Here is a 115,343-nt window from a genome sequence, read left to right as displayed (position 1 = left end):
ATTGTTCCGCACCCCCGAAGCGGTGACCCTGAGCATCGGCGCCAACCTGTTCGACCGGCCACCGGCCAGCCTGGCGGCCCTGATCGAGCAGGGCGATGTGCTGCTGTACGCCTCCAAGCGCGGCGGGCGCAACAGCCTGCAGCTGGTGGACGGGCTGCGCGGCTGAGCTACTTGTTGTTGATGCATTGCGACTGCACCGAATAGCGCACGGTGCGCAGGGTGCCCTGGCTGTCCTCGAAGGTCATCAGCCGGGGCACCACCTCGCAGGTGCGCGGGTCGCCCGACTGGCGCACGAGGCGGGCGACGTCGAGCTTCATGCCATAGCGATAGTCGACGATCTCCGGCATCGGCTTGGCGCGTTGCGCCGCGTAGGCCGCCACGGCCTGCTGGTGGTCTTCAAGCAGCTGCTCGTTGTCCAGCCTGGAAAAGCCCGTGGCCTGGGCCGAAAGGGAAAGCGCCAGCAGGGCGGCGATCAGGGTCGGTCGTAGCATGGTGCGTGTCTCCGAAAGGTTCGTTTCGCAGTCCACGCTAGCGACGGGCAGCCGACAGCGGCATGACGCCCGGGTTACAGATATGAAAGGTGGCCGGGGATGCCGATCCCACGGCCGCGAATGACACGATTGTAATCCCCCCATCACCTTCCCGTTATCCGCCAGCGGCGAGCATCAGGCTCGGCCAACGGGGCTGGGTGCGCACGCATCTGGCCAGACCAGGGACGCTCCAGCGCCAAGGCCCGAGAACAAGAACAGCCGCAATCGAAGGAGCAACGGATGACAAGCAATCCAACACTTTCCCTGGCCGCCCTGGCCGCCCTGGTGGCGCTGGCCGGCTTCGGCCCGGCGGCCTGGGCCGCGCAAGAGCAGCAGGAAGGGTTCATCGAGGGCAGCCGCCTGAGCGTGCTCAACCGCAATTACTACTTCAATCGAGACCACCGCGACGGTCGCGCGCCCACCTACAACCCCGGCAAGGCCAGCGACAACGGCTACTCCGAAGCCTGGGCCCATGCCATCATCACCCGCTTCGAATCCGGCTTCACCCAGGGCACGGTGGGCGTCGGCGTGGATGCCTTCGCCATGCTCGGGCTCAAGCTCGACACCGGTGGCGGGCGCAACGGCGGGCGCAGTTCGTTCGACGTGCTGCCGGTGGACCGTGATGGCCAGGCCCGCGACGAATACAGCAAGGTCGGCGGCGCGGCCAAGGTGCGCCTGTTCGACACCGTGCTGCGGGTGGGCGATGTGTTCCCGGTCAACCCGGTGGTCGCTGCCGGCGACTCGCGGCTGCTGCCGGAAAGCTTTCGCGGGGTGACCCTGGAGAACACCAGCCTGCAAGGCTTGACGCTGCAGGCCGGGCGCCTGCACGCCATGAGCCAGCCGGTGTCCAGCGACTTGCGCGATAACTTCGTGACCTTCTACGGCGGCCCGGTGGACTCGCCATGGATCGCCTACGGCGGCGGCGATTACGCGATCAACGAAAACGTCAGCGTGAGCCTGTTCGGCAGCCGCCTGAAGGATGTGTGGAACCAGTACTACGCCGGCACCAGCGTGACCTGGCCGTTGTCGGATGAGCTGGCGCTGATCGGCGGGTTCAATTTCTACAATGCCAAGGATGAAGGGCGTCAGCGCCTGGGGCAGTTCGACAACGACATCTGGAGCGCCAGGCTCGGCGTGCGCTACGGCGCCCACACCCTCGCGCTGACCCACCAGCGCAACAACGGCGACGACGATTTCGACTACCTGCGCCAGTCCGACTCGATCTTCCTCGACAACTCCATCCAGTACAGCGACTTCAACTCGCCGAAGGAGCGTTCGTGGATGCTGCGCTACGACCTGAACATGGCCGCCTACGGGGTGCCGGGGCTGTCGTTCATGACCCGCTATGGCCGTGGCAGCGACGCCGACTACAGCCACGCCAACGCCTACTACATGCGCCGCGATGACAACGGCGACCCGCTCACCGACCAGAAGCGCTGGGAGCGCGACATCGAGGTCAAGTACGTGGTGCAGACCGGCGCGGCCAAGGACCTGTCGCTGCGCGTGCGCCAGGCCACCACCCGGGCCACGGCCTTCGAATCGGACCTGGACGAGGTGCGGGTGATCGTCGAGTACCCCCTGTCGATCCTCTGAGCATTTCCCGAATTCACCTTGAGAAGCCCACGTGCTCCTTTGGTTACAGGTGAATGTCTTGACGCCTCCAATGAGGCGTCTTTTTTTTGCCCCCGATTTCGCCCCCCCCACCTGTAGGAGCGGGCTTGTCCCGCGATCACGGGCAACGCCCGTGCCAAGCAGTAGCGATGCCTCGCTTGCCCTCGCCATGGGCCCTATCCAATCGAAGGCCCCACCCCGCGACAAGTTGTCTGCTTGACTTGCAGAGGTACCCTACGATCGTCAACTTGACTTCGCAGTCAGTTTTTGTGATCGTGCGCGCCCTCCCAGTTTCTCAAGCACCAGAAAAAGCATGGGCAGCCCAAGAGCTACCCAGAGGATCAACCATGTCCAACCGTGATATTTCCCGGCGTTCGTTCCTGCAAGGCGGGCTGATCGCCGGTGTCGGCGTGACCCTGGCGCCGCTCGGCAGCCAGGCCTTCGCCGCCCTGATGGAAAACAAGGTCACCACCTCGCCGCAGAAGTGGATGAACCACGACGGCAAGGCGCGTTTTCGTAACGACGCGCTGTCCAAGGTCTGTGGCAACAAGGTGTTCGCCCGCGACATCCGCGCCAAGGACATGCCCGGCTGGCCGCAGCAGCAGGGCCACGCCATGCTGCTCAAGGCCACCAAGGCCGACCGCATCTACGCAGGCCATGACCTGTCGCTGCTGGGCGCCGAGCTGCAGCCGGACCGTATCGTCACCGCCGACGACCTGAAGAAGGACGGCATCGCCTGGCCCGAAGCCCATTCGCCGGACCCGCTGCTGCCGCCGGGCCAGGTGCCGATGTTCATCGGCCACCCGGTGGCGATCCTGATCTGGAACGACTTCGAGCGTTTCCGCAAGGCCAAGCTCAAGCTGCAGTTCAACGACCAGGCAATCCGCTATGGCGCCCAGGCGCCGCTGTACCAGCGCGACCCCTACGGCAGCTTCCGTTTCGTGCGCGTGGGCGGCAAGACGCCGTTCGACGAGGACGAATACTCGAGCCTGAAGAACACCATGCTGTTCCCCACCATCCTGGCGCGCAAGCCGGTATGGACCGCCGAGCCCAAGCAGCACGGCACCCTCACCGAGCAGGGGATGTTCTACGCCCAGCGCATCGACGAGCAGCTCAAGCAGCCGCCGGAAGACTGGTTGCTGTTCGACGAACGCTACAAGACCCCGTCGATCGAGCCCGCGGCCCTCGAGCCGGACAACGGCAACGGCTGGTTCGACCCGGCCACCGGCACCCTGCATTTCGTTGTGGCCACCCAGTGCCCGTTCGAAGTGGCGCAGGAATGCGTGCACATGATCAAGCCGTCGCGCTTCGGCCTGAAGCACCTGAACATGCACCCGGGCTACACCGTCGGCTACGGCTCCAAGGACAACAACATCTTCGTGTTCTTCGCCGCCGTCGCCGCCCTGTACGGCGCGGGCGTGCCGATCCGCCTGGCCAACGACCGCTATGAGCAGTTCCAGAGTGGCATCAAGCGCCACCCGTTCGACATCCGCTACCAGCTGGCCGTCGACAAGAAGGACATGAGCTTCAAGATTTTCCGCGCCGACATGAGCGTCGACGGCGGCGGGCGCATCAACTACAGCCCGTCGGTGGCCGCCGTGGGCGCCACCGCGGCGCAGTCGATCTACTATATGCCGCAGAACGACCTGTCGGTGACCGCCTACCATTCCCGTGGCGTCGAGGCAGGCTCCATGCGCGGCTACGGCACCCTGCAGAGCATGGCCGCCACCGAGATGATGGTCGACGAGATCGCCGACCGCCTGGGCGTTGACGCCATCGAGCTGCGCCGCAAGAACGCGCTCAAGTCGGGCATGAAGAACACCCAGGGCGCGGTGCCCGCCGGTGCCCTGCGCCTGCACGAGATCCTCGACAAGGCCGCCGCGCACGACTGGTGGAAGAACCGCCAGGCGCGCAAGCAGGCCGAAGACGCCAAGGACCACGACAACTGGTACGGCGTGGGCTTTGCCATCACCCAGAAAGACTTCGGCACCGGCTCCGAGGCGCCGATGGCGGCAGTCGAGTTCACCGCTGACGGCCGTATCAGCCTGCGCCATATCGGCACCGAACTGGGCACCGGTATGTCCACCTCCCAGGCCCTGGTGGTCAGCGACTTCCTCGGCCGTGTCGCCGACGAGGTCATGACCGCCCAGACCGAATGGCCGGAGCTGGCGCTGACCACCAGCGGCAACCCCTACCTGATCAGCCAGGCCGAGCAGGACGCCGCGCTGCGCAACCCGCGCTGGGTCGGCAAGCTGGCTTCGCCGTCGTCGGCGACCAACTCGGCGTTCTACTTCAGCCACGCCACCCGCGAAGCGGCCCGCGTGCTGTTCAACCACGGCCTGTGGCCGGCGGCCATGGCCCTGTGGAGCCAGGGCCCGTATGGCGGTCAGGCCAACCCGCTGGTGGTGCGCCGCGAGAACGCGGTGTGGGTCAACGGTGAGCTGACCGGCAACGGCCTGGCGCCGATCCCGTTCGCCACGCTGGCCAAGAAAGCCCATGAGATGGGCCTGGTCACCGGTGTCAGCGTGCACGGTTTCAACCGCTGGAGCTGGGCCGAGGCCGACTACGTCATCGACGGCGTGCGCGAGCGCCTGCCGCTCGATGCCGTGGCGGTGAAGTACGGCGACGGCGCGGTGAACGCGAAGAAGGCGCAGATGAACAGCGCCGGCTTCCACCTGCTTGACCGGCAGAACGCCGAGTACCCGGCCACCCAGCTGAACAACGCCATGGTCACCTACTACAGCCCGGTGGCGACCATCGTCGAGGTCAAGGTCAACAAGGGCAGCGGCGAGGTGACGGTGCTCAACCACCACAGCTGGGTCGAGTGCGGCCGGGTGCTGGTGCCGGAGCTGGTCAAGGGCCAGCTCGAGGGCGGTATCGCCATGGGCATCGGCCATGCGCTGCTGGAAGAAATGCCGCTGTACGAGGGTGGCCCGGGCGAGGGCGACTGGAATTTCAACCGTTACCGCCTGCCGATGGCCAAACATGTGGCGGTGTGGAAGCAGACTTCGGAGATCCTGCCGCCGCTGTCGCCGACCGATCCGTCCAAGGGCATCGCCGAAGTGGTGATGATCCCGGTGGTCGGCGCCATCGGCAACGCCGTGGCCCATGCCATCGGCAAGCGCGTGCGCGACCTGCCCATCACCCCCGCCCGAGTCAAGGAGGCCCTCAATGGCTGACCGCAAGCTGCAACTGACCCTCAACGGTCAACCTGTCGTCACCGAAGTGGTCCCCGATGACCTGGCGATGATCGACTTCCTGCACGAATACCAGAACCTCACCGGCTCGCGTCTTGGCTGCGGCCAGGGCATCTGCCATGCCTGCGTGGTGATCGTCGACAATCCCGACGGCACCAGCGAGGAAGTGCGCACCTGCATCACCGGCGCGCATTACTTCGAGGGCAAGAAAGTCCGCACCATCGAAGGCCACGCCAAGGTCGATGAAGCCGGCAACCCCGGCGAGCTGAACCCGATCCAGCAGAAGTTCGTCGACCGCTTCGCCTTCCAGTGCAGCTACTGCGCGCCGGGCTTCGTCAACGCCGCCACGGTGCTGGTGGAAAAGGCCCAGCGCAAGCCGCTGAAGCAGAGTGAGCTGGAGGGCGCCATCGAGGCCAGCCTCGGCCACCATGTGTGCCGCTGCACCGGCTACGTGCGTTACTACGAGGCGACCCGCGAAGTGCTGGGTGACCTCGGCCTGGTCAAGGAGGGTTGAGCATGACGCGTGTTCTGAGCAGCCTGGCCCTGGCCATCGGCGCACTGGTCACCTTCAACGCCCAGGCGGCGGACGAGGCCTTGATCAAGCGCGGCGAATACCTCGCCCGCGCCGCCGACTGCATGGCCTGCCACACCGCCGAAGGCGGCGCGCCGTATGCAGGCGGCCTGCCGATCCATTCGCCGTTCGGCACCATCTACGGCACCAACATCACCCCGGACAAGCAGTACGGTATCGGCAACTACAGCAGCGACGAGTTCTTCGCCGCCCTCACCGAGGGCAAGCGCAAGGACGGCGCCAACCTGTACCCGGCCATGCCGTACACCTCCTACCACCTGGTCAAGCGCGAGGACTCCGACGCCATCCATGCCTACCTGATGAGCGTGGCGCCGATCAACCGTCCAGCCCCGGAAACCAGCCTGAGTTTCCCGTTCAACGTACGCACCGGCCTGATCGGCTGGAACCTGCTGTATGGCAAGAGCGTGCAGCTGGAGGAGGGCAAGGGCAACAGCGAGGCGTGGAAGCGCGGCCAGTACATGGTCGAGGTGCTCGGCCACTGCGGCGAATGCCACACCCCGCGCAATCCGATTGGCGCGCTGCAGCAGGACAAGCGCCTGACCGGCGGCTTGCTGCTGGGCTACCTGGCACCAAGCCTGCTGGCCCAGGACCTGGCCGACCGCGGCTGGAACCAGGCGGATCTGGCGACCTTCCTCAAGCACGGGGTCAGCGCCCAGGGCAGCATGTTCAACGAGATGTACCCGGTGGTGCACCACAGCACCCAGCATCTGCAGGACAGCGACCTGGCGGCCATGGCCACCTACCTGCTCGGCGACCAGCCGCCGGCGGCCAAGGTGGTGCAGGCGGTCGCCCACGAAACCATGGGCGAGAGCGCCAAGCGCGGCCGCCAGCAGTACCTCAACGTCTGCGCCGGCTGCCACGGTGTCGAGGGCGAGGGCAAGCCGCACATCGCCGTGGCCATGCGCGGTAACACCGTGCTGCGCCAGGCCGACTCGCGCAACCTGGTCAAGGCCATCGTCGACGGCATCCGCGAGCAGCAGTTCACCGGTTTTGAGCGCATGCAGCCGATGCCGGGCTTCGCCGACAAGCTCGACGACCGGCAGCTGACCGATATGGTCAACTACCTGCGCGAAGCCTGGGGCGGCCTGCCGGGCGACCTGACCACCCAGCAGCTGGCCCAGCTGAAGGCGGACTGACCCGTGCAGCATCTCGACCTTCAGGTGGTGCGCCAGGCGGCGCAGTGGTCGCGTGACGGCTTGCGCGTGTGGCTGTGCACGGTGCTCTGCACCTACGGCTCGGCGCCGCGCGCGCCGGGCTCGCTGTTGGCGGTCAACGACCAGGGGCACTGGGTCGGCTCGCTGTCCGGCGGCTGCGTCGAGGAGGACTTCCTCGAACGCGTCGCCGCCGACGAGTTCGCCGCTGCCGTCGCCGTGGTGCGCTATGGCGACGGCAGCGACACCCGCGGCAACATCCGCCTGCCCTGCGGTGGCATCCTCGATGTGCTGGTGGAGAACCTGCCGGGCGACTGCGCGACCCAGGCACACCTGGGTGAGCTGGAGGCGGCCTTGCTGGGCCGTCGCCGGCTGCTGCGCGAGGTCGACCTGCGCACGGGCGAACGTCGCGTATTGGATGACCACAGCCAGGGGCCACGGGTGGAGCAGGGCGGCGAGTTCGTGCGCTTGCGCGTCGGCGCCGCCCAACGCCTGTTGCTGGCGGGCTACTCGAGCGTCGCGCACTTCTGCGCCGAGTTCGGCAAGGGCCTGGGCTTCGAGGTGGTGCTGTGCGACCCTCGCGACGAGGTGATGGACAACGTGGTGTTCGACGGGATAGAAATCCGTCGGGAACTGCCCTCGCTGTTCATCGCCAACGGTGGCTGCCACCGCGACACGGCGGTGGTGGCGCTCACCCACGACCCGAAGATCGACGACCTGGCCATGCTCGAAGCGGTACATACCGAAGCCTTCTACATCGGCGTGATGGGCTCGCGCGCCACCTCGGAAAAGCGCCGTGAACGCCTGCGCCGTATCGGCGGGCTCGACGATGCCGAGATGGCGCGCATCCATGCCCCCATCGGCCTCAACCTGGGCAGCAAGACGCCGGCGGAGATCGCCCTGGCGGTGCTCGCCGATATCCTCCGTACCCGCAGCGGCATCGCCCGCGAGGCTTTGTGAGCGTCGTCGCGTTGGTATTGGCGGCCGGCCAGGGTTCGCGCTTCGGCGCGGACAAGCGCCGGGCCGCGCTGGGCGATGGTCGCAGCCTGTTGCAGCATAGCGTCGAGCGCGCCCTGGCGGCGTTCGACGAGGTGCGCGTGGTGCTGCGCGCTGGCGAACGGGGCGAGGATCTGGGGTTGCCGGCGGGCTGCCGAATTGTCCATAGCCTCGAGGCCGGACTGGGCATGGGCCATAGCCTGGCGGCGGGCGCCGCTTCGCTGGGCGACAGCGAGGCGCAGGCGGTCGCCATCCTGTTGGGGGACATGCCGTGGATTCTGCCCGCAACCTTCCGGCGGTTGATCGCAAGCGCTGGCCCTGCGGTCATCGTGGTGCCGCGTCATCTGGGGCAGAATGGGCATCCGGTGCTGTTTGGGCGCAACTACTGGCCTGAACTCGCACTGATGGCCGGCGATGAGGGCGCGCGTTCGGTGCTGCAACGGCATCGGCAACAGTTGCAGGTGGTCGAGGTAGACGACGCAGGTGTATTGCGCGACGTCGATACACCCGCTGCGCTCGACTAGACTGCCCTGAGCCATTTTGCGGTCCCGGTGTAGGAGCGGCCTTGTGCCGCGAAAGGGGCGCGAAGCGGCCCCAGGCTCCGAGTCACCATCAATATCGCTGGGGCTGCTGCCGCAGCCCTTTCGCGGCACAAGGCCGCTCCTACACCGGGACTTTGTACCGATGCCACGGACAGCCATTGAGGGAAAACCCTCATTGCCGCGCATCCGGTGGCCTCCTAGCATGGATCTGGTCAACCCCCAGGCACTGGAGCACAGCCATGACCAACAGCAACGACGACAAACGCCCGACCCCCGACCCGGCCGAGGACAACGCCTTTTTCCCCTCGCCGTTCTCCCTCAGCCAATTCACCTCACCCAAGTCTGACCTCAGCGGCGCCGACTACCCCGACGCCTACAAGGGCGGACGCTGGAAAATCCTCTTGATCGGCGCCGACGAGCGCTACCTGCTCACCGACAACGGCACGCTGTTTTCCACCGGCAACCATCCGGTGGAAACCCTGCTGCCCATGTACCACCTGGACAAGGCCGGCTTCGCCTTCGATGTCGCGACCTTGTCGGGCAACCCGGTCAAGTTCGAATACTGGGCCATGCCGCGCGAGGACCAGCAGGTGCTCGGCCTGTTCGAGCGCTACAAGCCCGCCTTCAAACAGCCGCGCAAGCTCGCCGAGGTGATCGACAGTGCCCTGGGTGACGACTCGGACTACATCGGCGTGTTCATTCCCGGTGGCCATGGCGCGTTGATCGGCCTGCCGGAAAGCGAAGAGGTTGCCCAGGTGCTGAAATGGGCGGCGAATCACGACAAGTTCGTTATCACCCTGTGCCACGGTCCGGCGGCGCTGCTGGCTGGCGGCAAACTGTTCGATGGCTACAAGATCTGCGCCTTCCCCGATGAGCTGGATGCCAAGACCCCGGACATCGGCTACATGCCCGGTCACCTGACCTGGAAGTTCGGCGAGCGTCTGCAGGCGCAGGGCGTCGAGATCGTCAACGAGGGTATCTCCGGTGCTGTCCACCAGGACCGTCGGTTGCTCACCGGCGACAGCCCGCTGGCCGGCAACGCCTTGGGCAAGCTGGCTGCCGCGGCGTTGCTCAAGGCGGCCAACGGCGGGTGAGCGGCATGCCGTTCGACGAGGTGGTACAGGCGGTCCGGCAGATCGAGCAGGCTACCGCCCTGACGACGATCCAGACGGCCGTGCGCAACGTCGCCCGGCCGCTGGGCTATGACCGCTTTGTGTTGTTCAGCGCCAGCGCTGCGCGGGATGAAGTGGTCGAGCGCATCCACTGGGTGGAAGGGGACTGGTTCGGTGATGGCCAGGTGGTCGATGCCCGGACCTACGTACGCCATTGCCCGGTGACCCGCCATCTGCTGGCGGCCCGTGAAGCGTTCTTCTGGAGCAAGCAGCCGAGCGACGAAGGTGAACGCTATCGGGTGGTGCGGGTGCCATGCGGGCCGGGCATCCATGGCCTGCAAGTGCCGGTGTTCGGCCCGGCGGGCCTGGAGGGAGCGATGAGCCTGGGCGGTGTGCGCATCGACGCTTCGGCGCCGGCGCGCCTGGCCCTGAGCCTGCTGGCCAACGCCGCGTTCCTCGGTGCACGGCGGCTGCTGGAGGCACCGCCCGGCGAGGGTCAGCTGTCGGCGCGTGAGCGCCAGGTGCTGGCCTGGACCGCCGCCGGGCAGCGCCAGGCGGATATCGCCGCCACCCTGGGCCTGTCGGTGCGCACCGTGGAAAACCATCTTCGCGCCGCCCGCCGGCGCTTGGGGGTGAGCACCACCGCCCAGGCGATCAGGATCGCCCTGGGCAGCGGCGCGCTCGACTGACTCAGCCGTTGTGCGCAACCGTCAACACCACCTTGCCGATATGCCGGCCAGACTCCATCAGGGCATGGGCCTGGCTGGCCGCCGCCAGCGGGAAGGTCGCGTGAACCAATGGCTTGACCGAACCGCTGCGCACATGAGGCCAGGCCTTGGCCAGCAGGTCCGTGAGAATCGCTGCCTTGTCGTCGGCACTGCGCGCGCGCAGCGTCGAGCCGATATGGGTCAGGCGCTTGGTCAGCAGGGGGAACAGGTCGACCTCGGTGGCCGGGCCCTTGACCACGCCGATCTGCACGATGCGTCCGTCCATGGCCGCGGCCTTGAAATTGCGGGCCACATAGTCACCGGCGATGATGTCGACGATCACGTCCACGCCCTTGCCCTCGGTGTGCAGCATGACCTGTTCGACGAAGTCCTCGCGGGTGTAGTCGATGGCCACGTCGGCGCCCAGTTCCAGGCTGGCGGCCTGTTGCCCGGCGCCATTGACCGTGGTGAGGATCTTCGCCGCGCCCAAGGCACGGGCCAGCTGCGTGGCGGTGGTGCCGATGCCGGAGGCGCCGCCGTGGATCAGCACGCTTTCACCGGCCTTGAAGCCGCCACGCTGGAACAGGTTGACCCAGACGGTCATGAACGTTTCTGGCAAGGCCGCGCCCTCGACCATCGACAGGTTGTCCGGCAGGTGCGCGGTGGTGCGCTCGTCGGCCACGGCGTACTCGGCGTAGCCGCCGCCCTGGACCAGGGCGATCACCGCGTCGCCCACGGCAAAGTGGCGGACCTGCTCGCCGGTGGCCACGACCTTGCCGGCGATCTCCAGCCCCGGAATGTCCGGCGCGCCGGCGGGCGGGTCGTACAGGCCCTTGCGCTGCAGCAGGTCGGGGCCGTTGACGCCGGCGGCATGGACCTGGATCAGCACCTCCCGGGGGCCTGGTCGAGGCGTGGCATGGGTGGTGGCCTGCAGGACCTCGGGGCCCCCAGGTTGGGTAATATCGATGGCGGTCATGTGAGTGGGGATGTGACGCATGAAAACCTCTGTCATTCTGAGGAAAGGCCGCTTTGGCCCGGTGCGTCACAGGGTATGAAACCCACGCTGCGCGGTCGCGCGGCGATTTTGCGACGCACCTTTGCAGATTTTCTTCAGGTGAGATTCCTGTCCTGTGGGAGCGGGTTTACCCGCGAATACGTTGGTGAACCCACTACTGTTTTCGCGGGTAAACCCGCTCCCACAGGCTCTCGTTGCCCGACGAACAATGGAGTGAACAAATGAACTGGGACGACGCCCGCATGCTGCTGGCCTTGAGCCGCGAACTGACCCTGCGCCGCGCCGCCCGGGTGCTGCGCGTCGACCAGGCCACGGTGGGCCGGCGGGTGGCGGCGCTGGAGGCCGATCTTGGCGCGACCCTGTTCCTGCGCACCCCCGCCGGTTACCAGTTGACCGCCACCGGCGAAGTGGCCGTGGAGCTGGCGCAGAAGATGGAGCAGGCTGCCCTGGAGCTGGCCCGTCGCACCCGGGGCAGCGATAACGAACAGGCCGGCGAGGTGCGCATCGCCACCACCGATTCCCTGGCGCTGGAGTTCGTCATCCCGGCGCTGCGCCGGTTGCACGACGATCACCCCGAGGTGCGCATCGTGCTCAGCGGCAGCTCGGAGATCGTCAACCTGTCGCAACGCGAAACCGACATCGCCATCCGCAACCAGCGCCCGGACAACCCCGACCTGGTGCTGCGCAAGCTGGCCAGCTGGCAGATGGGGCTGTTCGCCTCGGCGGACTATCTGGCGCGTCGCGGCATGCCGCAGGAGGGCAGTTTTGCCGGCCATGACCTGGTGGTGTACGAGCCGTACTGGCGTGATCGCGGGGTACCGACCCTGGTGGACGTGCCCATGGGCGAGGGCAGGGTGGTGATGGCGGCCAATGCCAGCATGATGCTGCGCCGGGGCATTGCCGAAGGGTTGGGCCTGGGCGAGATCCCCGTGGCGTTGGGGCAGCGCGACGGCCTGCTGCGGGTCTGGCCGCAGCGCGCGCGCAGCCAGCCCTACGAGGTGTGGATGGTCACCCATCGGGACCTGCGCCACACGGCGCGGGTGCGGGCAGTGATCGACCAGCTGGTGCAGGCGTTTGCCGATTGAGGACGCTGTGCGGTGCGAATACCTTCAGTTGGCGGGCAGCTTCAGCGGATGCAAGGCGCGGAAACCCTGTGCTTCTTCCACCAGCCAGTCATGCACCGCACGCGCTCCAGGCTGGCTCAGTCCGCCCGGCGGATACAGCAGCACATAGCGCTTGTGGTTGGTGATCGGCACCCCGAACGGCACGATCAGCGCGCCGCGCTCCAGCTCGTCGTTGAGCAGGGTGCGCCGGGCGATGGCCACGCCGACACCGGCGATGGCGGCCTCGATGGTCAGGTGGTTGCGGTTGAAGGTGTGCCCGCGGCGCACGTCCAGCCCGCCGGCGCCGATGCCGTCGAGGTAGAACTCCCATTCGGCGTACTCCGAGCTGCCGCGCCAGGCGGTGATGTCGTGCAGCAGCGGGTAGTGAGCCAGGTCCGCCGGCCCATGCAGCGGTGGGCGGCCACGCAGCAGGGCCGGCGAGCAGACCGGAAAGATCTGTTCGTCCAGCAGCGGGGTGGAGAGCATGCCCGGGTAGCTGCCGTCGTTGAGGTCGATGGCCAGGTCGAAGTCTTCCGGGTGCAGCGCCTGGTTGCTGTCCTCGGCCACCAGGCGCAGTTCGATGTCCGGGTAGCGCTGCTGGAAGCGCGGCAGGCGCGGTGTCAGCCACTTGGCCAGGAACGAGGGGATCGAGCGCAAGCGCAGGGTGCCACGGATTTCACCGGCATCCAGGCGCAGCAGCTCGGCCTCGATGCCGCCATAGGCCTCGGCCACGGTCTGGGCCAGGCGCTGGCCTTCGGCGGACAGCTCGACGCCACGGGCGCGGCGCAGGAACAGGCGAAAGCCCAGGCGTTCCTCGAGCTGGCGCATTTGTTGGCTGACCGCGCCGGGGGTGATGTGCAGCTCCTCGGCGCAACGGGTGAACGACAGGTGCCGCGCCGCACAGGAGAACACGTGCAGCCAGACGAACACCTGGCCGTTGAGTGGGCCTTTCATCGTTTAGTCCTGCTAAAGGCTTATGTAGGAAGTTTCGTTGGTCAAGCTGGCCTGAGAGGGGCAGTATCGCGCAACTTGGCAATACCGCTCAAATTTTCCAGAGAACCGTGGCATATCCTAGATGGTTGTCACGGTCAGGCATTAGCATGGCTATCAGTGTTTTCGACCTTTTCAAGATTGGCATCGGCCCGTCCAGCTCCCATACCGTCGGCCCCATGCGCGCCGCGGCGACCTTCGCCCAGGCCCTGCGTGAACGCGGCCTGCTGGCCCAGGTGCGGCGAGTCGAGGTGCGCCTGTATGGCTCGCTGTCGGCCACCGGTGTCGGTCACGCCACGGACCGCGCCTGCCTGCTGGGGTTGATGGGCCAGTGGCCGGACCGCATCGATCCGCACAGCATCGAGCCACGCATCGACCAGCTGATGCAGGAGCAGTGCCTGATGCTCGATGGCAGCCAGCCGATCGAGTTCCAGTACAGCCGTGACATGCGCCTGCTTGACGAGAGCCTGGCCTATCACCCCAATGCGATGACCCTGGAAAGCTTCGACGGGCAGGGCAGCCAGTTCAGCCAGACCTACTATTCCGTGGGTGGCGGCTTTATCGTCGAGCAAAGCGAGATCGATGCGCCGCAAGGCAGCGACAACCCGGTCGCCTTGCCCTACGAATTCTCCAGCGGCGCCGAACTGCTGGCCCTGTGCAAGGCCCACAACCTGAGCGTCAGCCAGCTGATGCTGGCCAACGAGTGCGCCTGGCGCCCGGAAAGCGAGGTGCGCGAAGGCCTGCTGAAGATCTGGGCGGCGATGGGCGAGTGCGTCGACAACGGCCTGCGCAACGAAGGCATCCTGCCCGGCGGGCTGAAGGTCAAGCGCCGGGCGGCGCGCCTGCACCGCAGCCTGCAGGAGGTCGGCAAGCCCAACGTGATCGGCTCGACCCTCAGCGCCATGGAATGGGTCAACCTGTTTGCCCTGGCGGTCAACGAAGAGAACGCCGCCGGCGGGCGCATGGTCACCGCGCCCACCAACGGCGCGGCCGGGATCATCCCGGCGGTGCTGCATTACTACATGAAGTTCAACCCCGGTGCCTGCGACGACGACGTGGTGGCGTTCCTGCTGGCGGCCGCTGCGGTGGGCATCCTGTGCAAGAAGAACGCCTCGATCTCCGGCGCCGAAGTGGGCTGCCAGGGCGAGGTGGGCTCGGCCTGCTCGATGGCCGCCGCGGGGCTCGCCGAGGTGCTGGGCGCCACGCCGCCACAGCTGGAAAACGCTGCCGAGATCGCCCTTGAGCACAACCTCGGGCTGACCTGCGACCCGGTCGGTGGCCTGGTGCAGATCCCCTGCATCGAGCGCAACGCGATCGCCGCGGTGAAGGCCATCAACGCCGTGCAGATGGCCCTGCGCGGTGACGGCGAGCACTTCATCTCCCTCGACCGGGTGATCCGCACTATGCGTGACACCGGCGCGGACATGCACGCCAACTACAAGGAAACCTCCCGCGGCGGCCTGGCTGTCGCGTTCGTCGAGTGCTGATGGCTCCGTACGGACCCCGCTGTAGGAGCGGCCTCGTGCCGCGAAAGGGCCGCAAAGCGGCCCCGGCGATACTCCTCCCACACTGAAATTCTTGGGCTGCACTGCAGCCCGTTCGCGGCACAAGGCCGCTCCTACAGGGGAGCGGTATCAACCTGCAACACCCGCTGTACCTGCGACAAAAACAACTACAAGGCGATACCCAATGACTGATGTACAAAGCACCACGAGCGTTCGTGCGGATTCGGCTGCCCTGGCTTCGGCCAGCGGCTCGACCACCTGGAACCGCCACGACACCACCTGGGCCCTGGGCCTGTATGGCACGGCGATCGGCGCCGGCACCCTGTTCCTGCCGATCAACGCCGGAGTAGGCGGTTTCTGGCCGCTGCTGATCCTGGCGCTGCTGGCGTTCCCCATGACCTTCTTCGCCCACCGCGCGCTGACCCGCTTCGTGCTGTCCGGGCGCAAGGGCGGCAACGAGGACATCACCGAGGTGGTGGAAGAGCACTTCGGCGTGGGCGCCGGCAAGCTCATCACCTTGCTGTACTTCTTCGCCATCTTTCCGATCCTGCTGGTCTACAGCGTGGCCTTGACCAACACCCTGACCAGCTTCTTCGAACACCAGCTGCACATCGGCGCGCCGCCGCGAGCGCTGCTGGCCCTGCTGCTGATCTGCGGGCTGATGATCGTGGTGCGCTGTGGCCAGCAGATCATCGTCAAGGCCATGAGCGTGCTGGTCTATCCCTTCGTTGCCTCGTTGCTGCTGCTGGCCTTGAGCCTGATTCCCAACTGGAACGGCGCGTTCTTCGCCCAGGCCAACGAAGGCATCAGCGCCTCGAAGCTGCTGCTGACCTTGTGGCTGGCGATCCCGGTGATGGTGTTCTCGTTCAACCACTCGCCGATCATCTCCGCGTTCGCCGTCGACCAGAAGCACCGTTATGGCAATGATGCCGACCGCAAGAGCGGCCGCACCCTGGCCACCGCCCATGTGATGATGGTACTGACGGTGATGTTCTTCTGCTTCAGCTGCGTGCTGGCCCTGAGCCCGGCCGACCTGGCCGCGGCCAAGGCGCAGAATATCTCGATCCTGTCGTACCTGGCCAACCACTTCCAGACCCCGGTGATCGCCTTTGTCGCGCCGCTGATCGCGCTGGTGGCGATCACCAAGTCGTTCCTTGGCCACTACATCGGTGCCAGCGAAGGTTTCCAGGGCATGATCGTCAAGAGCCTGCGCGGACGTGGCAAGGCCTGGCCGGCCAAGCGCCTGGAGCGCGCCACGGCGCTGTTCATGCTGGTGACCTGCTGGGCGGTGGCGACCCTCAACCCGAGCATTCTCGGGCTGATCGAAAGTCTGGGTGGGCCGGTGATCGCCTGCTTGCTGTTCCTGATGCCGATGTATGCGGTACAGAAGGTGCCGGCGTTGCGCCAGTACTCGGGCAAGCTGTCGAACGTATTCGTGGTTTTGATCGGCTTGATCACGCTGTCGGCGATTGCCTATAGCTTCATGGCCTGACCGATGATCGCGGGGCCAGCCCGTTCCCACACCTTGATGTGGGGGCGGGCTGGCCCCGCGACGGTTCAGGTCAAGCGTTTTCCAGGTGCTTGATCACAGCCTTCAGGCGCTCCGCGGGTTGCGGTTGATCCTGGTGGGTGATGTCCGGCGCCTTGCGCACGCGGCCATGCTGGTCGACCCAGTGGCCGTTGCTGAAGTACCGGTAGCTGGCGGTGCCGATGTTCCAGCCCTGGTCGAGCAGACCCTGCAGGTGGAAGCTCTGGGCGATCTGGCTGAGCGGGCCGCTTGGGCTGCCATCCAGGTGCAGGACAATTGACGGGCTACCTACGGGCGCGAACGGCAGCTCGCTGTAGCCGCCCCACACCTTGGCGTGGAAGACCTGGACCGGATGCGTGGCCTGGATGATGGAGGCCCTGCCGGTGACCTTCTTCTGCACGGTATTGACCAGCAGGTCGAGGGTCAGGATAGGTGCGCCGAGCAGCCCGTTGCTGACGTTCAGGCGGGTATGAAAAAGTCCGAAGGACATGCTGATTCTCCTTGTCTGCTCAGGCTTTCTTGGCGGCTTTGGCGGCCGGGCTCTTGGTCGAGGCGAGGGCCTGGTCCAGGGCTTTGCCCACGGCACCGCTGGCCAGTTGCTTGAGTTGCGCGACGTCACCAGTGGCGATCACTGCCTCCAAGGTGGCGTTGTGCAGCTCGGTCGTCAGGTCGACGTTCGCCAGCGTCTGGATGCGTTTGAGCTCAAGCACGACGGGTACGTTGTCCACCTCGATCCAACGCTGGCCGTTGTAGTAACGGTAGCTGGCCGTGCCTTTCTGCCAGTCCAGGTCAAGCAGTGCGCGCAGTTCGAACTGCTCCGGCGAATTGGCGTGTGGGCCACCGTGGTTGCCACGTACCGTCAGCAGGATCTTGCCTTCGCTTGGTGGTTGCACGGTGAGGTAGCTGTAGCTGCCCCAGGCATCCAGGCCCAGCTCCAGCGGTGGGTTGGTGGTCTGGGTGATCAGCGCGTGGCCGTTGACGCTGCGGTCTGGGGTGTAGACCAGCAGGTCCAGCTGCAGGCGCGGGGCGCCCGGGGCATTGGTACCAATGAGGTAGGACACCGGGAACAGGCCTTCCGACGGTGCGGTCAGCGATACAGACATGATTGCCTCCGTTGCATTCAATGAATGAGATACCGTAACCAACGCTTGCGCAGGCGGACGGGGGAGAAAAGGGGGAGAGGCAGGTAGACGGGCGGATGTACTGGCGTGCCCGGTGCGAGCGGCTGTTGGCAGCCGGCTTGTGCAGCCATCCCTGAAGTGCGGTGCCGCCTGCCTGGCAGCTCGCTTGAGTTAAGCAGGCAAAAAATGCAGTGATGGCCTTTTTGCAGTATGTCCGACGAGTGGTGTCAATCAGGCCTGCAAGCCGGCTCCCGTTTCGTGGGAGCGGGCTTGCCCCGCGATGAGCTACGGGCTGGACGGACTCACTTCGACTTCTGCTGCAACGCCACGAAGCTGCGGCGCATGTCGCTGGCCCAGCCATCGAGCACCGGCTTGACGTCGTTCAGGGTCAGTTGCGTGCTGTCGTTCTCCAGCTCCTTGCCGCTGCCCTTGCGCACCACCTGGGCCAGCACGTTCTGGTTGCCGCCGTCGAGGAATGCAGCCTCCACTGCAATGTCCACGGCCTGGTCGCGACCGCCCGCGGCCGTGTTCACCGCCGCGGCCACCAGGGCGATGGGAATCACCTCGTAGGGTTTGAGGCCCTCGGTGCTGGTGGACACTGCGGTGATCGCCGGGCGCACCACGATGGTGTTCGGGCCAGGCTCCTTGACCAGGGTGAGCACGCTCCCCAGTTCGCGGCGCATCGCTTCGTTGAAGTAGCGGGTGATCTCCTGCAGGGTCTGCGCCGAGATCACGTTGGTCGGCTGCGGCTTGGGATAGAACTGGCTCGGTTCGATGAACACCTTGGTGTACTGGCTGGCCTTCACACCCGGATCGATCCAGCGCATCACCGGCGCGCCGGAGACGCTCTCGGCGGGCTTCAGGCGGCTGTAGTCCTTGAGAAAGCCGGAATAGTCCTTGGGATCGACACGGTTGCTGGAGCAGGCAACCAGGGCCAGCAGAGCAGCGCACAGCAGGGTGGTGCGAGGCAGGTGCTTCATGATGACGAGGTCCATGAGGGAAGTGGCCAGAACAACGCTAGCAGGTGGTTGGCCGAAGGCCAGTGTTCGGATGGCGACGGTTGCCGTTTCCTACTGTATTGCCGGAATACGCTGACTATCGATGGGGCTCTGACACTGTGAAGGTATGCCCTCCACGGGTATGTTTATTCTGGAGGTCCACTGTGACCAGCAAACTCATTGAATCACTGCGTGCCGACCTCTCGGCCCTCGAGCAGGCAGGTGCCGTCGGCAAGGTCACGTTGCGCGACTTCGAGGCGATCTGCCCGGCCCCGGTGCGGGCATTCAGCGCCCAGGACATCCGCCACCTGCGCGAAGCGCTGAACTTCAGCCAGCCGGTATTCGCCCTCCACCTGCACACCAGTGCATCGACGGTGCGCAAGTGGGAACAGGGCGAAACACGCCCGGCCGGGCCTGCCTTGAAGCTACTGAACATCATTGCCGACAAGGGGCTGCAGGCCATCCTCTGAAGCAGGGTTGTCAGCCCAGCGCCTCGCGCAACCGGTACCACAGCATGCCCAGCGCCAGCAGCGGCGAGCGCAATGCCTTGCCGCCGGGGAAGGTCAGGTGCGGCACCGCGCTGAACACATCGAAGCCCTGGCTGTGCTCGGTGGCGATGGCCTCGGCGAGCAGCTTCGCGGTCCAGTGGGTGACGTTAAGTCCATGCCCAGAGTAACCCTGGGCATAGTAAACGTTAGGGTGCTGGCCGAGGCGGCCGACCTGGGGGAAACGGTTGGCGGTGATGCCGATCATGCCGCCCCACTGGTAGTCCAGGCGCACCTCGGCCAGTTGCGGGAACACCTTTAGCACTTTGGGCCGCATGTAGGCGCCGATGTCCTTCGGGTCGCGCCCGGAATAGTGGCAGGCGCCGCCGAACAGCAGGCGGCGGTCGGCGGTCAGGCGGTAGTAGTCCAGCCCCACCTTCTGGTCGCACAGTGCCATGTTCTGCGGGATCAGCGTGCGCGCCAGGGCCTCGGGCAAGGGTTCGGTGGCCACCACATAGCTGCCGGCCGGCAGGACCTTGCCGCTCAGGCGCGGCTCCAGCGCGTCGAGATGAGCGTTGCAGCCCAGGATCAGGCTCTGGGCGCGCACCCGGCCCCGGGCGGTATGCAGGGTCACCGTACTGCCATGTTCGATACGCATCACCGGGCTGTGCTCGAAGATCCGCACACCCAGGCCGTGGGCGGCGCGCGCCTCCCCCTGGACCAGGTCGAGCGGGTGCAGGTGGCCCGAGCCCATGTCCACCAGGCCGCCGGCGTACAGGTCGCTGGCGACGATCTCGCGCATGCGTTCGGGGTTGACCAGGCGGGTCTCGTGGCGATAGCCCAGCTCGGCCAGGTCGCGCTGCTCGTCTTCGAAGGCGGCGAACTGGGCGGGGGTGTTGGCCAGCTCGCAGAAGCCCCAGCGCAGGTCGCATTCGATACCGTACTGTTCGATGCGCCGGGCCACCAGCGCGACCGAATCGATGCCGGCCTGCTTGAGGTAGCGCACGCCGTCCTGGCCGACGTGACGGGCGAAACCGGACACGTCATGGCCGATGCCGCGGATCAGCTGGCCGCCGTTGCGCCCGCTGGCGCCCCAGCCGATGCGGCGGGCTTCCAGCAGGATCACCGAGAGGCCGCGCTCAGCCAGTTCGAGGGCGGCGTTGACCCCGGTCAGGCCGCCGCCGACAACGCAGACATCGGCCTGCAGGTCCTGGTCGAGCGCAGGGTAGGTGGCCGCCAGGCGCGCCGAGGCGGCGTAGTAGGAGGCGGTGTGTTCGTTCATCTGTGGCATGGGCGGGCTCGGCTCAGCGGTTGGACTTGATCTTGCTCCAGGAGCGGGTCATCTGCCGCAGGATCCCGGGGCTCTGCATGGTCGAGACATACAGGTTGTCCAGCACGTCCTGGGGCGGGTAGATCTCGGGGTTGTTCACCAGCGCCGGGTCCATGTCGGCCTTGGCATCCGGGTTGGCGTTGGCGTAGCCGACCGTGGCGCTGACCTTGGCGATCACCTTGGGGTCGAGCAGGTAGTTGATGAAGGCCAGGGCCTGCTCGGGGTTCTTGGCGTCCTTGGGGATGGCCAGCAGGTCGAACCACAGGTTGCTGCCTTCCTTGGGAATGCTGTAGGCGACCTTGACGCCATTGCCGGCCTCCTCGGCGCGGTGGGCGGCCTGCAGCACGTCGCCGGAATAGCCGAAAGCGATGCAGACGTCGCCGTTGGCCAGGTCCGAGACGTACTTGGAGGAGTGGAAGTAGGTGATGTACGGGCGCAGTTCCAGCAGGCGGGCCTCGGCCTTGCGGTAGTCGTCGGCCTTCTCGCTGCGCGGGTTCATGCCCAGGTAGTTGAGCATGGCCGGGAACAGTTCGTCCGGCGAGTCCATGAACGCCACGCCGCATTGCTTGAGCTTCTTCAGGTTCTCGGCTTCGAACAGCACCGCCCAGGAGTCGATCCGATCGATGCCCAGCACCGCCTTGACCTTGTCGACGTTGTAACCGATGCCGTTGGTGCCCCAGAGGTACGGCACGGCGTACTGGTTGCCCGGATCGTTCTGCTCCAGCTGCTTGAGCAGTTGCGGGTCCAGGTGCTGCCAGTTCGGCAGCTTGCTGCGGTCCAGCGGCAGGAACGCGCCGGCCTGGGCCTGGCGCGCGAGGAAATGGTTGGAGGGCACGACCACGTCGTAGCCGGTGCGCCCGGCCAGCAGCTTGCCCTCCAGGGTCTCGTTGGAGTCGAACACGTCATAGACCACCTTGATCCCGCTGCTGGCCTGGAAATCAGCCAGGGTGGTGTCACCGATGTAGTCGGTCCAGTTGTACACGCTGACCGTCGGCTGGGCCTGGACGGCGGCGCCGAACAGCAGGGCGAAGGTTGCGGGGATCAAAGCTTGCGGATGACGCATGTCGACACCTCGTTGGTCTTGTTCTTCGAATTCGGTGGTGTAGGGGCTGCTGCGCAGCCCATTCGCGGCACAAAGCCGCTCCTACTGAACGCGCGCAGCCCCTGTAGGAGCGGCCTTGTGCCGCGAAAGGGGCGCAAAGCGCCCCCGAGGGGGCTTAAACGCTCAGCAGCAGGAACTCCCGCTCCCACGAGCTGATCACCCGCTTGAAGTTCTCATGCTCGGCGCGCTTGACCGCGACGTAGCCCTGGACGAACTGCTGCCCCAGGTACTGCTGGACCTTCTCGCAGTCTTCCATGTGCTGCAGTGCGTCCTCGATGGTGATCGGCAGGCGCAGGTTGCGTCGCTCGTAGGCACGGCCCTGCACCGGGGCGCTGGGCTCCAGTTTTTCGACCATGCCGATGTAACCGCACAACAGGCTCGCGGCGATGGCCAGGTAGGGGTTGGCGTCGGCACCCGGCAGGCGGTTCTCCACGCGCATCGCTTCGGGGCTGGACGTTGGCACGCGCAGCCCGGCGGTGCGGTTCTCCTCGCCCCATTCGACGTTCACCGGCGCCGAGGTGTCGGGCAGGAAGCGGCGGAACGAGTTGACGTTCGGCGCGAACATCGGCAGCAGCTTGGGGATGTACTTCTGCAGGCCGCCGATATGGTGCAGGAACAGTTCGCTCATGCTGCCGTCGTCATTGGCGAAGATCGGCTTGCCGGTGGCGATGTCGACCACGCTCTGGTGCAGGTGCATGGCGCTGCCTGGTTCGTCGGTGATCGGCTTGGCCATGAAGGTGGCGGTGACGTTGTGCTTGAGCGCCGCCTCGCGCATCGTGCGCTTGAACACGGTGATCTGGTCGGCCAGGTCCAGGGCGTCGCCATGACGGAAGTTGATCTCCATCTGCGCCGGGCCGTCCTCGTGGATCAGCGTATCCAGGTCCAGGCCCTGGATCTCGCACCAGTCGTAGACGTCCTCGAACAGCGGGTCGAATTCGTTGGCGGCATCGATGGAGAACGACTGGCGGCCACTCTCGGCGCGCCCAGAGCGGCCCAGCGGCACCTGCAACGGCAGGTCCGGGTCTTCGCAGCGCTGGGTGAGGTAGAACTCCATCTCCGGCGCGACGATCGGTTGCCAGCCCTTGTCGGCGTAGAGTTTCAGGACCTTCTTCAGCACGTTGCGCGGCGACAGCTCGATGGGGTTGCCCTGCTTGTCGAAGGTATCGTGGATGACGATCGCGGTCGGTTCGATGGCCCAGGGGATCTGGTACACCGCCGTGGGGTCGGGGCGGCAGACCATGTCGATGTCGGCGGCGTCGAGCAGGCTGTAGTAGATGTCGTCATCGACGTAGTCGCCGGTGACGGTCTGCAGCAGCACGCTCTCGGGCAGGCGCATGCCGCGCTCGTGGAGGAACTTGGCGGTCGGGGCGATCTTGCCGCGGGCGATGCCGGTCAGGTCGCTGATCACGCATTCGACTTCGGTGATCCGGTGTTCTTTCAGCCAGGTGGACAGCTGATCGAAGGGGGCGTTCATACAAACCTCTTGGTTGGGTAGTTGTGGTGGGACGCAAGGCGTTCATCGCCGCAGGGCACTTCCCACAGGTGACGCTGAGGACTATCTTGGTCGCTGCCCCCCCGGGCGATCTATCCACTTTCTTCGGCAATCAATGCACCAAAAGAGTGCAACTAGGACAGCGCGTGACAACGCCAACCGCCTTGCAGGTCCAGGACATCCGCACCACCGACGTGACCGAACAGACCCGCGCCACCCCGGGCTGGCAGCAGCAGTACCGGCAGATGTCCCCCGGGCATTTCAACGGCCAGCTGCGCTGGCTGGGGCTCGACGGCGTCGAGGTGTACGAGGAGCGCCTGAACACCCGGGTCGAGCAGTTCTTCCGCGCCCCCAGCGGTGCCCTGGCGTTCTGCTTCGACCGTAGCGAGAACAGCCTCTACCTGCTCAACGAAGACAGCCGCAACATCTGGATCACCCCGGAGAACTACCAGGAAGTGGCGGTGGTGTTCGAGCAGCCGTTCCTGGCCAGCCATGGCCTTGACCTGGAGCGTCTGCGCGGCCTGTTCATGGTGCCGCTGACCTGCCAGCAGAATGCCCTGTTCGGCAACTGGCTGAGCGCCACCCTGACCCGGCTGGGCCAGGCCGATTGCCCGCTGGAGGGCAGGGCGTTGGCCGAGCAGTTGCTGGAGGACTGCCTGTTTATCCTCGACAACGCTGGGCAGCGTCTGCAGGGCGAGGCGCTCGGACGGCGCGACGAGGAGCGGGCGATCATGCGCCGGGTCAGCGAATGGGCCGCCGACTGCCCCGACGAGACCCTCAACCTGGTGGAGCTGGCCAAGGTCGCCGGGGTTTCCGTGCGTCAGTTGCAGCAAGCCTTCAAGGGCTTCACCAACCTGCCGCCGGCACACTGGTTGCGCCTGCGGCGGCTGAACGGCGCGCGGCGCGACTTGCTGGCAGGCGACGCGACCGTGGCCGAGGTGGCTATGCGCTGGTCGTTCTGGCATCTGGGGCGGTTTTCCGAAAGCTACCGCCAGCTGTTCCGCGAACTGCCGAGCGAGACGCTCAGGCGTGGTCGGGGAAACTGATTACGAAAGGTCTGCTTGGGCGGTTTCCGGCAGTTGCCGAACTTCCTGTGTAGGAGCGGCCTTGTGCCGCGAACGGGCCGCAGAGCGGCCCCGGCGATCTGTCTTGTGGCGCAGGCCCTGGGGGCGCTACGCGCCCCGTTCGCGGCACAAGGCCGCTCCTACACAGGGGGCGCGCAGGGTTTGAGGCAGAGGATCAGTTGCGATCCAGCCACACCGTCTGGGCGTTGGTGAACTCGCGCACGCCGAAGTGCGACAGCTCACGGCCGAACCCGCTCTTCTTCACACCGCCGAACGCCACGCGAGGGTCAGAGGCGCAGTAACCGTTGATGAACACGCCACCGGTGTCCAAAGCCGCGGTCATGCGCTCGGCCAAGGCATAGTCGGCGGTGTAGATCGTTGCGGCCAGGCCGAATTCACTGTCGTTGGCCAGCTCCACCGCGTGGTCTGCATCGCGGGCGCTGATGATCGCCGCCACCGGGCCGAACAGCTCTTGCTTGAAGGCGGTCATGTCCGGGGTGACGTTGGCGAACACGGTAGGCGCGTAGAAGTTGCCCACGCCTTCGATCTTGCTGCCGCCCAGCAGCAGGGTGGCGCCCTCGGCCAGGGTTGCCTGGACCTGGCCGTCGAGTTCGTCGCGCAGGTCGTAGCGGGCCATCGGGCCGATGTAGGTGGCGTCGTCCAGTGGGTTGCCGATGGTCAGCGCGCGGGTGGCCGCGACGAACTTCTCGGTGAACGCTTCGACGATGCTTTGCTCGACGATCAGGCGCTTGGCGGCGGCGCAGACCTGCCCGGTGTTCTGGTAACGGCCGATCACGGCGGCCTTGACCGCGGCATCGAGGTCGGCGTCGGCCAGCACGATGAACGGGTCGGAACCGCCCAGTTCGAGCACGCACTTCTTCAGTGCGGCGCCGGCCTGCGCGCCAATGGCCATGCCGGCGCGCACGCTGCCGGTAAGAGTGATGGCGGCGATGCGCGGATCGTTGATGGCGCGGGTGACGCCTTCGGGGGTGACGTTGAGCACCTCGAACACGCCTTCAGGCAGGCCGGCGCGCTTGAACAGATCGGCCAGCAGGTAGGCGCTGCCCATCACGTTGGGCGCGTGCTTGAGCACGTAGGTGTTGCCCGCCAGCAGCGCCGGTACCGCGCCGCGCAGCACCTGCCAGACCGGGAAGTTCCACGGCATCACGGCGAGGATCGGGCCCAGCGGGCGGTATTCGATGCGGGCCTTTTCGACCTGGGTCGGCTCCGGCGCCAGCATGGCCGGGCCGTGTTCGGCGTACCACTGGCACAGGCCGACACACTTGTTGACTTCGCCGCGGGCCTGGCTGATCGGTTTGCCGATCTCGCGGGCGATCATCTGGGCGAAGGCCTCGGCGTTGGCCTGCAGGGCTTGCCCAAGCGCGACCAGATACTCGCTGCGCTGACCCAGCGATACTTTGCGCCACTGGTTGTAGCCCGCCTTGGCGCGTTGCAGCGCCGCGTCCAGTGCGGCGTCGGTGTCGAAGGCGTAGTGGCCGATCCGTTCGCCGCTGTAGGGGTCGACGGAAATGGCGTGGGTCAGGCTGCTGATCTCGCTCATGGCAGGACTCTCATTGTTTTGATCGGGTCAGCCCAGACTAGGGGTAGCGTGCTTTAATGAAAACTGAATAATAATGAGCGAAACATTCACGTTTGGAGAATGACCGTGGACCTGGTGCAACTCGAGATGTTCAAGGCCGTGGCCGAGCACGGCAGCATCAGCGCCGCCGCCCAGCAGATCCATCGGGTGCCGTCGAACCTGACCACCCGCATCAAGCAGCTGGAGGAGGACCTGGGCGTCGAGCTGTTCATCCGCGAGAAAAGCCGCTTGCGCCTGTCGCCGGCGGGCTGGAACTTCCTCGAGTACACCCGGCGCATCCTCGACCTGGTGCATGAGGCGCGGCTGACCGTGGCGGGCGAGGATCCTCAGGGCACCTTCGCCCTGGGTTCGCTGGAAAGCACGGCGGCGGTGCGCATCCCGGCCTTGCTGGCGGCGTACAACCAGCGCTACCCCAAGGTTGACCTGGACCTGTCCACCGGCCCGTCGGGGACCATGCTCGAAGGCGTGCTGTCCGGGCGCCTGGTGGCGGCCTTCGTCGATGGCCCGGTGCTGCACCCGACGCTCGAGGGCATGCCGGTGTTCGAAGAAGAGATGATGGTCATCGCGCCGCTCAACCACCCACCGGTCACCCGTGCCCGTGATGTGAACGGTTCGAGCATCTACGCGTTTCGTGCCAACTGCTCGTATCGCCACCATTTCGAGAGCTGGTTCGTCCATGACCAGGCGGTGCCGGGCAAGATCCACGAGATGGAGTCGTACCACGGCATGCTGGCCTGCGTCAGTGCCGGCGCGGGCCTGGCGATGATGCCGCGCAGCATGCTCGACAACATGCCGGGGTGCAGCACGGTCAGTGCCTGGCCGATGGCCGAGGACTTCCGCTACCTGAAGACCTGGCTGGTGTGGCGGCGGGGCACGGTGTCGCGCAGCCTGAGCATGTTCATCAAGCTGCTGGAAGAGCGTCGAGAGCTGCCTACGCCCTGACGGACTAACGGTGCGCCGGGATGCGAACCCCAGCCTCGGAAAATCCTCCAAATTGTGTAGACCATCCCCAAGCGGGAGGAATGCACCATGTGTACCCATCATTACGGCCTGTGCGCGGCGCTGTTGCTGGCCTTGGCCATGCCCTGGACATTGGCGGCGGCCGCCGACCTGAACGCGCCCATCGATTCGCAAGGCGTGCAGCTGCAGCCCCAGGAACAGAACGGCATCCGTTACCTGCAGGGCGGCATCGGCCAGGACGAGGCCAATGCCCTGCGCCGCACGCCCGGCTATGACTTGCACATCACCCTCTCGACCGGCCCGGACGGCAAGTTCCAGAGCGGTGCCGCGCTGGATATCCAGTCGGCCCAGGGGCAATCGGTGCTGGCGCTGCAGGACGTCGGGCCGCTGATCTTCGTGCAGTTGCCTGCGGGGCACTATCGGGTGATCGGCAATGCCGATGGCCGTACCGTGCAACAGCAGGTGACGGTGGATGGCAAGGCGCCGGCGCGGGTTGATCTGAACTGGCGCTGAGGGCCAGCCCTTTCAAGGTCTTTTGGGCGCCAGGCGATAGACCGAGTGAGGGCTACCACGTGTCCGCCGTCAGGCTGGCAGCGCCTGTGAGATCGAGCGCCGCCCGCGCGGCACAAGGCCGCTCACACAGGCATAGCGCGTGGCTTGAGGGCCGCGCGGTCGCTTTGGGAGCGGCTTCAGCCGCGAACACCGGCGCAGCCGGTGCCAGGCACCGCGTCGCCTGCTTCGCGGGTAAACCCGCTCCCACAGGGATCGCGCCAGATTCTAAAAATTGAGCAAGACAGTTGCTCCCACATTTGTTTCGGGCCCATTTCTCCTGTGCCATTACCTGGTCCGCTCTGTTGGTACGACGCGGTTTCAGCGTGGTCGCTACCGCCGCTCCACATGGCTCAAGACATGCGCCAAAGCGGGCAGCGGTACCCTTACAGGACTCACTGGCCCGAAACAGATGTAGGAGCGGCCTTGTGCCGCGATGCGCCGCGCGGGCGGCGCTCGATCTCATAGGCGCAGGAGCCTTCGCGGCGAACACCAAGACGAATGAACCCTTGAATGGAACGCAGTGTCCTTAGCCAATAGTGGCAAATCACTTTTCACTTTCAGAGCATTCGGACAATAATCGAGGAAGTATTACCACTTGTAACCCGGTTGGATGTGCCGGGGCGCTGGTGCACAACGAGGGGCGCAGCCCCCACTTGCCCGCAGGCACGCGCCAGGTCGCGCGCCTGCCCGTGAAGACCATCAGGAGAAGTCATTTGATGAAGACCCGTCTCGCCACTACGTTGGCTGCCGCTGTGCTGGCATTCGCCGGCGCCAACCTGGCCCAGGCCGCCCAGGTGTCCGGTGCCGTCGGCGCCACTGGCCAGGGCGACATGACCTACCGTATCGGGATGTCGTTCGACTGGGACAAGAAATGGCTGGAAAGCAGCACCGGCCACCTGACCGGTTACTGGGACGCGGCCTACACCTACTGGGAAGGCGGCGAGGCCAGCGGCGCTCACTCGCTGTCGTTCAGCCCGGTGTTCGTCTATGAGTTCAGTGGTTTCACTTACACCCCGTTCATCGAGGCCGGTATCGGCCTGGCGGCATTCTCCAAGACCGACGTGGGCGACCAGCGCCTGGGCTCGTCGGTGAACTTCGAGGACCGGATCGGTTTTGGCCTGAAACTGCCGGCGGAGCAGAAGGTCGGCATCCGTGCGATGCACTATTCCAACGCTGGGCTGAAGCAGCCTAACGATGGGATCGAGTCGTACTCGCTGTTCTATAGCAAAGGGTTCTGAACCGAACAAACCCGCTCCCGCAGCGTGGGAGCGGGCTTGCCCCGCGATGCTGCCTCAACGCACCGCCTTGATCGCCAGCACATTGCACAGCGGGTGCTCCAGCACATGCGCCGTGGTGCCGCCGAGAAACGCCTGCAAGGCATCGTGCCGGTGGTTGCCCATGACGATCACATCCACCCGGTGGGCGGCGATGTACTGGGTGATCGCCTTGACCGCCGGGCCTTCGAGGAAGTGACGACGCTCCAGGTCAATCTGGTAGTGGTCGCCCAAGCGGTTGAATGCCGTGCGCTGGGCCGTGCGCACGCTGGTGTCGAACCCGGGCATGGTCACGGTGCCGGCGCCGAAGTCGGCGATATGGGTCCTGGTCGCATCACACACGTGCAACAGGTGCAGCTCGGCATTGCACTGCAGGGCCAGGGCGTGGGCGCTGCGGATCACCTGGTCGTCCAGATGCTCGCCGCTGCCATGGCTGTTGAGGTCGACCGCTGCGGCGATCTGTCGGGGCAGGGGCAGGCGGATGTCGCTGACCAGGTGCACCGCCACCGGGCTGTCCTTGAGCAGTTGCCAGTCCAGCGGCGTGACCAGCAGGCGCTTGAGGATGGGTTCGTGCTGCACGTCCTTGACCAGCAGGTCGCAGCCCAGGCGCTCGATCTGCTCCAGCACGCTGCTCGATGGATCGCGGGTCAGCAGCAGTTCGGTGGAGACATCCAGGCCGGCCGTGCGCAGCTGTTCGGCCTCGTCGGCCAACCACTGGCGGTTGTCCTCGAGCAGGCGTTCGCGCTCGCGGCTGTCGCTCATCAGGCCGAAAGTGTCGACATCGTCGACGAAGACATTGAGGTCCAGCAGGGCCCCGCTGGATTCGGCCAGCGCCGCGGCGCGCTGCAGGGCAGGCGTGTGGCGCATCTGCGGGCCGAGCATGACCAACAATCGCTTGAACTGGCTCATCTCACACCTCCACGTGTGGCAGCCCCCTGTTCAGTCTAGACCCGCCGCCGGTGAAATCCTGTGGAGCGACGGCGGGTCGTCTTTCAGTGCGGCGCGCGCGGGATGGTCTTGAGCAGGTCTTCCGGGCTGATGTGCCCGACTACCTGGGCCACCGCGCTGCCCGGGGTCGGCAGGTCGATGATGTGGCTCTTCATCTTGCCGATCACGTGCATCTCGCAAGGCTTGCAGTCGAACTTCAGGGTCAGCACTTCATCGCCCTGGATCAGCTGCATCGGCGCCACCTTGGTGCGCACGCCGGTTACGCCCTTGGCCTGCTTGGGGCACAGGTTGAAGGAGAAGCGCAGGCAGTGCTTGGTGATCATCACCGGCACTTCGCCGTGCTCCTCATGGGCCTCGTAGGCGGCGTCGATCAGCTGCACGCCGTGGCGGTGGTAGAAGTCGCGGGCCTTCTGGTTGTAGACGTTGGCCAGGAACGACAGGTGCGACTCGGGGTACACCGGCGGTGGCGTGGTCTCGGCCTTGCGTCCGCCCCGTGGGTGCGCCTGGATCCGTGCTGCGGTCAGCGCCTCGATGGCTTCGCGGCGCAGGGCCTTGAGCTGCGAGTTGGGGATGAAGTAAGCCTGTGGTGCATCGAGCTCGATGGCCGTGGCGTGGTACATCGTGGTCCCCAGCTGACCAAGCAGGTCGTGCAGTTGGTCCAGGGCCTGCTGTGGCTTGTTGGCGGCACCGAACGGCCCGTCGAGGGCCACTTGCACACTGACACCCTCTTCACTGCTGAGGGTGAGCATCAGGCGCTGTTCGCGCAGTACCGCATGCCACTCGACACCGACCCGACGCTCGGCGGAGGTGCGCTGCAGCGCCTGCTGCCAGTTGTGGTCGAGGTTGCGCGACAGCGGGTGGTTGGGGCGCAGCTTGTACAGGCCCTCGGGCATCTCGTTGGGCTCGACGCGGTAGCGGTAGCGTTTCTGGCCGTCTTCCTCGGACTCGCTTTTCAGCTCGGCGATGTTGGCGCGGAAACCCACGACCTCGCGCTTGACCAGCACATTGAGGCCGTCGCCGTTGGTCAGCGGGACATCGGTGGCCACCAGCAGGTCGCGCTTGCCGACCTTCTCGACCACGCCTACCGGCAGGCCGGTGAAGGTGGGGGAATCGAAGGCGCCGATGTCGATCTTGCGATCGCTGACGAAGTAGTCAGTGCTGCCGCGGTGGAAGGTCTTGTCCGGGTCCGGCACGAAGAAGTGCTCGGTACGCCCGCTCGAGGCGCGGGCCAGCTCAGGACGGTCCTCGAGGATGGCGTCGAGCTCCTTGCGGTAGTGGGCGGTGATGTTCTTCACATAGCCCACGTCCTTGTAGCGGCCCTCGATCTTGAACGAGCGCACGCCGGCATCGACCAGGTCGCGCAGGTTGGCGGTCTGGTTGTTGTCCTTCATCGACAGCAGGTGCTTCTCGAAGGCCACCACGCGGCCCTGGTCGTCCTTGAGGGTGTAGGGCAGGCGGCAGGCCTGGGAGCAGTCGCCACGGTTGGCGCTGCGACCGGTCTGGGCGTGGGAGATGTTGCACTGGCCGGAGAAGGCCACGCACAGCGCACCATGGATGAAGAATTCGATGGCTGCGTCGGTCTCGGCGGCAATGCTGCGGATCTGTTGCAGGTTCAGCTCGCGGGCCAGCACCAGCTGGGAGAAGCCAGCCTGGTCGAGGAACCTGGCCCGCTCCAGGGTACGGATGTCGGTCTGGGTGCTGGCGTGCAGCTCGATCGGCGGGATATCCAGCTCCATCACCCCCAGGTCCTGCACGATCAGCGCATCGACACCGGCGTCGTACAGCTGGTGGATCAGCTTGCGGGCAGGCTCCAGCTCGTTGTCGTGGAGGATGGTGTTGATGGTGGTGAAGACGCGGGCATGATAGTGCCGGGCGAACTCCACCAGTTCGGCGATATCGCTGACTTCGTTGCAGGCGTTGTGGCGCGCGCCGAAGCTCGGGCCGCCGATGTAGATGGCGTCGGCGCCATGCAGGATCGCCTCGCGGGCGATGCTCACGTCACGGGCAGGGCTGAGCAGTTCCAGGTGGTGCTTTGGAAGGGACATGTCGTTATAGGTTCGGGCTGTCACGGTAAGGCGGGCATTGTAGCGGTGAATCGGGGCGGGGGCATCCATAACCGATGAACTTGCCCAAACGGTGGTAGTGGGCCTGGCATTTTTGTCAGTTATGCGTGCGGCGCGGTGATGATAGCGTCGGGCCCAATATCTTTCTGCGAAAGGTTGTGCGATGACCTTCAGCCGTTTGGCCATGATCGATCAGCAGCGATCGGTGCTGGGAGGCTCCAGCTTGCCCAGGGCTTACATGCCGTATGGGGCCGTTTCCGATAAGCGTGGTGCGCTGTTGGCTTATTGCGGCCAGCCCCACGACTCGCTGACCGGCCATTATCACTTGGGCAACGGGCATCGGACCTTCAATCCATTGTTGATGCGGTTCAACTCGCCTGATCGGTTGAGTCCGTTTGGTGTGGGTGGGATCAATGCTTATGCGTATTGTCATGGGGACCCTATCAATTTTCAGGATCCAGAAGGTAAGAATGAAGTCAGGAAACAGATAGCCTTAGCAACTGTAGGTTTCGGTATCCTGTCGGCAAATAAATTGTCGCATCATCTTGAGGAGAGGGTCAGGTTAAATAAGATTGCAGTACTTGAGAAAAAGTTGATTGAAAGTAATGTGATCTCGAAGTCGCACGTTCTCCCATGGCAAAAAACCGACCGTACCCTCGGTGCCATGTCCAGCGCTGTGGCCGCAGGTACAGGTTTTGTCGTTGGGGCATACTTCCATTTTGTGTCGGAGGACTGGTACTTGGCTAAGTACATTGACCCGCTTGCGATTGGGACAACTGGTGTGGCTGACTGGTTTTCCAAAATGCATGATCGAATGATTGAGGATCGTGCGGTTGATACAGGAACGGTTTTAGATGATTTGATAACGCTCTACTTGGGGGCTGGGGACGAACTGACAGAGGTGGTTTCAGAGCCTAGCAGTATGCAAACTGCGCGTACGGTAGCCACATGGCTCGTAAACCAGGCCAGTGCGGACCTACGCACTGATCGAGATTCCTGATCAAGTGGAAGTTTAAACAGCTAACCGACTTTTTGGCCCGTCAACTTCCACGGGGCCGCATCACGTGCGGCCCTTGAGCAAGCACTCAGCCTTTCGCCGCCATCGCCGTCACTTCCACGCGCATCCCTTCGAATGCCAGCGAAGCCACGCCCACCGCCGCGCGCACCGGCCATGGCTTCTTGAAGAACCGCTGGTACACCTCGTTGAAGGCGGCGCGGTCGGCCATGTCGGTCAGGTAGATGGTCAGGTGCAGCACCCGGTCCATCGAGCTGCCGGCGCGTTCCAGGGCGATCTTGAGCGCCTGCAGGGTGCATTCGCACTGGGTGGTGATATCGCCCAGTTCGAGGCTGCCGTCGGCCTGCACGGGGATCTGGGTGCTGACCAGGATGCCGTTGTACTCGGCAACGTCCGAGGAGATCGAGTCGGCGTCCGGGTCGGGGGTGTAGATGATGTCGGTGTTTGCCATGGGGTTTCGCCTTGCAACGGAAGGAAACCGCCAAGCCTACGCGAGCGGGTCAAGCAGGTCGAGGCGTGGCGGCTGGTCGCGGGCATTTGAAATGCGCGGCGCGGGCGGTCAGAATCGCGCCCCGACCCGGCCACAGGCGCCGGGCCCAGGTTGTCAGAAGAGGCTTGCGTTGAACGAACACACATTGTCCATGCGGCTGGAGCGCGTGGCCGCCCATGTGCCGGCCGGGGCGCGTCTGGCCGATATCGGCTCGGACCATGGCTACCTGCCAGTGGCGCTGGTGCGCCGCGGTGCGATTGTCGCGGCGGTGGCCGGCGAGGTGGCGCTCACGCCCTACGAGGCTGCACGGCGTACCGTGCGCGAAAATGGCCTGGATGATTGCATCACGGTGCGGCACGCCAGTGGCCTGGCGGCCATCGAGCCGGGTGATGGGATTACCGCGATCAGTATCTGTGGCATGGGCGGCGAGACCATCCGCGACATTCTCGAAGCCGGCAAGCAGTACCTGGGTGGTCATGAGCGCCTGGTCCTGCAACCCAACGGCGGCGAGCCCGCGTTGCGCCAGTGGCTGATGGGCAACGGCTACCGGATCGTCGACGAGGAAGTGCTGCGGGAAAACCGCTTCGACTACGAAATCATCGTCGCCGAACGTGCCGAGGCGGTCGCCTATACGGCTGAGCAGCTGTACTTCGGCCCGCTGCTGATGCAGGCGCGCAGCCCGGCTTTTCTGTTCAAGTGGCAGCGCATGCTGCGCCAGAAGCAGCAGAGCCTGGACAACTTCGCCCGGGCGCGCCAGCCGGTACCCGAGGACAAAGTGCGCGACATCACCCGCCAGGCCGGTTGGATCCGCGAGCTGCTGGCCTGAGCCCATTCATTTCGGGTTGACCACGCTGGCGGGCACCTTCAGCACCAGCACGCCACCGAGCACGATGGCCACGGCCAGCACCTGCAGGGCCAAGCCCGGGTTGGCGGTGCTGTCGCGCATCCAGCCGATCAGGTAGGGCGCGGCGAACGAGGCGATGCTGCCGAACGAGCTGATCATGGCGATGCCGGCGGCCTGGGTGCCACCGGCCAGGAATGCCGGCGGCAGTTGCCAGAACATCGGCAGCGCGGCGCTGGCGCCCATGCCGGCGATCACCAGCCCGGTCATCACCAGCAAGGCATTGCCCGGCGCCGACCCGGCCAGGGCGATGCCGGCGGCGGCCATCAGCAGCGGCACGCACAGGTGCCAGCGGCGTTCGCGCTGGCGGTCCGAGGAGCGCCCGCAACCGAGCATGAACAGGCATCCGGCCAGATAGGGGATGGCGCTGAGCAGGCCGACCTGGCCGTCGCTGCCGATACCGGCGCCATGGATCAGGCTGGGCATCCAGAAGGCCAGGGTGTTGACCGCCAGCATCACCGCGCAATACACCGCCACCAGCAGCCAGACCTGCGCGTTGCCGAGCAGACCGGCCAGCGAGCTGATGGGTTTGTGCCGCTCCTCACCGGCCATTTCCTCGCGCAACGCATGCTTTTGCCCGGCATCGAGCCAGGCCACCTGCTCGAAGCTGTCTGGCAGGCACTTGAGCACCACCAGCCCGAGCAGCACCACCGGCAGGCCCTCGATCAGGAACATCCATTGCCAGCCGCGCAGGCCGCCCTGGTCGTGGAAGGCCTGGAGGATGCCGCCGGACAACGGCCCGCCGACCACGCCGGCCAAAGGCACGGCAATGGCGAACAGCGCGGTGATCTGGGCACGACGCCGTGCCGGATACCAGCGGTTGAGCACCACGAGGATGCCGGGGAAGAAACCCGCTTCGGCCACCCCCAGCAGAAACCGCAGGACATAGAAGCCGGCGGCGTCCTGCAACCACATCATGCCGGTGGACAGCAGCCCCCAGACCACCATCAGGGTGGCGATCCAGCGCCGCGGCCCGACCCGTTCCAGGGCCAGGTTGCTGGGCACGCCGAACAGCGCGTAGGCGATGAAGAACAGGCCGGCGCCCAGGCCGTAGACCGTGTCGGAAAAGCCCAGGTCGGCGCTCATCTGCATCTTGGCGAAGCCGATGTTGATGCGGTCCAGATGGGCGAACAGGTAGCACACCAGCAGCAGCGGCATCAGCCGCCAGGTGATGCGGGCATGGGTGGCGTCGCAGGCGCGCACGGACGTGGCCGTGGAGGTTTCTATCGTATTCATGGTCCGGGACGTTCTTGTTGTTGTCCCGGCAGATCATGCGGCGGTGTCGCGGGCGGGCAAATGCACTTTCAGCAAGATGGCTGGTATTTTTCCCAGGGCTTACAGCTGCGAGCAGTTGCCCATCTGGCGGTAGTCGACTTCACGGGTCTGGCCCTGGTGGTCGACGTAGACCATGTGCGCGGTGCCCACCTGGCAGTCGGCGTCATTGCTGGCCGGGGTGATCGAGATGACCTTGGCGATGTCCAGCGGCATGCCGTATTCGTAGGTGCTGGCGGTGGTGTCGGCCAGTGCGCCGAACGAGGCGAGGGTGGCGCTCAGGGCGAGCAGGGCGATCGAACGTTTCATGACAGGCTCCTCATTTGTTGCGGATGGCTAATGATCCATTCATTTGTGTTTCACAATAAATGGGCTATCCCGTGATAGATTGCTGCCTTTCATGTATGAATGAGGCTGCCTGCCCATGGACATGCTGCATGCGATGCGAACCTTCGCCCGGGTAGTGGAGTGCGGCAGCTTCGCCGCGGCGGCCCAGGCCCTGGATATCTCTGCGGCGCAGGTGTCGCGGATCGTCGCGGAGCTGGAGAACCAGTTGCAGACCCGCCTGCTGCACCGCACCACCCGGCGCCTGCGCATGAGCGAGGCGGGGGAGCGGTTTCTCGAGCGCACCCGGCAGATCATGCTGCTCACCGAGGAGGCGGTGGACGAGGCCCGTGGCGCCCACCTCACGCCTCGCGGCCACCTGCGTTTCCATTGCACCCATGGCCTGGGGTTGCTGATGATGCCGCTGGTGGCACGCTACAACGCCACCTGCCCGGAAGTGGTGATGGAACTGACCCTGTCGCAGCGCAACCCCGACCCGCTGGCCGAGGGGCACGATGTGGTGATCACCATCGGCCAGGGCCTGCCGGACTCGCAACTGATCGCCATCCCGCTGGGCAGCATCCACAGCATCCTATGTGCCTCCCCGGAGTACCTGGCCCGCCACGGCGTACCTGAGCGGCCTGAGGATTTGCATGAGCACATCTGCCTGCGCACGGTCGACCCGCTGTTCGAGGAGGACTGGTCGTTCGAGGGCCAGCCCGACAGCTGTGTGATCGTGCCCCAGGACACCTTCCTCACCAACGTCGCCGACGCCATGCTCAAGGCCACCGAACTGGGCATGGGCGTGGGGCTGCTGCCGTACTACTCGGCGAGCCAGGCCATGCAGGAGGGGCGCCTGTGCCGGCTGCTGGCGCCGCACCGGCTGCGCCAGCGCGAGATCTATGCGATCTATCCGTCGCGGCATTACCTGGATGCCAAGGTGCGTACCTGGCTGGACTTTCTCAAGGAGCAGTTGCCGTTGCTGTTTGCCGAGCACCAGCGGGTGGTGGATGAGCCTCGCTACTGGCGTTGACGCATATCGCGGGGCAAGTCCTTTCAAGGTTTTTGCAATTTTTGCATATGACCGCTCCAACTCAGGATTGCTGGGGTCGCTTTGCGACCCTTTCGCGGCACAAGGCCGCTCCTACAGGATCATGCGGTCGCCTGTAGGAGCGGCCTTGTGCCGCGAAAGGGCTGCAAAGCAGCCCCGGCAAATCCAAGTCGGACGCCAATTATCATCACCTTGTCAACGGCTGTCCTGATCCTCGGCACTGCCACCTGACGCCCCGGCCCCGGAGCCTGTGGCTTCACCTGTGCTGTTGGAGCCTCCGGCAGCGCCGTCGGCAGCATCGGAATCGCTGCCGGTGTCACTGCTGTCGTTGTCCTTGCTGCCACCGGGGTTGTTGATGCTGCCGTCTTCACCGGCGGTCTTGCCTTGGTCCGTGGCCTGTCCGCTGTGACCGTTGCCATCGTTCATGTCGGTCGCGGCAAGGCTGAGGGTGGCGCCGCCACCGAGCAGCAGCGCCAGCATCAATGCGAGGGGGCGTGGATTGACCATGATGAATCTCCTGTCGAATGACCTGTCATCGTTGGGCTGCCACGGTGGCGCCAAGGTGCCCGTCAAGCGACGGGCGGTCCTTGGCGCGGGCTTTCAGTGGGCGTCGGGACGCGGCGACTGCTGGCCGTGCGTGGCGTCCATTGCCTCCAGCGTCGGGTGCTCCTGGGCCGCGTGCATCAGGTCCTCGGTCACCCGCAGTTCCGCGCCGGTCGGCGAGAAGGTCGCGGTCGGCGCGAATGGCGCCGGGTGCTCCGGTGCCGGGCGCTTGCCGCGGCGCCAGAGGAAGAAGCCGACCATGGTCAGGTTGATCACCGCGAAGGCCCAGAACAGTCCAGCCTCGCCGTAAGCGGTCATCATTGGCGAAATGGCCAGCGGCGCCATGGCCGAGCCCAGCGAGTTGATCAGCAGCAGCCCCTGGATCATCGGCACCAGCGCATCGGCCGGGGCGCGGTCGGCGGCGCTGCTGACGGCCACCGGATACAGGGCGAACACGCCGCCGCCGAGCAGGAACAGCAGCGCCGGCAGCAGCACGGTGTCGGCCGGCAGCAGCACGATCAGCACCGACAGCACGGTGCACAGGGCGGCCAGGGCGATCAGCACGTCCTGGCGGTCCTTGCGGTCCGACCAGCGCCCGACCGGGTACTGCAGCAGCATGGCGCCAAGGATCACCCAGGCCATCATGTCGCCGACCTTGCCTACATCCAGGCCGATGCGCTGCAGGTACAGCGGCAGCAGGGCGTAGATGCCGGCGATGGCGACCCCCGAGCCGAAGCAGCCGACCAGCCCGGTCGGCGCCACGCCCAGCAACTGCCGTGGCTTGAGCGGCTCGACCTGATCCAGCAGCGGCGACACCCGTGGCAGGATCACGATCGGCAGCACCGACAGTGTGGCGAGCATGCCGGCGACCATGAACGGCGCGGTGTCGCCCCAGCCGGTGACCTCGCCCAGGCCGGCCTGGGCGATCACCCCGGCGCCGTAGAAGGCAATCATGTACAGCGCCAGCAGGCGTCCGCGGATCTTGGCGTCGCCGGCCAGCAGCAGCCAGCTCTCGATCACCAGGAACACCCCGACCGCGGCCCAGCCGTTGATCAGGCGCAGGGCGAACCACCAGGTGGTGTCGTAGAACAGGCCCTGCAGCAGGATGGTCGCGCCGATCAGCGCAGCGAAGCTGCTGTAGGCGCGGATATGGCCGATGCGCAGGATCAGGCGGTCGTTGAAGATCGCCCCCAGGGTCAGGCCGATGAAGTAGGCCGAGGACACCACGCCGATGGTGGTCGCCGATTCGCCGGCGGCGCCCAGGCGCAGGGTGGTCAGGGAAGACAGCACGCCATTGCCCAGGGCAATGATGAACAGGCCGAGCAGGGGTGCCAGCGCCATCGCCAGCAAACGCACAGACATAGTTACCTCAAGGTTGAAAAGAGCTCAGATGCACCTTTTCGGCTGCACGGGCCGGGTCGTGGCGGCGTGCAGTACGGCCTGGGCGGGCTGCGACCTTGGCAAGATTCAACCGCGGACCTGATGCAGGCAGGTCGGGCGGGGGCGGTTGAGCCTGTGGCACATGCGCGATGTGATGAGGCACGGACGCTGTCTTTGCGGGCGGTTGCCACCGGCTGGGGCGACGGGCGAAAAGGAGGCGGGATTTTAAGGCCTGTGCAGGATTTGCCAAGTAGGAAAAGGCTGCGACGAGTGGCCGCAGGGGCGTCAGTCCAGCCTCTGTGCCGCCAGCAGCAGGGATTGTGGTACCTGGCTCTGCGGATGCTGTGGTTCCTGCAACGCCAGCAGGCCGAACCCGGCCAGCTCCAGCGCCTTCAGCCAACTGCCCAGGGTGCGGAAGTACCAGGGCATGGGGCGCCAGTCACCGGTGAATCCGGCAAACGATTCCTCGCGCCAGCCGTCCTGGTAGTGGCCGGCAGCCGCCGTCCACGGGTGCAGGGTCTGGATCAGCAGCGTGCCGCCGGGCAGCAGCAAGGTCCGCATGGCGCAGAGCAGGGGGATGATGTCCTGTTGCAGCAGGGCGAAGTTGGCGCACACCAGGTCATAGCCATGGCCGATGTCCACCGCACCTTCGGCCAGCTGCTGGTAGCTGGCCAGGTGTACTTGGGGCGAGCCCGCCGAGTGCGCGGCGGCGACCAGCGTCGCATCGCCATCCACGCCGACCGCGTCGATGCCCCGTGCCGCCAGGGCCCGCAGCAACCAGCCCTCGCCGCAACCCAGGTCGAGCACCCGCGCAGGTTGTCGGCCCAGCACGGCCAGCAGTATCGCCTGGTCGGTGACCTCGCGGCGGGAGGCGATGGTGCCGGAGCGTACGGCTTCGATCCAGGCCTGGGCGTTGTGCTGCCAGCTGTCCAGCAGGGGATCGGTGGTGGGCATGCTCGGGTCCGATAAGGGCGGGTGGTTCTGGTGTGATGTTTTGCAAATACGACCAATAAATCGCGAGCGATTTTTGCGCTCAGGCAAGGCGTCGCGACGAGTCGTAGCCCAGCTACGGCGAGGAGCGACAACGCCGCATGAGCGCAAAAAGTGTCGCGAGTTATGGTCGTTATTTGTGAAACACCACACCAGCATAGGCCAGTCTTGTATCCGAGGTCCTTTGCTCTGCACACTGGCGCACCTGCGAAGGAGCATGGCATGGCACTTGCGAAAGCGGATTTCACCACGCGCCTGCTGGTCGAGGCCGGTATCGGCCCGGGCATGCGCGTGCTTGACGTCGGGTGTGGCAGCGGTGATGTGAGCTGGCTGCTGGCTCGCCTGGTGGACGGCGATGGCGCGGTGGTTGGCGTTGACCAGGCGGCTGATGCCCTGGAGCTTGCACGTTTGCGTGAGACACCCAAGGGCGCGGCGATACCTGAGTTCGTCCAGGCTGACCTGCAGGCACTGCCCGAGTCCCTGGGGTTGTTCGATGCCATCGTCGGGCGGCGGGTGCTGATGTACCAGGCGGAGCCGGTCAAGGCTTTGCGTCTGCTGGCCCGGCATCTGTTGCCCGGTGGGCTGATGGTCTTTCAGGAACACGACAGCAGCCTGACCCCGGCCAGCCTGGAACCCTTTGCGTTGCATCGCAAGGCCCAGCAGTGGTTGCAACGCATGCTGGCCCATGAGGGGGCTGATCTGCATATCGGTTTCAACCTGCATCGACTGTTCAGCGAGGCGGGGCTGGAGGTCGAGGACCTGCGGGCCGAAGGCCTGGTGCAGACGCCCGACAGCGCCTATCCCCTGGCCGATATCATTCGTGCCTGCCTGCCGCGGATCATCAGCCATGGCGTGGCTACGGCCAGGCAGGTCGGGATCGATACGCTACAGGCGCGGCTGGAGGCCGAGCGGCTTCAGTCCCGGGGCATCTACATAGGCGACATGGCCTTTGGCATCTGTGCGCGCAAGCGCTGAACAATGTGTTTATTTGATCAAGGAGGTATCGGATGGCGCAGTACACCGCACAAGTGACCTGGAATCGTGACGGGCAGGATTTTCTCGGTAACCGCTACAGCAGGCGGCATTTGTGGCGTTTTGATGGTGGGGTGGAGGTGCCGGGTTCGTCCTCGCCCCATGTGGTGCCCTTGCCGATGTCGGATGCCTCGGCGGTGGACCCGGAGGAGGCGTTCGTCGCGGCGTTGTCGAGTTGCCATATGCTGTGGTTCCTGTCGTTGGCGGCCAAGCAGCGGTTTTGTGTCGAGCGGTATGTTGATGATGCCCTGGGGGAAATGGCGCTTGATGGGGCTGGGCGGATGGCCATGACCGTGGTCACCTTGCGGCCTTTGGTTGAGTTTTCCGGGGAGCGGCGACCTGATTTTGAGCAACTGGAGCGGTTGCATCATCTGGCGCATGAAGAGTGTTTTATTGCCAATTCGGTGAAGACTGAAGTGCGGTGTGAGCCGGTGGTTTCTGGGTGAGGCTTTGGTGCGGTTATTGATTGTTGATTGTTTAGAGAGCTGTATGCGCATTCATTTGCGATGTTGACGCTTATTCACCTTTCCGCCCTTACGGCGGGTTACTTTGGTCTTGGCCAAAGTAACCAAAGCCGCCTCGCTCCATTCATCCGGCCCTCCGCTTCGCTCCGGGTTCCCTCACTCCGGCCTTGCTCCCGGGAGGACCGCGCTGCAGGGCCCATCCTGGGCCCCAGCGCTTGACGGGCATCCATGCCCGTCACCTCCCTCCGCAAGACCTCCGTTCGGCCTCCTGAAGTCGCGAAGTTACGGGCGGCGCCTGGACTGGCGCAGCTGTCGCTAGTTGAAAGCTTAGCTGATCTCTCGACCGTATCGCGGGGCAAGCCCGCTCCCACGCAATAGCCGTCGTTATATAGAGCCCTGTAGGAGCGGGCTTGCCCCGCGAAAGGGCCGGAACAGCCAATACATAATTAACTGTCAAATAAATAATTTCGCATTTCTTGCTCTTGCTCTTGCTCTTGCTTCTAAGCGCGCAATAGTTCAGGCGCCGCCAATTGCGACTTCAGGAGGCCGAGCGGAGTTCTTGCGTAGTGGGGCGACGGCCATGGATGGCCGTCGAGCGCTGCGCCCCAGGATGGGGCGTACAGCGCGGTACCCACGGGAGCAAGAACGGAGCGAGGGAACCCCGGAGCGAAGCGCAGGGGCCGGATGAATGGAGCCAGCGGTTTTTGCCTACTTTTGCCCAAGAGCAAAAGTAGGTCGCCGTAAAGGCGAAAAGGTGACGATGCGTCACCAAAGCCAATGAATGCGCATGCAACGATAAAAACAAACCTTAAAACTATAGGCGCATTTAATTGAGATGCCAGCAGTCACCGGTTCCACTTTTAAAACCACCAGCCCCGATTGACGCCACCCCCCGCCTGGGTAAGGCTACCCCTTCCACTCAAAGCATGAGGCCACCAATGCTGATCGATCCCCGCAAGTCCACGCTGCTGGTCATCGACATCCAGGAAAAACTCATCGGCGCCATGAGCGACCCCGAGGGCACCGCAGCCCGCGCCCGCTGGCTCCTCGCGGCAACCGCCGAACTAAAACTCCCCACGGTGATCTCCGAGCAGTACCCCAAGGGCCTGGGCCACACCCTGGCCGCCCTCAAGGCCGCAGCGCCAGCCGCCGAGATCGTCGAAAAACTGCACTTCTCCTGCGTAGCCGCCGAATGCCTGCCCAACAGCCTGCTTGAACGCGAACAGGTAATCGTCTGCGGCATGGAGACCCACGTCTGCGTGCTGCAGACCGTTCTCGGCCTGCGCGCCCTGGGCAAGCAGGTGTTCGTGGTCGAGGACGCCTGCGACAGCCGCACCCCACAGAGCAAGGCTGCGGGCCTGGCGCGCATGCGTGATGCCGGGGCGCAGGTGGTCACCCGCGAGATGGTGCTGTTCGAGTTGCTGGGCAGCTCCAGCCACCCGCTGTTCCGCCAGATCAGCAAGACCTACCTGGTCGGTGAACAGCCCTGAACGCCCGCCTGCTGACCACCGCGCTGCTGACCCTGGGCCTGCTCCAGGGTTGCGCCGGGCGACGTGAGGAAGCCGCCGAGGCCGACCCGGCCAAGGTTCGCGCCCAGCTCGTGCGCCTGCTGCCGGCCCAGGTCAAGGACCGCCAGGGCTGGGCCGAGGATATCCAGGTGGCGTTCCAGGCCCAGGGCATCAGCCCGAGCAAGAGCAACCTGTGCGCGGTGCTGGCGGTGACCGAGCAGGAATCCACCTTCAACGCCGACCCGCAGGTGCCAAACCTGGGACGCATCGCCCGGGAGGAGATCGACCGCCGGGCGGCGCGCCTGCATGTGCCCCGGCTGCTGGTCGATAGCGCCCTGAGCACGCCCTCGGCCAACGGCAAGACCTACCAGCAACGGCTGCTCGCCGTGCGCAGCGAGAAGCAGCTCAGTGCCCTGTACGACGAGGTGATCGGCGGCCTGCCGCTGGGGCGCTCGCTGCTGGGCGGGTTGAACCCGGTGCGCACCGGCGGGCCGATGCAGGTCAGCGTGGACTTCGCCGAGCGGCACGCCAAGGGCTATCCCTACGACCACTCGGGCAGCATCCGCCAGGAGGTGTTCAGCCGCCGTGGCGGGATGTACTTCGGCATCGCCCACCTGCTCGGCTACCCCACCCACTATGAACGCCAACTGTACCGCTTCGCCGACTTCAACGCGGGCTGGTACGCCAGTCGCAATGCGGCGTTCCAGGCGGCCTTGAGCCGGGCGAGCGGGGTGGCGCTGGCGCTCGATGGCGACCTGATCGCCCCCGGCGCCATACTGCCCGGCACCACCGAGCAGGCGGCGCGCAAGCTGGGGACGAAGCTAGGGTTGCGCAATCCGCAGATCAGGGCTCAGCTGGAGAAGGAGAATGGCCTGGAACTGGAGGACACCACGCTGTATCGCGGGGTGTTCGCCCTGGCCGAAGCGAAGGCGGGCAAGGCGTTGCCACGTGCGGTTTTGCCGGGGATCGAGCTGAAGAGCCCGAAGATCACCCGCAAGCTGACCACGGCGTGGTTTGCCGGCAGGGTGGATGAGCGGTATCAGCGGTGCATGAAACGCTGAGGTGGTCCTATGGTATTGAACATGACTCATTGATTTAGTCGGGGCCTGTGGGAGCGGCTTTAGCCGCGAACACCGGCGAAGCCGGTGCCATGCACCGTGTTGCTTTCTTCGCGGGTAAGGTGAACTGGCCTAATGATTTTGGACACCTTCATCGGGCGCTATGATGGCGCCCAATTGGAGGCAAAATCAGTGCGTAAATCTTATTCAAGAGAATACAAAGTCCAAGCTGCCGAAATGGTGCTGGACGGTGGGCAGTCAGTTCCTGAGGTCTGTGCCGCCCTTGGGCTGGGCCCTACCGCGCTTCGCCGCTGGGTTGATCAGGTGCGTGAAGAGAGAGCCGGTAAGGTTCCGGCTGGAGCCAAAGCGATCACACCCGAGCAGCAACGAATTGAAGAACTCGAAGCGCTGGTTCGGCAAAAGGATCGGGATATCGAAATCCTAAAAAAGGCCAGTGCTCTCCTGCTTCGGGACTCCAAAGATCGTTCTCGCTGATCAACGAGCTGAGTGAGCAATACCCTGTTGTCGACTGCTGCCGCGTGCTTGGGGTTAAGCGCAGCAGTTTCTATGCGTGGCGTAAACGGCAAGGACGTGAAAACCCGGCAAGAGATGCGCTACGCCTGCTGGTAATCAAGCACTTCAACGCATCGCGAAGTGCTTCTGGCTCGCGAACCCTGGCGCAGGAATTGCGGCACGAAGGCCATGAAATAGGACGATACAAGGTGCGTGCGCTAATGCGTGAAGCTGGCCTGAAGTGCAAACAGCGCAGGCCGCACCGCTATCGGTCATCAGGGGCAGAAGCGTTGATCGCCGAGAATCAGCTGAAGCGCAATTTCAAGGTTTCGGCGATCAATGAGGTTTGGTGTGGCGATGTGACCTATATCCAGGTTGGCAGGCGCTGGCTGTACCTAGCCGCCGTGATTGACCTCTATGCCCGTCGCGTAGTGGGTTGGGCATTCTCGATGATTGCAGATGCCAACTTAGCTTGTAACGCCCTGCGCATGGCCGCTGAATCGCGGGGTAGGCCGGCGGGCGTAATGTTTCATTCAGACCAGGGCTGTCAGTACACCAGCCATAAATTCAGAGCCGCGCTCGATGAGTACAACTTGAACCAGAGCATGAGCCATCGAGGCCAATGCTGGGATAACGCTGCCATGGAGCGATTCTTCGGAGCATTGAAATCAGAATGGGTGCCGGCAGAGGGTTACGAGACCGAAGCGCAGGCACGAGTGGATATCCAGGCTTATCTGATGCGCTACAACCTCAAGCGCCTCCACAGCTACAACGGCTATGAAACGCCAGTAGCCATGGAGGAAAAGCTCAAGGCAGCGGCATGAACCTTAACCGGTGTCCAAAATTACTTGACCAGTTCAAACCCGCTCCCACAGGGTATTTGTTCCCTTCGCGATTTCCTGCAAAGGCGCTCAACTGTCGCCGAGTGCCTTGACCACCTGCTCGACACTGGCCTTGAGCCCCGTCACGGTGTCGTCCGGATCGCTGTCCAGCACCAGCAACTTCGCCCCGGAAGCGGCGATCATCTCGGCCACCTTTGCGTCCGGCTGACGATGATGCAGCACCAGCGCCACATCCTGCGCCTTGAGGTGCTCGCCCAGCGCCTTGAGCGCCGTCTCGTCCCATTTGTCGTCGGCGGGCAGTGGCTGTTCGACCACATCCAGGTTCAACCCGCTGGCCAGGTAGCCCAGGCGCTCGGACAGGCTGACCACAGTCAGGTTGTCGACCTCGGCCAGGCGTGTCTGGCTGTTGGCGGTCAGCTCCAGCATCTGCCGCTTGAGGCCGGCCAGGTTGCCCTGGATCTTCGCCTTGTCGGCTGGCGCAAGTCGTTCCAGGTCGTTGGCGACGACATCGGCCATGCGCCCCAGGTTGGTCGGGTTCAGCCAGGGGTAGGCGGTAAACGCCTCATCACCCTTGACCGCGATACCAGGCAGGGCGCCATCCACCGGCCGCGCGGCGTCGATCTCGACGATGCGGATATTGCTGCGCCGGGCCGTGGGATAGAGCGGGTCGTCACGCCAGATCGAGCGCACGCCGATCACCGCGTCGGCCTTCGACGCCGCCTTGTGCAGGCCGGCGCCGCCACGGCCGCTGAAGTACGACGGCTGGCGGCTGGCCGGCAGATTGGCCGGGGCGGCGCGCTTGAGCTGCACCGAGGTGCCGTCGAGCAATACGCTGGCCAGGCTGTGGGTCACCGGCAGGGTGGTCAGCACTTCAGTAGCATTGGCCAGCAGCGGCAGGCCACTCAGGGTCAGGGCCAGGGTCAGTTTCTTCAGGGTCATGCCGGGTTTCCTTGCAGGCGGGGGACGAGGGCGCGGGCCAGGGCGGCGAGGGCGAAGCAGATCCCGGCGACCAGGATGATCGCCGCGCCCGAGGGCACCGGCAGGTCGAAGACGATCGGCAGCAGGATGCCGAGCAGGGTGCTCAGGGTGGCGATGATCACCGAGACGAAGAAGAAGCCCTTGAGCGACTGGCTGACCAGCCGCGCCGCCGCCGCCGGGATCACCAGCAGGGCGCCGACCAGGATCGCGCCGATCACCTTCACCGAGGCCACGGTGACCAGGGTCACCAGGACCACGAACAGGTAGTCCAGGGTCTTCACCGCCACCCCGCGCACCGCCGCCAGCTGCGGGTTGAAACTAGCCAGCATGATGCGGTTGTACAGCGGCAGGGCCAGGGCCAGCACCAGCACGGCGACGATACCCAGCACCAGCAGGTCGTGGGCGCTGACGGTGAGCACCGAACCGAACAGCACGTTCTCGAGGATGTGCACGTTGATCTTGCCGGCCAGCATCAGCAACAGGCTCGCGCCCAGGGCCAGCGACACCGAGAGGAACACGCCGATCAGCGTATCCGGGGACAAGCCGGTGCGGTTGCGCAGGAAGTTGAGCAGGATGCCGAACAGCAGGCAGTAGCCGAACAGGCTGCCGTACGGGCCGGTGTAGGGCTCGCCGAGCAGGATGCCGATGGCCACGCCGGTCAGCGCGGCATGGCCGACCGCCTCGGAGAAGAAGGCGAAGCGCTTGACCACCACCAGGGTACCCAGCCCGCCCAGCACCGGGCCGATCATCAGGCCTGCCAGCAGGGCGTTGACCACGAAACCGTAGGCCAGCGCCTCCGGCAGGTAACCAGCGGTGGCCCAGTCCTGGACCAGCTGGCGGAAGGATTCGAAACTCATCAGGCAAGGCTCTCGCTGCGCGGATGGACGGAGAACAGCCCAAGCAGGCGCTCGGGGGTCAGGGCCTGGGCTGGCGGGGCGTCGAACAGCACCTGGCGGCTCAGCCCGGTGACCCGGTCGGCCAGGCGCAGCACCGCTTCCAGGTCGTGCTCGATCCACAGAACGGTGGTGCCGGCCTGGCGCCAGCCGTGCAGCAGTTGCTCGAACACCTGGATGCCGGCCTCGTCGAGGGCCGACATCGGCTCGTCCAGCACCAGCAGCTGCGGCTCGGGGATCAGCCCCTGGGCCAGCAGCACGCGCTGGCGCTCGCCACCGGACAGCGCGCCCATGCGCCGCTTGCGCTTGTCGAGCATGCCCACTCGCGCCAGCGCCGCGTCGATCGCCGGACGCACGCGCCGGGACAGGCCGAGGAACGCCGGGCGGCGCTGGCACATGGCGGCCATGAAATCGTCCACGGTCATTGGCAGGCCGCGGTCGAATTCCAGGGCCTGGGGCACGTAGCCGATCACTTCACGCTCAGCGGGCCAGTGCAGGGTCAGCTGGCCCTGGTGCGGCATCTGCCCGAGCAGGGTCTTGATCAGCGAGCTCTTGCCGCCACCGTTGGGGCCGACGATGGCGTGCACGCTGCCGGGGGCGACGCTGAAGCGCACGTTCTCGAGGATACGCGTGCGGCCGAGGGTGAGGTCGATGCCGTCGAACTCGATGCGTGGCCCGCTGGCGGTTGTGAGGTTGGCGGCGGCGGTCACGTGCGGTTCTCCTGGATGGCCTGGACCACCGTGTCGAGGTTGCGCTTCATCTCCACCTCGTACTTCTCGGTGGTGTATTCGCCGTAGGAGATGTGTGTGAGCGGGTAGATGCGCACGCCGGACTCGCGGTGGATGGTGTCGACGTAGGCCGAGGGGAAGTCCATCTCCGAGAAGATCACCTTCACATCCAGGGCCTTGAGCTGGTCGATGGTCTTCTTCAGCTGTGCCGGGCTCGGTTCGATGCCGTGGGCCGGCTCCACCACGGCGGTGACTTCCAGGCCGAAGTCGCGCACCAGGTAGTCGTAGGCGGCGTGGATGGTGGCGACACGGAAGGTCGCGTCCGGTGCCTCGGTGACCTTGGCCAGCGCCTCGGCACGCAGGGCACGCAGGCGCTTGGCGTAGGCCCGGGCGTTCTGCGTGTAGAACCTGGCGTTGTCCGGGTCGAGCTTGCCCAGTTCGCGGGCGATGTTGTTGACCTGGGCGATGGTGGCGCTGATCGACAGGAAGGTGTGCGGGTTGACCACCTTGCCGGCGCCGCGGGCGGCAATGCCGGTGGCCGCCAGCAGCGGCACGTTGGCGTTGGACTCGATGGTCTTGATGTCGGGCTTTTCGCTGGCGGCGATCATGCGGTCGGCGAAGTCGTCGTGGCCGACGCCGTTGAGCACGATCACGTCGAGGCTGCCGATGCGCTTGATGTCCTCGGCGCGGGGCTCGTAGGCGTGGGGATTGAAGCCGGCCGGGATCAGCGGCACCACCTCGGCCTTGTCGCCGACGATGTTGCTCACGTAGCTGTAGTAGGGGTGCAGGGTGATGCCGATGCGCAGCGGCTTGCCATTGTCGGCGAGGGCCACGGCGGGCAGGGCGCAGGCCAGGAGCAGCGCCAGGGTGCGGCGGGCGAAGCGGAGCATGGGCAGGTCCTTAGTGACGGTGTTGGCGGGTGACCCCGGCGTCGTAGTGGGTGACGATCTGCTGCCAGCCGGCGGCGATCAGCGCATCGCTGTCCAGCGCGTCCGGGGGCAGGGCGGTACTGTCGCGGCGCAGCCAGACATCCGGCAGGGCGTCGCTGGCGGCGGGCAGGATCACCAGGAAGCTACCGGCCACCTGGGTGTCCTGACTGCGGCCCAGGTAAGCGCCGTTGGCCAGCAGCGACCACTGGTGGCTGCCGCGGCTCTGGCTGCTGGCGTCGTTGACGAACGGCGGCAGCCCCTCCTCGGCCAGGGCCTGGGCGTCCGGGGCGGTGCCGTTGTCCTCGCGCAGGGCGCGGATCTCCTCGACGGCCACCCACAGGTCGGTGTGGATGCCCTGTTCGGCGGCATTGAGGTCGCGGCGGGCGTCGAGCTGGTGGGCGGCGATGGCCTGTTCATCCTCACGCTCGCCGCGCGCGGCCACCACGCTGGCGGCCAGCACCACGATCAGCAGCGCGGCCAGCAGCACGTAGAGGGTCTCGTGCCCGGCGCCGGCCGGGCGCACCACCTGGGCGCGGCTCATGGCGCACCGATGTCGGCGTGGTCCACTTCCACCACGTGGCCGGGGCCGGCATCGAACAGCACGTAGAACTCACCGTCGGGGCGCTTGAAGGTCAGGGTCGAGTCGTCGCCGAGCTTGCTCGCCACCAGCACCTGCTCGTCGTAGCCGATCACGTCCAGGGTCACCCCGGGAGCGCCGCTGCCGTCGGAGAAGCCGCCCTTGCAGGTGATCTGCTCGCCGTGCTCGGTGCACTCGCACATCGGGTTGTGCGCCAGCGCCGGGGTGGCGGCCAGGGCCAAGAGGGGCAGGGCGAGCCTGCGCATCAGCTGTTTCATTTGTTGCCTCCTTGTTTCTCGAGCCAGGCCGCGGTGGCGGGGGATGCCTTGGCCAGCGGCACCGCGGCCTGGTACATCTTGCCGTCCCAGCCTTCGATGGTGATCCAGATGTCGGCGTCAGGTCGGGTGCGTGGCGGGATCGGCAGCGAGGTGCCCATGCGCGCCGGCGCGCCGAAGAAGATCGTGCCGGCGGCGCGCAGGCTGCGCGGCTTGCCCACCCGCAGGTAGATGGCCTTGGCGCCTTCGTTGCAGGTGCCACAGGCGGCGTTGAAGGCCTTGAAGTAGCCGGCCGGACCCTCGGCGCGCGGCGCCTCGTCGCGCAGTTCGGCCAGGTCGAGGGTCCAGCGTCCGACCTGGATATCCTCGACGATGTTGGCACCCAGGCCACTGTCGCCACGGAACAGGCTGGCGTCGGCGAAGTACTTGGGCATGAAGCCCAGCGGCACGAGGATCAGCAGGATGTTCAGGTGGAAGCGCCATTTCAGCCACAGCTGCTTCAGGCCGCTGGGCGGCAGGGTATCGGTCTGGCTCAAGGTTGGGCCTCCAGGGTGGTTGGGCTGGCCGCGGCGCGCTTGCGTGCCGGACGCTCGCTGCGCTTGAGGGCGGCGAGGGTGGCCTGGGTAGTGCGTTTGGTCCAGATCAGCAGGCCGCTGAACACCATCAGGGTCAGTACCAGGCCGAAGAAGAACCAGATCAGCTTGATCGCCAGGCCACCGAAATCACCGGTGTGCAGCGGGCGCATGGATTCGGTGACGAACTCGAGGGCCGAGCGGTCGCCGAGCAGGAACTGGCTGTCGACGTTGCGCGTGTAGGGGTTGACCTCGGCGGTCTGGAACATCAGCGGATACCAGCCTCGCCCGCCCATGCTGTAGTGGCTGTAGGCGGTGGCGGGCAGCGAGATGAAGCTGATGTCCAGGCCGGGAACTTTCTCGGTGGCGATGCGTGCCGCCTGGTCCAGGTCGATGCGTGGCGCCGGGCTGCCGTCGGCAGTCTGCGGTACCTGCTCGCGGGCGATGACCGGCACGATCGGCTCGGTGGAAACTGTCACATGGTTGTCGCCGAGGATCGCCTGGATCAGGAACCAGGTGCCGGTGATGGAAATGACCGCGATGAACCAGATCGACCACACCCCGGCCAGGCGGTGCAGGTCGCCCCAGAAGATCCGTGGGCCGTGGCCGGTACGTACTGGCTTGAAGAAACCGCGCCAGAACTTCTTGTACACCACCAGCCCCGTGACCAGCGAGGCCAGCATCGGCAGCCCGAGCAGCGACACCAGGTACCAGCCCCAGCTGTAGCCGTTGCTGAAGGGCACCAGCCACCAGCCGTGCAGGGCGCGGGTGAAGGCCTCGAAGTCGAAGTCCGGACGCTGCCCCTGTATGGCCCCGCTGTACGGGTTGACGTAGAGCAGCGCATTGGTGCCGTCGGCGCGGGTCACCGAGGCCTGCAGGGCGAAGTGCGAACCGTCTGGCTGGCTGAAGAAACGCACTGCCAGGTCCGGTTCGGCCTTGTGCATGGCGTCAAGCACCTGCTGGTAGCTCAGGCGCTGGCTGTCGTTGTCGGGCTTGCTGGCGCGCACGTCGGCGTTGGCCAGCCAGACGATCTCCTGGCTGACCACCGCGAGCATGCCGGTGAAGCAGACGATCAGGACGAAGAACCAGATCGGCAGGGCAAGCCAGCTGTGGACCAGGAACCACAGCTTGGAATTGGATTTCTTTCTCGATTGTCGGGCCATCGCTCGGTCTTCTGCATATAAAAATACGGTCGAGTCTGTGCTCAACCTGGAAGGCTGCATAAGTAAGGACGAATGAGAATCAGAAAGCTGCCAAAGCAAATGAAAGAAAATGTTTCAAGAACTGGACGTGACCTCCGTCGAAACCGGCGCCTTGGCCGCGCGCGCCTGCTTCAGGCTGCGCTTGAGCGCGTTGGCGGTGGCCAGGGCGGTGCGCTTGCTCCAGATCAGCAGGCCGCTGAGCACCATCATGCTCAGTAGCAGGCCGAAGAAGAACCAGATCAGCTTGCTCGTCAGGCCGGCGAACTCGCCGGTGTGCAGCGGGCGCATGGACTCGGTGAAGATCTCCACCGCCTTGCGATCGCCGAGCAGGCGGCTGGCCTCCATCGCCCCGGTATAGGGGTTGATCTCGGCCTTCTGGTACACCAGCGGATACCAGCTCATGCCGCCGATGCTCAGGTGCGCATAGGCGTTGTTGGGAAAACCGACATAGTCGACGGTGAAGCCGGGAATCTCGCGCTGGGTGATTCTCACCGCTTCGTCCGGGCTGATCATCGGCGCGGGGCTGCCGTCGGCGGTCAGTGGCACCGTCTCGCGGGCTATCACCGGAATGATGGGCTGGCTGGAAATGGCGATATGGTTGTCGGCGAGCAGCGCCTTGACCAGGAACCAGGTACCGGTGATGGAAATCACCGCGATGAACCAGATCGACCAGATGCCGCTCAGGCGGTGGAAATCGCCCCAGAAGATCCGTGCGCCCTGGTTGAAGCGCAGGGTCGGCTTGAAGAAACCTTTCCAGAAGCGCTTGTAGATCACCAGGCCGGTGACCAGCGAGGCCAGCATCGGCAGCCCGAGCAGCGACACCAGGTACCAGCCCCAGCTGTAGCCGTTGGTATGCGGCACCAGCCACCAGCCGTGCAGTGCGCGGGTGAACTCTTCGAAGTTGAACTGCGGCGGGACGCCCTGAATATGCCCGGTATAGGGGTTGACGTAGACCCTCAGGGTACGGCCGTCGGGGTAGGTGACATCCGACAGCATGGCAAAGTGCGATTCGCTCAGGGTCATCAGGCTGGCCACGGCGATACCCGGCTGGTCGCGCTGCATGGCCACCAGCAGTTCGTCGTAGTTCAGCCGCCGGGCCTCGTCCGAAGGCGGGTTGGCGCGGGTTTGCGGGTTGGCCAGCCAGACGATCTCGCGGCTGATCACCGCCAGGGTGCCGGTGACGCAGACGATCAGCACGAAGAACCAGATGGGCAGGGCCAGCCAGCTGTGCACGAGGAACCAGATTTTCGAGCGTGACTTTTTCGACATGGGGTACGCAGTGTCAATGGCGAAGTTCAGGGGCAAAAGCCCGGCCGTATCTGAAAGAGACGCATGAGCAGGGCAAAACCTGATGGATCATTTGCAAGCAAGTGTTTCCAGGGTGGCCGTGCTGGCGATGCAGGCCCTCGTGGGAGCGGGCTTGCCCCGCGAACACCGGCAGTGCCGGTGCCAGGCGCCACAGTGCCTGCATCGCTCCTGCAAAGGGACTAATTTGCCTGCCCCTCGAAACGTCCTCCTATCACCGGACGCGAGCGTGCCCCTGGGCCGTCGGTCCCTTTCATCGAATGTGTACAGGAGGCCCGTCATGGGTGTTGCTGTGGGATTTACAGTGCGTCCGCTGTTGCCGGAGCAGGGACGTTTGCCGTTGCTGGTGGAGGCGGGTGACGACGACACCAGCCTGTTGGAGGTGTTCGACGAGCTCAAGGCGCTGGTGGATGAACACCTGCCGCGCGACGGCGGCATCCTGTTTCGCGGATTCCGCCTGGAGGGCGCCGAGCAGTTCCGCCAGTTCGCCGCCAGCTTCGGTCACCCGCTGCTCAACTACGAGTTCGGCTCGACGCCGCGCACCAACGTTACCCAGGGGGTCTACACCTCCACCGAGTACCCGGCGCACCAGCATATTCCGCTGCACAACGAGCAGGCCTACTCCCGCGACTGGCCGATGAAGATCTGGTTCTACAGCATGATCGCGGCAAAATCCGGTGGTCAGACGCCGATTGCCGACAGTCGCGAAGTCTATCGGCGGGTGCCGGTGCATGTCCGCGAGCGTTTCGTCAGCAAGGGCCTGATGTACGTGCGCAACTTCGGCAACGGGCTGGATGTGTCGTGGGAGGATGTATTCAATACCGATGACCCGCAGGAGGTCGAAGCCTACTGCAAGGCTCACGGCATCACCTGCGAATGGAAGGATGACGGCGAGCTGCGTACCCGCCAGGTGTGCCAGGCGGTGGCCGAGCACCCGGTGACCGGCGACATGGTCTGGTTCAACCAGGCGCACCTGTTCCATATTTCCAACCTGCCGCCCGAGGTGCGGGAAAGCCTGCTGGACATCGTCGATGAGGAAGACCTGCCGCGCAACGTCTACTACGGCGACGGTTCGCCCATCGAGGACGAGGTGCTCGATGAGATCCGTGCGGTGCTGGAGGACTGCAAGATCAGTTTCCTCTGGCAGGAAGGTGACGTGATGATGCTCGACAACATGCTCGCCGCCCATGCCCGTGCGCCGTTCGAAGGCCCGCGCAAGGTGATCGTGGCAATGGCCGAGGGGCATTCGCTGGAGCAGGCCTGACCTGCCGATCGCTCCTGCAGGCCGGCGCGACCTCCTGTAGGAGCGGCCTTGTGCCGCGAAAGGGGCGCACAGCGCCCCCATCACTCCCGCGTCGAGCCCCTCGCTAAATCATCCCCCCGCCCATTCGTTCTTGTTGATGCGCCCGGACCTTCCGGTCGCGCCGCCGATCAGCAAGGACCTCACACATGAATGCCGCAGACGCCCAGAAACTTTCCCGCCGTTTCATCGAGTTGCCCCTGGACAAGCGCCGCTTGTTCCTCGAAGGGATGCGACGCGAGGGTATCGATTTCGCGCAGCTGCCCATGTCGTCCTGTGCCGGTCTGAGCGAGCGCGACGGCCTGTCCTACGCCCAGCAGCGCATGTGGTTCCTCTGGCAGCTGGAACCCCACAGCGCCGCCTACAACCTGCCGATGGCCGTGCGCCTCGACGGCGAGCTGCAGGTCGAGGCGCTGGAGCGGGCGTTCAGCCTGCTGGTCGCCCGCCACGAATGCCTGCGCACCACCTTCGCCCAGGACGGCGAGCGGGCGTTGCAGCGGGTGGCGGAGCCGGCGCCGGTGAGCATCCAGCTGTTCGACCTGGCCGACCTGCCCGAAACCACGCGCTGGGAACGCGCGCACCAGCAGATGGCGGCCCAGGCCACCCAGGCCTTCGATCTCGAGGGCGGGCCGCTGTTCGGCATCGCCCTGTTGCGCCTGGCGCCCCAGGAACACGTGCTGTTGCTGACCCTGCACCACATCATCGCCGACGGCTGGTCGATGAACATCCTGATCGACGAATTCATGCGCAGCTACGACGCCCTTGTGGCGGGGCGCGAGCCGCAGCTGGCGGAGCTCAAGGTGCACTATCGCGACTATGCGCTGTGGCAGCGCAGCTGGCTGGAGGCCGGCGAGCGCGACCGCCAGCTGGACTACTGGCGCGAGCAGCTGGGTGAAGAGCACCCGTTGCTGGAGCTGCCGACCGACCGGCCTTACCCGGCCCAGCCCAGCCACCTCGGCGAGCGCCTGGAGCTGACGCTCGACGCGGGCCTGCGCGAGGATCTCAAGCAGTTGGCCCAGCAGCACGGCGTGACGCTGTCCACGGTGCTGCTGGCCGTGTTCAAGACCCTGCTGTACCGCTACAGCGGGCAAACCGACATCCGTGTCGGCGGTCTGATCGCCAACCGCAACCGCAGCGAGACCGAAGGGCTGGTCGGCTTCTTCGTCAACACCCAGGTGCTGCGCAGCCAGTTCACCGCGCAGACGCCGTTCAGCGACCTGCTGCGCAGCCTGCACCAGGCCTCCGTCGGCGCCCAGGCGCACCAGGACCTGCCGTTCGACGCGCTGATCGAAGCCCTGCAGCCCCAGCGCAGCCAGAGCCATACGCCGCTGTTCCAGGTGATGTTCAACCACCAGCCGCTGGTCACCGACCTCAATGACGTGCGTCTGGACTGCGGCCTGCGCGTGGGCTACCTGAGCGCCGAGCAGCTGGCCGGCAGCCGCCGCCAGCATGCCGCCACCAGCGACCTGATGCTCGACACCCGGGAGGAGGGCGAGCAGCTGTTCGCCGCCTTCACCTATGCCACCGACCTCTTCGACGAAGCCACCATCGCCGCCCTGGCCGGGCACTGGCGCAACCTGCTGCGCGCGGTCTGCCAGGCACCGCGCCAGCGCCTGGGCGAGTTGCCGCTGCTGGCCGAGGCCGAGCGCCAGGCGCTGCTGTGCCCGGTGGCCGAGGTGTCGTCGCTGGTACCGGTGCAACGGCTGTTCGAAGCCCAGGCCGCCCGTAGCGGCGAGGCATTGGCATTGATCCTGGCCGACGGCGCCGCGGCGCCATCCATGAGCTATGCCGAACTCAATGCCCGCAGCAATCGCCTGGCCCATCACCTGCGCCATCAGGGCGTCGGCCCCGATGTGCTGGTGGGCGTGGCCCTGGATCGCTCGCTGGACCTGGCCGTGGCCCTGCTGGCCGTGCTCAAGGCCGGCGGCGCCTATGTGCCGCTGGATCTGCAGGCCCCGGCCGAACGCCTGGGCCATGTCTTCGAGGACAGCGGCCTGCAATGGCTGCTGACCACCACCGCCCAGTTGCCCGGCCTGCCGGTGCAGGGTGGGCTGCGCTGCCTGTGCCTGGACCAGCTGGCGCTGGACGATGAGTCGGCGGACGACCTGGCGTTGACCGTCACCCACGACAACCTGGCCTATGTGATCTACACCTCCGGTTCCACCGGCCGGCCCAAGGGCGTGGCCATCAGCCACGGCGCCCTGAGTGAGTTCATCGCCCGCGCCATCGACTACAGCGACCTGCGCGAAGGCGACCGCGTCCTGCAGTTCGCCACCAGCAGCTTCGACGGCTTCGTCGAGCAGTTCTTCCCGCCGCTGTGCCACGGCGCCTGCGTGGTGCTGCGCGATACCCGCCTGTGGGACAGCGCCGCCCTGCATGAGGTGCTGATCAGCCACGGCGTGACCCTGGCCGACCTGCCGGCTGCCTACTGGTACTGGCTGGTGCAAGACTTCGCGGCGCGTCCACCGGCCAGCTACGGCGCGCTGCGCCAGATCCACGTCGGCGGCGAAGCGATGGCGGTGGACGGGTTGCGCCTGTGGCAACTGGCCGGGTTGGGCCATGTGCGCCTGCTCAACACCTATGGCCCGACCGAGGCCACGGTGGTCTCGACCATCCACGACTGCACCGGGCTCGGCCACGAGGCGGTGTCCTGGCGCGGCATCCCCATCGGCCAGGGCCTGGCGCAGCGTCGGCTGTACATCCTCGACGATGACCTCGAACTGCTGCCGCAGGGCGGTGTGGGCGAGCTGTACATCGGCGGTCCGGGCCTGGCCCGTGGCTACCACGGTCAACCGGCGCTGAGCGCCCAGCGCTTCGTCGCCGACCCGTTCGCCCATGGCGAGCGCCTGTACCGCACCGGCGACCGTGCGCGCCTGGGCGCTGACGGCGCCATCGAGTACATCGGCCGTGTCGATCACCAGGTCAAGGTCCGGGGTTTCCGCATCGAGCTCGGCGAGATCGAGGCGCGCCTGCAGCAGTGCCCGGGCGTTCGCGAAGCGGTGGTGCTGGCCCTGCCGATGACCGGCGGCCTGCAACTGGTCGCCTATGTAGTGCCCGACGCCGCCGAGCAGGATGCCGCCGAACAGGCGCGGTTCCGCCAGCAGGTGCGCAGCCTGCTCAAGGCGCGCCTGCCCGAATACATGGTACCCGGCCACCTGCTGCTGCTGCCGCGCCTGCCCCTGACGCCCAGCGGCAAGCTCGACCGCAAGGCCCTGCCGGCACCGGACCCCAGTGCATTACAGGCTGAGTATCGGGCGCCGCAGAGCGCCATCGAGCAGCAACTGGCGCAGATCTGGATGCAGGTGCTGGGCGTGACCAAGGTCGGCCTGGACGATCACTTCTTCGAACTGGGCGGGCACTCGTTGCTGGCCGCCCAGGTATTGGCGCGGATCAAGGACCAACTGGGCCTGGTGCTGCCGTTGCGCAGCCTGTTCGAACACCCCGCGCTGGGCGACCTGGCCGCCGAGCTGGGCCGCCTGGAGGGCGGTGATAAAGATGACGACTGGTCGGATATGGACGCGTTCATGAGTTCCTTGGAAGGGGTTGAGGCATGAGTGGCAATATGGCGGTACGCATTGCAAAACGGTTCGTCAGCCTGCCTCTGGAGCAGCGCCGGCAGTTCCTCGCCAAGCTGCGCGAGGACGGCAAGGACTTCAGCCTGTTGCCGGTGGTCGAGTCGCGTCACGACTTTGCCAGCATCCCCCTGTCCTTCGCCCAGCAGCGCCTGCTGTTCCTCTGGCAGCTGGAGCCGCACAGCGCGGCCTACAACATGGCGGCCGGCCTGCGCCTGAGCGGCCGGCTCGACGTGGCGGCCCTGCAGCGCTCGTTCGAGCACCTGGTGGCGCGCCATGAGGCACTGCGCACGGTGTTCCAGGTCGATGGCGAGCAGCCACGCCAGGTGATCCTCGCGACCCAGGCCGTACCCCTGGCGCAGGTCGATCTCACCGGTGTGGCCAGCGACCGGCGCGAGGCCGAGCTGGCCACGCAGGTGCGCGAGGCCAGCCACCAGCCCTTCGACCTGCTGCACGGGCCGCTGCTGCGCGCCACCCTTTACCGGCTGGCGGCCGAGGACTACGTGCTGCTGGTGTGCATGCACCACATCGTCTCCGACGGCTGGTCGATGGATGTGATGGTCAAGGAGTTCGTGCACAGCTACCAGGCTTTCAGCCAGGGGCAGGCACCGCAGTTGCCGGCGCTGGAGGTGCAGTACGCCGACTATGCGATCTGGCAACGCAGTTGGCTGGAGGCCGGGGAGGGCGAGCGCCAGCTCGGCTACTGGCGCCAGCAGCTGGGCGAGGAGCAGCCGCTGCTGGAGGTGGCCGCTGACCATGCCCGCCCGCTGACCCAGAGCTTCGACGGCCAGACCCTGAGCTTCGACTTCGGCGCCGAGCTGTCCCGACGCCTGGGCGGCTACGCCCGCGCCCAGGGCATGACCCTGTTCATGCTGGTGCTGGCGGGCTTCTCGCTGTTCCTCTCGCGCCAGGCCGGGCAGCGTGATATCCGCATCGGCGTGCCCAACGCCAACCGCGGCCGCGCCGAGGTCGAGGGGCTGATCGGTTTCTTCGTCAACACCCAGGTGCTGCGCTGCCAGGTGGACGAGCGCCTGAGCTTCGACGACCTGCTGGCCCAGGTGCGCGAGGCGGTGCTTGGCGCCCAGGCGCACCAGGAACTGCCGTTCGAGCAACTGGTGGACGCCCTGGTGCCGGAACGCAACCTGGGCCACAACCCGCTGTTCCAGGTCAAGTTCAACCAGAACGTCGGCATGCAACGCCAGCGCTCGCTGGCCCTGCCGGGCCTGAGCGTCGCCGAGTACCCGCTGGACAAGGTCGGCACCCACTTCGACCTGGCGCTGGACATCACCGACGACGGCCAGCTGATCCACGGTGAGATGACCTTCGCCGGCGACCTCTACCAGCGCGCCACGGTCGAGGCGTTCATCCCGGCGTTCATCGAGCTGCTGGGCCAGTTGCTCGACGCGCCGCAGCTGCCGCTGCATCGCCTGGCCGCGCCGCTGCGTGCCGGGCAGGCGCCGGAGCGCGAGGCGCCGGTACTGGTAGTGGAGCAATGGCAGGAGCAGGTACGTCGGCAGCCCGAGGCGCTCGCCGCCCGTAGCCTGGAGCACAGTCTGAGCTTCGCCGCCCTGGACCAGGCCGCCAACCGTCTGGCTCACCACCTGCAACGCCAGGGCGTGACCCGCGGCCAGCCGGTGGCGGTGCTGATGGAGCGTTCGCTGGACTGGCTGACCTGCATGCTCGGCATTCTCAAGGCCGGCGCCGTGTACATGCCGTTGGACACCAAGGCGCCTGAAGCGCGTCTGCGGCAGATGCTCGATGCGGCGCAGGCCAAGGTGCTGTTGTGCGCCGCCGGCGATGCGCGCCTGACCAGCCTGGCCGCCGCCGATCGCCTGACCGTGGGCTATGTGCCCGAACAATGGCAGGACCTGCCGGCCAGCGCGCCGGCCATCACGCTGTGGTCTGAATCGCCAGCCTATGTGATCCACACCTCCGGCTCCACCGGCCAGCCCAAGGGCGTGCTGGTCAGTCATGGCGCCCTGGCCAGCTATGTCGCCGGCCTGCTCAAGCGCCTGGCGCCAGCACCGGAGGCGAGTATGGCGCTGGTCTCGACCATCGCCGCCGACCTGGGCCACACCGTGCTGTTCGGCGCCCTGTGCGCCGGGCGCCTGCTGCATGTGCTGCCCGAGGCGCTGGGCTTCGACCCGGACGCCTTCGCCCGCTACATGGCCGAACACCGGGTTGGCGTACTGAAGATCGTCCCTGGCCACCTGGCGGCGCTGCTACAGGCCGGCAACCCCGCCGATGTGCTGCCCGAGCAGGCGCTGATCGTCGGTGGCGAGGCCTGCACGCCCGCCCTGGTGGAGCAGGTGCGCCGGCTCAAGCCGGGCTGCCGCCTGATCAACCACTATGGCCCGAGCGAGACCACGGTCGGCGTGCTGACCCATGAGGTCACGACCCTCGCCGCCGAGGCCCGCGCCGTGCCGGTGGGCACGGCCCTGCCGGGCGCCCATGTGCTGCTGCTCGACGATGTGCTCAACCCGGTCGCCGACCAGGTCGCGGGCGAGCTGTATATCGGCGGTGCCAGCGTGGCCCAGGGTTACCTCGGTCAGCCGGGCCTGACCGCCGAACGCTTCGTGCCGGACCCGACGCGGCCTGGCCAGTGCCTGTACCGCAGCGGCGACCGGGTGCGGCGCAACCGTGCGGGCCAGGTGGAATTCATCGGTCGCGCCGACGACCAGGTCAAGGTGCGCGGTTATCGTGTCGAACCAGCCGAAGTGGCGCGGGTGCTGCTGGGGCTGGACGGGGTCGCAGAAGCGGTGGTCCTGGCCCAGCCGGTGGACGGTGACGAGACCCGCCTGCAACTGGTGGGCTGGTGCGTGGGGCAGGGGCTGCAGGGTGAAGCCTTGCGCCAGCAATTGCAGGACCGCCTGCCGGACTACATGGTGCCATCACAGATCCTGCTCCTGGAGCGCCTGCCGCTGACCGCCAACGGCAAGCTCGACAAGCGCGCGCTGCCGGCACCGGGTGTCGCCCGGCGCCAGTACACAGCGCCAGTCGGCGAGATCGAGCAGGCCCTGGCGGCGATCTGGGCCGAGGTGCTCAAGCTCGACCAGGTCGGCAGCACCGACAACTTCTTCGAATTGGGCGGCGACTCGATCCTCAGCCTGCAGATCATCGCCCGGGCCAAGCGCCAGGGCATCAAGCTCAGCCCCAAGCAATTGTTCGAGAAGCAGACCATCGGCCAGTTGGCGGCGGTGGCCAAGCGTATCGAGAAAAAGGCCGCGACAGTCGAGCAGGTCAGCGGCACGCTGGCATTGTTGCCGATCCAGTCACGCTTCTTCGAAAGCGACATCCCTGAGCGCCAGCATTGGAACCAGGCTTTGCTGCTCAAACCGACCCAGCCGCTGCGCGCCGACTGTCTGACGGGCGCGTTGCAGGCGCTGGTCGACCAACACGACGCACTGCGCCTGCGCTTCTCCCAGCGCGATACCTGGCAGGCCGAGTTCCAGGCCGGCAAGGCCGACGACATGCTCTGGGTTCGTGAGCTGAACGATATGGCCGAGCTGCCGGCCCTGGCCGAGCAGGCCCAGCGCAGCCTCGACCTGGCCAAGGGGCCGCTGCTGCGAGCTCTGTTGGTGGACCTGCCCGAAGGCCAGCAGCGTTTGCTGCTGGTGATCCACCACCTGGTGGTCGACGGGGTGTCCTGGCGGGTGCTGCTCGAGGACCTGCAACTGGCCTACACGGCCCTGGTCGCGGGCAAGCCGCTGGCGCTGGCGGCCAAGAGCAGTTCGCTCAAGGCTTGGGCCGAGCGCCTTGGCGCCTATGCCCGCAGCCCCGAACTGCTGGCCGAAGCCGATTACTGGCTGGACGGCCTCGCAGCCGCTGGCGATGAATTGCCACGGGACAATCCGTCGGGCGCCCAGACCAACCGTCACGTCGCCCATGCCTCGTCGCGCCTGGACACCGCGCTGACCCGCAAGCTGCTGCAGGTGGCGCCCGCCGCCTACCGCACCCAGGTCAACGACCTGCTGCTGGCGGCCCTGGCGCGGGTGCTGTGCGACTGGACCGAAGAGAAATCGGTGCTGATCCAGCTGGAAGGCCATGGCCGCGAGGACCTGTTCCCGGAACTGGACCTAAGCCGCACCCTGGGCTGGTTCAGCAGCCTGTTCCCGGTACGCCTGACGCCAGCTCATGGGCTGGGCGCGGGATTGTGCGCAGTCAAGGAGCAGTTACGTGCGGTGCCGAACAAAGGCATCGGCTACGGCGTGCTGCGCTACCTCGGCGAGCCCGACCTGCGCGCGCGCCTGGCGGTATTGCCGCAGCCACGGGTGACCTTCAACTACCTGGGGCAGTTCGACGGCAGCTTCGCCGAGGCCGAGGGCGCGCTGTTCACTCCGGCCAGCGAGGCCAGCGGTGCTACCCAGGATATGGACAGCCCGCTGGGCAACTGGCTCGGTATCACCGGGCAGGTCTACCAGGGCGAGCTGGAGCTGGACTGGAGCTTCAGCCGCGAGGTGTTCCGTCCCGAGACCATCGAGGCCCTGGCGCGCCGCTACGAGCAGGTGCTGGCCGAGCTGGTCGAGCACTGCGCCCAGGCGCCGCACCAGGGCGTCACGCCATCGGACTTCCCGCTGGCCGAGCTGACCCAGGCGCAACTGGATGGTCTGCCGCTGGCGGCCGGGGAAATCGAGGACCTCTACCCGCTGTCGCCGATGCAGCAGGGCATGCTGTTCCACAGCCTCTACGAGCAGGCGGCGGGCAACTACATCAACCAGTTGCGCGTGGATGTGCGCGGGCTGGACATGGCGCGCTTCCGTGCGGCCTGGCAGGCGGTGGTGGACAACCACGAAGTGCTGCGCAGCTGCTTCCCGCAGGATCTGCCGGCACCGGTGCAGGTGGTACGGCGCCAGGTGCAGGTGCCTTTCGTCGAGCTCGACCAGTCCCAGGATCCGGATGCCGTGGCCCAGGCCGAGCGCCAGGCCGGTTTCGACTTGGCCAGCGGTCCGCTGCTGCGCCTGACGCTGATCCGCACAGGCGATGACAGTCATCACCTGATCTACACCAGCCACCATATCCTGATGGACGGCTGGAGCAGCTCGCGCTTGCTGGGCGAAGTGCTGCAGCGCTACAGCGGCGCGACGCCGGGCGGCAAGACCAGCCGTTATCGCGACTATATCCAGTGGCTGCAAGGCCAGGACCAGCAGGCCAGCGAAACCTTCTGGCGGGGGCAGGTGGCCGATTTGCAAGAACCGACCCGTCTGGTCCAGGCGTTCAAGTCCTCGGCCCAGGGGCAGGGCCATGGCGTCCTGGCGCTGCGTTTCGAGGCGCAGCAGACCCGGCAGCTGGCGGACTTCGCCCGGGACCAGCGCGTTACCCTCAACACCCTGATCCAGGCCGCCTGGCTGCTGCTGTTGCAGCGCTACACCGGCCAGGCCAGCGTGACCTTCGGTGCCACCGTGGCCGGTCGCCCGGCCGAGTTGCCGGGTGTCGAGGAGCAGCTGGGGCTGTTCATCAACACCTTGCCGGTGGTCGCCAGCCCGCGCCCGGAACAGACCGTGGGCGACTGGGTGCAGCAGGTCCAGGCGCTGAACCTGGCCTTGCGCGAACACGAGCACACGCCGCTGTACGAGATCCAGCGCTGGGCCGGCTGGAGCGGTGAGGCGCTGTTCGACAACATTCTGGTCTTCGAGAACTACCCGGTCGCCGAGGCGCTGCAACAGGGCGCACCGCAGGGTCTGCAGTTCGGTGAGGTGCTCAACCAAGAGCAGACCAACTACCCGCTTACCCTGGTGGTGCAAGTGGGCGAGCGCCTGGAGGCGAGCTTCAGTTTCGATCGCCAGAGCTTCAGCGAGCAGGCCATCGACCAGCTGGCGGGGCACTTCCAGCACCTGCTTGCGCAGTTGGCGGCTGACGCTCAGCGTGCACTGGGTGCGCTCAGCCTGCCGGTGGAAGACCAGCAGGTGGTGGCCAGCTATCCGAGCACGGCTTGCACCCATGAGTTGATCGAGGCGCAGGCGGTGCGTACGCCTGAAGCGATCGCCGTGACCTTCGCCGGGCAGGCGCTGAGCTACGACCAGCTCAACCGCCGGGCCAACCGCCTGGCGCACAAGCTGCGCGAGCAGGGCGTGGGGCCGGATGTGCTGGTGGGTATCGCGGTGGAACGCGGTTTCGAGATGATCGTTGGCCTGCTGGCGATCCTCAAGGCGGGTGGCGCCTATGTGCCGCTGGATCCGGAATATCCGCAGGACCGCCTGAGCTACATGATGGAAGACAGCGGCATTCAACTGCTGCTGACGCAAGGCCACTTGCTGGCTGATTTGCCCGTGCCGGCGCAGGTCCGCAGCCTGAAGCTGGAAGACGATCTGGCTGGCTACAGCGATGAGACCCCTGCGCACCTGACTCAGCCGGACAACCTGGCCTACGTCATCTACACCTCGGGCTCGACCGGCAAGCCGAAAGGCACGCTGCTGCCGCACCACAACCTGCTGCGCCTGTTCAAGGCGACCGATGCCTGGTTCGGCTTCGGCCCGCAGGATGTGTGGACGCTGTTCCACTCCTACGCCTTCGACTTCTCCGTGTGGGAGATCTTCGGTGCGCTGCTGCACGGCGGTCGCCTGGTGATCGTGCCGCGTGAAACCACGCGTTCGCCGGAAGACTTCCACCAGCTGCTGGTGGAGCAGGGCGTGACCGTGCTCAACCAGACCCCGTCGGCGTTCAAGCCGCTGATGCGGGTGGCTTGTGACAGCGCTGATGATCTGGCACTGCGCTACGTGATCTTCGGTGGTGAAGCCCTGGATGTGGCGGCGTTGCAACCGTGGTTCGAGCGCTTCGGCGAGGACTGCGACAACCTGATCAACATGTACGGCATCACCGAGACCACGGTCCACGTGACCTACCGGCCGATCCGATTTGTCGATACGCAACAGCCGGGCAGCCCGATCGGTGCGGCGATCCCGGACCTGTCGATGTATGTACTGGATGCCGATTTCAACCCGGTGGCCAAGGGCTGCACGGGCGAGCTGCACGTTGGCCATGCCGGCCTGGCCCGCGGTTACTACAACCGTGCCTCGCTGACCGCCGAACGCTTCGTACCGGATCCGTTCTCCAGCGAAGGTGGACGTTTGTACCGCACCGGCGACCTGGCCCGTTATCGCGGCCAGGAAGTGATCGAATACGTGGGCCGGATCGACCATCAGGTGAAGATCCGTGGCTTCCGTATCGAACTGGGCGAGATCGAAGCACGTCTGCAAGAGCATGCGTCGGTGCGTGAAGTGTTGGTGCTGGATATCGACGGGGCAGGGGGCAAGCAACTGGCGGCCTATCTGATCGCTCAGGATCCATCCGCCGATCACGCAACGCTGCGTGACACGCTGAAGCAGCACCTGAAAACCAACCTGCCGGACTACATGGTTCCGACGCACTTCCTGGTGCTGGAGCAGTGGCCGCTGACCGCCAACGGCAAGCTGGACCGCAAGGCCCTGCCGAAGCCGGACGCCAGCCAGCTGCAACAAGGCTACGTGGCCCCACGTACGGACCTGGAGCAGCAACTGGCGGCGATCTGGAGCGAAGTGCTGAAGGTCGAGCAGGTTGGTCTGCACGACAACTTCTTCGAACTCGGCGGCCACTCGCTGCTGGCCACCCAGGTAACCTCGCGCATCCGCCAGCGCCTGAACCTGGAAGTTTCGCTGCGCAGCCTGTTCGAGTCCGCCGACCTGCTGGCCTTCGCCCAGGCTGCCGGCCAGGGTTCGGCCAGCCAGGCGCCGGCGTTCACTGTCGTGGACCGCAGCCAGCCGCTGCCGTTGTCCTACGCCCAGCAACGCCAGTGGTTCCTCTGGCAGCTGGAGCCGGACAGCGCCGCCTACAACATCCCTTCGGCCCTGCGTCTGAAGGGCGAGCTGAACATCGAGGCCCTGCGCAGCAGCTTCGCCGCGCTGATCGCCCGTCACGAAACCCTGCGCACCACCTTCAGGCAGCAGGGCGATAGTGCCGAACAGGTGGTGCACCCGACGCTCGATGTTCCGCTGCAGGTCGCGTCGGCTGCCCTGGATGAGACGGCGCTACAGGCCTGGGTCGAGGCCCAGGTGCGCGAGCCGTTCAACCTCGAGCACGGTCCGCTGCTGCGCGCCCGCTTGCTGCGCCTGGCCGCCGACGACCACGTGCTGGTGCTGACCCTGCACCATATCGTCGCCGACGGCTGGTCGATGCCGATCATGGTCGACGAACTGGTGCGCGGCTATGAAAGCCATCTGCAGGGTAAGGCCCCGCAGCTGCCGGCCCTGGCGTTCCAGTACGCCGACTACGCCGCCTGGCAGCGCCAGTGGATGGAGGCTGGCGAGCAACAGCGCCAGCTGGACTACTGGCAAGCGCGCCTGGGCAGCAGCCAGCCGATCCTCGAGCTGGCCACCGACCACCCGCGTCCCGCCGTGCAGCAATACGACGGCGCTCGCCTGCAGGTGAGCCTGGAGCCGGGCCTGGTTGCCCAGCTCAAGGCGCTGGCCGGGCAACAGGACGTGACCCTGTTCATGCTCCTGCTGGCGTCGTTCCAGGCCTTGCTGCATCGTCATTCCGGTCAGGCCGACATCCGCGTCGGCGTGCCGGTGGCCAACCGCACCCGGGCCGAGACCGAAGGGCTGATCGGCTTCTTCGTCAACACCCAGGTACTGGATGCCCGCTTCCAGCCGCAACTGCGCTTCGACGAATTGCTGCAACAGGTCAAGCACACCGCCCTGGGCGCCCAGGCGCACCAGGAGCTGCCCTTCGAACAACTGGTCGAGGCCCTGCAGCCGGAGCGCAGCCTGAGCCACAGCCCGCTGTTCCAGGTGCTGTTCAACCACCAGACCCAGGTGCTGGGCGAATCCCGCGAGCTGGCGGGCCTCAGCCTGCAGGGGCTGGTCTCGGACAAGCAGACCGCGCAGTTCGACTTGACCCTGGACACCGCCGAGCACGAAGGCGGCCTGAGCGCGACCCTGACCTACGCCACCAGCCTGTTCGAGGCCGCCAGCGTGGCGCGCATGGCCCAGCACTGGCGCAACCTGTTGCAGGGCATCTGCCAGGACGCCGGGCAGCGGGTTGCCGAACTGCCGCTGCTGAACCGCGAGGAGCGCGAACGCACCCTGTACGCCTGGAATGACAGCGCCGCCGACTACCCGCGCGGGCAGACCGTCCAGCAGTTGATCGAGGCGCAGGCCGCGCGCACGCCGCAGGCCACCGCCGCGGTGCTGGGCGAGCAGTCGCTGAGCTACGAGCAACTGAACCGTCGCGCCAATGCCCTGGCCCATCACCTGCGCAGCCTGGGCGTCGGCCCTGATGTACTGGTGGGGATCGCCGTGGAGCGCAGCCTTGACATGCTGGTCGGCCTGCTGGCGGTGCTCAAGGCCGGTGGCGCCTATGTGCCGCTGGACCCGCAGTTCCCCGAGGACCGCCTGGCCTACATGATGGAGGACAGCGGCATCGCGTTGCTGCTGACCCAGTCCAGTCTGCTGCAGCGCCTGCCGATTCCGCCGCAGGTGCACAGCCTGTGCCTGGACCAGCCGCTGCCGGCCGAGCACGGCGAGGACAATCCGCGTCAGCTGGCACTGCCGGAAAACCTCGCCTACGTGATCTACACCTCCGGCTCCACCGGCAAGCCCAAGGGCGTGACCATCCGCCACGACGCGCTGGTCAACTTCCTGTGCAGCATGGCGCGCCAGCCGGGCATCGACGCCTCGGACAAGGTGCTGTCGCTGACCTCGCTGTCGTTCGATATCGCCGGCCTCGAGCTGTACCTGCCGTTGCTGCGCGGCGCCAGCGTGGTGCTGCTGGGCGAGCAGGTGAACAAGGACCCGCAGGCCTTGCTGGCGGTGATCCAGGCCCAGGCGGTCAGCGTCGTCCAGGCTACGCCATCGACCTGGCGCATGCTGCTGGATGCTGCGGCGCCCGGTGCCTTCGCCGGCAAGAAGGTGCTGTGCGGCGGCGAGGCGCTGAGCGCCGAGCTGGCCCAGCGCCTGATTGCCCAGGCCGGGCATGTGTGGAACGTCTACGGCCCGACCGAGACCACCATCTGGTCGGCCTGCCACTACCTGACCGCCAGCGACGATGTGTGGCTGGGCCGTCCGCTGGCCAACACCCGCCTGCACGTGGTCAGTGACGAGCTCGACGTGTTGGCGCAAGGCGCGCGCGGCGAGCTGCTGATCGGCGGCGATGGCTTGGCGCGGGGCTACCACAACCGTCCGGGCCTCACCGCCGAGCGCTTCGTGCCGGATCCGTTCGCCAGCGAGCCGGGCGCGCGCCTGTACCGCACCGGCGACCTGACCCGCTACCGCGACGACGGCGTGATCGAGTATGTCGGGCGCCTGGACCACCAGGTGAAGATCCGTGGCTTCCGCATCGAGCTGGGCGAAATCGAGGAGCGCCTGCTGTTGCACCCGGCGATCCGCGAGGCCGCGGTGATCGATATCGACGGCCCGACCGGCAAGCAGCTGGTGGCCTACCTGGTGCTGCACGACGCGCAGCAAGGCGTGGAAGCGCTGCGCGGCGAGCTGCGCGCGCACCTGAAGGCCGGGCTGCCGGACTACATGGTGCCGAGCCACCTGGTGGGCCTGGCGCGCATGCCGCAGACCCCCAACGGCAAGCTGGACCGCAAGGCCCTGCCGCTGCCGGACGCCAGCCAGCTGCAGCCGGCCCATGTGGCGCCGGTCACGGAGCTGGAGCGCAAGCTGGCGGCGATCTGGGCCGAGGTGCTGCATGTCGAGCGGGTGGGGCTGCAGGACAACTTCTTCGACCTGGGTGGGCACTCGCTGCTGATTGTCCAGGTGATCGGCCGGGTGCGCGAGCAACTGGGCGTCGACCTGAGCCTGAACGAACTGTTCGAGCAGGCCACCCTGGCCGATTTCAGCCAGGTGGTCGAGCGCAAGTCGGGGCAGGTCGCCAACGCCCATGACGAACTGACTAAATCCCTGGATGCCTTGAAACGTCTTACTGCACAGGAAATAGATAATCTGATCGCTTAGCGGGAGACATTCAAAGTGCAAGAGCTGCTCGACTCCGTAAAGTCGCTGTCCACCAGGGAGCGCAAGGCATTGGCAGCCTTGCTCAAGCGCCAGGGTGTCAACCTCTACGGGGTCACCCCGATCTTCAGAAGGGAATCTGCGGACGGGGCAGCGCTTTCATACGCACAGCAGCGCCAGTGGTTCCTCTGGCAGCTCGATCCGCACAGCGCCGCCTACAACATTCCGGCGGCGCTGCGGCTCAAGGGCGCGCTGGATATCGAGGCGTTGCAGCGCAGCTTCGACAGCCTGGTGGCGCGCCACGAGACCCTGCGCACCACCTTCCGCCAGGAGGGTGACGGCGCGGTGCAGGTCGTCCATCCGCCCTTGCCGCTGGCATTGGCGGTTGAGCCGTTCGCGGTTGCCGATCCGGCAAATCTGGAAGCGGCCATCCGTGCACGGGTGGAGGCCGAGGTGCAGCAACCCTTCGACCTGCAACAGGGCCCACTGCTGCGGGTCAGGCTGCTGGTGCTGGGGTCTGATGAGCATGTGCTGATTCTCACCGTGCACCATATCGTCTCCGATGGCTGGTCCACGCCGATCCTGGTGGACGAGCTGATCCGTCTTTACCAAGGCTTGCGCCAGGGCTCGCCGGTTACCCTGGCTGAGCTGCCGATCCAGTACGCCGACTACGCGTTGTGGCAGCGCGACTGGATGGAAGCGGGCGAGCAGGAGCGCCAGCTCGGCTACTGGCGCCAGCAGCTGGCCGGCGAGCAGCCGCTGCTGGAGCTGCCCGTCGACCGTCCGCGGCCGTCGGTGCAGAACTTCCATGGCGCGCGGCTGGCCATCGATATCGATGCCTCCCTGGCCCAGGCGCTCAAGGCCTTGGCGCGTCAGCAGGGGGTGACCCTGTTCATGCTGTTGCTGGCGTCGTTCCAGACGCTGCTGCACCGCTACAGCGGCCAGGCCGATATCCGTGTCGGCGTGCCGGTGGCCAACCGTGCCCGGGCCGAAACCCAGGGGCTGATCGGCTTCTTCGTCAACACCCAGGTGCTCAAGGCCGAGTTCGCGCCGCAGACCACCTTCACCGTGTTGCTGCAGCAGGTCCGCGAGGCCGCGCTGCAGGCCCAGGCGCATCAGGACCTGCCGTTCGAGCAACTGGTCGAGGCGCTGCAGCCTGAGCGCAGCATGAGCCACAACCCGCTGTTCCAGGTGCTGTTCAACCACCAGGCCGAAAGCCCGGGCATGGCCCGTCAGCTCGGCGAGCTGCAGGTCGAGGGCTTGAGCTGGGAAGGGCAGACCACCCAGTTCGACCTGATCCTCAACACCGCCGAACACGACGGCGGGCTGATCGCGGCACTGACCTACGCCACCTCGCTGTTCGACCCGGCCACGGTCGAGCGCATCGGCCGGCATTGGCGCAACCTGTTGCAGGGCATTTGCCAGGACCACGCGCAGCGTGTGGCGCAGTTGCCGTTGCTCGATGTGGCAGAGCAGGGCGAGTGGAAAGCTGATGTGCAGCAATATCCAGGCACGGCTTGTGCCCATGAGCTGATCGAGGCGCAGGCGGCACGTACGCCTGAGGCGGTCGCCGTGACCTTCGCCGGGCAGGCGCTGAGCTACGACCAGCTCAACCGCCGTGCCAACCGCCTGGCGCACAAGCTGCGTGAGCAGGGCGTGGGGCCGGATGTGCTGGTGGGCATCGCCGTGGAGCGCGGGTTCGAGATGATCGTCGGCCTGCTGGCGATCCTCAAGGCGGGTGGCGCCTATGTGCCGCTGGATCCGGAATACCCGCAGGACCGCCTGAGCTACATGATGGAAGACAGCGGTATTCAACTGTTGCTGACTCAAGGTCATCTGTTGGCCGATCTGCCTGTACCGGCGCAGGTCCGCAGCCTGAAGCTGGAAGACGATCTGGCTGGCTACAGCGATCAGAACCCTGCGCACCTGACGCAGCCGGACAACCTTGCCTATGTGATCTACACCTCGGGCTCCACCGGCAAGCCAAAAGGCACCTTGCTGCCGCACCACAACCTGCTGCGCCTGTTCAAGGCCACCGATGCCTGGTTCGGCTTCGGTCCGCAGGATGTATGGACGCTGTTCCACTCGTATGCCTTCGACTTCTCGGTGTGGGAGATCTTCGGTGCGCTGCTGCACGGCGGTCGCCTGGTGATCGTGCCGCGTGAGGTGACCCGTTCGCCGGAAGACTTCCACCAGTTGCTGGTGGAGCAGGGCGTGACCGTGCTCAACCAGACCCCGTCGGCGTTCAAGCCGCTGATGCGAGTGGCCTGTGACAGTGCTGATGATCTGGCCCTGCGCTACGTGATCTTCGGTGGCGAGGCCCTGGATGTGGCGGCACTGCAACCGTGGTTCGAACGCTTTGGTGAAGACTGCGACAACCTGATCAACATGTACGGCATCACCGAGACCACGGTCCACGTGACCTATCGGCCAATCGGCTTTGCCGACACGCAACAGGCGGGTAGCCCGATCGGTGCGGCGATCCCGGACCTGTCGATGTATGTACTGGATGCCGATTTCAATCCGGTGGCCAAGGGCTGCACGGGCGAGCTGCACGTTGGCCATGCCGGCCTGGCCCGCGGTTACCACAACCGTGCCTCGCTGACCGCCGAACGCTTCGTACCGGATCCGTTCTCCAGCGAAGGTGGACGTTTGTACCGGGCCGGCGACCTGGCGCGTTATCGCGGCCAGGAGGTGATCGAGTACGTGGGCCGGATCGACCATCAGGTGAAGATCCGCGGCTTCCGTATCGAACTGGGCGAAATCGAGGCGCGCCTGCAAGAACATGCCGCCGTGCGCGAAGTGCTGGTGCTGGATATCGACGGGGCAGGGGGCAAGCAACTGGCGGCTTACCTGATCGCTCAAGACGAAAATGCAGACCACGCTGCATTGCGTGACACGCTGAAACAGCACCTGAAAGCCAACCTCCCGGACTACATGGTTCCGACTCATTTCCTGGTGCTGGAACAGTGGCCGCTGACCGCCAACGGCAAGCTGGACCGCAAGGCCTTGCCGAAGCCGGACGCCAGCCAACTGCAACAAGGCTACGTGGCGCCACGTACGGCGCTGGAGCAACAACTGGCCGCGATCTGGAGCGAAGTGCTGAAGGTCGAGCAGGTCGGCCTGCACGACAACTTCTTCGAACTCGGCGGCCATTCGTTGCTGGCCACCCAAGTGACCTCGCGGATCCGCCAGCGCTTGGAGCTGGAAGTCCCGCTGCGCAGCCTGTTCGAGTCCGCCGACCTGCAGGCCTTTGCCCAGGCCGCAGGCCAAGGTTCGGCCAGCCAGGCGCCGGCGTTTACTGTCGTGGACCGCAGCCAGCCGCTGCCGCTGTCCTACGCCCAGCAACGCCAGTGGTTCCTCTGGCAGTTGGAGCCGGACAGCGCCGCCTACAACATCCCTTCGGCCCTGCGCCTGAAGGGCGAGCTGAACATCGAGGCCCTGCGCAGCAGCTTCGCCGCGCTGATTGCTCGTCATGAAACCCTGCGCACCACCTTCCATCAGGAAGGCGACCAAGCCTGTCAGCGCATCCACCTGGCCAGCGACTTCGACCTGGCTGTCGAAACGGTCAGCGCCGAAGCCCTGCAGGCACGTATCGTCGAGGAAACCGCCCAGCCATTCGATCTGGAGCACGGCCCGCTGCTGCGCGCCCGCCTGCTGCGCCTGGCCGCCGACGAGCATGTGCTGGTGCTGACCCTGCACCATATCGTCGCCGACGGCTGGTCGATGCCGGTCATGGTCGATGAAGTGGTGCGCCTGTATGCCGCTCATTGTCAGGGCATTGCCCCGCAACTGCCGGCCCTGGCGTTCCAGTACGCCGACTATGCGGCCTGGCAGCGCCAGTGGATGGAAGCCGGCGAGCAGGCTCGCCAGCTCGACTACTGGCGCCGACAGCTGGGTGATGAGCAACCGTTGCTGGAGCTGCCGACCGACCGTCCGCGGCCCCTGCAGCAGAACCACGCCGGCGCCCGCCTGGACATCCGTCTGGAGCGCGAGCTGGTCGAGGCCCTCAAGGCTACCGCACGGCAACAGGGCGTGACCCTGTTCATGCTGCTGCTGGCCTCGTTCCAGACACTGCTGCACCGTCTCAGTGGTCAATCGCAGGTGCGCGTCGGCGTGCCGGTGGCCAACCGCAACCGGGCCGAGACCGAGGGCCTGATTGGCTTCTTCGTCAACACCCAGGTGCTCGACGCCCGCTTTGACCTGCGCACCACTTTCGCCGAGCTGCTGCAACAGGTCCGCCAGACCGCCGTGCAGGCCCAGGCGCACCAGGACCTGCCGTTCGAACAACTGGTCGAGGCGCTGCAGCCCGAGCGCAGCATGAGCCACAGCCCGCTGTTCCAGGTGTTGTTCAACCACAAGGCGGAAAATCCCGGCATGGCCCAGGAGCTGGCCGGGCTGCGGATCGAGGGGCTGGACTGGGAAGAGCGCACCGCCCAGTTCGACCTGGTGCTCAACACGGTCGAGCATGGCGCCGGGCTGAGCGCCATCCTGACCTATGCCACCGCGTTGTTCGACCCGGCCACGGCCGAGCGTCTGGGCGGGTACTGGCGCAACCTGCTGCAGGGCATCTGCCAGGACAGCGGCCAGCGCGTGGCGCAGTTGCCGTTGCTCGATGCGGCAGAGCTGGTCGAGCTGCAAGCGGATGTGCAGCGTTATCCAAGCGCCGAGTGCGCTCATGTGCTGATCGAGGCGCAGGCGGTGCGTACGCCTGAGGCGATTGCCGTGGCCTTCGCCGGGCAGGCGCTGAGCTACGACCAGCTCAACCGCCGCGCCAACCGCCTGGCCCACAAGCTGCGCGAGCAGGGCGTGGGGCCGGATGTGCTGGTGGGCATCGCCGTGGAGCGCGGCTTCGAGATGATCGTCGGCCTGCTGGCGATTCTCAAGGCCGGGGGCGCCTATGTGCCACTGGATCCGGAATACCCGCAGGATCGCCTGAGCTACATGATGGAAGACAGCGGCATTCAACTGCTGCTGACGCAAGGTCACCTGATGGCGAATCTGCCCGTGCCGGCGCAGGTGCGTAGCTTGAAGCTGGAAGACGACCTGGCTGGCTACAGCGAGGAGAATCCCGCGCACCTGACTCAGCCGGACAATCTGGCCTACGTCATCTACACCTCGGGCTCGACCGGCAAGCCGAAAGGCACGCTGCTGCCGCACCACAACCTGCTGCGCCTGTTCAAGGCCACCGATGCCTGGTTCGGCTTCGGTCCGCAGGATGTATGGACGCTGTTCCACTCGTATGCCTTCGACTTCTCGGTGTGGGAGATCTTCGGTGCGCTGCTGCACGGCGGTCGCCTGGTGATCGTGCCGCGTGAGGTGACCCGTTCGCCGGAAGACTTCCACCAGTTGCTGGTGGAGCAGGGCGTGACCGTGCTCAACCAGACCCCGTCGGCGTTCAAGCCGCTGATGCGAGTGGCCTGTGACAGTGCTGATGATCTGGCCCTGCGCTACGTGATCTTCGGTGGCGAGGCCCTGGATGTGGCGGCACTGCAACCGTGGTTCGAACGCTTTGGTGAAGACTGCGACAACCTGATCAACATGTACGGCATCACCGAGACCACGGTCCACGTGACCTATCGGCCAATCGGCTTTGCCGACACGCAACAGGCGGGTAGCCCGATCGGTGCGGCGATCCCGGACCTGTCGATGTATGTACTGGATGCCGATTTCAATCCGGTGGCCAAGGGCTGCACGGGCGAGCTGCACGTTGGCCATGCCGGCCTGGCCCGCGGTTACCACAACCGCGCTTCGCTGACTGCCGAGCGCTTCGTGCCGGATCCGTTCTCCAGCGAAGGCGGACGTCTGTACCGCACCGGCGACCTGGCCCGTTATCGCGGCCAGGACGTGATCGAATATGTGGGCCGGATCGACCATCAAGTGAAGATCCGTGGCTTCCGTATCGAACTGGGCGAAATCGAGGCACGCCTGCAAGAGCATGCCGCCGTACGCGAAGTGCTGGTGCTGGATATCGACGGGGCAGGGGGCAAGCAACTGGCTGCCTATCTGATCGCTCAGGATCCATCCGCCGATCACGCAACGCTGCGTGACACGCTGAAGCAGCACCTGAAAACCAACCTGCCGGACTACATGGTTCCGACGCACTTCCTGGTGCTGGACCAGTGGCCGCTGACCGCCAACGGCAAGCTGGACCGCAAGGCCCTGCCCAAGCCGGACGCCAGCCAACTGCAACAAGGCTACGTGGCCCCGCGTACGGACCTGGAGCAGCAACTGGCGGCAATCTGGAGTGAAGTGCTGAAGGTCGAGCAGGTCGGCCTGCTCGACAACTTCTTCGAACTCGGCGGCCACTCGCTGCTGGCCACCCAGGTGACCTCGCGCATTCGCCAGCGCCTGAACCTGGAAGTTTCGCTGCGCAGCCTGTTCGAGTCCGCCGACCTGCAGGCCTTCGCCCAGGCTGCCGGCCAGGGTTCGGCCAGCCAGGCACCGGCGTTCACTGTCGTGGACCGCAGCCAACCGCTGCCGTTGTCCTATGCCCAGCAACGCCAGTGGTTCCTCTGGCAGCTGGAGCCTGAAAGCACCGCCTACCATATCCCCGCAGCCCTGCAACTGAAGGGCCGGATCAACCTGGAGGCGCTGCGCCAGGCCTTCGAAGCCCTGGTCGCGCGGCATGAGAGCCTGCGTACCACCTTCGAGCAGCTCGGTGGCGAGGCGCGGCAGCATATCCAGGCGCCCACGACCTTCACCCTGGTCATGGAGTCGCTGCAGGACACCTCCACCGAGGCGGTCCGCGAACGCGTTGCCCGTGAGATCCAGCGCCCGTTCGACCTGACCCAGGGGCCGCTGCTGCGGGTACGCCTGCTGCGCCTGGCCGAGGACGAGCATGTGCTGGTGCTGACCCTGCACCATATCGTCGCCGATGGCTGGTCGATGCCGATCATGGTCGATGAGGTGGTGAGCGCCTACCTGGCCTTGAGCCAGGGCCGCCAGCCCGAGCTGCCGGCCCTGGCCGTGCAGTACGCCGACTATGCCGCCTGGCAGCGCCAGTGGATGGCGGCCGGCGAGCAGGCCCGCCAGCTCGATTACTGGCTGGCCCAGCTGGGCGGCGAGCACTATGTGCTGCAACTGCCCACCGATCACCCGCGCCCCACCGTGCAGAGCCACGCCGGACGCAGCCTCGCCATCGAGGTACCGGCGCCGCTGGTCCAGGCCCTGAAGGCCCAGGCGCGACAGCAAGGGGTGACGCTGTTCATGCTGCTGCTGGCCTCGTTCCAGAGCCTGCTGCACCGCCAGACCGGGCAGGCCGACATCCGCGTCGGCGTGCCGATCGCCAACCGCACCCGGGCCGAGACCGAGGGGCTGATCGGCTTCTTCGTCAACACCCAGGTGCTCAAGGCGCAGTTCGAGCTGCACACGACCTTCAGCGAGCTGCTGCAGCAGGTCAAGCACACTGCGCTGCAGGCCCAGGCCCACCAGGACCTGCCGTTCGAGCAACTGGTCGAGGCGCTGCAGCCAGAGCGCAGCCTGAGCCACAACCCGCTGTTCCAGGTGATGTTCAACCACCAGGCCCAGCGCCCGGACCAGGCCCGCGAGTTGCCGGGCTTGAGCATCGAAGGCCTGAGCTGGGGCAACCCCACGGCGCATCTGGACCTGGCCCTGGACACCTTTGAAAGCGAGGATGGCCTGGGCGCGACCCTGACCTACGTCAGCGACCTGTTCGAGCACGCCACCATCGAGCGCATGGCCGCGCACTGGCTCAACCTGTTGCAGGCGGTCAGCACCCAGCCGGCCCAGCGCATCGTCGAGCTGCCGCTGCTGGACGCGGCGCAGCGCCAGACCATCCTTGAGCAATGGAGCCGGCACGAGGCGGTCTACCCCGACCAGCGCACCGTGCAGCAGCTGATCGCCGACCAGGCCGCGCGCACGCCGCAGGCCACGGCGCTGATCTGCGAAGGGCAGCAGCTCAGCTACCAGGCCCTGGACCAGCGCGCCAACCAGCTGGCCCACCGCTTGCGCGAGGAAGGCATCGGCCCGGACGTGCGCGTCGGCATCGCCCTGCCGCGCAGCCTGGACATGGTGGTCGGCCTGCTGGCGGTGCTCAAGGCCGGCGGCGCCTATGTGCCGCTGGACCCCGACTACCCGCACGAGCGCCTGGCCTACATGATGGAGGACAGCGGCATCGTCCTGCTGCTTGGCCACAGCACGCAGCTGCAAGGCCTGGCGGTGGCGCCGCAGGTGCGCTGCCTGTGCCTGGACAGCGAACCCCTCGACGCCTGGCCGAACGATGCGCTGCCTGAACTGGGCGACCCCGACAACCTGGCGTACATCATGTACACCTCCGGTTCCACCGGCCGCCCCAAGGGCGTGGGCATCAGCGCCGCGGCCCTGAGCCGGCACGCCCATGTCGCCAAGGGCTTCTGCGGGCTGTCGGCGGCCGACCGGGTGCTGCAGTTCTCCACCTTCAACTTCGACGCCTTCGTCGAGCAGCTGTACCCGGCGCTGATCTGCGGCGCCAGCGTGGTGGTGCGTGGCCCGACGCTGTGGGACAGCGAGACCTTCTACCGCGAACTGGTGACCCAAGGCATCACCTTCGCCGACCTGCCGACCGCCTACTGGCACCTGCTGGCCAAGGACTTCGCGGCCAAGGGTCCGCGGGACTACGGCCAGCTGCGGCGCATCCACATGGGCGGCGAGGCCATGGCCGCCGACGCCGTGCTGGCCTGGCAACAGGCCGGGCTCGGCCATGTGCGCCTGCTCAACACCTACGGGCCGACCGAGGCCACCGTCAGTGTCATGAGCCATGACTGCAGCGCCTATGTCACCGGCGAGCAGCCCCTGCCGGTGCAGATCCCGATCGGCAAGGCCCTGGCCGGCCGCTCGATCCACCTGGTGGATGCCGACGGTGACCTGGCCCTGCCTGGGGCCATCGGCGAACTGCTGGTCGGTGGCGAATTGCTTGCCCGCGGCTATCACAACCGCCCGGGGTTGACTGCCGAGCGCTTCATCCCCGATCCGTTCGCCAGCACACCGGGTGGGCGTCTGTACCGTACCGGCGACCTGGCGCGCTACCGCGAGCAGGGTGTGGTCGAGTATGCCGGGCGCATCGACCATCAGGTGAAGATCCGCGGCTTCCGTATCGAACTGGGCGAGATCGAGGCACGTCTGCGCGAGCACCCGGCAGTGCGCGAGGTGCTGGTGGTCGATATCGATGGCCCGGGCGGCAAGCAGCTGGCCGCCTACCTGGTGCCCGACGCGATGCCCGAGGAGGACGCTGGCCTGCGCGCCGAACTGAAGGCGCACCTGGGCGCCAGCCTGCCGGACTACATGGTGCCGATGTACCTGGTGCTGCTCGAGCGCATGCCGCTGCTGCCCAACGGCAAGCTCGACCGCAAGGCGCTGCCGGCCCCCGATACCCGTCAGGCGCAGTCGGCCTACGTGGCCCCGGTCAGCGAGCTGGAACAGCAGCTGGCGGCGCTCTGGGCCGAGGTGCTGGAGGTCGAGCGGGTGGGCCTGATGGATGACTTCTTCGAGCTGGGCGGGCATTCGCTGCTGGCGGCCCAGCTGATTTCCAAGATCAACTCGGGCCTGGGGATCGACATCCCGCTGCGCCTGCTATTCGAGAAACCGCAATTGAATGATTTTGCCCAGGCCTGTGCCTCCACCGGTCTGTCGTTGAGCGAGGACGGCTTGTCCGATATCGAAAGAATGATGAATGAAATGGCGGGCGTCTGAGATGGACAAGAGCACAGCAGAACGTATCGCCAAGCGCTTTGTGGGCCTTGCCCTGGAGCAGCGTCGGCAGATCCTCGACAAGATGCGCGAGACCGGGCAGAGCTTCCGCCTACTGCCGATCGCCGTCACCCGCCACGACAGCCCGCGCATCCCGCTGTCCTATGCCCAGCAGCGCATGCTGTTCCTCTGGCAGCTGGAGCCGCAGAGCAGCTTCTACAACGTGCCGATGGCGGTGCGCCTGAGCGGCTCGCTGAACCAGCAGGCCCTGGCCGAGGCCCTGGACGCGCTGGTGCGGCGTCACGAAAGCCTGCGCACGCGTTTTGTCTCTGAAGAGGGTGAGTTCCACCAGCAGGTCCTTGAGCAGTCGGGCGTGAGCCTGGAGGTGCGTGAGGTGCAGGCCGGGCCGGGCGAAGATCTTGAACAGTGCCTGCGCGGCGCGGTGCGCGAGGCGCTGGATGCGCCCTTTGACCTGCTCGAAGGGCCGCTGCTGCGGGTCCGCTTGCTGCGCCTGGCGCCCAGCGAGCATGTGCTGACGGTGTGCATGCACCATATCGTCTCCGACGGCTGGTCGGGCGAGCTGATGGTGCAGGAGTTCGTGCACCTGTACGAAGCGCTGTCCCAGGGCCGTGCCGCCGACCTGCCGCCGCTCGAGGTGCAGTACGCCGACTATGCCATCTGGCAGCGCGCCTGGCTCGAGGCCGGCGAGGGCGAGCGCCAGTTGCAGTACTGGAAGCAGCAGCTGGGGGATGAGCACCCGGTGCTGGAACTGCCATTGGATCATGAGCGCCCGGCGCACCCCAGCTACCGCGGCGCGACCCTGCGCAGCGATGTGCCGGCGACGCTGTCGGCCAAGCTCAAGGCCCAGGCGCGCAGCCAGGGCCAGACCGTGTTCATGCTGACCCTCGCGGCCCTGGCCGTGACCCTGGCGCGCTACAGCGGCCAGGCCGACATCCGCATCGGTGCGCCCAACGCCGGGCGCAACCGCAAGGAAGTCGAAGGCCTGATCGGCTTCTTCATCAACACCCAGGTGCTGCGGGTGCAGGTGGACGAGCGTCAGAGCGGCGCGGCCCTGCTGGAACAGGTGAAGCAGGTCGTCAGTGGAGCGCAGTCACATCAGGAACTGCCGTTCGAGCACCTGGTGGATGCCCTGGCGCCGGAGCGCACGCTGGGCCACAACCCGTTGTTCCAGGTGAAGATCAACCAGAACCTGGCCGACAGCGAAGCCGCCGCCCAGGCCCGGCAGACGCTGGGCGGCCTGAGCGTCAGCGGTTTTTCGGTCGAAGGCCGCGATGCCCGCTTCGACCTGGCCTTCGACTTCTCCGAAACGCCCGACGGCCTGCAAGGCTACTTCACCTACAGCACCGACCTGTTCGAAGCCGCGACCATCGAACGCATCGCTGCTTCGTTCCAGGCGGTGCTGCGCACCCTCGTGGAGCATCCTGAGGCGGCGCTGTTCGAGCATCCCGATACCCAGGCCGCGCAGGTCGAGACCAACCTGCGGGACTGGTCGCAGCCGGACTTCCTCGCCCTGTGGCGCCAGGGCTTGCAGGTCGGTGCCGGGCAGCCGGCGCTGCGCGCGGGTGATCGGATGGTCAGCTACACAGAGCTGGAGCAGCAGGCCAATCGCTTCGCCCACTATCTGAAGGCGCAGGGCATCGCCCCCGGCATGACCGTGGCGCTGTGCCAGGAGCGCTCCATCGAGTGGGTGACCAGCCTGCTGGCCGTGCTCAAGCTGGGTGCGGTGTACCTGCCGCTGGACAGCCGCCAGCCCGCCGAACGCCTGCAGCAACTGCTGCAGGCCAGTGGCGCGCGGTTGCTGGTGCATGCCTTGGGCGATGCCCAGGCGGCGGGGCTGGGCGTATGCCCGGCGTTGGCCTATGACGCGGCGCAGCACGCTGACTGCAGCGACCAGCCACCGGCGGTACACATCGAACCGCAGCAAGCGGCCTACATCATCTACACCTCGGGTTCCACCGGGCAGCCCAAGGGCGTGGTGATCAGCCACGGCGCGCTGGCCAACTACCTGCAGGGCGTGCTGCAACGCCTCGACCTGCAACCCGGCGCCAGCCTGGCGATGGTCTCCACCGTGGCCGCGGACCTCGGTCACACCGTGCTGTTCGGCGCGCTGGCCTCGGGCCGGCTGCTGCACCTGCTGGGCCACGACCAGGGCTTCGACCCGGACAGCTTTGCCAGCTACATGGCCGAGCACCGGGTCGATGTGCTGAAGATCGTGCCCAGTCATCTGCAAGGCCTGCTGCAGGCCGCGCAGCCTGAGCGGGTGTTGCCCGAACAGCTGCTGATCCTTGGCGGCGAAGCCAGCTCCTGGGCCCTGATCGAGCAGGTCCGGCGCCTGAAGCCCGGTTGCCGGATCATCAACCACTACGGTCCGACCGAGACCACCGTGGGCATCCTCACCCACGAAGTCGGCGAACGCCTGCCCGGCTGGCGCAGCGTGCCGGTGGGTCGACCATTGGATAACGGCCAGGCGCGGGTGCTGGATGCCTACCTCAACCCGCTGCCCGAGCGGGTGGCCGGCGAGCTGTACCTGGGTGGCCAGGGCCTGGCCCAGGGCTATGTCGGCCAGCCGGGCCTGACCGCCGAGCGGTTCGTCCCCGATCCCTTTGGCCACAACGGCGAGCGGCTGTACCGTGCCGGTGACCGCGCGCGCCTGGATCAGGGCGTGCTGGAGTACCTGGGCCGTGGCGACGACCAGGTGAAGATCCGCGGCTACCGGGTCGAGCCGGGCGAGGTCGGCCAGGTGCTGCAAGGCCTGCCCGGCGTCGGCGAGGCCGTGGTGCTGGCGCTGCCCCTGGACAGCGATCCGACGCGCCTGCAACTGGTGGCCTGGGCCGTGCCGGCGGCGGGCGTGGAGCTGCAGGCCGAGGCGTTGCGCCAGGCCCTGCAGGCGCGCCTGCCGGAGTACCTGATGCCGGCTCAAGTGCTGTTGCTCGAGCGCCTGCCGCTGACCGCCAACGGCAAGCTGGACAAAAAGGCGCTGCCCAAACCGGGAGTGGCCAGGCAGCGCTACACCGCGCCGGTGGGCGAAATCGAGGAGAAACTTGCCGCGATCTGGTGCGAAGTGCTCAAGCGCGAGCAAGTGGGCAGCACCGATAACTTCTTCGAGATGGGCGGCGATTCCATCCTCAGCCTGCAGATCATCGCCCGGGCCAAGCGCCAGGGCATCAAGCTGAGCCCCAAGCAGTTGTTCGAGAAGCAGACCATCGGCCAACTGGCGGCGGTGGCCAAGCTGATCGAGAAGAAACCGGCGGCCGAGGTGGTCGAGCAGGTCAGCGGCAGTCTGCCGTTGCTGCCGATCCAGGCGCGTTTCTTCGACACCGCGATTCCCCAGCGTCACCACTGGAACCAGGCGGTGCTGCTGAGCCCGCGCCAGCCGTTGACGGTGGCGTTGCTGCAGCCCGCGCTCAAGCTGCTGGTGGCGCAGCACGACGCCTTGCGCCTGCGATTCAGCGAAGACCAGGGGCAGTGGCAGGGGCAGTTCGCGCCGGTCGATGCACAGCAGTTGCTGTGGGTGCATCAGCTTGACGATGCCGCGCGCCTGCCGGAGCTGGCCGATGAGGCCCAGCGCAGCCTGGACCTGAAGCATGGCCCGCTGCTGCGGGTGGTGCTGATCGACCTGCCCGAAGGCCAGCAGCGTCTGCTGGTGGTGATTCATCACCTGGTGGTCGACGGCGTGTCCTGGCGCGTCCTGCTCGAAGACCTGCAGGCGGCCTGCCAGGCCCTGGCGGCCGCCAAGACGCCGGTACTGCCGGCCAAGAGCAGCTCGCTCAAGGCCTGGGCCGAGCACCTGCGCGAGCATGCCCGCAGCCCCGCGCTGGTGGCCGAGTTGGCCTACTGGCAGGCGCAGTTGCAGGGTGTCAGCGACGCCCTGCCTGGGGCGAACCCTGAGGGCGGCCAGCAGCGCAAGCATGAGATCTCGGTGCGCACCCGACTGAACGCCGAGCTGACCCGGCAACTGCTGCAAGAGGCGCCAGCCGCCTACCGCACCCAGGTCAACGACCTGCTGCTGACGGCGCTGGCCCGGGTCATCCGCCGCTGGACCGGCGAGGCGCATGCGCTGATCCGCCTGGAAGGCCATGGCCGTGAAGACCTGTTCGACGACCTCGATATCACCCGCACGGTGGGTTGGTTCAGTAGCCTGTATCCATTGAAACTGACCCCGGCAAGCGAGATGGGCGCGTCGATCATGGCGGTCAAGGAGCAGCTGCGCGCGGTGCCGGCCAAGGGTATCGGCTACGGCGTGCTGCGCTACCTGGGCGACGAGCAGGCCCGCCAGGCCCTCGGCGCCCTGGCCCAGGGCAGCATCGTGTTCAACTACCTGGGGCAGTTCGACGGCAGCTTCGACAGCGAGCAGGGCCTGTTCGTCCCGGCGCCGGAAGGCGCGGGGCCGGGGCAGAGCCCGGAGGCGCCGCTGGGCAGCCTGCTCAGCATCGATGGCCAGGTTTACGCCGGCGAGCTGGCCCTGGACTGGAGCTTCAGCAGCGCCGTGTTCGAGCGCGGACAGATCCAGCGCCTGGCCGACGAATACACCGAGGAACTGCGCCTGCTGATCGCCCATTGCACCACCGCTGGCGTGGCGGGCGTGACGCCGTCGGACTTCCCGCTGGCCCGCCTTGACCAGCGCCAGCTGGCGGCGTTGCCGGTGGCCGCGAGCAATATCGAGGACATCTACCCGTTGTCGCCGATGCAGCAGGGCATGCTGTTCCACAGCCTCTACGAGCAGGCGGCGGGCAACTACATCAACCAGCTGCGGGTCGAGGTGCAGGGCCTGGATGTGCCGCGCTTCGTCGCGGCCTGGCAGGCCACCCTGGACAGCCACGAGGTACTGCGCAGCAGCTTTGTCAGCGGTTACGACCAGTCGCTGCAGGTCGTCCTGCGCGAGGCACGCCTGCCGCTGGTGGAGCTGGACTGGCGCGACCAGGCCGACCTGCCTACGGCGTTGCAGGCCTGGGCCGAGGCCGACCTGCGCGCCGGCTTCGACCTCGCCTGCGGCCCGCTGCTGCGCCTGGCGGTAATCCGTACCGGCGAGCAGCACTACCAGCTGGTGTTGACCAACCACCATATCCTGCTGGATGGCTGGAGCAGCTCGCGGCTGTTCGGCGAGGTGCTGCAGCGTTACGCCGGTGTTGTGCCAGCGGCCAAGACCAGCCGTTACCGCGACTATATCCAGTGGCTGCAACGCCAGGACCAGACAGTCAGCGAGCGCTTCTGGCGCGAGCGCACCGCCGGCTTGAACGAACCCACCCGGCTGGCCCAGGCGTTCCGCTCCGAGGCTCATGGGCAGGGACAGGGTGAATATCCGGTGCTGCTCGACCCGCAACGCACCCAGCGCCTGGGCGAGTTTGCCCGGGAACAGCGGGTCACCCTTAACACTCTGGTCCAGGCGGCCTGGCTGCTGCTGTTGCAGCGCTATACCGGGCAGTCCAGCGTGACCTTCGGCGCCACCGTGGCAGGTCGCCCGGCCGAGTTGCCGGGTGTCGAGGAGCAGCTGGGGCTGTTCATCAATACCCTGCCGGTGATCGCCAGCCCGCGTCCGGAACAGACCGTGGGCGACTGGGTGCAGCAGGTCCAGGCGCTGAACCTGGCCTTGCGCGAGCACGAGCACACGCCGCTGTACGAGATCCAGCGCTGGGCCGGCTGGAGCGGCGAGGCGCTGTTCGACAATATCCTGGTGTTCGAAAACTATCCGGTGTCCGAGGCGCTTCAAGCCGGTGCGCCTCAGGAACTGGCATTTGGCGAAGTGGTCAGCCAGGAGCAGACCAACTATCCGCTGACCCTGGTGGCACAGGTGGGTGACAGGCTGCTGGCCAGCTTCAAGTTTGATCGCGCCAGTTATGCCGAATCGGCCGTCGAACAGTTGGCGGCGCACTTCGTCGAGCTGCTGGAAGGATTGGCGGACTCGTCGCAGCGGGCGCTGGGTGACCTGGCCTTGAGCGGGGCGGCGGAGCAGGAGATTGCCAGTTTCCCGAGCGAAGCCTGTGCTCATGTGCTGATCGAAGCGCAGGCGGCGCGCACGCCTGAAGCAGTCGCCGTGACCTTCGCCGGGCAGTCGCTGAGCTACGACCAGCTTAACCGCCGCGCCAACCGCCTGGCGCACAAGCTGCGCGAGCAGGGCGTGGGGCCGGATGTGCTGGTGGGCATCGCGGTGGATCGCGGTTTCGAGATGATTGTCGGCCTGCTGGCGATCCTCAAGGCGGGTGGCGCCTATGTGCCGCTGGATCCTGAATATCCGCAGGACCGCCTGAGCTACATGATGGAAGACAGCGGCATTCAACTGCTGCTGACGCAAGGCCATCTGCTGGTCGATCTGCCCGTACCGGCGCAGGTTCGCAGCCTGAAGCTGGAAGATGATCTGGCCGGCTACAGCGATGAGAATCCCGAGCACCTGAGCCAGCCGGATAACCTGGCCTATGTGATCTACACCTCGGGCTCCACCGGCAAGCCCAAAGGCACCTTGCTGCCGCACCACAACCTGCTGCGCCTGTTCAAGGCCACCGATGCCTGGTTCGGCTTCGGCCCGCAGGACGTGTGGACGCTGTTCCACTCGTACGCCTTCGACTTCTCCGTTTGGGAGATCTTCGGTGCGCTGCTGCACGGCGGTCGCCTGGTGATCGTGCCGCGTGAAACCACGCGCTCGCCGGAAGATTTCCACCAACTGCTGGTGGAGCAGGGCGTGACCGTGCTCAACCAGACCCCGTCGGCGTTCAAGCCGCTGATGCGAGTGGCCTGTGACAGCGCTGATGATCTGGCACTGCGCTACGTGATCTTCGGTGGCGAGGCTTTGGACGTTGCTGCACTGCAACCGTGGTTCGAGCGTTTCGGCGAGGACTGCGACAACCTGATCAACATGTACGGTATCACCGAGACCACGGTCCACGTGACCTACCGGCCGATCCGCTTTGCTGATACGCAACAGCCGGGTAGCCCGATCGGTGCGGCGATCCCGGACCTGTCGATGTATGTACTGGATGCCGACTTCAATCCGGTGGCCAAGGGCTGCACAGGCGAGCTGCACGTCGGCCATGCCGGCCTGGCCCGTGGTTACCACAACCGTGCCTCGCTGACCGCCGAACGCTTCGTACCGGATCCGTTCTCCAGCGAAGGCGGGCGCCTGTACCGCACCGGCGACCTGGCCCGTTATCGCGGCCAGGAAGTGATCGAATACGTGGGCCGGATCGACCATCAGGTGAAGATCCGTGGCTTCCGTATCGAACTGGGCGAAATCGAGGCGCGCCTGCAAGAACATGCCGCCGTACGCGAAGTGCTGGTGCTGGATATCGACGGGGCAGGGGGCAAGCAACTGGCCGCCTACCTGATCGCTCAAGACCCATCCGCCGATCATACAGTCCTGCGTGACACGCTGAAGCAACACCTGAAAGCCAACCTCCCGGACTACATGGTCCCCACGCACTTCCTGGTGCTGGACCAGTGGCCGCTGACCGCCAACGGCAAGCTGGACCGCAAGGCCCTGCCCAAGCCCGACGCCAGCCAGTTGCAACAAGGCTACGTGGCGCCACGTACGGAGCTGGAGCAACAGCTGGCGGCGATCTGGAGCGAAGTGCTGAAGGTCGAGCAGGTGGGTCTGCACGACAACTTCTTCGAACTGGGCGGCCACTCGCTGCTGGTGATCACCTTGGTAAACCGGGTGCGCGAAGCCTTCGCCACCAACATCAGCCTGCATGAGTTCATGCTGATGGCGAGCTTCGAGGAACTGGCGAACTTCATCGGCGGCGGCAAGGATCGCCTGAAATCGTCGGTGATCAACCTCAACGGTTGCCAACTGCAGCGTCCGGCGCTGTTCTGCCTGCCGCCGGGCGGTGGCGGTGCCTACGCCTACTACCCGCTGGCCAGCCGCCTGGCCGACGAGCGTCCGGTGTATGGCCTGGTCAACAAGTGCTACGCCGAGCCGGGCTGGGTGGACGAGTCCTGGGAGGCGATGGTCGGCTACTACGTCGAGCAGATTCGTCGTACCCAGGCCAATGGCCCTTACCATTTGCTGGGCTGGTCCCTGGGCGGCGCCCTGGCGCTGGAGGTGGCTCACGCCCTGGAGCAGGCAGGCCAGGAAGTGGGCTTCGTCGGCCTGGTCGATACCCTGCTGCCGAAGGACGTGTCCGGCCTTGAGGCCGAGCCCGTCGAGGTGGTGCAGGTGGCGCGGGCGGACGAGAGCCTGCTGTGGGGGCTGCTGGCTTTCGCTCCGGGTGTTGGTGAAGCCCGTATCGTCGGCTTTATCGAGGAGGCCGGGCGTCTGCCTGCCGGGGTCGACAGGACCGAGTGGGTCATCGAGCAGGTGGCCGCTGCCGGCGGTGTCAGCGCCGAGCGACTGCGGGCCATTCACGAGGATGTGCATCTGCAGCGGGAGATCGTTGATGGTTTCGCTGTCCTTGATCGCAACGTCGAACTGAGCCAGGCGTTTCGCCTGCGGCCGCTGGCGGTCCGGGTGGATTGCTGGTGGGCCAGCGAGAGTCGTAGTCTGGAGCGGGTGCGTATGGGGGAGGCGGGGTTGCTGGCGCAGGCTTCGGTCAACGGGTTGGCCAGTTCTACGGTGATCGCTGATGGGCATGAGGGGGTTATCAATGCCGTGGCGTTTGTCGATGGGCTGGTGGGGCGGTTGGCTGGTAAGGCTTGAGGTTGGTGGGTGATGAGGAACGGGTGGGGCGTTGGGTTCTACCCGATTTTTATTGCGTGCCTGGTGATTTTTATGGTGCCTTAGTTGTCAGCGATTTGAAAAATATTGTTGTTGGATGGTTTTGTAAGTTGTAGGCGCATTCATTTGCGATGTCGATGCTTATTCACCTTTCCGCCCTTACGGCGGGTTACTTTGGTCTTGGCCAAAGTAACCAAAGTCGCCTCGCTCCATTCATCCGGCCCTACGCTTCGCTCCGGGTCCCCTCACTACGGCCTTGCTCCCGGGAGGACCGCGCTGCAGGGCCCATCCTGGGCCCCAGCGCTTGACGGGCATCCATGCCCGTCACCTCCCTCCGCAAGTCCTGCGTTCGGCCTCCTGAAGTCGCGAAGTTACGAGCGGCGCCTGGACTGGCGCAGCTGTCGCTAGTTGGAAGTTTAGTTAATCTCTCGATCGCATCGCGGGGCAAGCCCGCTCCTACACGATAGTCGCCGTTATATAAATCCCTGTAGGAGCGGGCTTGCCCCGCGAAAGGGCCGGAACAGCCAATACATAACTAACTGTAAAACAACTGACTTCGCATTTCTTGCTCTTGCTCTTGCTTCTAAGCGCGCGATAGCTCAGGCAACACCAATTGCGACTTCAGGAGGCCGAGCGGAGTTCTTGCGGAGGGAGGTGACGGCCATGGATGGCCGTCAAGCGCTGCGCCCCAGGATGGGGCGTTCAGCGCGGTCCTCCCGGGAGCAAACAAAGGCGTGAGGGAATCCCGCCACGAGCGGGCCGGATGAACGGAGCGGAACGGTTTTGCCTACTTTTCCCTAGAGAAAAGTAGGTCGCCGTAAAGGCGAAAAGGTGACTAAATGTCGACATCACCTACGAATGCGCATAAAAAACTAGAACAATCACCAAAAAACCAGAACCAGAACCAGAACCTTCAGGCAATAAACTCCGACTCCACCTCACCATCATCCTGCCGAACACTAAGCACCACAGCCCCCCCACACAACCCAACCAACCCCACACTGGCCACCACGATATCCCCCATCCCCATACCGGCAAGCAGCAAAATCAGACTGATCCTGAACAGTGTGGTCATGGCCATCTCCAAGGCAGGGCGAACGAACTCCATGAAGCCACCATAACCCCGAAGCCCCCCATGTACAGCGCCAGGACAAGCGATTGGCACTGAATCCACCCGCTTTGGCAGAAAGCCCGTCACTTGACGCCACCCCCCATCCCTGATTTCATTGAAACCGTTTTCATCAACCCTGCAAAAGCGCAAACAAGAAGGAAACAGGGTGAACAAAGAGCCAACATCCGTCCGCGGTCGGGTCACCATCAGCGAAGTCGCCAAGGCCGCCGGCGTTTCCAAGGCCACGGTGTCGCGCTACATGGGCGAGGACCGGCAACTGCTCGCCGAAGCCACCGCGCAACGCATCGAGGCCGTCGTCGAACGCCTCGGCTATCGCCCCAACCGCATGGCCAGCGCCCTCAAGCGCGGCCGCACCGGGCTGATCGGCATGCTCCTGGCTGATATCCGCAACCCCTATTCGGTGGCGGTGATGCACGGCGTCGAGACTGCCTGCCGCCAGCACGGCTACAGCCTGGTGGTGTGCAACACCGACTACGACGACGACCAGGAACGCAGCCACCTGCAAGCCCTGCAGTCGTACAACGTCGACGGCCTGATCGTGAACACCCTCGGCCACCGCGCCGACGAGCTGGCCAAGCTGGCCCTCGACCTGCCGATGGTGCTGGTCGACCGGCAACTGGCCGGCCTGGCAGTCGACCTGGTGGGGTTGGACAACACCGATGCCGTCGAACAGGCCCTTGATCACCTGCAGCGTTGCGGTTATCGCGACATCCTCGCCGTGACCGAGCCGCTCGACGGCACCAGCTCCCGCCAGGAGCGAGTTGACGCCTTCCAGGCCTCCATCGCCCGGCGCCGTGGCCTGCGTGGGCAGGTGCTGGAGGTGGGGGCGGACTTGCCGGAGCAGCTGGGCAGCTTCATCGCCGGGGCAGGGCACGGCCCGCAGGCCTTGTTCACCTGTAACGGCGTTGCCACCCTGGAGGTGGTACGCGTGCTGCACGCCCGTGGCGGAACGCTGTTCCAGGACGTCGGCCTGCTGGCGCTCGACGAGCTGGACTGGTACCCGTTGGTGGGCAGCGGCATCACCGCCCTGGCCCAGCCCACCGGGCGGATCGGTGCCGCAGCGTTCCAGTGCCTGCTGGAGCGCCTGCAAGGCAGCGGTTCGCCGGCGCGGCGCCTGGATTTGCAAGCCGAGCTGATCCCGCGAGGCTCCACCCGATCACAAGCCTGACGGCGTCCTTGACGCCGTTGCTGCTGGCGAAAAATGAAACCGGTTTCATCTACAAGAACAAGGACCACACACATGCAATCGCCCATTGTCTCCATCAGCTTGTCGAGTTTCGGTGCCGATGCCGTGCGGCGCCTGGGTCAGGCCAGCTACCTGCCGTTGCTGGCCGCCGCCGGTGCGCGGCGGGTGGAATGGCGTGAGGAACTGTTCGACGCCACGCCCGCTGTCACCACCCTGGCCAACCTGGCCGCCGAGCATGGCCTGCAGAGCCTTTACTCCACGCCACTGGAGCTGTGGCGCGAGGATGGCAGCCTGGAGCCGGCCATCGCCCAGCGCCTGCAACTGGCAAGCGAAATCGGCGCGGTGGCGCTGAAGGTGTCGCTGGGGCATTACCAGCCAGGCTGTGACTTGCAGGCCCTGGCGCCATTGCTGGGGCACAAGACAGCGCTGTATGTGGAAAACGACCAGACGCCTTACGGCGGACGGCTGCAGGTCCTGGAACGATTCTTCCGCGAGGCGCAGGAGCAGGGCGTGGCACCGGGCATGACCTTCGATATCGGTAACTGGTACTGGCATGACGAATCACCGCTGCTGGCGGCACAGCTGCTGGGCCGTTGGGTGCGCTATGTGCACTGCAAGGCCGTGGCCCGGCGTGCAGACGGGCGCCTGGTCGCGGTCGTGCCCCAGGCGCTTGACCTGGCCCAGTGGCGCGAGCTGATGACCTATTTCGCCCCGGACCTGCCGCGGGCCATCGAATACCCCCTGGCCGGTGATGACCTGCTGGCGCTGACCGCGCGGCAGGTCGCGCAACTGGCGCAGCTGGAAGGGCAGGTGTGCCATGGCTGAGCGCGACGTCCTGTGTTTCGGTGAAACCATGGCCATGTTCGTGGCCGCGCAGCCGGGCGAACTGGCCCAGGTCGAGGGTTTCGGCAAGCGCATCGCCGGTGCCGACAGCAACGTGGCCATCGGCCTGGCGCGCCTGGGCCTGGGGGTGCGCTGGCTGAGCCGGGTGGGTAACGACTCGCTCGGCGCCTTCGTGCTCGACACCCTGCGCCAGGAAGGGCTGGACTGTTCGAGCGTCGAGATCGATGACGAGCATCCCACTGGGTTCCAGCTCAAGGAGCGCTGCGATGACGGCCGCGATCCGCAAGTCGAGTATTTCCGTCGTGGCTCGGCGGCCAGCCGGTTGTCGCCGGCCCAGCTGCAACCCACGTTGCTGGAGGCCCGGCACCTGCACGCCACCGGCATTCCGCCGGCCTTGTCGGCCAGCTGCCGCGCGCTCTGCCACCAGTTGCTGGACGACATGCGCGCCCATGGCCGCAGCATTTCCTTCGACCCCAACCTGCGGCCTTCGCTATGGCCGGACCGCCCGACCATGGTGCGCGAGATCAACGCCCTGGCGTTCAAGGCCGACTGGGTCCTGCCGGGGCTTGAGGAGGGGCGCCTGCTGAGTGGCCGCGAGTCGCCGCAGGACATCGCCGAGTTCTACCTAGAGCAAGGTGTGCAATACGTGGCCATCAAGCTTGGCGCCGAAGGCGCCTACTGGCGCGACGCCAAGGGTGAGCACGGGGTGGTCCCTGGTTTTCCAGTGGCCCGGGTCGTTGACACCGTGGGGGCGGGCGATGCCTTCGCCGTCGGCGTGATCAGCGCCTTGCTCGAGGGCCTGCCGCTGCGCCGGGCCGTGGCCCGGGGCAACTGGTGCGGCAGCCGGGCGGTGCAGAGCCGGGGCGACATGGAGGGCCTGCCGCAACGCCACGAACTGGACCTGCACGAACACGCTTCGATCCAACCACGCTGAATCGCCGGACCGTCCGGCACCTGATGTGACAAGAACAACAAGACCAGGAGAATCCCCATGCAGCTTGATCGACTCGCTCCCAGACGCTGGTGGTACATCATGCCCATCGTCTTCATCACCTACAGCCTGGCCTACCTCGACCGGGCCAACTATGGCTTTGCCGCGGCCTCGGGCATGGCCGACGACCTGAAGATCACCCCGGCGCTGTCGTCGCTGCTCGGCGCGCTGTTCTTCCTTGGCTACTTCTTCTTCCAGGTGCCGGGCGCCCTCTATGCGCAGAAGCGCAGCGTCAAGAAGCTGATCTTCGCCAGCCTGATCCTCTGGGGTGGCCTGGCGACGCTGACCGGCGTGGTGCATGACGTCTACCTGCTGATCGTCATCCGCTTCCTGCTGGGCGTGGTGGAGGCGGCGGTGATGCCGGCCATGCTCATCTACCTCTGCCACTGGTTCACCCGCGCCGAGCGCTCGCGGGCCAACACCTTCCTGATCCTCGGCAACCCGGTGACCATCCTGTGGATGTCGGTGGTTTCGGGCTACCTGGTGCAGCAGTTCGACTGGCGCTGGATGTTCATCATCGAAGGCGCGCCGGCGATTCTCTGGGCCTTCATCTGGTGGCGCCTGGTGGATGACCGTCCGGAGCAGGCCAAGTGGCTGGATGCCCGCGAGAAGGCGGCGCTGCGCCAGGCGCTGGACGCCGAGCAGCAGGGTATCAAGCCGGTGAAGAACTACCGCGAGGCGTTCCGCTCGCCTACGGTGTTGATCCTGTCGCTGCAGTACTTCTGCTGGAGCATCGGCGTGTACGGCTTCGTGCTCTGGCTGCCGTCGATCCTCAAGCAGGCGGCGGCGCTGGACATCGTCACCGCCGGCTGGTTGTCGGCGGTGCCGTACCTGGGGGCGGTGGTGGCCATGCTCGGCGTGTCCTGGGCCTCGGACCGCCTGCAGAAGCGCAAGCGTTTCGTCTGGCCGCCGCTGCTGATCGCCGCCCTGGCGTTTTACGGCTCGTACAGCCTGGGCACCGAGCATTTCTGGTGGTCCTACGCCTTGCTGGTGATCGCCGGGGCCTGCATGTACGCGCCCTACGGGCCGTTCTTCGCCATCGTCCCCGAGCTGCTGCCGGCCAACGTCGCCGGGGGCGCCATGGCGCTGATCAACAGCATGGGCGCGCTGGGCTCGTTTTCCGGCTCGTGGCTGGTGGGCTACCTCAATGGCGCCACCGGCGGCCCCGGCGCCTCCTACCTGTTCATGTGCGTGGCGCTGCTGCTGGCCGTGGCCCTGACCGCCGTTCTCAACCCCTTGCAACAGACACGCCGGCAAAGCCTGGCGCCCAGCCGATAGGTACCGTGCAATGAAGAAACGCATCGTCCTCTACAAACGCCTCTCCGACGCGCTCATGGCCCGCCTGCAGGCGCACGCCGAGGTGACCCTGGTCGAATCGCCCAGTGCCGACGGCCTCGCTCGGCTGCGTGCAGCGCTGCCGGGCGCCCACGGGCTGCTCGGCGCCAGCCTGCGCCTGGACGCCCCCTTGCTCGACCTGGCGCCGCAGCTGGAAGTGGTCTCCAGCGTCTCGGTCGGCGTCGACAACTACGATATCGACGCCTTCGACCAGCGCGGCGTGCTGTTGACCAACACCCCCGACGTGCTCACCGAAACCACCGCCGACACCGGCTTCGCCCTGATCCTCGCCTGTGCCCGGCGGGTCGTCGAGCTCGACGGCTGGATCCGCGCCGGCCACTGGCAGGCAGGTATCGGGCCGGCGCAGTTCGGTTGCGATGTGCAGGGCAAGACCCTGGGCATCGTCGGCATGGGCCGTATCGGCGAGGCCCTGGCCCGCCGCGCCCATGCCGGTTTCGGCATGCGCGTGCTGTACCACACCCGCCAGCCACGGCCCGAGGTGGAGGCGCGGTTCGCCGCCGCGCATCGCAGCCTGGAGGCATTGCTGGCCGAGTCCGATTTCGTCTGCCTGTGCCTGCCGTTGACCGCCGCGACCGAGAACCTGATCGGCGCACCACAACTGGCGCTGATGAAACCGTCGGCGATCCTGGTGAATATCTCCCGTGGTCGGGTGCTGGACGAGGCTGCATTGTTCCAGGCTCTGGCCGAGCGGCGCATTCGCGGCGCCGGCCTGGACGTGTTCGTGCGCGAGCCGTTGCCGGCCGATTCGCCGTTGCTGCAACTGGACAACCTGGTGGTGACGCCGCACATCGGCTCGGCCACCGAGGAGACCCGCGAGGCCATGGCCCGTTGCGCCGTTGAAAACCTGCTGGCCGCCTTGGCCGGCGAGCGACCGCAGAACCTGGTCAACCCGCTTGCCTGGTCGCGGCGAAACCCATGAGCGGGGCGAGCACTGTGCTCGCCCCGTGCTTGCCATAACAACAGCCCTTGCCCGATTCGATATCCCGGGGTCGTGCTGCGACCCTTTGGCAAAACAAGGCCGCTCCGCCGAGACAGCGCTGTCTCGGCCTGTGGCCCCGGGATCTTCAGCGGTGAAAAGGGCGACGATTTCCGTATGACCTGATCAACAGAGAGACATCCTCATGTCCAAGGACCAACCCGCCTCCGTGCAACCGGCGCGCCGGGCGTTCCTGCGCCAATCCCTGACCCTGATCCCGGTGGCGACCCTCGCCGGCACGGGACTGGGCAGCGCAGTGCTTGCCGACAGCGTCACCCCGGCACCTGCCGAACCGGCCCGAGCGGCCCCGGCACGGGCCTACCAGCCGAGCTTCTTCACCCGCGAGGAGTGGGGCTTCGTCAGCGCCGCCGTGGCCGTGCTGATCCCCACCGACGCCCTCGGCCCCGGTGCGGCCGATGCCGGCGTGCCCGAGTTCATCGACCGTCAGCTCAACACCCGCTACGGCAGCGGTGGGCTGTGGTACATGCAGGGGCCATTCCGCCCCGATGCGCCCAGCGAGCTGGGTTACCAGCTCAAGCTCAGCCCCCAGGAGATCTACCGGCTGGGCATCGCCGAAACCGACGCCTGGTGCCAGGCGCAGTTCGGCAAGGCGTTCGCCCAGCTCGGCCTTGAACAACAGCAGCAGGTGCTCGAGGCCCTGGACGGCGGCAAGCCGGTCTTTGCCACGGTGCCGGCGGCCACCTTCCTCGGCATGCTCTGGCTCAACACCCGCGAGGGCTTTTTCAGCGACCCCCTGCACGGCGGCAACCAGGGCCTGGCCGGATGGAAGCTGGTCGGCTTCCCCGGCGCCCGCGCCGACTTCATGGACTGGGTGGAGCGCGACGAGCGCTATCCCTTCCCGTCAGTGTCCATCAGCGGCGAGCGAGGTTGAGCCATGAGCCAAGTGATGAAGAAAGTCGATGTGGTCATCGTCGGGTTCGGCTGGGCCGGGGCGATCATGGCCAAGGAACTGACCGAGGCCGGCCTGCAGGTGCTGGCCCTGGAGCGCGGCCCTGCCCGCGACACCTACCCGGACGGCGTCTACCCGCAGACCATGGACGAGCTGACCTACAACTCGCGCAAGAAGCTGTTCATGGACATCTCCCGCGAGACCGTGACCCTGCGCCACAGCGTCAACGACGTGGCCGTGCCGTACCGCCAGTTCGGCGCCTTCCTGCCCGGCACCGGCACGGGCGGAGCGGGGCTGCACTGGTCCGGCGTGCATTTTCGCGTCGACCCGGTGGAGCTGCGCCTGCGCAGCCACTACGAGGAGCGCTACGGCAAGCGGTTCATTCCCGAGGGCATGACCATCCAGGACTTCGGCGTCAGCTATGAAGAGCTGGAGCCGTACTTCGATTTCGCCGAGAAGGTGTTCGGCACCTCCGGCACGGCCTGGTCGATCAAGGGCCAGGTGGTAGGCCGGGACAAGGGCGGCAACCCGTTTGCTGCCGACCGCTCCAGCGACTTCCCGCTGGCGGCGCAGAAGAACACCGTGTCGGCGCAGCTGTTCGAGAAGGCCGCCCGCGAGGTCGGCTACCACCCCTACAACCTGCCGTCGGCCAACACCTCAGGGCCCTACACCAACCCCTACGGCGCGCAGATGGGGCCGTGCAACTTCTGCGGCTATTGCAGCGGCTATGCCTGCTACATGTACTCCAAGGCCTCGCCCAATGTGAACATCCTCCCGGCCCTGCGCCAGGTGCCGAACTTCGAGCTGCGCAACAACGCCCATGTGTTGCGGGTCAACCTGACCGCCGACAAGCGCCTGGCCACCGGCGTGACCTACGTCGACAGCCAGGGGCGCGAGGTGGAGCAACCGGCCGACCTGGTGATCCTCGGCGCGTTCCAGTACAACAACGTGCGCCTGATGCTGCTCTCGGGCATCGGCAAACCCTACGACCCGGTGAGCAACGAAGGGGTGGTCGGACGCAACTTCGCCTACCAGAACATCTCCACCGTGACCGCGTTCTTCGACCGCGACAGCCACCACACCAACCCCTTCATCGGCGCCGGCGGCAACGGCGTGGCGGTGGACGACTTCAACGCCGACAACTTCGACCATGGCCCCCACGGCTTCGTCGGCGGTTCGCCGTTCTGGGTCAACCAGGCCGGCGCCAAGCCGATCTCCGGCATCAAGGTGCCGCCGGGCACGCCGAAGTGGGGCAGTGGCTGGAAGGCCGCGGTGGCCGACAGCTACCGGCACATGCTGTCGATGGACGCCCATGGCGCGCACCAGTCCTACCGCGACAACTACCTCGACCTGGACCCGGTGTACAAGGATGCCTACGGTTTGCCCCTGCTGCGCATGACCTTCGACTGGAAGGACAACGACGTGAAGATGAACCGTTTCATGGTCGAGCGCATGGGCAAGATCGCCGAGGCCATGGGGCCCAAGGCGATCAGCGCGGGCAAGAAAGCCTTCGGCCAGCACTTCGATGCCTCCATCTACCAGACCACCCACCTCAACGGTGGCGCGATCATGGGCACCGATCCCAAGACCAGCGCACTCAATCGCTACCTGCAGTGCTGGGACGTGCACAACGTGTTCGTGCCCGGCGCCTCGGCCTTCCCCCAGGGCCTGGGCTACAACCCCACTGGCCTGGTGGCGGCACTGACCTACTGGTCGGCGCGGGCGATCCGCGAGCGCTACCTGAAGAACCCCGGTCCACTGGCGCAGGCGTGAGGAAAGCCAACATGAAGACATTGCTCATCGCCATGCTGGGCCTGGGCGCCAGCACCTTGCTGCAGGCCGCCGACGCGGTGGACCCGGCGCAGGTCAGACAAGGGGAATACCTGGCCCGCGCTGGTGACTGCGTGGCCTGCCACACCGCCAAGGGCGGCAAGCCATTCGCCGGCGGGCTGCCCATGGAAACGCCCATCGGCACCCTGTACTCGACCAACATCACCCCCCACGCGAGCGGCATCGGCCAGTACAGCTACGAGGACTTCGAGCGTGCCGTGCGCCAGGGCATCGGCAAGGATGGCAGCACGCTGTACCCGGCCATGCCGTACCCGTCCTATGCCCGGGTCAGCGACCAGGACATGCAGGCGCTCTACGCCTACTTCATGCACGGCGTGCAGCCGGTGGAGCAGCAGAACAAGGGCAGCGACATCCCCTGGCCGCTGAGCATGCGCTGGCCGCTGGCGTTCTGGCGTGGGTTGTTCGCGCCGCCGGTCAAGCCGTTCGAAGCCGCCGGGCGAGATCCGCTGGTGGCGCGCGGCGCCTACCTGGTGGAAGGGCTGGGGCACTGTGGCGCGTGCCACACGCCGCGGGCGCTGACCATGCAGGAAAAAGCCCTGGATGCCGGCGACGGCGCGGCGTTCCTGTCCGGCAGCGCGCCCCTGGAGGGCTGGATTGCCAAGAGCCTGCGCGGTGATCACAAGGATGGCCTGGGCAGTTGGGACGAGGCGCAGATCGTTGCCTTCCTCAAGACCGGGCGCAACGAGCGTACCGCGGTGTTCGGCGGCATGAGCGACGTGGTCGAGCACAGCATGCAGTACATGAGCGACGCCGACCTGACCGCCATCGCCCGCTACCTCAAGACCCTGCCGCCGGTGAACCCGGACGACAAGCCGTTCCGCGAGGATCCTGCCGTCGCCCAGGCGCTGTGGCAGGGCAATGACGGCAAGACCGGCGCGGCGCTCTACATCGATAACTGCGGTGCCTGCCACCGCACCGACGGCAAGGGCTACGCCCGGGTGTTCCCGGCGCTGGCCGGCAACCCGGTGGTGCAGGGCGAGGATGCCACCTCGTTGATCCATATCGTGCTGGAGGGCGCGACCCTGCCGGCCACGGCGACGGCACCCTCGACCTTCAGCATGCCGGGCTTCGGCTGGCGCCTGTCGGACCAGCAGGTGGCCGATGTGGTCAACTTCATTCGCGCCAGCTGGGGCAACCAGGCACCGGCGGTGAACGCGGGGCAGGTGGCGCAACTGCGCAAGCAGGCGCCGCCGGCACTGAAGGCCGAGTCGTTGATCGGCGATACCACGGGTATCCAGGAGCCCTGAGCAGTGGCCGGGGGCAACGGGTCTGCACGACCTTGCCCCTGGCCCCGCCACTCAGAACCAGCGGTCGTTGCGTTTACGGCCGCGGGTCAGCGCCGGCAGGATCAACCCCGCCAGCAGCCCGGCCCCGGCGATGCTGCCGCCGTAGACCATGTAGCGCATCATCACCTGCTTGTTCTCGTCACCCAGGCGCGCCTGGGTGTCGCGCAGGGTCGACTGGCTCTGCGCCAGTTGCTCGTTGAGCGCCTTGTTGCGGCTTTCCAGCTCGTCGATCAGCGCCTTGCGCGAGTCGAGGGTCTCCTGCATGCCCTGCACGCGGTTCTTCCAGCTGTCGTCGATGTTCTTCAACTGGCCGGACAACTCGGTCACCTGGGCGTCGAGCTGCGGCAGGCGCTCGTTCTGGCCGGGCACGGCCTGCAGGTCGTTGCTGAGGATCCACACCAGGTCGCCGCTCTGTCCGCGCACCTGGCTGTAGTTGCCCTGGCTGGTCACCAGGCTGACCTTCTGCCCGGACTTGAGCGTGCCGACGATGCGGTGGCCATCGGTGGGGCCGCTGCGCACGTAGGTGCTCAGGCTGTCGCTGACCCAGCGCGCATCGCTGGCCGGCTCTTCGGCGTGGGCCGGAACGGCAAGGGCGATCAGGGCGGCGATCAGGCCGCCGCGCAGGGCGGTGAGGGCAGGGGAAGCGGGCTGGATGTCTGGCATGCTGGTCTTCGCTGAAACAGGACGAATGAAGGCCCGATGACTGGGCCGGCGATCCGGTCGGGTGGATTGACCGTCAGCGAAAGACCGTTTTTTTGTAGGCAGGTTCACTACCTGGTGCAGGAAATGTCTGCAGGATGTTGCTGGCCGTATCTCTAGCAGCGTGGGAGCGGGCTTGCCCCGCGATGCGATCGATGGCACCGACTTTGTCGGTGATCGCGGGGCAGGCCCGCTCCCACGCTGCCCCAGCTAAATCACAGCATGACTTTTTGCTCCATTGCAGCGGCTACCTCAGGCCACCACCTCATAGCACGGCACATACGCCGCCCCGCCGGGCAACTTCATGCGGTGCTGGTCGACGAACGCCTGCAGCAGGCGCCCGAGCGGGTCGAGGATCGCCGCGTCGCCGCGGATCTGGTACGGCCCGTGCTCCTCGATCAGGCGGATGCCCTTGTCCTTGACGTTGCCGGCGACGATCCCGGAGAACGCACGGCGCAGGTTGGCCGCCAATTCGTGGGGCGGCAGTTCGCGGCGCAGGGCCAGGTTGGCCATGTTCTCGTGGGTCGGGTCGAACGGGTGCTGGAAGCCCTCGTCGATCTTCAGCAGCCAGTTGAAGTGGAACGCGTCGTTACGTTCACGGCGGAACTGCTTGACCACCTTGAGCCCCTCGACCATCTGCCGGGCCACTTCGGCCGGATCGTCGATGATGATCTGGTAGTGACGCTGGGCGGCCTCGCCGAGGGTGGCGCCGACGAAGGCGTGCAACTGCTGCAGGAAGGCTTCGGCGCTGCGCGGCCCGGTGAGCACGACCGGGAACGGCAAGTCCTGGTTGTCCGGGTGCATGAGAATGCCGAGCAGGTACAGGAACTCTTCGGCGGTGCCGGCGCCGCCGGGGAAGATGATGATGCCGTGGCCGACGCGGACGAAGGCCTCCAGGCGCTTCTCGATGTCCGGCAGGATCACCAGTTCGTTGACGATCGGGTTGGGCGCCTCGGCGGCGATGATGCCCGGCTCGGTCAGGCCCAGGTAGCGACTGCCGTGCATGCGCTGCTTGGCATGGGCAATGGTGGCGCCCTTCATCGGCCCCTTCATCACGCCCGGGCCGCAGCCGGTGCAGACATCCAGCTTGCGCAGGCCCAGCTCGTGGCCGACCTTCTTGGTGTACTGGTATTCCTCGCTGCTGATCGAGTGCCCGCCCCAGCACACCACCAACTTCGGCTCGACGCCCGGGCGCAGGGTGCGGGCGTTGCGCAGCAGGTGGAAGACGTAGTCGGTGAGGCCTTGCGAGCTTTCCAGGTCGATGCGCTGGCTGGCCAGCTCGCTCTCGGTGTAGACGATGTCGCGCAGGGCGCTGAACAGCATCTCGCGGGTGCTGGCGATCATTTCGCCGTCGACGAAGGCGTCGGCCGGGGCGTTGAGCAGCTCAAGGCGCACGCCGCGGTCCTGCTGGTGGATGCGTACCTCGAAGTCCTTGTAGGCCTCGAGGATGGTCTTGGCGTTGTCGACATGGGCGCCGGTGTTGAGGATGGCCAGGGCGCACTGGCGGAACAGGGTGTAGAGGCTGCCGGTACCGACTTCGCTCAGTTGCTGGACTTCACGTTGCGACAGCGTCTCCAGGCTGCCCTTGGGGCTGACGGAGGCGTTGATGACATTGCGTTGGGGCATCTGGTCTTTCCTGTGCGGGTAAAACATCCTTCTTGGACAACACCATACAAGCAAATGTGCGTGGCAACGAGGGGGCGGGTGAAAAAGCCTGGCTGGCAATGGTGGGAAGGAGGGGCTTTGTGGGAGCGGGCTTGCCCCGCGATGAGGCCTGTCGCGGGCAAGCACCAAGTTTCAGTGACCATCGCCACTGTGACTTTGGTGTGGCTGGCTTCAGGAGCGAGCTGTGAAAGGCTGAGGTGGAATTGATCTAGGCAAGTCAGCACCTTGATATGAGCGCTGCGGAACGCTCGTATCCACCTTACTGTCTTCGTAATGGCTTTCTGACTTCGCTCCAGTTACGCTCGTTTGCAGCAAGGAAGAGATACATTGAGCTAATGCCGTTTGGGCCTCGCCCGGTAAATCGTTGTAGGGTGCTCAGATACCTATCTTGTGCTTCTCTAGCTTATGCATTCGACTTAAAACAAGGAAGGAACCTATGTCGTTTAGTGACTACCTGAATGGTCCGGCTCACTGCCAGCGCTGAAGCATTCAAGGTATAGTTTGTGGGGCTCTAGGTTCAGATCTACAGCTGCAAGAACTCGTTAAGAAAAGCGGAGTCATGAACGTAGTTAATGTTTAAAAGTTTATTGGGCTGGAGTAAGCGAGGTGTTTCGGGAGTGCGAGAAGAAACTCAACGCTCGGAAAGGCAGCAGAGCAGATGGATGCGTGATGGAGTGAAACGCCAAATGAACCGACCGAAAGTGAAGTTTTACTCGGGGGATTGGCTTTCGGCTAAAGCTTCTTTTCTTTTGGCATCCAGAGAGTGATAATGCAAACCTACAGTGGAATGGATCAATGAACGATACTGGTTTTGCCTTCGTGTTAAATAATTTAGACGTCGACGACGCTGACCTTCCGTTTGTTCTTGATGAAAAATCGGTGCTCAGGCGAGCGACAACTACTGAACAAGAACACTATAAAAAATTGCTCAAACATGGAGGAGTATTTTCCGCCTTTCTCGTGCCTCATGGCTCTGTTGTTAAGAAGGCAGAGGGTGAGTCTGGGCCAGGTAAGTATGTGTCGCCAGAAAAATCTGCCTTACTGGTAGTTGAGGCCAGAAAATGGAATCAGTATATTGAACTGTTAAACCTCGCAGGTAAATTGGTTTCCTACGACTTTACTGTTGGCGGACACGCTTGTTACTCTAAGGACGATGATCGAAGCAAAATTGGTATGCATGGATTTTTTAGCCATTCTGATCTTAGGCTGCTAGAGGACTATACACGAGCGTCGCCCATCAAAGTCTCCAAGGCTGAACTGTGCGAGCTTGGCGAGTACTACCGCCAGATTGAAGTGAGGGCCAATGATGCTTGGCTCAGAAGAGCACTCTCGATCTTAGGTGATATCCATAGCCTTCCCCGTTTTTCTGAACTGCGTACTCTTTCATATTTTTCCGTCCTTGAATGCATATTGACCAAGAAGTCGACTGGAGGAGCTATGTCGATTGATAAGCAGCTTCAGCATAAAACGGAGCTTCTTTGTAATTTCACCAACTACAAGGCTGAACCAATAAAGCACTTCGGTGAAGTAAAAATAAAAAATCTCTGGAAGATTCTTTATGAACTCAGGAGCCATATTGCACATGGCAACGTCTATAGCTTCACTGGTGAATTGACGTGCCTTGGAGACCTAGAGAATGTCAATGAGTTTTTAAGTGGTCTGGTCAGAAAGATTTTATGCACCGCACTGAACCAGTACCAACTGGTAGCGGATTTGCGGGAGTGTTGAGGTGCATTTAAAGACTCCACCAAACGAGCTATTTTGATGGTCCAGAAAAGAATCGAGCGAATGCAGCGTGGTGCTGGCAGCGCTGAGTAAACGCTAATCGACTCGATTCGATCTGCGGGGCGCGATCCTCTCGCTTGGGATTTGGCGCCGAACATTGCCACAAACTCCATGGTGCTGTCAGAGTGGCACTGGAATCATTTTGAATGCGTCTTTGGAGAGTACCATCCGGAAGACGGGGATGTTTTTTCGCTTAGCTTCTTCTCTAAGGACCTTTGAATGTTCCTCGGTTATTTCTGCTCCTAGGTAGAGCGCTACCGGTGCGGGCACCTTCACATTGCTTGGAGGGGTGTTGCTCCCGACGTATTTTACAATTCGCCATTCCTGTTCGTACTGCCAGTCAGCACTTTTAGAAAGCGCGCCGCCTAGTACGAATAGCTCATTGAATTTCTTCACGGGTCTGCCGAAGATCTGTTGAGTGACATCATATCGTTTTTTTTCATAAAGTACCGGCCAAATGGATGACCTTAGTTTGCTTCGAGCGTCTAGTTTTCGGAAATCGTACTCCATTGCGAAGCCGCAATGATCGTCTCCGTAATGAGCCCACATTGGCAAAGAGTCCACCCGCTCTGAAAGTGAGCATATGTTGCATGAGTCTCTCATTTTATCATTTAGTGTTTGAATGGGCTCGAATAAAATCTCTTCAATCTTCTCTCTGAAGTTGTGCTTGTCAAGATATTCAGTTAGCTTGGTTTGCTGCTTGGCGATCTGTATCAGTGCGCCGAATGGGTCTGCGGCGTTTTTGATTAGATTCAAATGCTCCTCTGTCTCCCATCCAAGGCTAATTATGGTTTTGCAGTATATAGTGCGCTCATCAGGTCCTTTTAGAGTTAGGGCGCAATCGAATGGGTCATTAAATGTTTTTGGCTTTGCGCAGAAAAGCGTATTGTTTCTTAAATTGTCCAATGCTCCATCAGTAACCCCTCTGAATTTAAATAAACTTTTGGGAAGTAGTGGGTGTGCTAGCTTTTTTGCTTTGGCAAAGGCGCCGGGTTTGTCGTAGTCCTGATGTATGAGGCTCTTAAGGATTTCTTTGTTGTCAAGTGGCGCATTCATGCTGGTCATCCGTATGCTGTTTGGTTGTGTTTTTTATGGCGTTTTACGTCTATATGGGACTTGGTTCGTGTGGGTATTTTTATCTAAGGGGTCTCCGTTTCTGCTTGCTGGGTTAAGCTATGGGCGATGCGTGAAAGTACGTCTGCTCTTTTTGTGCGAATAGATGTTTGCGGATACGCAAGGTTTATACCTGGGGATTAACTGTTAGGTGCATCATGATCTTCGTCTAAAGGGCGAGAGAGCTCTGCGAGTAATCAAACCTTCTTGTCATCTGGACTAGGCTCCATAGGTTTTTTACATATTAACTAATCCATGGTGTTGGGGGATTTTCTGTAAAGAGCTCCGGCGGCAATTTCTATTAGACTTGGTAATAAAACGCTTTTCGTACCTTTTACATAACTTTGAACACATGCCGCAGATACGCCACGAAATTATCGTCCCGACACTGTGTCTTGCCCGGGCTGTCCGAGATCTTCGCCACTGGCGCGCCGTTGCAGGCGGTCATCTTGATCACCATGTTCATCGGCTTTACCCCGGGGATATCGCAGGTGAGGTTGGTGCCAATGCCGAAGCTGACATGGATCCTGTCATTCAACGCACGGTACAGCTCAAGCATCTTCTGGAAATCCAGCCCATCGGAAAAGATCAGTGTCTTGCCACGCGGATCGATACCCAGCCGCTGGTAATGGGCGATGGCCTTTTCGGCCCAGGCCAGCGGCTCGCCCGAGTCATGGCGCAGGCCGTCGAACAGCTTGGCGAAGTACAGGTCGAAGTCGTGCATGAATGCATCCATGCCGATACAGTCGGTCAGGGCGATACCCAATTGCCCACGGTACTCGCGTACCCAGCATTCCAGTGCGGCGGCCTGGCTGTCGACCAGGCGCGGACCAAGTTGCTGGTGGGCCATGAACCATTCGTGGGCCATGGTACCGATGGGCTTGATCTGGTATTCGCGGGCCAGGTGCACGTTGCTGGTACCGACGAAACGCCCGGGAAAATCACGCTTGAGGATATGCACCACTTCTTCCTGTACCCGGTGGGAGAATCGCCGGCGGGTACCGAAGTCGGCCAGTTGCAGACCGGCCAGCTCGTCGTCGCTGGCTTCGGCCCTGAGCCAGTCGAGCTTTTGGTACAGGCGCTCGCCGACCTGCTCGATCAGCACCTCGCGATAGCGGTAGCGGTTGCGTACCTCGCTGATGATCGCCAGCAGCGGGATCTCGAAGAGGATCACGTGCAACCACGGGCCGCGTACGCGGATCGCCAGTTGCCCGGCATCGTCCAGGCCAACCTGCACGTAGCGCAGGTTGAAGCGGAACAGGCTGAGGAAGCGGATGAAGTCCGGCTTGATGAACGGGATCTTCTCCAGGTAGGCCAACTGGTCGTGGGTGACCGAGACATCGGCCAACTGCTCGATCTGGTAGCGGATCTCGGCGAGGTAGGGCGCCAGGTCCTCGTCGTTGCGGCAACGGAACTCCCATTCCACCTCGGCGTTGGGGTAGTTGTGCAGCACTGCCTGCATCATGGTGATCTTGTAGAAATCGGTATCCAGCAGGTTCTGGATGATCCGTGGACCAAAGACGCTGTCGCTCATGGGCGGGCCTCCTTGATTTGGTCGAGCCGGGTATCGAGGGCCTGTTCGTCGGTGCACAGGTGGATGCCGGTGATGGCCATTTCATCGCAGGCCGCCTGTGCGCCCTCGGCGCTCAGGGCGCGGCAGGCCGGCAGGTACAGCAGTACCTCGAAACCGGCGCGGCGCAGTTGCAGGGCAGTGGTGCGCACGCAGTAGTCCAGTGCCAGGCCGCCGACGATGATCGCCTGTACCTGCTGCACCTTGAGGTACTCGATGACGCCGGTGGAGCGGCGCTCGGCCAGGTCGTGGTAGCAGGCGCCGTAGGGGTGTAGGTCGGGTTCTACGCCTTTCCAGACGAAGTAGTCGTAGTCGATGGGGGCGGGCAGGCCGGGCAGCAGCTCGAACCCCGGGGTGCCGGGGACGCAGTGGCGGACCCAGGTCAGGTCGGCATTGGCCAAGGTCAGTGGTTGCAGCATCTGGCCCGGCTCGGCGACCACCCAGGCGGCGTTGGCCGGGTGGGCGTCCTTGCTGCCCAGGCGCAGCGAGGCGCGTTGGGCCATGGTGTTGAGCGCGGGGGCGATCAGGTGGCCGCCCGGAACGGGTAGCTCATGGGGTGCGTTGGCGGTGAAGCCGTTCTGCGCGTCGACGTCGAAGCTGGCAATGTTCATTTGGGGCCTCCTCTCGCTTGGATAGCCATATATTTCACCTGGTGCATTAAGTGTGTCAAGCCATATCCTTAATTAAGTTTTATACTTGACCAACTTAATTGCCCTGGTGGAATATTTGCGTATTTGAAAATGGAGTGCCATCTTGAGCAGCGCAGAAGTCCTGGCCAGCGTGGATATCGTCGCCCTGCGCCTGACGCCTGAGAGCCAGCGCCTGCAGGTCCTGCTGCACCAGCGCCAACGCACGCCCTACAAGGGCCAGTGGGCCTTGCCGGGCGTCATCGTCAATGGCAGTACTGCGGACAACAACCTGGATGCCGCCGCCTGCCGGGCACTTGCGGAAAAGGCCAAGGTGTACCCGCGCCACCTGGAGCAGGTCGGCACCGAGGGCAATGCTTCCCGCGACCCACGGGGCTGGACATTGAGTACTTACTACCTGGCGTTACTCGACCCTGCGGTCGTGGTCGAGGATCAGCAGATTGCCTTCTTCGATCTGCAAGGCGTCCTGGATAATGAGCCGCCGTTGCCGTTCGATCATCGCCTGCTGGTCGAGCGCGCCTATGAACGGCTGGCGGCCAAGGCCGTGTACACCAACCTACCGTTGTATCTGGCACCCGAGCGCTTCACCGTGCTGGACGCCCTGGCCGCCGCGCAGGCGTGCCTGGGACAGCCGGTCAACAACACCTCAATGCGCAAACGTCTGGAGCGCATGAAGAGCGAAGGTTGGGTGCAGGACACCGGAGAGAAGAACCAGCCCAGGCTGGGGCGGCCACAGCAACTGTACCGACATACCCCACAGGGGAGCGGGGCGTTCATGTTCGACCGGAGTTTGCTGGCGGGAGGATAGTCAGGAGAGGTCGCGGCCTCTTCCTGCAGTCGTCGAGTAGCGACTATCCTTGCCCCATGACCAACCTGCCTCCCCAACGCCATCCTTGTCCACCGGGCGCCTGCGACTGCGGCCGCGAACGCCTGGCCGACGGCCCCGAGCGACGCATCCTGCTGCTCACCCGCGAGGAGGAGAAGCGCCTGGTCGAACGCCTGGAAAACCTCAAGGATCTGGAGGACCTGCAGCGCCTGCAAGCGCGCCTCTACGAACAACTGGGCATCCGCGTGTATATCGCCCCAGGCTTCAACGAAGTGCGCACCATGCGCGGCATCGTCATCGAGCTTGCGGCGCAGACAGGCCTGTGCCGCAAGACCCGCCAGTCGATCCCGGCCGCCATTCGCCGTGGCCTCGAGCGCAATCCGCAGGTAGCCTTCCGCCTGCTCGACGCCCACGACCTGCTGCGCGACGCCTGAGCCTCAGCGCATCGCCGCCAGCTTGATACCAAAGCCCACCAGACAGACACCGGCCAGGCGCTCCAGGGCATGCGTCACCCGCGGGCTGGCGCGCATGCGCTCGGCCAGGCGGTGGGTGAGCAGCACCGCCACCAGGCCGTAGAGCAGGGTCAGGCCGGCCACGGTCAGCGCCATGAAGGCGAAGGTCACCACGCCCTGGTGGCGCACCGGGTCGATGAACAGCGGGAAGAACGCCATGTAGAACATGATCGCCTTGGGGTTGAGCAGGGTGATCATCATGGTCTGGCGCAGGTAGCGGCCGCTGGCCATGCCGCTGTCACGCGGCGCGCCGCCGGGCTTGCTCAGTACCATGCGCAGGCCGAGCCAGGCCAGGTAGGCGGCGCCGGCCCACTGCACCACATGGAAGGCGGTGGGGTAGGTGGCCAGCAAGGTGGCCACACCGGCCACGGCCAGCCACATCAGCACCTGGTCGCCGAGAATCACCCCGAAAGTGGCGGCCAGCCCGCCCTTGATGCCGCCCTTGCCGGTGGCGGTGATCAGGGCGAAGTTGCCGGGGCCGGGGATCGCCAGGAGGATGAGGAACGCGATCACGAAAGCGCCGTAGTCGGTCACGCCGAGCATGGGGATTCTCCTGGTGGGGGTGGGCAGGCAGACCTCGATATATGCCATCATTCGCGGCGTTTGCAAAGCCACGACGGTACAGGGAGGTGGAGATGGTGTTCAGCGCGGATGAGCGGGCGATGCTGTTGGCGGTCAAGGGCGTGGGTCCGACCGTGGTGCAGCGCCTTGAGCAACTGGGATATGGCTCGTTGGCACGACTGGCCGAAGCCGATGCCTTGCAGATCGTCACCGAGGCGGCCGGGCTGGTGGGCAGCAGTTGCTGGAGGAACAGCCCCCAGGCGCGAGGGGCGATTCAGGCGGCGATTGCCCGGGCCAGGGAGCATTTACTGCAGGACGCGTGTCCCGCCAACGGCACATAAAAAAGCCCCGAAGACCAAGGCCTTCGGGGCAAACGGTTGGGGGAGGAACCAACCAAAGGAGTCTTCACATCAGGGGGCGATCAGCGCGAGCTGGCCACCACGTCGGGTTGCCAGCCGCCGCCCAGCGCCTTGTAGATCGCGACGATGCCGCTGTACAGCTCGACCTCGCCCTGGGCCTGGGCGTCTTCGGCGCTCAGGCGTTCGCGCTCGGCGTCGAGCAGCACCAGGTAGTCCACCGTACCTTCGCGGTAGCGCACCGAGGCCAGTTCCGCCGCCTTGCGGCTGGCGTCGCTCTGGCGCATCAGCGCCAGCAGGCGCTGTTGGCGCTTGCCGTAGTCGCTGAAGGCATTGGAGGATTCCTCCAGGGCCAGCAGCACCTGCTGTTCGTAGTTGGCCAGGGCACCCTCGGCATCGGCCTTGGCGCCGCGCAGGCGGGCGCGCACGCTGCCCAGGTCGAAGGCTGCCCAGGTGATGCTCGGGCCCAGCGCCCAGGCATTGGCAGCCGAGGAGCCGATCTGCGAGCCGCGCGCGGCGGTGAAGCCGAGGAAGCCGCTCAAGCTGACCCGTGGGAACAGGTCGGCGGTGGCCACGCCAACGTTGGCCGTGGCCGCGGCCAGCTGGCGCTCGGCGCTGCGGATGTCCGGGCGGCGACGCAGCAGCTCGCCAGGGTCGCCCACCGGCAAGGCCTTGGCGATGGCTGGCAGGGCCTTGGGCGAGAGGTCCACGGTCATCCCGTCCGGCCGTTGGCCGAGCAGGGTGGCGATGCGGTTCTTGGCCCGCACCTGTTCGGCCTGCAGCTGTGGCACGGTGGCTTCGACACCCGCCAGGCGGGCGTCGGCGCGGACCACGTCGAGCTCGTTGCCGACCCCGGTATCGCGCAGGGTCACGGTGATGTCCCGCGACTGCTGCTGGGTCTTGAGGTTGGCCACGGCGATCTGCTCGCGCAACTGGGCGCCGCGCAGCTGGCCGTAGGCGTCGACCAGTTCGGCGATCAGGCTGACCTGCAGCTGCTGCAGGTCGGCCTCGGCGGCCGCTTCCTGGGCTTCGCTGGCTTCGATCTGGCGCTGGATGCGGCCGAACAGGTCGAGCTCCCAGGCCATGTCCAGGCCCAGGTCATAGCGCTCGCTGTTGACCCGGCGCTCGGTCTGGCCAGGCACCTGGCCCTTGCCCAGGTCGCTGCTGGCGCGGCTGGTGACCACCGGCAGCTGGTCGTTGGCGGCGTCCTCGCGGATCGAGCGCGCCGCCTTCAGGCGGGCGAAGGCCACGCGCAGGTCGCGGTTGCCGTCCAGCGATGTCTGCACCAACTGGTTCAGCACCGGGTCGTCGAACTGTTTCCACCACACGCTCTCGAAGCGGCTGCGGTCATAGGCTTTGGCTTCAAGGCCGGCGTCCAGCTTGGCCGGTTCGGTCAGCGGGGCCTTGTAGTCCGGACCCACCGCGCAGGCCGCCAGGGCCAGTGCCAGCAGGCTCGGGGTCAGGGGTTTGAGCAACTTCATGCGTGGTTCTCCAGGGCCACTGCGTGCCCGGCCTTGCGGGCCTGGCGACGCTCGACGAAACGGCGGATCAGGAAGAAGAACACCGGGGTCAGGAACAGGCCGAACACGGTCACCCCGATCATTCCCGAGAACACCGCCACACCCATGGCGTGACGCATCTCGGAACCGGCGCCGGAGCTGAACACCAGCGGCACCACGCCCATGATGAAGGCGATCGAGGTCATCAGGATCGGCCGCAGACGCAGGCGGCAGGCTTCCAGTACCGCAGCCAGCGGGTCGAGGCCCTTGGCCTGTTCATCCTTGGCGAACTCGACAATCAGGATCGCGTTCTTGCACGCCAGGCCCACCAGTACGATCAAGCCGATCTGGGTGAAGATGTTGTTGTCGCCACCGGAGACGATCACCCCGGTGATGGCCGACAGCAGGGTCATCGGCACGATCAGGATCACCGCCAGCGGCAGGCTCCAGCTCTCGTACTGGGCGGCCAGCACCAGGAAGGCCAGCAGCACGCAGAGCGGGAACACGAACAGCGCGGTGTTGCCTGAGAGGATCTGCTGGTAGGTCAGGTCGGTCCATTCGAAGGTCATGCCGTTGGGCAGTTCCTCCTTGAGCAGTTTCTCGATCGCCGCCTCGGCCTGGCCGGAGCTGTAGCCTGGGGCCGCGGCACCGTTGATCTCGGCGGTGATGAAGCCGTTGTAGTGCATGACCCGGTCAGGCCCGGAGGTGTCGCTGACCTTGAGGAAGGTCGCCAGCGGGATCATCTCGCCCAGGTTGTTGCGCACCTTCAGCTGGCCGATCTGCTCGGCGTCGAGGCGGAACTGCTGCTCGGCCTGGACGTTGACCTGGTAAGTGCGGCCAAAGCGGTTGAAGTCGTTGGTGTACAGCGAGCCCAGGTAGACCTGCAGGGTGTCGAAGATGTCATTGATTGCCACGCCGTGGGTCTTGGCCTTTTCCCGGTCGATGGCGGCATCGACCTGCGGCACGTTGACCTGGTAGCTGGTGAACAGGCCCGCCAGTTCCGGCACGTTGTGGCTCTTGGCGATGATGTTCTGGGTCTCTTTGTACAGCGCTTCGTAGCCCAGGTTGCCGCGGTCCTCGATCTGCAGGCGGAAGCCGCCGATGGTGCCCAGGCCTTGGACCGGCGGAGGCGGGAAGATCGCGATGTAGGCGTCCTGGATATCGGCGAACTGGGCGTTCAGGGCTGCCGCGATGGCCGCCGCCGACTGGCTCGGGTCCTTGCGCTCGTCGAACGGCTTGAGCGGGGTGAACACGATGCCGCTGTTCGGGCTGTTAGTGAAGCCGTTGATCGACAGGCCCGGGAAGGCCACCGAATCAGCCACGCCCGGTTGCTTGAGGGCGATCTCGCTCATCTTCTTGATCACCGCCTCGGTGCGGTCGAGGCTGGCGGCGTCAGGCAGCTGGGCGAAGGCCACCAGGTACTGCTTGTCCTGGGCCGGGACGAAGCCGGTCGGGGTGGACGAGAAGCCCAGGTAGGTCAGGCCCATCAAACCGGCATAGACGAACAGGGCAATGCCGCTGGAGCGGATGACCCGGCGCACGCCGCCGACATAGCCATGGCTGGCGCGGTCGAAGAAGCGATTGAACGGGGCGAACAGCCAGCTGCCCAGCAGTTTTTCCAGGAACCGCGAGAAACGGTCCTTGGGCGCGTGGTGGTCCTTCAGCAGCACGGCGGCCAGGGCCGGCGACAGGGTCAGCGAGTTGAATGCCGAGATCACGGTGGAGATGGCGATGGTCAGGGCGAACTGCTTGTAGAACTGCCCGGTGAGGCCGGAGATGAACGCGGCGGGCACGAACACGGCGCACAGCACCAGGGCGGTGGCGATGATCGGGCCGGTCACTTCGCTCATGGCCTTCTGCGTGGCTTCCAGCGGTTTCAGGCCAAGGCCGATGTTACGCTCGACGTTCTCCACCACGACGATGGCGTCGTCCACCACGATACCGATGGCCAGTACCAGGCCGAACAACGACAGCGCGTTGAGCGAGAAGCCGAACAGGTGCATCACCGCGAAGGTGCCGATCAGCGAGACGGGCACGGCCATCAGCGGGATGATCGAGGCGCGCCAGGTCTGCAGGAACAGGATCACCACCAGCACGACCAGGATCAGGGCTTCGAACAGGGTGTGTACCACGGCTTCGATGGAGCCACGAACGAACACGGTCGGGTCATAGACGATGCTGTAGTCCATGCCTTCCGGGAACTCTTTCTTCAGTTCGGCCATCTTCGCCCGCACTTCGTCGGAGATCTCGATGGCGTTGGAGCCTGGGCGCTGGAAGATCGGGATGGCCACCGCCGGCTGGTTGTTCAGCAGCGAGCGCAGGGCGTACTGGCTGGAGCCGAGCTCGACCCGGGCGATGTCCTTCAGGCGGGTGATCTCGCCGTTGGCACCGGCACGGATGATGATGTTCTCGAACTCTTCCTCGTTGACCAGGCGGCCCTGGGTGTTGATCGACAGCTGGAAGCTGGTCGAACCCGGGGCGGGCGGGGCGCCCAGCTGGCCGGCGGCGACCTGGCGGTTCTGCTCGCGAATGGCGGCCACCACGTCGCTGGCGGTCAGGTTGCGCGAAGCGGTCTTGTTCGGGTCGAGCCACACCCGCAGCGAGTAGTCGCCCATGCCGAACAGCTGCACGTCACCGACGCCACCGAGGCGCGCCAGCTCATCCTTGATGTTGAGGATGGCGTAGTTGGACAGGTAGAGCATGTCGTAGCGGTTGTCCGGCGAGGTCAGGTGCACGACCATGGTCAGGTCGGGCGAGGCCTTGTCGACGGTGATGCCGATGCGCGTCACCTCTTCCGGCAGCTTGGGCTGGGTACGGGTCACGCGGTTCTGCACCTGCACCTGGGCGTTGTCCAGGTCGGTGCCCAGGGCGAAGGTGATGGTCAGGGTCAGCTTGCCGTCGGCGGTGGACTGCGAGGACATGTACAGCATGTTCTCGACACCGGTGATGGCCTGCTCCAAGGGCGCTGCGACGGTCTCGCCGATCACCTTGGGGTTGGCGCCGGGGAAGTTGGCGCGCACCACCACGGTGGGCGGCACCACTTCGGGGTATTCGCTGATCGGCAGCTGGAACAGCGAGATCGAGCCCGCGATCAGCAGCACCAGCGACAGCACCGCGGCGAAAATCGGCCGGGTAATGAAGAATTTCGAAAAGTTCATCGGTGTTGTCCCTTAACCGCGCGGCGCTTGGGCGCTGGCGACTTTGACATTGGCGCCGGCAACCTTCGGCGCCGGGTTGCTGGCCTCCAGGGCCTGGCGCTGCTGGGCGAGGGCGGCGAGGGTCTGCTCGCTGGCCATCGGCGTTTCCTCAGGGGTGACCGGCGAGCCCGGGCGCACGCGCTGCAGGCCCTTGACCACGATGCGGTCGTCCTTGGCCAGGCCACTGCGCACGATGCGCAGGCCTTCGAGCTTGGGTCCCAGTTCCACGGCGCGGTAGGCGGCCTTGTTGTCCTTGTCCATGACCAGCACGAACTTCTTGCCAAGGTCGGTGCCGACCGCTTCGTCGTTGATCAGCACGGCGTCGTACTGGGCGCTGCCGACCAGCTTCAGGCGCGCGTACAGGCCCGGGGTGAACTGGCCGTCGCGGTTGTCGAACACGGCGCGGCCACGGATGGTGCCGGTGCGCGGGTTGACCTGGTTGTCGACGAAGTTCATCTGGCCCAGGTGCGGGTTGCCGGTCTCGTTGGTCAGGCCCAGGTACACCGGGGTGCTCTGGCCGCGCTGGCCGTCGCGGGCGAGCTGGCTGTACTTGAGGTACACGCGCTCGTCGGCGTCGAAGTAGGCGTACACCTTGTCGGTGGAGACCACGCTGGTCAGCGGGGTGACGTCGGCGCTGACGATGTTGCCGGCGGTGAACTGGGCGCGGCTGACGCGGCCACTGATCGGCGCGGTAACGCGGGTGAAGCTCAGGTTCAGGCGGGCCAGGTCGAGCTGGGCCTGGATCGCGTCGACCCCGGCGCGGGCCTCGGCGGCGGCGCTGCTGCGCGACTCGGCCAGTTCCGCAGAAATCGCGTTGCTGTCGCGCAGGCGCTCGCCACGGCGGGCTTCGTTGGCGCTGCGGATGGCGGTGGCCTTGGCCTGTTGCAACTGGGCTTCGAGGCGGCGCACTTCTGCCTGGAACGGGCGTGGGTCGATCTGGAACAGCAGGTCGCCTTTCTTGACCTGGGCGCCTTCGGTGAAGGCCACCTGGTCGATCTGGCCGGACACCCGTGGACGTACTTCGACGGTTTCCGGCGCTTCGAGGCGGCCGGTGAACTCGTCCCATTCGTTGATCGGCTGTTCGATCACCTTGGCTACGCTGACCTTGGGCGCGGCGGGAGCCTGCACGGCGTCGGGGGTGCGACCGCAAGCGCTGAGCACCACCACTGCCAGGGCAGCGAGGGGGAAGCGCAAGGGTTTGAGTGAGTGATCCATGGAGAACTCCGCCAATGTATTAGTAGTGGGCGGAGTGTGAGTGTCTTGCGCGTGGCGCACGAATCAAACGGAGCGAAGGTTATTATCACGCGCAATGATAGGTCGGGTGCCGTCATCGATCCGGACGCATGGTTTCAGGCCGGCATCACCCCGTGTAGGAGCGGCCTTGCGCCGCGAAAGGGCTGCGCAGCAGCCCCAGGATTTCAGCGTTGACGCATCAATTGCCGGGGCTGCTTAGCAGCCCTTTCGCGGCACAAGGCCGCTCCTACAGGGGGATGGTGTAATTCGGCAGTCAGCGCGGCCCGCCGGATGCCTTTTCGCGCAACGCCTTGGCCACCTGCGCCTCGATCTCGTAGGCCGGCCCCTCCAGTGCCTGGTAATCCCGGGTATAGCGCCTGGCGAATTCCTCCACTCCCAGTTCCTGGTACTGCTGCACATGCTTGAGCTCATGGGCCCACAGCGCCACGTTGTCCTCGGCTTCGGCGCTGCGACGGAAAATGATGGTGTCGATCAGGGTTACCGCGTTGACGTCCGGGTTCTGCAGCAATGCGTTGGCGGCGCTGATCTGCTGTTCATCGCCCACCCGGTAGCGCGCCGCGTCGAGCACGGCGAAATCGTACCAGGGCTCGAGCTGGGCGCGGATATGCAGGGGAATCGGCTGGCTGCCGCTGGCGGTGGCCTCATCGCGAGCCTGGCGTAGGGCGAATACCAGGCTGCCGCTGGCCATGCGCTCGACATCCTGCAGCACCTGGCCGCCCTGGTTGGGGTCGATGGGCGCGCAGAAACACACCACCAGGCATACCTGGTATTGCCCGACCGGGCAGCTGTCCTGGGCGAAGGCGGGCAGAGTCAACAGCAGTCCCAGCAGCGTACTAGCGAGCCTCATCGAAGACCCGTCCGACCAGTTTGCGGCTGGCGTCCAGCACCTGCGCCTGCACCGGCTCGCTGGCCAGCATACGGCCCACCACCAGCGCGCCGACGCACTGACTGAGCAGGGCCCAGGCCAGCTCGGGATCGTCGAGGGTCTCGCTCCACGCGTGGTGCAGCGTCACCAGCCAGTGTTCGGCCTGTTCGCGCACCGGTCGCTCGGCGCGGGCGATCTCCACGCCCAGTGGCGGCAGTGGGCAGCCGTCTTCGGCATTGTGCAAATGGGCCAGGCTCAGGTACTGCTCGAGCAGGCGCCTGAGCCGGGGGCGGTCTGCGCCACGCTCGACCAGGCGCGCCAAGGGGCTGTTGGCCAGTTCGCGGCGGACGATCTCGCTGAACAGGTCGTCCTTGGAGGGGAAATGGTTGTAGAAGGCGCCGCCGGTCAGGCCGATGGCCTTCATCAATCCGGCTACGCCAGTAGCGGCGAAACCCCCGCGCTTGGCCAGGGCGCCGCTGCTGGCCAGCAGCTTCTCGCGGGTCTGTTGCTTGTGGTCGGTGCTGTAGCGCATGCGCGGAACCTCTTGGCGCGGGCTTGACGATAACGTGATCGTAGCATAGCGTTCGTTTACTAAACGATCATTCATCAATGGAGCGGTCCATGGCAGAACAACAAAAGGTCGTGCTGGTGATCGGGGCGGGCGACGCCACCGGGGGCGAGATCGCCAAGCGTTTCGCCCGCGAGGGGTATGTCGCCTGCGTGACCCGGCGCCAGGTGGAAAAACTGCAGCCGCTGGTCGATGAGATCCGCGCCGCGGGCGGGCAGGCCCATGGCTTTGGGTCCGATGCGCGCAAGGAAGAGGAGGTGGCCGAGCTGGTCGAGACCATCGAGCGTGATATCGGCCCGATTGACGCCTTTGTCTTCAACATCGGCGCCAATGTTCCGTGCAGCATTCTCGAGGAAACCCCGCGCAAGTACTTCAAGATCTGGGAAATGGCCTGCTTCGCCGGCTTTCTCACCGCCCAGGCGGTCGCCCGGCGCATGGTGACCCGCGAGCGCGGCACCATCGTCTTTACCGGCGCCACCGCCGGTACCCGCGGGGCGGCCGGTTTCGCCGCCTTCGCCGGGGCCAAGCATGGCCTGCGCGCCTTGGCCCAGAGCATGGCGCGCGAGCTTGGGCCGCGCAACATCCATGTCGCCCATGTGGTGGTCGACGGCGCCATCGACACCGCGTTCATCCGCGACAGCTTCCCCGAACGCTATGCGCTCAAGGACCAGGACGGCATCCTGGACCCTGCGCACATCGCCGACAGCTACTGGTTCCTGCATGCCCAGCCACGGGATGCCTGGACCTTCGAACTTGACCTGCGCCCGTGGATGGAGCGCTGGTAAGTCCCACCCTCATACAAGGAACGAATCATGAGCAAGACCGTCGAGTTCTTCCTGGACCTGGGCAGCCCGGCTACTTACCTGGCCTCGACCCAGCTACCCGCCCTGTGCGCGCGTCACGGGGCGCGGTTGGTGTACAAGCCGATTCTGCTGGGCGGGGTGTTCCAGGCCACCGGCAACGCCTCGCCGGTCTTGGTGCCGGCCAAGGGGCGCTATATGCGCATCGACCTCAAGCGCTACGCCGACCGCTATGGCGTGCCCCTGACCCTGCCGCCAGGGTTTCCGGTAAACACCCTGAACCTGATGCGCGGGCTGACTGGCGTCCAGTTGTTTGCCGAAGCGCGATTCGAG

83 protein-coding genes and 1 pseudogene (2 of these 84 running past the window's edge) are annotated in these 115,343 nt (G+C 65.6%); 45 read left to right on the top strand and 39 right to left on the bottom strand.

Going from position 1 to position 115,343, the window contains the following annotated elements:
• Nucleotides 1-166 (top strand): annotated as a pseudogene (locus tag PRtIB026_RS18340) (diguanylate cyclase domain-containing protein) (it extends 888 nt beyond the left edge of the window).
• A 1-nt stretch (nucleotide 167) separates the two neighbouring features.
• On the opposite strand, the gene PRtIB026_RS18335 reads toward PRtIB026_RS18340, so the two are convergent.
• Nucleotides 168-491 carry a DUF2790 domain-containing protein gene (locus PRtIB026_RS18335; protein WP_186733182.1) on the bottom strand — a complete coding sequence of 108 codons (324 nt, stop codon included), beginning with the start codon at nucleotides 489-491 and terminating at the stop codon, nucleotides 168-170.
• A gap of 279 nt (nucleotides 492-770) precedes the next feature.
• Between PRtIB026_RS18335 and PRtIB026_RS18330 the strand changes: the two genes are divergently transcribed.
• From PRtIB026_RS18330 to PRtIB026_RS18295, 8 genes are all read left to right on the top strand, one after another.
• A complete protein-coding gene (locus PRtIB026_RS18330; protein ID WP_203652389.1) occupies nucleotides 771-2,123 on the top strand; it encodes an OprD family porin in 1,353 nt (450 codons plus the stop codon).
• Between the two features lie 365 nt (nucleotides 2,124-2,488).
• Nucleotides 2,489-5,320, top strand: a complete 2,832-nt coding sequence (locus PRtIB026_RS18325; protein ID WP_203652390.1) for a xanthine dehydrogenase family protein molybdopterin-binding subunit — start codon at nucleotides 2,489-2,491, stop codon at nucleotides 5,318-5,320.
• Nucleotides 5,313-5,852, top strand: coding sequence for a (2Fe-2S)-binding protein (locus PRtIB026_RS18320; protein ID WP_203652391.1), 540 nt, complete (start codon nucleotides 5,313-5,315; stop codon nucleotides 5,850-5,852). Before PRtIB026_RS18325 ends, PRtIB026_RS18320 begins: the two co-directional genes overlap by 8 nt.
• Before the next feature lie 2 nt (nucleotides 5,853-5,854).
• The gene (locus tag PRtIB026_RS18315) at nucleotides 5,855-7,066 is read left to right on the top strand and encodes a cytochrome c (RefSeq protein ID WP_203652392.1); all 1,212 of its coding nucleotides are present in this window, start codon (nucleotides 5,855-5,857) and stop codon (nucleotides 7,064-7,066) included.
• A 3-nt stretch (nucleotides 7,067-7,069) separates the two neighbouring features.
• On the top strand, nucleotides 7,070-8,041 hold the full coding sequence (locus PRtIB026_RS18310; RefSeq protein WP_203652393.1) for an XdhC family protein: 972 nt from the start codon (nucleotides 7,070-7,072) through the stop codon (nucleotides 8,039-8,041).
• Nucleotides 8,038-8,601 carry a nucleotidyltransferase family protein gene (locus tag PRtIB026_RS18305; RefSeq protein ID WP_203652394.1) on the top strand — a complete coding sequence of 188 codons (564 nt, stop codon included), beginning with the start codon at nucleotides 8,038-8,040 and terminating at the stop codon, nucleotides 8,599-8,601. The genes PRtIB026_RS18310 and PRtIB026_RS18305 overlap by 4 nt, the downstream gene beginning before the upstream one ends.
• 257 nt (nucleotides 8,602-8,858) lie before the next feature.
• Entirely contained in the window at nucleotides 8,859-9,713 is an 855-nt protein-coding gene (gene hchA / locus PRtIB026_RS18300) for a glyoxalase III HchA (protein WP_203652395.1), read from the top strand.
• A gap of 5 nt (nucleotides 9,714-9,718) precedes the next feature.
• On the top strand, nucleotides 9,719-10,420 hold the full coding sequence (locus PRtIB026_RS18295) for a PA1136 family autoinducer-binding transcriptional regulator (protein ID WP_203652396.1): 702 nt from the start codon (nucleotides 9,719-9,721) through the stop codon (nucleotides 10,418-10,420).
• A gap of 1 nt (nucleotide 10,421) precedes the next feature.
• Here the strand turns inward: PRtIB026_RS18295 and PRtIB026_RS18290 are convergent, their stop codons facing one another.
• Nucleotides 10,422-11,414: an NAD(P)H-quinone oxidoreductase gene (locus PRtIB026_RS18290; protein WP_324256567.1), complete on the bottom strand. Its 993-nt coding sequence runs from the start codon at nucleotides 11,412-11,414 to the stop codon at nucleotides 10,422-10,424.
• Nucleotides 11,415-11,674: 260 nt separating this feature from the next.
• Here PRtIB026_RS18290 and PRtIB026_RS18285 point away from each other — a divergent pair, with 260 nt between their 5' ends.
• Nucleotides 11,675-12,538, top strand: a complete 864-nt coding sequence (locus PRtIB026_RS18285; protein ID WP_203652397.1) for a LysR family transcriptional regulator — start codon at nucleotides 11,675-11,677, stop codon at nucleotides 12,536-12,538.
• A gap of 24 nt (nucleotides 12,539-12,562) precedes the next feature.
• On the opposite strand, the gene PRtIB026_RS18280 is transcribed toward PRtIB026_RS18285, so the two are convergent.
• A complete protein-coding gene (locus PRtIB026_RS18280) occupies nucleotides 12,563-13,510 on the bottom strand; it encodes a LysR substrate-binding domain-containing protein (protein WP_203652398.1) in 948 nt (315 codons plus the stop codon).
• A gap of 146 nt (nucleotides 13,511-13,656) precedes the next feature.
• Here PRtIB026_RS18280 and PRtIB026_RS18275 point away from each other — a divergent pair, with 146 nt between their 5' ends.
• Nucleotides 13,657-15,033, top strand: coding sequence for an L-serine ammonia-lyase (locus tag PRtIB026_RS18275; RefSeq protein WP_203652399.1), 1,377 nt, complete (start codon nucleotides 13,657-13,659; stop codon nucleotides 15,031-15,033).
• A gap of 202 nt (nucleotides 15,034-15,235) precedes the next feature.
• On the top strand, nucleotides 15,236-16,543 hold the full coding sequence (locus PRtIB026_RS18270) for a serine/threonine transporter (protein ID WP_203652400.1): 1,308 nt from the start codon (nucleotides 15,236-15,238) through the stop codon (nucleotides 16,541-16,543).
• Between the two features lie 70 nt (nucleotides 16,544-16,613).
• Here the strand turns inward: PRtIB026_RS18270 and PRtIB026_RS18265 are convergent, their stop codons facing one another.
• The 3 genes from PRtIB026_RS18265 to PRtIB026_RS18255 form a co-directional block, all read right to left on the bottom strand.
• Nucleotides 16,614-17,069: a DUF1842 domain-containing protein gene (locus tag PRtIB026_RS18265; RefSeq protein WP_203652401.1), complete on the bottom strand. Its 456-nt coding sequence runs from the start codon at nucleotides 17,067-17,069 to the stop codon at nucleotides 16,614-16,616.
• A gap of 19 nt (nucleotides 17,070-17,088) precedes the next feature.
• Entirely contained in the window at nucleotides 17,089-17,682 is a 594-nt protein-coding gene (locus PRtIB026_RS18260) for a DUF1842 domain-containing protein (RefSeq protein ID WP_203652402.1), read from the bottom strand.
• 320 nt (nucleotides 17,683-18,002) lie between these two features.
• Entirely contained in the window at nucleotides 18,003-18,680 is a 678-nt protein-coding gene (locus PRtIB026_RS18255; protein ID WP_203652403.1) for a DUF3313 domain-containing protein, read from the bottom strand.
• A 182-nt stretch (nucleotides 18,681-18,862) separates the two neighbouring features.
• On the opposite strand from PRtIB026_RS18255, the gene PRtIB026_RS18250 reads away from it, so the two are divergent.
• A complete protein-coding gene (locus PRtIB026_RS18250; protein ID WP_186714127.1) occupies nucleotides 18,863-19,168 on the top strand; it encodes a helix-turn-helix domain-containing protein in 306 nt (101 codons plus the stop codon).
• Between the two features lie 10 nt (nucleotides 19,169-19,178).
• On the opposite strand, the gene PRtIB026_RS18245 is transcribed toward PRtIB026_RS18250, so the two are convergent.
• From PRtIB026_RS18245 to PRtIB026_RS18235, 3 genes are all read right to left on the bottom strand, one after another.
• A complete protein-coding gene (locus PRtIB026_RS18245; protein WP_267812635.1) occupies nucleotides 19,179-20,474 on the bottom strand; it encodes an NAD(P)/FAD-dependent oxidoreductase in 1,296 nt (431 codons plus the stop codon).
• Nucleotides 20,475-20,487: 13 nt separating this feature from the next.
• Entirely contained in the window at nucleotides 20,488-21,576 is a 1,089-nt protein-coding gene (locus PRtIB026_RS18240) for a polyamine ABC transporter substrate-binding protein (protein WP_203652404.1), read from the bottom strand.
• Between the two features lie 154 nt (nucleotides 21,577-21,730).
• Entirely contained in the window at nucleotides 21,731-23,089 is a 1,359-nt protein-coding gene (locus PRtIB026_RS18235; protein ID WP_028689491.1) for a glutamine synthetase family protein, read from the bottom strand.
• Between the two features lie 164 nt (nucleotides 23,090-23,253).
• On the opposite strand from PRtIB026_RS18235, the gene PRtIB026_RS18230 reads away from it, so the two are divergent.
• Nucleotides 23,254-24,153, top strand: coding sequence for a helix-turn-helix domain-containing protein (locus PRtIB026_RS18230; RefSeq protein WP_050705595.1), 900 nt, complete (start codon nucleotides 23,254-23,256; stop codon nucleotides 24,151-24,153).
• Between the two features lie 193 nt (nucleotides 24,154-24,346).
• On the opposite strand, the gene PRtIB026_RS18225 is transcribed toward PRtIB026_RS18230, so the two are convergent.
• Entirely contained in the window at nucleotides 24,347-25,732 is a 1,386-nt protein-coding gene (locus tag PRtIB026_RS18225) for an aldehyde dehydrogenase family protein (RefSeq protein ID WP_203652405.1), read from the bottom strand.
• A gap of 105 nt (nucleotides 25,733-25,837) precedes the next feature.
• Between PRtIB026_RS18225 and ptrR the strand changes: the two genes are divergently transcribed.
• From ptrR to PRtIB026_RS18210, 3 genes are all read left to right on the top strand, one after another.
• A complete protein-coding gene (gene ptrR, locus PRtIB026_RS18220) occupies nucleotides 25,838-26,713 on the top strand; it encodes a putrescine utilization regulator PtrR (RefSeq protein WP_186733201.1) in 876 nt (291 codons plus the stop codon).
• An 87-nt stretch (nucleotides 26,714-26,800) separates the two neighbouring features.
• Nucleotides 26,801-27,244, top strand: a complete 444-nt coding sequence (locus PRtIB026_RS18215; protein ID WP_203652406.1) for a carboxypeptidase regulatory-like domain-containing protein — start codon at nucleotides 26,801-26,803, stop codon at nucleotides 27,242-27,244.
• A gap of 755 nt (nucleotides 27,245-27,999) precedes the next feature.
• Nucleotides 28,000-28,521: an acyloxyacyl hydrolase gene (locus tag PRtIB026_RS18210; protein ID WP_203652407.1), complete on the top strand. Its 522-nt coding sequence runs from the start codon at nucleotides 28,000-28,002 to the stop codon at nucleotides 28,519-28,521.
• A 54-nt stretch (nucleotides 28,522-28,575) separates the two neighbouring features.
• On the opposite strand, the gene PRtIB026_RS18205 is transcribed toward PRtIB026_RS18210, so the two are convergent.
• Together PRtIB026_RS18205 and PRtIB026_RS18200 are read right to left on the bottom strand one after the other, a co-directional pair.
• Nucleotides 28,576-29,466: a universal stress protein gene (locus PRtIB026_RS18205; RefSeq protein ID WP_203652408.1), complete on the bottom strand. Its 891-nt coding sequence runs from the start codon at nucleotides 29,464-29,466 to the stop codon at nucleotides 28,576-28,578.
• 83 nt (nucleotides 29,467-29,549) lie between these two features.
• Nucleotides 29,550-31,550, bottom strand: a complete 2,001-nt coding sequence (locus PRtIB026_RS18200; RefSeq protein ID WP_203652409.1) for a peptidase U32 family protein — start codon at nucleotides 31,548-31,550, stop codon at nucleotides 29,550-29,552.
• 181 nt (nucleotides 31,551-31,731) lie between these two features.
• Here PRtIB026_RS18200 and PRtIB026_RS18195 point away from each other — a divergent pair, with 181 nt between their 5' ends.
• Nucleotides 31,732-32,568, top strand: coding sequence for an RHS repeat-associated core domain-containing protein (locus tag PRtIB026_RS18195; protein ID WP_203652410.1), 837 nt, complete (start codon nucleotides 31,732-31,734; stop codon nucleotides 32,566-32,568).
• 85 nt (nucleotides 32,569-32,653) lie between these two features.
• Here PRtIB026_RS18195 and PRtIB026_RS18190 read toward each other — a convergent pair whose 3' ends face one another.
• The gene (locus PRtIB026_RS18190; RefSeq protein ID WP_203652411.1) at nucleotides 32,654-33,034 is read right to left on the bottom strand and encodes a RidA family protein; all 381 of its coding nucleotides are present in this window, start codon (nucleotides 33,032-33,034) and stop codon (nucleotides 32,654-32,656) included.
• Between the two features lie 169 nt (nucleotides 33,035-33,203).
• Between PRtIB026_RS18190 and PRtIB026_RS18185 the strand changes: the two genes are divergently transcribed.
• Nucleotides 33,204-33,899 carry a tRNA (adenine(22)-N(1))-methyltransferase gene (locus PRtIB026_RS18185; RefSeq protein ID WP_324256551.1) on the top strand — a complete coding sequence of 232 codons (696 nt, stop codon included), beginning with the start codon at nucleotides 33,204-33,206 and terminating at the stop codon, nucleotides 33,897-33,899.
• 6 nt (nucleotides 33,900-33,905) lie between these two features.
• Here PRtIB026_RS18185 and PRtIB026_RS18180 read toward each other — a convergent pair whose 3' ends face one another.
• The gene (locus tag PRtIB026_RS18180) at nucleotides 33,906-35,210 is read right to left on the bottom strand and encodes an MFS transporter (protein ID WP_203652413.1); all 1,305 of its coding nucleotides are present in this window, start codon (nucleotides 35,208-35,210) and stop codon (nucleotides 33,906-33,908) included.
• A gap of 99 nt (nucleotides 35,211-35,309) precedes the next feature.
• Nucleotides 35,310-35,555 (bottom strand): DUF2790 domain-containing protein, encoded by a 246-nt coding sequence (locus PRtIB026_RS18175; RefSeq protein ID WP_110738166.1) that lies wholly within the window; start codon nucleotides 35,553-35,555, stop codon nucleotides 35,310-35,312.
• A 115-nt stretch (nucleotides 35,556-35,670) separates the two neighbouring features.
• Here PRtIB026_RS18175 and PRtIB026_RS18170 point away from each other — a divergent pair, with 115 nt between their 5' ends.
• Entirely contained in the window at nucleotides 35,671-36,603 is a 933-nt protein-coding gene (locus tag PRtIB026_RS18170) for a LysR family transcriptional regulator (RefSeq protein WP_203652414.1), read from the top strand.
• Nucleotides 36,604-36,816: 213 nt separating this feature from the next.
• Here PRtIB026_RS18170 and PRtIB026_RS18165 read toward each other — a convergent pair whose 3' ends face one another.
• From PRtIB026_RS18165 to PRtIB026_RS18155, 3 genes are all read right to left on the bottom strand, one after another.
• A complete protein-coding gene (locus PRtIB026_RS18165; protein ID WP_203652415.1) occupies nucleotides 36,817-37,128 on the bottom strand; it encodes a hypothetical protein in 312 nt (103 codons plus the stop codon).
• Nucleotides 37,129-37,221: 93 nt separating this feature from the next.
• Nucleotides 37,222-38,526 (bottom strand): MFS transporter, encoded by a 1,305-nt coding sequence (locus tag PRtIB026_RS18160; RefSeq protein WP_203652416.1) that lies wholly within the window; start codon nucleotides 38,524-38,526, stop codon nucleotides 37,222-37,224.
• A 303-nt stretch (nucleotides 38,527-38,829) separates the two neighbouring features.
• The gene (locus tag PRtIB026_RS18155) at nucleotides 38,830-39,498 is read right to left on the bottom strand and encodes a class I SAM-dependent methyltransferase (protein ID WP_203652417.1); all 669 of its coding nucleotides are present in this window, start codon (nucleotides 39,496-39,498) and stop codon (nucleotides 38,830-38,832) included.
• Nucleotides 39,499-39,756: 258 nt separating this feature from the next.
• Between PRtIB026_RS18155 and PRtIB026_RS18150 the strand changes: the two genes are divergently transcribed.
• From PRtIB026_RS18150 to PRtIB026_RS18125, 6 genes are all read left to right on the top strand, one after another.
• Nucleotides 39,757-40,509 (top strand): methyltransferase domain-containing protein, encoded by a 753-nt coding sequence (locus tag PRtIB026_RS18150; RefSeq protein ID WP_203652418.1) that lies wholly within the window; start codon nucleotides 39,757-39,759, stop codon nucleotides 40,507-40,509.
• A gap of 32 nt (nucleotides 40,510-40,541) precedes the next feature.
• On the top strand, nucleotides 40,542-41,012 hold the full coding sequence (locus PRtIB026_RS18145; protein ID WP_203652419.1) for an OsmC family protein: 471 nt from the start codon (nucleotides 40,542-40,544) through the stop codon (nucleotides 41,010-41,012).
• A gap of 956 nt (nucleotides 41,013-41,968) precedes the next feature.
• Complete coding sequence (locus tag PRtIB026_RS18140; RefSeq protein WP_203652420.1) at nucleotides 41,969-42,520, top strand: hydrolase; 552 nt, start codon at nucleotides 41,969-41,971, stop codon at nucleotides 42,518-42,520.
• The gene (locus tag PRtIB026_RS18135) at nucleotides 42,517-43,599 is read left to right on the top strand and encodes a DUF1615 domain-containing protein (RefSeq protein ID WP_324256566.1); all 1,083 of its coding nucleotides are present in this window, start codon (nucleotides 42,517-42,519) and stop codon (nucleotides 43,597-43,599) included. Before PRtIB026_RS18140 ends, PRtIB026_RS18135 begins: the two co-directional genes overlap by 4 nt.
• A 132-nt stretch (nucleotides 43,600-43,731) precedes the next feature.
• The gene (locus PRtIB026_RS18130) at nucleotides 43,732-44,091 is read left to right on the top strand and encodes a transposase (protein WP_075043813.1); all 360 of its coding nucleotides are present in this window, start codon (nucleotides 43,732-43,734) and stop codon (nucleotides 44,089-44,091) included.
• Nucleotides 44,088-44,933 (top strand): IS3 family transposase, encoded by an 846-nt coding sequence (locus tag PRtIB026_RS18125; protein ID WP_324256565.1) that lies wholly within the window; start codon nucleotides 44,088-44,090, stop codon nucleotides 44,931-44,933. The genes PRtIB026_RS18130 and PRtIB026_RS18125 overlap by 4 nt, the downstream gene beginning before the upstream one ends.
• 87 nt (nucleotides 44,934-45,020) lie before the next feature.
• Here the strand turns inward: PRtIB026_RS18125 and PRtIB026_RS18120 are convergent, their stop codons facing one another.
• From PRtIB026_RS18120 to PRtIB026_RS18080, 9 genes are all read right to left on the bottom strand, one after another.
• Nucleotides 45,021-45,890: a metal ABC transporter solute-binding protein, Zn/Mn family gene (locus PRtIB026_RS18120; RefSeq protein ID WP_203652421.1), complete on the bottom strand. Its 870-nt coding sequence runs from the start codon at nucleotides 45,888-45,890 to the stop codon at nucleotides 45,021-45,023.
• Nucleotides 45,887-46,786 (bottom strand): metal ABC transporter permease, encoded by a 900-nt coding sequence (locus tag PRtIB026_RS18115; RefSeq protein ID WP_028692191.1) that lies wholly within the window; start codon nucleotides 46,784-46,786, stop codon nucleotides 45,887-45,889. Before PRtIB026_RS18115 ends, PRtIB026_RS18120 begins: the two co-directional genes overlap by 4 nt.
• Nucleotides 46,786-47,532: a metal ABC transporter ATP-binding protein gene (locus PRtIB026_RS18110; protein ID WP_203652422.1), complete on the bottom strand. Its 747-nt coding sequence runs from the start codon at nucleotides 47,530-47,532 to the stop codon at nucleotides 46,786-46,788. The genes PRtIB026_RS18115 and PRtIB026_RS18110 overlap by 1 nt, the downstream gene beginning before the upstream one ends.
• Nucleotides 47,529-48,440, bottom strand: coding sequence for a metal ABC transporter substrate-binding protein (locus PRtIB026_RS18105; protein ID WP_203652423.1), 912 nt, complete (start codon nucleotides 48,438-48,440; stop codon nucleotides 47,529-47,531). Before PRtIB026_RS18105 ends, PRtIB026_RS18110 begins: the two co-directional genes overlap by 4 nt.
• Nucleotides 48,441-48,450: 10 nt before the next feature.
• Entirely contained in the window at nucleotides 48,451-49,020 is a 570-nt protein-coding gene (locus PRtIB026_RS18100; protein WP_203652424.1) for a DUF6162 family protein, read from the bottom strand.
• Entirely contained in the window at nucleotides 49,017-49,334 is a 318-nt protein-coding gene (locus PRtIB026_RS18095; protein ID WP_028692195.1) for a hypothetical protein, read from the bottom strand. The genes PRtIB026_RS18100 and PRtIB026_RS18095 overlap by 4 nt, the downstream gene beginning before the upstream one ends.
• A complete protein-coding gene (locus PRtIB026_RS18090) occupies nucleotides 49,331-49,867 on the bottom strand; it encodes a thiamine pyrophosphate-binding protein (RefSeq protein WP_203652425.1) in 537 nt (178 codons plus the stop codon). Before PRtIB026_RS18090 ends, PRtIB026_RS18095 begins: the two co-directional genes overlap by 4 nt.
• Nucleotides 49,864-51,066 (bottom strand): PepSY-associated TM helix domain-containing protein, encoded by a 1,203-nt coding sequence (locus PRtIB026_RS18085; RefSeq protein ID WP_203652426.1) that lies wholly within the window; start codon nucleotides 51,064-51,066, stop codon nucleotides 49,864-49,866. Before PRtIB026_RS18085 ends, PRtIB026_RS18090 begins: the two co-directional genes overlap by 4 nt.
• 114 nt (nucleotides 51,067-51,180) lie before the next feature.
• Nucleotides 51,181-52,374 (bottom strand): PepSY-associated TM helix domain-containing protein, encoded by a 1,194-nt coding sequence (locus tag PRtIB026_RS18080; RefSeq protein WP_203652427.1) that lies wholly within the window; start codon nucleotides 52,372-52,374, stop codon nucleotides 51,181-51,183.
• A 316-nt stretch (nucleotides 52,375-52,690) separates the two neighbouring features.
• Between PRtIB026_RS18080 and PRtIB026_RS18075 the strand changes: the two genes are divergently transcribed.
• The 5 genes from PRtIB026_RS18075 (at nucleotide 52,691) to PRtIB026_RS18050 (ending at nucleotide 86,544) form a co-directional block, all read left to right on the top strand.
• A complete protein-coding gene (locus PRtIB026_RS18075) occupies nucleotides 52,691-53,674 on the top strand; it encodes a TauD/TfdA family dioxygenase (protein WP_203652428.1) in 984 nt (327 codons plus the stop codon).
• A gap of 185 nt (nucleotides 53,675-53,859) precedes the next feature.
• Nucleotides 53,860-57,264 carry a non-ribosomal peptide synthetase gene (locus PRtIB026_RS18070; RefSeq protein WP_203652429.1) on the top strand — a complete coding sequence of 1,135 codons (3,405 nt, stop codon included), beginning with the start codon at nucleotides 53,860-53,862 and terminating at the stop codon, nucleotides 57,262-57,264.
• Nucleotides 57,261-68,213, top strand: coding sequence for a non-ribosomal peptide synthetase (locus PRtIB026_RS18065; RefSeq protein ID WP_203652430.1), 10,953 nt, complete (start codon nucleotides 57,261-57,263; stop codon nucleotides 68,211-68,213). Before PRtIB026_RS18070 ends, PRtIB026_RS18065 begins: the two co-directional genes overlap by 4 nt.
• Nucleotides 68,214-68,228: 15 nt before the next feature.
• On the top strand, nucleotides 68,229-77,900 hold the full coding sequence (locus PRtIB026_RS18060) for a non-ribosomal peptide synthetase (protein WP_324256550.1): 9,672 nt from the start codon (nucleotides 68,229-68,231) through the stop codon (nucleotides 77,898-77,900).
• Nucleotide 77,901: 1 nt separating this feature from the next.
• Nucleotides 77,902-86,544 (top strand): amino acid adenylation domain-containing protein, encoded by an 8,643-nt coding sequence (locus PRtIB026_RS18050; protein WP_203652432.1) that lies wholly within the window; start codon nucleotides 77,902-77,904, stop codon nucleotides 86,542-86,544.
• A gap of 931 nt (nucleotides 86,545-87,475) precedes the next feature.
• Here PRtIB026_RS18050 and PRtIB026_RS18045 read toward each other — a convergent pair.
• Nucleotides 87,476-87,637 carry a hypothetical protein gene (locus PRtIB026_RS18045; protein ID WP_203652433.1) on the bottom strand — a complete coding sequence of 54 codons (162 nt, stop codon included), beginning with the start codon at nucleotides 87,635-87,637 and terminating at the stop codon, nucleotides 87,476-87,478.
• A 202-nt stretch (nucleotides 87,638-87,839) separates the two neighbouring features.
• Here PRtIB026_RS18045 and PRtIB026_RS18040 point away from each other — a divergent pair, with 202 nt between their 5' ends.
• The 8 genes from PRtIB026_RS18040 to PRtIB026_RS18005 all read left to right on the top strand — a co-directional run bounded on the left by PRtIB026_RS18040 (nucleotide 87,840) and on the right by PRtIB026_RS18005 (nucleotide 97,054).
• Nucleotides 87,840-88,862, top strand: coding sequence for a LacI family DNA-binding transcriptional regulator (locus tag PRtIB026_RS18040; protein ID WP_203652434.1), 1,023 nt, complete (start codon nucleotides 87,840-87,842; stop codon nucleotides 88,860-88,862).
• Nucleotides 88,863-88,934: 72 nt separating this feature from the next.
• Nucleotides 88,935-89,705, top strand: a complete 771-nt coding sequence (locus PRtIB026_RS18035) for a sugar phosphate isomerase/epimerase family protein (RefSeq protein ID WP_203652435.1) — start codon at nucleotides 88,935-88,937, stop codon at nucleotides 89,703-89,705.
• Nucleotides 89,698-90,657 (top strand): sugar kinase, encoded by a 960-nt coding sequence (locus PRtIB026_RS18030; protein WP_203652436.1) that lies wholly within the window; start codon nucleotides 89,698-89,700, stop codon nucleotides 90,655-90,657. The genes PRtIB026_RS18035 and PRtIB026_RS18030 overlap by 8 nt, the downstream gene beginning before the upstream one ends.
• A gap of 57 nt (nucleotides 90,658-90,714) precedes the next feature.
• The gene (locus PRtIB026_RS18025; protein ID WP_028692135.1) at nucleotides 90,715-91,992 is read left to right on the top strand and encodes an MFS transporter; all 1,278 of its coding nucleotides are present in this window, start codon (nucleotides 90,715-90,717) and stop codon (nucleotides 91,990-91,992) included.
• Nucleotides 91,993-92,002: 10 nt separating this feature from the next.
• Nucleotides 92,003-92,989 (top strand): 2-hydroxyacid dehydrogenase, encoded by a 987-nt coding sequence (locus PRtIB026_RS18020; RefSeq protein WP_203652437.1) that lies wholly within the window; start codon nucleotides 92,003-92,005, stop codon nucleotides 92,987-92,989.
• Between the two features lie 202 nt (nucleotides 92,990-93,191).
• Complete coding sequence (locus PRtIB026_RS18015; RefSeq protein ID WP_267812619.1) at nucleotides 93,192-93,938, top strand: gluconate 2-dehydrogenase subunit 3 family protein; 747 nt, start codon at nucleotides 93,192-93,194, stop codon at nucleotides 93,936-93,938.
• 3 nt (nucleotides 93,939-93,941) lie between these two features.
• On the top strand, nucleotides 93,942-95,729 hold the full coding sequence (locus PRtIB026_RS18010; RefSeq protein ID WP_203652438.1) for a GMC family oxidoreductase: 1,788 nt from the start codon (nucleotides 93,942-93,944) through the stop codon (nucleotides 95,727-95,729).
• A gap of 11 nt (nucleotides 95,730-95,740) precedes the next feature.
• The gene (locus tag PRtIB026_RS18005) at nucleotides 95,741-97,054 is read left to right on the top strand and encodes a cytochrome c (protein WP_203652439.1); all 1,314 of its coding nucleotides are present in this window, start codon (nucleotides 95,741-95,743) and stop codon (nucleotides 97,052-97,054) included.
• Between the two features lie 51 nt (nucleotides 97,055-97,105).
• On the opposite strand, the gene PRtIB026_RS18000 is transcribed toward PRtIB026_RS18005, so the two are convergent.
• Together PRtIB026_RS18000 and ppnN are read right to left on the bottom strand one after the other, a co-directional pair.
• Complete coding sequence (locus PRtIB026_RS18000) at nucleotides 97,106-97,756, bottom strand: TIGR04211 family SH3 domain-containing protein (RefSeq protein WP_203652440.1); 651 nt, start codon at nucleotides 97,754-97,756, stop codon at nucleotides 97,106-97,108.
• A gap of 288 nt (nucleotides 97,757-98,044) precedes the next feature.
• Nucleotides 98,045-99,418, bottom strand: coding sequence for a nucleotide 5'-monophosphate nucleosidase PpnN (gene ppnN, locus PRtIB026_RS17995; RefSeq protein WP_203652441.1), 1,374 nt, complete (start codon nucleotides 99,416-99,418; stop codon nucleotides 98,045-98,047).
• Between the two features lie 834 nt (nucleotides 99,419-100,252).
• Between ppnN and PRtIB026_RS17990 the strand changes: the two genes are divergently transcribed.
• Nucleotides 100,253-101,185, top strand: a complete 933-nt coding sequence (locus tag PRtIB026_RS17990) for a HEPN domain-containing protein (RefSeq protein WP_203652442.1) — start codon at nucleotides 100,253-100,255, stop codon at nucleotides 101,183-101,185.
• 177 nt (nucleotides 101,186-101,362) lie between these two features.
• On the opposite strand, the gene PRtIB026_RS17985 is transcribed toward PRtIB026_RS17990, so the two are convergent.
• The 3 genes from PRtIB026_RS17985 to PRtIB026_RS17975 all read right to left on the bottom strand — a co-directional run bounded on the left by PRtIB026_RS17985 (nucleotide 101,363) and on the right by PRtIB026_RS17975 (nucleotide 104,536).
• A complete protein-coding gene (locus tag PRtIB026_RS17985; protein ID WP_203652443.1) occupies nucleotides 101,363-102,298 on the bottom strand; it encodes a DUF2971 domain-containing protein in 936 nt (311 codons plus the stop codon).
• Nucleotides 102,299-102,689: 391 nt separating this feature from the next.
• Entirely contained in the window at nucleotides 102,690-103,889 is a 1,200-nt protein-coding gene (gene pncB, locus PRtIB026_RS17980; RefSeq protein ID WP_203652444.1) for a nicotinate phosphoribosyltransferase, read from the bottom strand.
• Nucleotides 103,886-104,536 carry a nicotinamidase gene (locus tag PRtIB026_RS17975; RefSeq protein WP_203652445.1) on the bottom strand — a complete coding sequence of 217 codons (651 nt, stop codon included), beginning with the start codon at nucleotides 104,534-104,536 and terminating at the stop codon, nucleotides 103,886-103,888. The genes pncB and PRtIB026_RS17975 overlap by 4 nt, the downstream gene beginning before the upstream one ends.
• Before the next feature lie 142 nt (nucleotides 104,537-104,678).
• On the opposite strand from PRtIB026_RS17975, the gene PRtIB026_RS17970 reads away from it, so the two are divergent.
• Entirely contained in the window at nucleotides 104,679-105,380 is a 702-nt protein-coding gene (locus tag PRtIB026_RS17970) for an NUDIX hydrolase (protein WP_203652446.1), read from the top strand.
• A gap of 56 nt (nucleotides 105,381-105,436) precedes the next feature.
• On the top strand, nucleotides 105,437-105,832 hold the full coding sequence (locus PRtIB026_RS17965) for a hypothetical protein (protein WP_203652447.1): 396 nt from the start codon (nucleotides 105,437-105,439) through the stop codon (nucleotides 105,830-105,832).
• Nucleotides 105,833-105,835: 3 nt separating this feature from the next.
• Here the strand turns inward: PRtIB026_RS17965 and PRtIB026_RS17960 are convergent, their stop codons facing one another.
• Nucleotides 105,836-106,453 (bottom strand): LysE family transporter, encoded by a 618-nt coding sequence (locus tag PRtIB026_RS17960; protein WP_203652448.1) that lies wholly within the window; start codon nucleotides 106,451-106,453, stop codon nucleotides 105,836-105,838.
• Nucleotides 106,454-106,545: 92 nt separating this feature from the next.
• Between PRtIB026_RS17960 and PRtIB026_RS17955 the strand changes: the two genes are divergently transcribed.
• Nucleotides 106,546-106,812: a helix-hairpin-helix domain-containing protein gene (locus tag PRtIB026_RS17955; protein ID WP_203652449.1), complete on the top strand. Its 267-nt coding sequence runs from the start codon at nucleotides 106,546-106,548 to the stop codon at nucleotides 106,810-106,812.
• A gap of 80 nt (nucleotides 106,813-106,892) precedes the next feature.
• Here PRtIB026_RS17955 and PRtIB026_RS17950 read toward each other — a convergent pair whose 3' ends face one another.
• The 5 genes from PRtIB026_RS17950 to PRtIB026_RS17930 all read right to left on the bottom strand — a co-directional run bounded on the left by PRtIB026_RS17950 (nucleotide 106,893) and on the right by PRtIB026_RS17930 (nucleotide 114,174).
• Nucleotides 106,893-108,308, bottom strand: coding sequence for an efflux transporter outer membrane subunit (locus PRtIB026_RS17950; RefSeq protein WP_203652450.1), 1,416 nt, complete (start codon nucleotides 108,306-108,308; stop codon nucleotides 106,893-106,895).
• Nucleotides 108,305-111,484: an efflux RND transporter permease subunit gene (locus tag PRtIB026_RS17945; protein WP_203652451.1), complete on the bottom strand. Its 3,180-nt coding sequence runs from the start codon at nucleotides 111,482-111,484 to the stop codon at nucleotides 108,305-108,307. The genes PRtIB026_RS17950 and PRtIB026_RS17945 overlap by 4 nt, the downstream gene beginning before the upstream one ends.
• A 12-nt stretch (nucleotides 111,485-111,496) precedes the next feature.
• Nucleotides 111,497-112,738, bottom strand: a complete 1,242-nt coding sequence (gene mexE / locus PRtIB026_RS17940) for a multidrug efflux RND transporter periplasmic adaptor subunit MexE (RefSeq protein WP_203652452.1) — start codon at nucleotides 112,736-112,738, stop codon at nucleotides 111,497-111,499.
• Nucleotides 112,739-113,030: 292 nt separating this feature from the next.
• On the bottom strand, nucleotides 113,031-113,624 hold the full coding sequence (locus tag PRtIB026_RS17935; protein ID WP_203652453.1) for a DUF4157 domain-containing protein: 594 nt from the start codon (nucleotides 113,622-113,624) through the stop codon (nucleotides 113,031-113,033).
• Complete coding sequence (locus PRtIB026_RS17930) at nucleotides 113,611-114,174, bottom strand: TetR/AcrR family transcriptional regulator (protein ID WP_203652454.1); 564 nt, start codon at nucleotides 114,172-114,174, stop codon at nucleotides 113,611-113,613. The genes PRtIB026_RS17935 and PRtIB026_RS17930 overlap by 14 nt, the downstream gene beginning before the upstream one ends.
• 89 nt (nucleotides 114,175-114,263) lie before the next feature.
• Between PRtIB026_RS17930 and PRtIB026_RS17925 the strand changes: the two genes are divergently transcribed.
• Entirely contained in the window at nucleotides 114,264-114,995 is a 732-nt protein-coding gene (locus PRtIB026_RS17925; RefSeq protein ID WP_254464248.1) for an SDR family oxidoreductase, read from the top strand.
• A 27-nt stretch (nucleotides 114,996-115,022) separates the two neighbouring features.
• Nucleotides 115,023-115,343 carry the 5' portion of a 2-hydroxychromene-2-carboxylate isomerase gene (locus tag PRtIB026_RS17920; RefSeq protein ID WP_203652455.1) on the top strand. Its footprint extends 279 nt past the window's final position, so only the first 321 of its 600 coding nucleotides appear in the window; its start codon is at nucleotides 115,023-115,025; its stop codon lies beyond the right edge, outside the window.

Source organism: Pseudomonas sp. RtIB026, from assembly GCF_016861355.2.
GTDB classification, from domain to species: domain Bacteria; phylum Pseudomonadota; class Gammaproteobacteria; order Pseudomonadales; family Pseudomonadaceae; genus Aquipseudomonas; species Aquipseudomonas peradeniyensis.
The sequence above is the reverse complement of the archived record's forward strand: the minus strand, read 5'-3'. Positions and strand labels throughout refer to the sequence as shown.

Coding starts and splice junctions, on each gene's coding strand:
- PRtIB026_RS18335 (WP_186733182.1), bottom strand. CDS start 491: ATGCTACGACCGACCCTGATCGCCGCCCTGCTGGCGCTTTCCCTTTCG.
- PRtIB026_RS18330 (WP_203652389.1), top strand. CDS start 771: ATGACAAGCAATCCAACACTTTCCCTGGCCGCCCTGGCCGCCCTGGTG.
- PRtIB026_RS18325 (WP_203652390.1), top strand. CDS start 2,489: ATGTCCAACCGTGATATTTCCCGGCGTTCGTTCCTGCAAGGCGGGCTG.
- PRtIB026_RS18320 (WP_203652391.1), top strand. CDS start 5,313: ATGGCTGACCGCAAGCTGCAACTGACCCTCAACGGTCAACCTGTCGTC.
- PRtIB026_RS18315 (WP_203652392.1), top strand. CDS start 5,855: ATGACGCGTGTTCTGAGCAGCCTGGCCCTGGCCATCGGCGCACTGGTC.
- hchA (WP_203652395.1), top strand. CDS start 8,859: ATGACCAACAGCAACGACGACAAACGCCCGACCCCCGACCCGGCCGAG.
- PRtIB026_RS18295 (WP_203652396.1), top strand. CDS start 9,719: ATGCCGTTCGACGAGGTGGTACAGGCGGTCCGGCAGATCGAGCAGGCT.
- PRtIB026_RS18290 (WP_324256567.1), bottom strand. CDS start 11,414: ATGACCGCCATCGATATTACCCAACCTGGGGGCCCCGAGGTCCTGCAG.
- PRtIB026_RS18285 (WP_203652397.1), top strand. CDS start 11,675: ATGAACTGGGACGACGCCCGCATGCTGCTGGCCTTGAGCCGCGAACTG.
- PRtIB026_RS18280 (WP_203652398.1), bottom strand. CDS start 13,510: ATGAAAGGCCCACTCAACGGCCAGGTGTTCGTCTGGCTGCACGTGTTC.
- PRtIB026_RS18275 (WP_203652399.1), top strand. CDS start 13,657: ATGGCTATCAGTGTTTTCGACCTTTTCAAGATTGGCATCGGCCCGTCC.
- PRtIB026_RS18270 (WP_203652400.1), top strand. CDS start 15,236: ATGACTGATGTACAAAGCACCACGAGCGTTCGTGCGGATTCGGCTGCC.
- PRtIB026_RS18265 (WP_203652401.1), bottom strand. CDS start 17,069: ATGTCCTTCGGACTTTTTCATACCCGCCTGAACGTCAGCAACGGGCTG.
- PRtIB026_RS18260 (WP_203652402.1), bottom strand. CDS start 17,682: ATGTCTGTATCGCTGACCGCACCGTCGGAAGGCCTGTTCCCGGTGTCC.
- PRtIB026_RS18255 (WP_203652403.1), bottom strand. CDS start 18,680: ATGAAGCACCTGCCTCGCACCACCCTGCTGTGCGCTGCTCTGCTGGCC.
- PRtIB026_RS18245 (WP_267812635.1), bottom strand. CDS start 20,474: ATGCCACAGATGAACGAACACACCGCCTCCTACTACGCCGCCTCGGCG.
- PRtIB026_RS18240 (WP_203652404.1), bottom strand. CDS start 21,576: ATGCGTCATCCGCAAGCTTTGATCCCCGCAACCTTCGCCCTGCTGTTC.
- PRtIB026_RS18235 (WP_028689491.1), bottom strand. CDS start 23,089: ATGAACGCCCCCTTCGATCAGCTGTCCACCTGGCTGAAAGAACACCGG.
- PRtIB026_RS18225 (WP_203652405.1), bottom strand. CDS start 25,732: ATGAGCGAGATCAGCAGCCTGACCCACGCCATTTCCGTCGACCCCTAC.
- PRtIB026_RS18215 (WP_203652406.1), top strand. CDS start 26,801: ATGTGTACCCATCATTACGGCCTGTGCGCGGCGCTGTTGCTGGCCTTG.
- PRtIB026_RS18210 (WP_203652407.1), top strand. CDS start 28,000: ATGAAGACCCGTCTCGCCACTACGTTGGCTGCCGCTGTGCTGGCATTC.
- PRtIB026_RS18205 (WP_203652408.1), bottom strand. CDS start 29,466: ATGAGCCAGTTCAAGCGATTGTTGGTCATGCTCGGCCCGCAGATGCGC.
- PRtIB026_RS18200 (WP_203652409.1), bottom strand. CDS start 31,550: ATGTCCCTTCCAAAGCACCACCTGGAACTGCTCAGCCCTGCCCGTGAC.
- PRtIB026_RS18195 (WP_203652410.1), top strand. CDS start 31,732: ATGACCTTCAGCCGTTTGGCCATGATCGATCAGCAGCGATCGGTGCTG.
- PRtIB026_RS18190 (WP_203652411.1), bottom strand. CDS start 33,034: ATGGCAAACACCGACATCATCTACACCCCCGACCCGGACGCCGACTCG.
- PRtIB026_RS18180 (WP_203652413.1), bottom strand. CDS start 35,210: ATGAATACGATAGAAACCTCCACGGCCACGTCCGTGCGCGCCTGCGAC.
- PRtIB026_RS18175 (WP_110738166.1), bottom strand. CDS start 35,555: ATGAAACGTTCGATCGCCCTGCTCGCCCTGAGCGCCACCCTCGCCTCG.
- PRtIB026_RS18170 (WP_203652414.1), top strand. CDS start 35,671: ATGGACATGCTGCATGCGATGCGAACCTTCGCCCGGGTAGTGGAGTGC.
- PRtIB026_RS18165 (WP_203652415.1), bottom strand. CDS start 37,128: ATGGTCAATCCACGCCCCCTCGCATTGATGCTGGCGCTGCTGCTCGGT.
- PRtIB026_RS18160 (WP_203652416.1), bottom strand. CDS start 38,526: ATGTCTGTGCGTTTGCTGGCGATGGCGCTGGCACCCCTGCTCGGCCTG.
- PRtIB026_RS18155 (WP_203652417.1), bottom strand. CDS start 39,498: ATGCCCACCACCGATCCCCTGCTGGACAGCTGGCAGCACAACGCCCAG.
- PRtIB026_RS18150 (WP_203652418.1), top strand. CDS start 39,757: ATGGCACTTGCGAAAGCGGATTTCACCACGCGCCTGCTGGTCGAGGCC.
- PRtIB026_RS18145 (WP_203652419.1), top strand. CDS start 40,542: ATGGCGCAGTACACCGCACAAGTGACCTGGAATCGTGACGGGCAGGAT.
- PRtIB026_RS18140 (WP_203652420.1), top strand. CDS start 41,969: ATGCTGATCGATCCCCGCAAGTCCACGCTGCTGGTCATCGACATCCAG.
- PRtIB026_RS18130 (WP_075043813.1), top strand. CDS start 43,732: ATGATTTTGGACACCTTCATCGGGCGCTATGATGGCGCCCAATTGGAG.
- PRtIB026_RS18120 (WP_203652421.1), bottom strand. CDS start 45,890: ATGACCCTGAAGAAACTGACCCTGGCCCTGACCCTGAGTGGCCTGCCG.
- PRtIB026_RS18115 (WP_028692191.1), bottom strand. CDS start 46,786: ATGAGTTTCGAATCCTTCCGCCAGCTGGTCCAGGACTGGGCCACCGCT.
- PRtIB026_RS18105 (WP_203652423.1), bottom strand. CDS start 48,440: ATGCTCCGCTTCGCCCGCCGCACCCTGGCGCTGCTCCTGGCCTGCGCC.
- PRtIB026_RS18100 (WP_203652424.1), bottom strand. CDS start 49,020: ATGAGCCGCGCCCAGGTGGTGCGCCCGGCCGGCGCCGGGCACGAGACC.
- PRtIB026_RS18095 (WP_028692195.1), bottom strand. CDS start 49,334: ATGAAACAGCTGATGCGCAGGCTCGCCCTGCCCCTCTTGGCCCTGGCC.
- PRtIB026_RS18085 (WP_203652426.1), bottom strand. CDS start 51,066: ATGGCCCGACAATCGAGAAAGAAATCCAATTCCAAGCTGTGGTTCCTG.
- PRtIB026_RS18080 (WP_203652427.1), bottom strand. CDS start 52,374: ATGTCGAAAAAGTCACGCTCGAAAATCTGGTTCCTCGTGCACAGCTGG.
- PRtIB026_RS18075 (WP_203652428.1), top strand. CDS start 52,691: ATGGGTGTTGCTGTGGGATTTACAGTGCGTCCGCTGTTGCCGGAGCAG.
- PRtIB026_RS18070 (WP_203652429.1), top strand. CDS start 53,860: ATGAATGCCGCAGACGCCCAGAAACTTTCCCGCCGTTTCATCGAGTTG.
- PRtIB026_RS18065 (WP_203652430.1), top strand. CDS start 57,261: ATGAGTGGCAATATGGCGGTACGCATTGCAAAACGGTTCGTCAGCCTG.
- PRtIB026_RS18050 (WP_203652432.1), top strand. CDS start 77,902: ATGGACAAGAGCACAGCAGAACGTATCGCCAAGCGCTTTGTGGGCCTT.
- PRtIB026_RS18045 (WP_203652433.1), bottom strand. CDS start 87,637: ATGACCACACTGTTCAGGATCAGTCTGATTTTGCTGCTTGCCGGTATG.
- PRtIB026_RS18035 (WP_203652435.1), top strand. CDS start 88,935: ATGCAATCGCCCATTGTCTCCATCAGCTTGTCGAGTTTCGGTGCCGAT.
- PRtIB026_RS18030 (WP_203652436.1), top strand. CDS start 89,698: ATGGCTGAGCGCGACGTCCTGTGTTTCGGTGAAACCATGGCCATGTTC.
- PRtIB026_RS18025 (WP_028692135.1), top strand. CDS start 90,715: ATGCAGCTTGATCGACTCGCTCCCAGACGCTGGTGGTACATCATGCCC.
- PRtIB026_RS18020 (WP_203652437.1), top strand. CDS start 92,003: ATGAAGAAACGCATCGTCCTCTACAAACGCCTCTCCGACGCGCTCATG.
- PRtIB026_RS18015 (WP_267812619.1), top strand. CDS start 93,192: ATGTCCAAGGACCAACCCGCCTCCGTGCAACCGGCGCGCCGGGCGTTC.
- PRtIB026_RS18010 (WP_203652438.1), top strand. CDS start 93,942: ATGAGCCAAGTGATGAAGAAAGTCGATGTGGTCATCGTCGGGTTCGGC.
- PRtIB026_RS18005 (WP_203652439.1), top strand. CDS start 95,741: ATGAAGACATTGCTCATCGCCATGCTGGGCCTGGGCGCCAGCACCTTG.
- PRtIB026_RS18000 (WP_203652440.1), bottom strand. CDS start 97,756: ATGCCAGACATCCAGCCCGCTTCCCCTGCCCTCACCGCCCTGCGCGGC.
- ppnN (WP_203652441.1), bottom strand. CDS start 99,418: ATGCCCCAACGCAATGTCATCAACGCCTCCGTCAGCCCCAAGGGCAGC.
- PRtIB026_RS17990 (WP_203652442.1), top strand. CDS start 100,253: ATGAACGATACTGGTTTTGCCTTCGTGTTAAATAATTTAGACGTCGAC.
- PRtIB026_RS17985 (WP_203652443.1), bottom strand. CDS start 102,298: ATGAATGCGCCACTTGACAACAAAGAAATCCTTAAGAGCCTCATACAT.
- pncB (WP_203652444.1), bottom strand. CDS start 103,889: ATGAGCGACAGCGTCTTTGGTCCACGGATCATCCAGAACCTGCTGGAT.
- PRtIB026_RS17975 (WP_203652445.1), bottom strand. CDS start 104,536: ATGAACATTGCCAGCTTCGACGTCGACGCGCAGAACGGCTTCACCGCC.
- PRtIB026_RS17965 (WP_203652447.1), top strand. CDS start 105,437: ATGACCAACCTGCCTCCCCAACGCCATCCTTGTCCACCGGGCGCCTGC.
- PRtIB026_RS17960 (WP_203652448.1), bottom strand. CDS start 106,453: ATGCTCGGCGTGACCGACTACGGCGCTTTCGTGATCGCGTTCCTCATC.
- PRtIB026_RS17955 (WP_203652449.1), top strand. CDS start 106,546: ATGGTGTTCAGCGCGGATGAGCGGGCGATGCTGTTGGCGGTCAAGGGC.
- PRtIB026_RS17950 (WP_203652450.1), bottom strand. CDS start 108,308: ATGAAGTTGCTCAAACCCCTGACCCCGAGCCTGCTGGCACTGGCCCTG.
- PRtIB026_RS17945 (WP_203652451.1), bottom strand. CDS start 111,484: ATGAACTTTTCGAAATTCTTCATTACCCGGCCGATTTTCGCCGCGGTG.
- mexE (WP_203652452.1), bottom strand. CDS start 112,738: ATGGATCACTCACTCAAACCCTTGCGCTTCCCCCTCGCTGCCCTGGCA.
- PRtIB026_RS17935 (WP_203652453.1), bottom strand. CDS start 113,624: ATGAGGCTCGCTAGTACGCTGCTGGGACTGCTGTTGACTCTGCCCGCC.
- PRtIB026_RS17930 (WP_203652454.1), bottom strand. CDS start 114,174: ATGCGCTACAGCACCGACCACAAGCAACAGACCCGCGAGAAGCTGCTG.
- PRtIB026_RS17925 (WP_254464248.1), top strand. CDS start 114,264: ATGGCAGAACAACAAAAGGTCGTGCTGGTGATCGGGGCGGGCGACGCC.